Below are 115,343 nucleotides of genomic sequence, written 5' to 3' on the forward strand. Positions count from 1 at the left end.
GGCAGAAGAAAAAAGGTAAATTTCCTGAACTGAAAGTTTAAATGCTTGTTAAATGATTTTTAAAGACAGCGCAATCATCAAGTTGCGCTGTTTTTTTGTAACTTTGCGGACATTAATTTTTATATAAAAAATTTATCATCAACAAATGAAAAAGCAAACGATCAAAGAAGTCCTAAAGGATTACAAGAAAGTATTACATCATGACATTACCGTTTACGGATGGGTAAGATCCTTCCGTGCTAATCGCTTTATTGCGCTTAATGATGGTTCTACGATTAATAATTTGCAGATAGTTGTTGATTTCGAAAATTTTGATGAAGCTATTATCAAGAATATCAGTACAGCTTCTTCCCTTAAAGTAGTAGGAGAAGTGGTGGAAAGCCAGGGAGCAGGACAATCTGTGGAGATTATCGCTAAAAAGATTATTGTTTTGGGAGATAACTTTACGGAAGAACTTCAGAGTACAATTCTTCAGCCTAAAAAGCACAGTCTGGAAAAGCTTCGTGAGCAGGCACACTTAAGATTCAGAACCAACCTTTTCGGAGCAGTGTTCAGAGTGCGTCATGCAGTAAGCTTTGCTGTTCACTCGTTCTTCAACCAGAACCAGTTTTTCTATATCAACACTCCGGTTATTACAGGAGCAGATGCAGAAGGAGCAGGTGAAATGTTTGGAGTAACAAACTTTGACCTGAACAACATGCCGAAAACTGAAGAAGGTGAAATTGATTTTGCACAGGATTTCTTCGGTAAAAAAACAAACCTTACCGTTTCAGGACAGCTTGAAGGAGAAACTGCTGCAATGGGATTGGGAAGAATCTATACATTCGGACCTACTTTCCGTGCTGAAAATTCTAACACCACAAGACACCTTGCGGAGTTCTGGATGATTGAGCCGGAAGTGGCATTCAACAACCTTGAAGATAACATCGACCTAGCGGAAGATTTCTTAAAATATGTGATCCAGTATGTATTGGATAACTGTAAAGATGATCTTGAATTCTTAGACAAGCGTTTTGAAGAAGAACAAAAAACAAAACCCGAGAAAGAAAGAGCAAAAGAAGGTCTTATCGAAAAACTTCAGAATGTAGTGGCTAAGCGTTTCAAGCGTGTAAGCTACACAGAAGCTATCGAAATCTTATTGAATTCTAAAGAAAATAAAAAAGGAAAATTTGCTTACCCGGTTGAAAAATGGGGAACAGACCTTCAGTCTGAGCATGAAAGATATCTTGTAGAAAAACATTTTGAAAGCCCGGTAGTATTATTTGACTATCCGAAAGAAATCAAAGCTTTCTATATGAAACTGAATGATGATAACAAAACCGTTGCTGCTATGGATGTTCTTTTCCCTGGTATCGGTGAGATCATCGGTGGATCTGAAAGAGAAGCGAGATTGGATGTTTTAAAACAGAAAATGGCAGATATGCACGTAGATGAACACGAGCTTTGGTGGTACCTTGATACCAGAAAATTCGGATCTGTGCCACATGCAGGCTTTGGTTTAGGATTGGAAAGATTGGTTCTTTTCGTAACGGGAATGACGAACATCAGAGATGTAATTCCTTTCCCTAGAACGCCGAAAAGTGCTGAATTCTAGAACAATAAAAAAAGCCTTAATCACAAATTAAGGCTTTTTTTATTATTTAATAGTTTATTATATTAAGGTAAGTCATGCAAAAATCATGCTAAATGTGTTTTTTATCAAATAAATTTATTAAATTCGTAGAATATGTTATGTTAAAACGCAAATTAGAATATGCTTAAACAACACTTACAACTCAAATTAGGACAGAAGCTGGCCCCTCAGCAGATCCAGTTGATGAAGCTTATTCAACTTCATACTCTTGAATTTGAAGAGGAATTGGAGAGAGAGTTAGAAGAAAATCCGGCTTTGGAAATTGCAAAAGAAGATTCTAAAGAGGATGAGTATTCTTCTCTGGAAGACGCTTATCAGGATGAGGGTACAGAAAGCATTGAAACAGATTTCGACGTCAATGAATATATTTATGACGATGAACCAAGCTATAAAACTGCATCCAGCAACTACTCTCCGGATGATGAGGAATTTGATAACGAAAGCCTTCTGACAGAAGGACAGTCCTTATATGACTATCTTACAGAACAGATTCATCTGATTAATATCAGTGAAGAAGATCTGAAGATTGCAGAATATCTTATCGGAAACTTAGATACAGATGGTTATCTGAGAAGAGAGATCAAATCTATTGTTGATGATCTGGCTTTCTCCCAAGGGATTTATACAACGAAAGAAAGAGTAGAGGATATCCTTGAGAACTATGTTCAGAAACTGGATCCGTCTGGTGTGGGAGCAAGAGGTCTGCAGGAATGTTTACTATTACAGATTGAAAAGAAAGTAAGCTCAGACAAAGCAGTTTCTTTGGCTGCCAATATTTTAAGACATCAGTTTGAAGCCTTAACGAATAAGCATTATAATAAGATCATTCAGAAATATGATATTGAAGAAGATGATCTGAAAGATGCTCTGGATGAAATCTCAAAACTTTCTCCGAAAGTAGGAGGGAACTTCGATACCCAGACGATTACAATTAATCAGGAAATTATTCCGGATTTTGTGATTCAGGTAAAAGACGGGCTGGTAATTCCTATGCTGAATAGCAAAAATGCACCTACTTTAAGAGTTTCTGAAGAATATAAAGATATTCTGACTACTTATTCTCATGATAAAAATTCATCAGAACATAAACAGGCTGCTTTATTTATCAAACAAAAGCTGGATGCTGCAAAATGGTATATTGATGCCATTAATCAGCGTCAGAACACCTTATTACAGACGATTACAGCCATTGTAAAGTTCCAGAAGGATTATTTCATCACCGGAGACGAAAAGTCGCTGAAACCAATGATTCTGAAGGATATTGCTGATATTACAGGATTTGATATCTCCACGATTTCAAGGGTGGTAAAAAGTAAGTATGCAGATACTCCTAACGGAATCGTATACCTTAAAGATTTGTTCTCAGACAGCTTAACAAATGACGATGGAGAGGAAGTTTCTACCAAAGAAATCAAAAACCATCTTCAGGAAGTAATCAGTAAAGAAAATAAAAGGAAGCCGCTTACCGATGATGCATTAGTGGTAATTCTGAAAGAACAGGGTTATAATATTGCCAGAAGAACGATTGCAAAATATCGTGAACAACTCAATATTCCTGTTGCAAGATTAAGAAAAGAACTTTAACAGATAATACAAAAAAGGTGAATAGACATATTCACCTTTTTTATTTAAACTTATTGAATCTCTAAGAAATCAGAAATATTTGTCTAAATGCTTACTTTTTATCCTTCATATAATTAATATCAATATTGGAGATAAAGCTCCCTCCACTGGCTTCCCATTTTCCCTGACTTTGATAACGGAACAGCAAGTCCTTGGACAATGTTTTTTTTGCAGAAATTCCGAAAACGAAATCTACATTATCCTGAGGTATATTTTCAACAAGTTGTAAGGTAATTGCCAGCTGATCCAGATCATTATAAATAAGTTTATATTTTTCCAGATCAATGGTTTGCCAGCCTGTAGTATTGGTTTTAAGTATAATATTTTCCTGAAGGAGAGATTCATCCGGTACATTATTCTTTACAGAGTATATATTGAGCTTTAAAGTAATTTCCTTGAATTTAGAGCTCGGTATAATGTAAAAATTATAGCTGTTAAGTTTAGTCCACTTATAAATGTTGAATATTTGTCCCTGTTCAATGGTGGGAACATTCTGATCAAACATTTTAGAGAAAGTGAGCATTGGCCTGCTTTTATATCCCAGAACATCTTTCTTTGTTTTTTTTCCAATTATACTGATTTCCTGAATAGCATTGGCCTTTTTGTTTAATGTAATATTAGCATCGGAAGTTATTCCTTCTACAGTTACTTTTTTATCTTCATAACCATTGGATTCAAAGATGATATAGTCACTTTTTTTCGCCTTTTCAGGGATGTCTATAGAATAATTCCCATTGATATCTGTAATTGTACTTGTATTTATATTTTCCAAGCTTACTGAGCAGTAAGAAACAACCTCATTATTTTCATTGATAACCTTTCCGGATATTTTTTGAGAATACACACTTATACTAAGTAAGAGAGCACCTAGTACCGATACAATTTTCATGTTTTTAGTTTTTTGTAAATATATTATTTATATTAATCATTTGATAAGGAAAATGGGATAGAATATTTATCCGAGGTAGAAAAGACTTTAATCCAGGTCAAAGTTTAAAACCGTTGGATTATTCAACAATTTCACCATTTCATTATTTTGCGATTTTAACCTTCAGCTTTGTTTTACATTCTCTAACCCCAATTCTCTCATAGAAATCTCCCGCATCTCTACTTTTCTTATCTTTCCGGAAATAGTCATTGGAAATTCATCTACAAATTTCCAGTATTTAGGAACTTTATAATGGGCAATTCTTCCTTTGCAGTATTCTTGTAATTCATCTGCTGTGATGGTAAATCCTTTTCTCACTTTTACCCATGCCATCACTTCTTCTCCGAATCTTTCGCTTGGTACGCCAATGATCTGAACATCCAGAATATGGGTATAAGTATACAGAAAATCTTCAATTTCTTTAGGCGAAATGTTTTCTCCACCACGGATGATGAGGTCTTTTATTCTTCCTGAAATGGTAATATAGCCATCTTTGTCCATTACCGCCATATCTCCGGTATGCATCCAGCGGGCATCATCCAGTACTTTTTTAGTATTTTCAGGATCATTCCAGTATTTCAGCATAACGGAGTAACCTCTTGTACAAAGTTCACCATGTTCACCCCGTTGAAGAGTTCTTCCATTTTCATCTACAATTTTTATCTCAAGATGATCCTGAACGGTTCCTACTGTGCTTACCTGTTTTTCCAATGGTGTTCCGATTAAAGTCTGAGTAGATACAGGTGAAGTCTCTGTCATTCCGTAGCAAATGCTCATTTCTTTGATATTCATTAGGCTTTCTACCTTTTTCATAATCTCCGGAGGGCATACAGAGCCAGCCATAACGCCTGTTCTTAAGCTTGAAAAATCATACGTATCAAAGTCTTTTACTGCCAGTTCAGCAATAAACATAGTCGGGACACCATACAAGGAAGTACATTTTTCGTCCGAAACAGCTTTTAAGGTAATATCCGGATCAAAGCTATCGTTGGGAATTACCATGCAGGCACCGTGTGCTACACAGCACATATTTCCGATAACCATTCCAAAGCAGTGATAAAAAGGAACGGGTATACAGACACGGTCTTTTTCTGTGTATTTTAATCTGATACCGATAAAATAACCGTTATTGAGGATATTGTGATGAGAAAGGGTAACGCCTTTAGGGAAACCTGTAGTTCCGGACGTATATTGAATATTGACAGGATCATCGAACTGTACATGCTCTTCAAAACTGTGAAGTACTTCATCTGAAATATCCTGGCCATTATTCACAAATTCTTCCCAGTTTTCGTCAAAGAAAATCTCATGTTCCAAAGTTGGGCAAACTTCTTTGGCGTATTCCACCATTTCCTTGTAGTTGCTGCTTTTGAAACTTAAAGAAGAAAAAATAAAACGAATTTCAGATTGATTAAGAACATAGGTCAATTCGTGAGTTCTGTAGGCCGGATTGATATTGACTAATATCGTTCCTATTCTCGCAGTGGCAAATTGCAAAAGAACCCATTCATAGCGATTAGATGACCAGATTCCGATTCTGTCACCAGCTTTTGCTCCTATAAGCAGCAGAGCTTTGGCAACGGCAGTAGTCTGGTTATAAAATTCCTGGTAAGTAGCTCTGTAATTCTGATGAACACAGACTAGTGCTTCCTGATGGGGGTATTTTTCGACAGTCCTTTTAAGATTGGCTCCGATGGTCTGTCCTAATAATGGAACATCAGAAGTTCCATATACATAAGATAAGGGCATAGTTTAAGATTTGGTGGGCTAAAAATAATAATTATATCCCGAACTATGCCTATGAATATTAACTTTCCTGAGAATCTATTTCTTTAAGCTGATTCAGATTTTTATCAAGTTTTCTGATAATAGTCCCGTAAACCAACCTGTAATAAAACCAGATCATGGATATAGCAAGTAAAGTACTTACAACAATTCCTACTATAATGATAGTGAGATTAGAGCCGCTAGGCTGTATATTCTGAGAATTTAAAGTGTAAAATATAAATGCTGTCAGTATAAAAGTGAATATCACCAATAATACAATACTGATGAGAATAAATGCATTGACCGTTGTCTTGAACTTAATAATTCTTGTGATAAGTCCCTTCAGGTTTTCCTCAATCTTTATCTTTCGGTAATTCTGGTAAAATTTGAATACAAAATATGCGGTGATCAATAAACTTAAGATCTTTATAGCTAAATAAACATGACCGAAGTTGTTTTCTACTTCCGGAGCTTCCTGGGCACCTAATCTTTCCAGCATTTTACGGAAGCTTTCCGATTCTTCTTCAGGGAAAAGGTAAAATAATCCCAATACAGAAAAGAACAGAAATTCTACAACGCTGATCCAGAAAATATATTTTACGTAATTACGCGATTTTCTATTCAACATCTGAAGAATCTCATTGTTGTCATATTTAGGCTGAACAGGCTGTTCCTGCCATGTTTTTTTTAAACTATCTAAATCAAATTCAGGCATATTTTTCCATCTGTTCTTTAAGGGTTTTCTTTAATCTATTCATTTTTACACGTGCATTAACTTCGGTGATTCCGAGGTTTTCTGCAATATCCTTGTAAGGCAGATCGTCAAGATACATCATGACAATAGCTCTTTCCACATTGGGAAGAGTCTTGATTACAGTATACAAAAGTGATACCTGTTGCTGTTTTTCATCATCATCTTCCACAAAATCTCTGTGGTTGATGTCCAGCTCATTCGTAGGAAGACTTTTGCTTTTTTTTCTAAAGAGGGTAATGGCGGTATTGAGCGCTACGCGGTACATCCATGTGGAAATCTTAGAATTTCCTTTAAAAGAATCATAACTTCTCCAGAGCTGTAACACAATTTCCTGGAAAAGATCCTCTTCATCCTCCAGAGAATTGGTATAAAGGCGCGATACTTTAATAATCAGTCCCTGATTATCTTTGATAAGCTGCGCAAATTCTTTTTCTCTGGAATCCATAGACATATAATGGCACGAAGATAATAATAAAGTGGTAATTGGTGAAAATTATAATACAAAATAGTGAAAAGGTAAAAAAGCTAAAAATCAGATCAGTAAATTTGAGCGCTGTGCTTCTAATGCTTTATCTCCTTTCTTTACGAAATTTGCGTATCTTTGCCTCCGCGAGAAAATCGGCTTGTTGATTTCCCGTTTACGGGAGGTAGGAAAGTCCGGACACCATAGAGCAGCAAAGCGGATAACATCCGTCACCCGTGAGGGTAGGACAAGTGCAACAGAAAGCAAGTACAGTTCGGCTGTAGTGAAACCAGGTAAACTCTTTGCGGTGCAATGGTAAGTATATCGGGTCTTTCCAGTAATGGAAATAGGGGCGGCTCGTCCTGAAAACCGAGGGGTAATCAGCTCAAGTGTTGCAGCAATGTACCACGTAGATAAATAACAGGCACTTCTTCGGAAGTACAAAATCCGGCTTATAGATTTTCTCGTTTTTTATAATATAATCTTCCTCAAATTTTATTCTTAAAATCAAATCTGTTTTCATAATTATTTGTGAAAGAGTATTGCTTTGTATAAGTCTAATATAAGACTTATGTAAAACTAAATAAGACGAATAGAGGATTTTTATATTTTTCTGTTATCACACATTTGTATAAACAAAATAAAAATGAAAACAGAAATCACACTACATTCAGTCCCTGAGGAAAAACCCGGGTATATTCTTATTCTACTCTACATTGCGTTTGTATATGGACTATTTTGGGTAATGGACCAATGTCTGACTTATTTTTTCAGTGATATTAACAATGTTATACTGATAAAGATTCTTAATAAAATAATATGGATCGGGTTGATGTTTTTAAATTATTTGATCGTAAAACATTTCCTATATCTGATAAGAAAACAAAGAAAACGTCCGGTTATTTATCCTGCTTTAAACATCTCAAAAGAAGGAATAACTTATTACCCGGAAAATAAAGAAGCCGAATGGGGAACGATTTCAGAAATACAGATTATAGATTCTATATTGTCTGTAACCGTAGATTTTGATTCTAAAAAAGATTTTAAACTTAACCTTTTCAATACAGATCTTCAGGGGCAGATGAAGCAGACAGATTTTGAAAAACTGTTGGAATATCATTATAAAAAAGAAATTTATATTTATAGTACTCCATCATCCTGCGGTTGTGGTTGTTAATTTTAATATAGTAACATACAAAATGAAAACAGAAATCACTTTATATAAATCCAGACAAAGAAAACCAGGGTATTTGGGGATTATTTTCTTTATGTTCCTATCACTTGCTCTATTGGCCACTCTTTGCGCAGTAATCTATCTTTTGCTAACAAGTAATAATTTCTTTAAGTTTTTAATCTCAATTATTGTACTTGTATTTATATCAGTTTTCTTTTATGGTTCAGTAAAAATCTTAATCAGATGCATTACGGAGCAGAGAATCCCGGAAGAAGAAGCTGTAGAAATACTATCCATCACCAAAACAGGAATTTTTAATCATAAAGCAAAACAGCAATTGATATGGGACGAAATTTCTGAAATTCAGATTATTGATGCCGTTATTTCGGTAACAGTAGATTTGTATCCTGAAAAAGATTTTCAATTATATTTAGGTGATACAGATGTTTATACGGATATGACCAGAGATGATTTTGCAAAATTACTCCAATGTCATTATAAAAAAGAAATTTATACTTATAATAGTCCGCTATCCTGTGGATGCGGAGGTTAATTGAATTTATATTAATAACTAGAATTACCAATTAAAATATTGACATCATGAAACCCGAATTTACTTCCGTTTTACTGGATAATATACAGTTAGATTATGACCAGAGTCCCTTATGGAAAAGGGTTTCAGCGTATCAGATTGATCAGGCTGATGTCATCATTCCATTTTCCAGAAAATTAGCTCAGACTGAAGGTTGGACGAGAAGATACTGTCTGCTTGCCATTGAAGAATATAAAAAGTTTGTTTATTTGTGCTGTATCTCAAAAAATGGAGCCTCACCTTCAATAGCTGTAGATAAAGTATGGCATATGCATTTGCTTTATACCACGGAGTATTGGAAAGAATTCTGTCCGAAAATCCTGGAAAGAGAGCTGCATCATTTCCCAAACGTAGGTGGAATTAATGATTATCATAAACATCAGGACTGGTATCTGGAAACATTAAAACTTTACATCAATATTTTCAGACAAAATCCACCTGAAGGTTTATGGCGCATTCCCAGGGAAATTATACCATTTCTATTACCGGAAAATGGGAATAAGATAAAAAGTACTGAACAATTTACATGGAAAAAAACCTTTGAAAAACTACATTCAAAGGTCTTTGATTATATTCATCACAGATCAGTTTTGTAATAAACCAATAACTGATTATTCTGCCATTAATTGCTTTTTGGCCTTTTGAAGGTCTTCCGTGTCTTTATCAGAAAGTGTGGGATATTTGAGATCCATTTTTTCCAGAGTGTCAATAATAATCTGAATTGCAGCTACTCTTGCAAACCATTTGTTGTCAGCAGGAAGTACGTACCATGGAGCGTGATCTTTTGAAGTTTCATTGATCGCGTTTTCATAAGCCTCCATATATTGGTCAAATAAAGCTCGTTCCGGAAGATCTGCTGCTGAGAATTTCCAGTTTTTTTCCTGTTCGTCAATTCTGTCTAAAAGCCTTTTTTTCTGCTCATCCTTAGAAACATGTAAAAAGATTTTTACAACGGTAGTTCCGTTCTGAGCAAGGTGTTTTTCAAAATTTCGGATACTTTCATATCTGTTTTCCCAGAATTTATCATCGAAATCTTTTACTGATGACCATGTTTTTTCACCTAAATTATATTCAGGATGCACTTTACAAACGAGAACACTTTCATAATGTGAGCGGTTGAAAATTCCAATCATTCCTTTCTGTGGCAGCGCAAGATAATGTCTCCATAAAAAATCATGAGAATATTCTTTGGAGCTTGGTGTCTTAAAGCTGGTCACATTACAACCCTGCGGATTTACCCCTCCGAAAACATGCTCTATCATACTGTCCTTTCCCGCAGCATCCATAGCCTGCAGTACAACAAGAAGAGACTTGCTTCCGTCAGCATACAGTCTTTCCTGCAGCTCACGAAGCTTTTCTTTCTCCTGAATCAGCATCTCTGCTCCTTTTTCTTTAGTGAGCTTTCCTTTATAAGAGGTTGAAGTTTTTTTTATTGAAAATTTTCCATTTATTTTAAAGTCATCTGAGAAATTGGTGTCCATATATTAAAAGATTATGTTATTAAAAGTCAATAGGGGTGGGCTTTAGCCCAGCCGTTTTAAAGAGAAATAAGTCCAAAGGCTTCAGCAAAACCTAAATACATATAATAATTTCAACACTATTTTCTGCCGCTTATCACCTATCATCTGCAACCTATTCTAATATAAATGTAATAAAAAAACCGCCTCAATAGAGACGGTTCTTTTATTTTTTTGAGTAGAGATTACTTCGCGGCAGCTTTTTTAGCTAATTTAGCAGCTTTTTTCTCAGCTTTAGCAGCTTCTTTCTGCTCAGCAGGAGTCAATACTTTTGGCTCAGGTGCGTTAGCATCTACGTTACCTTTGATGTAGATTACACTTCTGTTGTTTGCAGGGTCGTTAGAGAAAACCTCAATCATTTTGTTGAAAGGACCAGGAATAGCAGTGTTGTATCCAACTTTGATCTTAGCTGATTTCCCAGGCATAATCGGATCTTGGCTGAACTCAGGAGTTGTACATCCACAAGAAGGCTTTACATTGGAAAGGATTAATGGCTTATCACCAGAATTCGTTACAGTAAAGAATCTTGTACCATCAGCGTTAGGCTTAAGAGTTCCGTAATCGAAAGTCGTTTTATCAAATGTAATAGTTTGTGCAGATGCAAGAGCAAATGTCCCGAATAATGCAATTCCTGCAATTAGTTTTTTCATATTCTTGAATGTTAATATATTTGTTAGATAAATTTTGTGAAACAAAGTTAAAAATTATTTTAATTCATGCTTAAAAATTTTTTTCTTTAGACTATTTTTGCAAATTGCAAGCCAAAGAAATAGAATTTATGCAGATTTCAGAAAAGTACAATCCACAGGAAACAGAACAAAAATGGTACAGTTACTGGTTGGAAAACAAATTTTTCCATTCAGAACCTAATGACAAACCACCATATACCATAGTCATTCCTCCGCCAAACGTGACGGGGATACTGCACATGGGGCATATGTTGAACAATACCCTTCAAGATGTTCTGGTCCGTCGTGCAAGAATGCGCGGATTTAATGCTTGTTGGATTCCGGGAACAGATCACGCTTCAATTGCTACTGAAGCTAAAGTTGTTGCTAAACTGAAGTCTGAAGGAGTCAATAAGTCAGATATTACCCGTGAAGAGTTTTTAACCCATGCATGGGACTGGACTAATAAATATGGAGGAACCATCCTTGAGCAGCTGAAAAAGCTGGGATGTTCATGTGATTGGGACAGAACCCGTTTCACGTTGGAAGATAAACTTTCGCAGCAGGTTATTAAAAGTTTTGTAGACCTTTATAACAAAGGATTAATCTACAGAGGCTATAGAATGGTCAACTGGGATCCGGAAGCGAAAACCAATATCTCTGACGAAGAAGTAATATTTAAAGAACAAAACGGGAAATTATATTTCCTTAAATATAAAATCGAAGGATCTGAAGAATTTCTTTCAGTTGCTACTACGCGTCCTGAAACTATTTTCGGGGACACAGCGGTATGTATCAATCCGAATGATGAAAGATATGCCCACCTGAAAGGTAAAAATGTAATCGTACCGATCGTTAACAGAGTAATTCCGATCATTGAGGACGAATATGTTGATATTGAATTCGGAACCGGAGCGTTGAAAATTACTCCTGCACATGATATCAATGACTATGAAATCGGACAGAAACATCAGTTGAAAATGATTGATGCTCTTGATGATGACGGAAATCTTAACGAGCATGGTTTACATTATGCCGGGAAAAACAGATTTGACGTAAGAAAGCAGATTGCTAAAGAACTTGAAGAAAAAGATCTTTTGCTTAAAGCTGAAGATTATGTAAATAAAGTAGGAACTTCCGAGAGAACAGGCGCTGTTATTGAACCTAAAGTTTCAGTACAGTGGTTCCTTAAAATGTCTGAAATTGCTAAACCTGCATTGGATGTAGTAATGGATGATGAGGTTAAGTTCTATCCTGAAAAGTTCAAAAATACCTACAAGCACTGGATGGAAAACATCCGTGACTGGAATATCTCCCGTCAGCTTTGGTGGGGACAGCAGATTCCTGCCTATTACTTTGGAGAAGGAGATGAAGATTTTGTAGTTGCTGAAACTAAAGAAGAAGCTTTAGAACTGGCAAAACAGAAAACAGGAAACTCAGGTCTGACTATAGAAAACCTTAGACAGGATGACGATGCATTGGATACATGGTTCTCATCATGGTTATGGCCAATGTCTGTATTTGACGGATTACTTGATCCTGAAAATAAAGATATCAACTATTATTATCCAACATCTGATTTGGTTACAGGTCCGGATATTATTTTCTTCTGGGTAGCCAGAATGATCATGGCCGGATTGGAATACAGAAAAGAAGTTCCGTTCAAGAATGTTTATTTTACAGGAATTGTAAGAGATAAGCAGAGAAGAAAGATGTCAAAATCTCTTGGAAACTCTCCTGATCCTCTTGAATTAATGGATAAATATGGAGCAGATGGAGTACGTGTAGGTATTCTATTGAGTTCTGCAGCTGGAAATGACCTTCTTTTTGATGAAGATTTAATGCTTCAGGGAAGAAACTTCATGACGAAGATCTGGAATGCGTTCCGTCTGATCAATATGTGGAATCATGAAGATAAACCAGCTATTGCAGCTGATAACCAGGCAATTGAGTGGTTTGAAAACAAATTGAATAAAACAATTGCTGAAATTAATGATCAGTTTGAGAAATTCAGAATTTCTGATGCCCTGCATTTGATCTATAAATTAATTTGGGATGATTTTTGTGGTTGGTATCTTGAAGCCATCAAGCCTAACTACGGAGAAGGAATTTCTAAAGAAGTTTATGATAAAACCATCTATTTCTTTGAAGAATTAATGAAGCTTCTTCATCCGTTCATGCCTTTCTTAACAGAAGAATTATGGCAGACTATTTCAGAAAGAAGTATTGATGAGGCTTTGGTAATTGCTCAGCAGAAAGAAGCAGAAGCATTTGATGAAACGATTATTAAAAACTTCGAAACAGCAGCAGAATTAATTTCTGGAGTTAGAAACTACCGTCAGACAAAAGGAATCTCACCAAGAGAAGCCGCTGAGGTTTATACTAATGCTGCTGAATTTACTAATGAAGCTGTAATAAGAAAACTGGCTAATATTTCTGAAATCCATTTCGGACAGAAAACGGATAAGCCAAGCTTTACATTCCTGGTAGGAGCCACAGAAGTTTCTATTCCTTTAAGTGAAAACTTAGATTTAGGAGAAGAAAAAGCTAAAACTGAAGAAGAAGTAAAATATTTAAAAGGATTTTTAGTTTCAGTAGAAAAGAAGCTTTCCAATGAGAAATTTGTGGCGAATGCTAAACCAGAAGTTGTAGAGGTTGAGCGTCAAAAACAGAAAGATGCTTTGGATAAGATTGCGATCCTTGAAGAAAAACTGAAAAGTTTATAAAGTATAGACAATAAATTTTGTCAAAATCTCAGGCTGGATACACGTTTACAATGGTATCCAGCCTGATGGTTTAAAAGAATAAATACAATGACACACATAGAAAACATAAAAAAACTATTCTCGAAAGATTTTGTAGAAAGTCCGTTGTTGGAAAGTTTTGAAGTAGGAAAGATTTACCTTTCCAGTGGCAAGCTGGTTGGCTGCGACCCATTGATCACTAATGATATGCTTCCTTTCACTACAGAATTCCCTAAAGGAGATTTTTCTGTAATGTTACATAAAGAAAGAGATAGCAACTGTGTAGCCTATGCCGAAATTATATTCAATAATTCTGAAATTAAAGAATGGAAAATGGCAACTACTGCAGGGCAGGATATAAAAGAGCTGGCGGAAGGAGAAGTTTTCGGGTATCCCGTAGAAAGTGGAATGGGATGTTTCATGGATGTTGATACCCAAAATAGTCTCAACGAACTGGAGCAAAGATTATATCAAAATAAAGGGGGAGACTTCATGGGAATCTATGAAGAGTTTTTCCATGACTATTTCTTTGATGAAAAAGGGGCGATAGATCAGTATGCCTTCCTGAAACCCGCAAAAGAGCATCCCGGAACTATATTTGCCTTTGAAACCGGATATGGTGAAGGTTTTTATGCAAGTTATATAGCTTACAGCAAAGATCAAAAACCAGTGAAAATAATTACTGAATTTATTGAAATAAGTTAATTTTAAATTAGTTATTTTTGAAGCGCAATTTTTGTCAGTTATAAATAATAAAGCTAATACAAAACACAATGAATTTCTCATCAGAACAACCTCGTATTATTGTTGTGGGCAGCTCATCCATAGATTTGGTTCTTGAAACCGAAAAAATTCCTATGCCCAATGAAACCGTTTTAGCCATTAAATCAGATAGCTATTTTGGAGGAAAAGGGGCTAATCAGGCGGTAGGTACTGCCAGGTTGGGAGCAAGTGTATATTTTATAGGATGTGTGGGGATGGATCCTCTTGGGCAGCAGATCATGAGGAATCTGGTAAGTGAAAATGTAAATGTAGGCTTTGTTCATGAAACAGATAAGGACGCTACAGGGACAGCCTATGTAACGACTTCTCACGGAAATGCAGCTATTGTGGTAGTTCCGGCAGCCAATAAATACCTTAGCAAACCTCATATAGATGAGGCTGAAAAATATTTTCATACTGCAGATCTTGTACTGATACAGCTTGAGATTTCTATGGATGTAGTAGAACATACCGTTAGAAAAGCTAAGCAGTACGGAAAGAAGGTCGGTTTATATGCTTCTCCTGCCATGAGAGTCAGAGAAGATATCTTAGAAATGGTTGACTTTATTGTAGCGAAGAGTAATGAACTTTACATTATTTTCGGAGAAGAAAAAAGAGAAGAAGTTCTTAAGAAATATTTCAATAAAGTTTTTGTAAGAGATGACACCAATTCAACTATTTATTTTGATGGTACAGAGATGAAATATTACAGAAATGATAAAGATGAAAAAGTTCATAAAATGGGAATGGGAGATGCATTTACATCAGGATTTGCCATTGCGCTTTGTCATGGGAATTCTATAGAAGAATGTGTTAAATTCGGAAATGAGGTTTCATCAAGAGTGTCCGGAGGTAAAGGCTCTCAGACCGGACTGCCAAGAATCTCAGATTTCTTTTCCTAAAACTATTTACGACATATCAAAAGTCTGAAACTTAACATAAAAATATAAGTAAAATGTCCACTTTTATAGTGGATTTTTTCTTTTTATATTATGGAAAAACTAATATTAACCACAGAAGATCATACTCCTCTGGCTGTCCATCTCTTTAAACCAGAAAAAGATAATGGGAAATTATTACTGATCAACTCAGCAACGGGAGTAAAACAACAGGTCTATTTTTCCTTTGCCAGCTACTTTTCCGAACAGGGGTTTACAGTAATTACTTATGATTACAGAGGGATAGGACTTTCCAAGCCGAAAGATATGAGAGGATTTCATGGCTCCATGAGGGTATGGGGCTCAAAAGACTATAAAGCTTTAACTCAATATATCAAAAAAGATTTTAAAGAACACAAAAAGTACTGCCTCGGTCATTCTGTGGGAGCATTAATCTTGGGAATGAATCAGGATTCTGAAATGTTTGAAGAATTTGTCTTTGTAGGAACACAAAATGCCTTCGTTGGAAACCTTAAAGGAATGACAAAAGTGGAAGCTTATTTGGGATTTGGAATTGCCCAGCCATTAACTACTTCATTACTAGGATATTTTCCTGCACACTGGTTTGGATTGGGAGAAAGTCTTCCGAAAAATTGTGCATATGACTGGAGAACCTTAATTTTAAACAAGAAATCAACCAACAGGCTGTTGGAAAAAATTGATAATTTCTCTGAAAATTTGACACAGAAAGTATTTGTAATTCGGGCTGAAGATGATATCTGGCTTACAGAAAGAGGTGTATTAAGCTTATTAAATGATACCTATCCTAATCTGAAACCGACTTACAGGCTGGTGAATGTTTCAGAATCTGATAAAAAAGAAATCGGGCATATCAATTTTTTTAGAAGTTACAACAGCAAACTCTGGGATATTATTTTAAATGAACTGATAGATAAATGAAAAGTACGATTGACAACACTGTAGCATTTGTAAAAGAAAAATTAGAAGGAGCAGAAGCAGGACATGACTGGTTCCATATTGAAAGAGTCTGGAAACTGGCCGCTCAGATAGCAGAAACAGAAGATTGTGATAAAGAAGTAGTAGAACTTTCTGCGCTTCTTCATGATATTGCAGATCCTAAATTCCATAATGGTGATGAAACGATCGCCCCTAAAATATCAAGAACATTTCTTGAAGAACAGAATGTCTCTGAAGAAACCATTCAGAAGGTTTTGTTTGTGATCGAAAATATTTCGTTTAAAAACAGAGATCAGGCGCCGGTAAATCCACCTATTGAACTGCAAATTGTGCAGGATGCCGACCGTATTGATGCCATAGGAGCTATTGGAATTGCCAGAACATTCAACTTTGGAGGTTTTAAGAATAACCTGATGTATCACCCGGATATAAAACCCAAACTGGGAATGTCTAAAGAAGAGTATAAAAAATCTGATGGAACTACCATTAATCATTTCTACGAAAAGCTATTGCTTCTGAAAGACATGATGAATACCTCAAAAGGAAAAGAAATGGCCGAAGAAAGACACAATTACATGCTGAATTTCCTCGACCAGTTTTATAAAGAATGGAATGTAGATTAGAAAATATTATATCCAAGAATTAAGGATACATATTTAAGATCCGCAGTAGCAGAATTTCTTTTTTCATCCAATAGATTAGTACTTGTATTATATCTTGCTTCAACACTGTATTTATTCTTATAATTGAAGCCTATCCCGAATACAGCACTTTTAAAACTTTGGGATGATGATAATTGCAGTTTGTCAAAAACCGTCCCATCATAATCTAAATCAATGCTCTCAGATGAGCTGGTTTTAAACGAAAGGATATTAATTCCGGCATTGATAAATATTTTTGAATCATCATTGATATACATATAATGTCTTAAGCTAAGCGGAAGACTGAAGAATGCATAATTCTCCAGATGCATATTATATAAATTATCATTTGTTTTAATCGTTGATTTATTGTTGTAAAGAGAGTAGGTAGGTTCCAGTACTACTGACCATTTGTTTTTGTTGAATGGTAATACAATTTCCGCCTCTACACCTATTCTTACCCCTGTTTTAGAAGAGAACCCTTCATTTCGGTAGGTTTGCTCTATTTTTAGCGGAGAGTAGAAATTAGCTCCTGGTCTTACGCTCAGGTTAAATTTTGCTTTCTTTTTAGTTTCTGTGAAAGACTGCTCGTTAGAAGATGCAGTTCCGGAGAATTTGCTGTTATATAAGTTGAAGATCTTTTTTAGATCATTGGTAGTATATTTTGTCTTTGCTGCCAGTGCATGTGCATTAGTATCATCCGAGAAGATTGTTTTCAGCTGATTAATATAATCATCATTGGTTGCAACCTGAGAGCTGCTGCCGTTGAAATAATATTTTTTGTAAGTCAAGGGGTGAATAGAAGAATCGGAATCGGAATAAAAATATCTTTCAAAATTTTGTTTCTGATAGAAATACAGGTTTTTATTTCCTTTCACAACTTCTTTTAAGAAAACGATTCCTTTTTTAAATTCAGGTTCTTTATTATTGGAAAGGTCATCAAGATGATCAGATGAATAATCAATATCACCATTGTAGCTGATAAACTTTACCTCATTATAAATTCCAAATTCCCTGATAGAAGTAGGAGTACCTATATTTTCGGCTGAATTTTCATCTGTTTTATAAACAAAATTGTCAGGAGTGCTTACCCATCCCTGATTTTTGATGAGTACTTCTTTTTTTACATCATTGCTGTTGATGATGTATCCTTTTTCGAATTTTACCTGTGCGCAAATAAGTACGATACAAAAGGAAAAGAGTACCGAGAATGTCTTTTTCATGGTTAGTTAGGATTAAAAATTTGGGCGCAAATATAGATAAAATAGAGATAAGAAGTATCTTTGTAAAATATGACACTCATTATTTTTATAATATTTCTGGCATCTGTTCTTTCTTTGGTCCTGTTTAAGGTAAAATCAGGAGGTATGGCGAAATGGGCAAAGCTGTTTCGTATTGTAACACTCGTCTTTTCAATTTCTGTTTTTACGTACTGGTTTATCAAGAAAAGTGCGGTGGCATTTGTAGATAATTCTGTAGGACTGCAGGTTGTTAATAAACTTCCTCAGGCACTGGATTTTTATCTGATTAATGTCAATAAAACTGATAAAAATACAACCCTGGAACCCAAACATATCGGGAAAATACGTCCGGAATATTACAGAATAGAATATCTGAAAATGGATAAGTCTGATGAATATTGGATTGCAGGTTATCTTGGGAAGAAAAATCTCGTATACTTTTCCCAGCATTCTGTACCCAATAAAAATATTGATCAGATTGTAGAAGTTCAGAATTACATCAACCAAAGTATGAAGCTTTCTGAAGTTGCTAAAAAGCAGGTAGAGGCTTACAATTATGAGAACACAAAACTGGGCATCTGGATTACACTGGATTTTCTTTTGCTGTTTCTCAATCTGGTGCTGCTGCTTCGAAAAAATAAATAAAAAAGGGAATGAACTGTAAAAGTTTCATTCCCTTTTTGTTTCGTTAAGGATAATCCAGAATCTGCATGACCTGTTCTTTAAATTCCTCAGGGCAGGCTCTGATAAGTTTGTCTTTAGTGTGTTTATTAATACTTTGAGGGGCAACCCACTCCGTTTTATCGGAATTCAGACTGTGGCTGTCATACACTCTTTTTATGGTATTATTGTCATAAAAAATGTATTCATCACCAAGCCAGTTATTGGCAATACCGATTGTACAAATTTCCTTTTCCATGATTTATGTTTTTTAAAGTATAATGATTAGCGAAAAACATTATACTCTAATATACGAATTTTTCTTGATGAAAAGGAAGTAAACTACTGTTTTAAAAGGATATCGAAATTATTCTATTTATGTGTGATATCACTAAAAAAGTGTTCCTGTACTCTCCGTAGCCATTTGCGGAATATGAATATCGGTTTTCCATTCCTCATTCACTTTCTTAATAAAATAAGCGGATAATAATGGGGAGGCTTTTTCAATATTCTGGTGTACAAAAAAGTAAAGATTCTGAAGACCATCTTTCTTCCATTGGGTAAGATGCTTCAACCAGTCATCAAGCCTTTCATAGTCACTTTCTGCATTGGCACCCACATAGCGGATAAATGCATTGGGAGTGGTAAGGCGCATATGAAGCATATCTCTTCTTCCTGCAGTATCTACAATGATATTGGTGATATTATGGGCTTCGAAAAGTTCACAGGTTGTATTCAGAATTTCTTCATCTGTAAACCATTCTGTATTTCTGAGCTCGATGGCTAACGGAACTTCTTTAGGCCATTCTTTTACAAATTTTTCCAACCTGTCATAATCTTTAGGCTTAAAATTATCATGAAGCTGAAGGAAAGCCATTCCCAGTTTTTCATCAAAATTGATAACAGAAGATGCAAACTGCGTCACCGGATCTGTCACATCAATCAGTCTTCTGAAGTGGGAAACGGTATTGGTGATCTTTGGGAAAAATTTAAAGTCTGCCGGAGTTTTTTCTTTCCATGTAGTTACCTGATCAGGAGTAGGCATTCCGTAAAAAGTAGCATTCAGCTCGATAGAATTAAACTGAGTGGCATAATACGTCAGTTCATCCTTGGTTCCTTTTGGATAAAATCCTTTAAGATCCGTTTTATTCCATTTGGCACATCCAATAGAAATGTTTTCCAGTCCTTTTTTATTAAGAGCCAGCATTTCCTTGGTTCTGGGATGGTCTTTAGGTAATGTAAAATCTATTTTTGATGGATCTTCTACTTGTCCGAATTTCATATCTGTAGTTTTGGTATTAAACAATAAACACAAATATAAACCAAAAATATCAGAGGTTCTATGATTTTCATGGAAAGTAATTCAACAGAAAATGATTGTTGATAGTAAAATTTTAAGAAATTAAAACCTTTTGAAATGCTTTTAAAATAGGACGATTTTCACGATTTCTCTAGAATTTTTTTTAAGATTTTTACAATGTTCCTATTAAGTTTTTTTTAAGGAAATGTTAAACATTCTGTTACGTAATGTTAATTCTATGTTACCATACTTCATTTTTACTAGATCTAATTTTACACCAAGTTTATAGCGAATAAAATATGAAGAAAAAAATCATCTGTGCTTTTGCTCTGTTATCGTTTGGGTTTGCATTTTCACAGGAAACCAGCTCTAAAATTTTCGGAAGATTAAAGGGAATCTCTTCCGAAGTTACAGTAAAGGTAATACATATACCTACCAATAGTACCTTTGAAACGAAAAGTAACAGCAAAGGGCAGTTCAGTTTGGATAATCTTCAGCCGGGAGGACCTTATAAAATTGAAATATCTGACGGATCACAGGTTATCTATGAAAATCCGAATCTGCAGCTTTCTTTGGGAAATAACGACTTACCTGTAGTAGAAGTTGGAAATAAAGAAAAGACAATTGATGAGGTGAAAATTACTTCTAAAAAGACCACTGCAAAATATGGAGTTGGGATCAGCCAGGCGCAGATTTCCGGTCTTCCGAATATTAACAGAGGAATTCAGGATGTTACCAAACTGGTTCCACAGAGTGCTAACAACTCTTTCAACGGAACCAATTTCCGTTATAATAACGTGACAATTGATGGTTCTATCAATAACGATGCTATTGGTTTCAGTCCTTCACTGGGAGGGCAGACTGGTACTTCAGGAATGCCGGGAAGCAGTACGCGTTCCAATTCTATAAGTCTGGATGCCATTCAGGATGTGCAGGTTTATATTGCTCCTTATGATGTGAAACTGGGGAATTTCCTTGGAGGAAGTATTAATGCGGTAACCCGAAGCGGAAGCAATGATGTTACGGGATCCATTTATGCATACGGAAGAAATGCAGCCATTACCGGTAGAAACAGAGTAGGGGATAATTCTAAAATGCCAAGTGACTTTGAAGACTTTATTTATGGTGGAAGAGTAGGATTACCAATTGTAAGAGATAAGGTATTCCTGTTTACCAACCTGGAATATACCAAAAGAACAGATCCTGTATTCTATAATGCCAATGATCCGGGAGCATTGGTGAATGAGCAGGTAGCGCAGCAGATTTCAGATTTTGTACGAAATAAATATGGATTCAATGTAGGAAGCTTTAATCAGTACAACAACTTCTCTGAAAGTTCTAAACTTTTCAATAAGTTAGACTGGAAGATTAATGATAAACATACTTTATCCATTAAAAACAATACGGTATTTTCACAGGCATCCAACCTGGAAAGAGACGGAGCAAACTTCAGATTCTCCAGCATGGATTTTGTTCAGAAAAATACAGCGTCCACTACTACACTTGAGCTGAAAAGCCGTTTTAATGATAAATGGAGCAACAATTTAGTGGTGGGATATTCTTCCATTCATGATTACAGAGACCCTACTTCCGGAAACGCGATGTTCCCACAGGTGGAAATTGCTTACAACGGCGGAACTATTCTTCTTGGAAATGACAGAGAGGCTACGGTTTTCAACATGAAGCAAAAGACTTTTGAAATCACAGATAACCTTACTTATAAAAAAGGGAATCATACCTTCTTACTAGGAACTCACAATGAATTGTACAATATCAACTATGGTTTTGTGAATGCCTTGAACGGAAGAATTTCCTATAAAAACCTGACTGATTTTTATAATGGAACACCTGCAAGAATAAGAGGTACTTATCCTTTCAACGGAGACAGCAGAGAAAACCTTTTTGATAATCCTTACGCTCAGTATAAAGTCAATCTGCTTTCCTTATATCTTCAGGATGAAATCAACTGGGGAAGAGTGAGACTTTCACCGGGAGTAAGAGTAGATTATACAGACTTACCGAATAAACCACAATTAAGTCCATTGGTAAACAATTCACCTCAGGATCCGAATGCTGGAAATACCTATAATTACACCCCACTAAGCCAGCTTACCAATAATTATCTGAATAAACCGACATTCTCTCCAAGACTTGGATTTACGATTGATCTTACAGAAAACAGGTCTATGGTATTAAGAGGAGGATCAGGTATTTTTGTGGGAAGAATTCCTTTTGCGTGGTTAGGATATGCTTATTATAATGATGGGGTAGGTTTTGGAAGCTATGATTATAATGGACCAACGGCGGCACAGCTTGCTGCCAATGGAGACCCATTGAATAGTGCCAATTTCCCGAAATGGCAGAACTCTTCAAAAGTACAGGTTGATCTTATTGATAATAATTTTAAAATGCCAAGAGTGTGGAGAAGTTCATTAGCTTTCGATTATACGCTTGCAGGGTATAAACTGACTTTGGAAGGTATTTATACAAAAGTACTTTATGATCTGAAATTCCAACAGGTGAACAAGACAGATAACGTGACATATTACAGCTATGATACGAATCATGAAATGCCGATCTATACTACAAATATCAATAGCAATTTCTCTAATGCCTATCTTTTATCCAATACGAAAGAAGGATACCGTTATAACCTGACGGCACAGCTTTCAAAGTCGTATGATTTCGGATTTAATTTCTTTGTGGCTTATACTTACGGAGATGCTAAAGATATTACCAACGGTATCAGAAACTCTATGGAAAGTAACTGGCAGATGAACCAGTCTCTTACTCCTAATGATCCGAAACTGACCACTTCCAATTTTGCGATCAAAAACAGAGTAGTAGCCAATCTGGGGTATGCCTTTAATATTTCCGATATGAACAGATTATACACCAATGTATATTTCAATGCACAGTCCGGAAATCCTTTTTCATGGGGATTTGTAAACAGTACGATTGCCAATACAGGACAGGCTGCGGGGCTTTCATATATCTTTAAAGATGCTGCAGAAGCTTCCAAATATATTGTTCCTATAAAAGATGCTGCAGGAAACATTGTCGTAACTGCTCAGCAGCAGATTGCAGATTATGAAAACTTTGTCAACAGTAATGATTATCTGAAATCCAGACGAGGGAAGTTCACGGAAAGAAACGGCGATGTGACTCCATGGAATATTCAGGCAGATATCAGAATCATGGATGAAATCAAGTTGAGTAAGAAATCTAAAAATAATATTCAAATTTCATTGAGTATCATCAATTTTACCAATCTGTTAAACAAAGATTGGGGCAAGGTCTATTTTGTACCTAATACTTTCAACTCTACAGCAAGTGTAGGATTGACAAAGGTTGGGAATATAGCAGCAGGGCAACCTTCTGCGGGAGATCCTACATACAATTTCAAAACTCCGGGACTGCCTTATACTATTGATCAGTTTGCATCAAGATTCCAGGCTCAGCTTGGAGTACGATACAATTTTTAATGACGCTTTTACATTTTACTTCATATAATTCTTTTTCAGAGGTTCGGATTTTCTTTCCGGACCTTTTTTATGAATTGTAAACTATAAATGATGAATGATGATGGATAAATGATGCCAACATAAGAAATGTATTTTATTCTTACTAAATCATTTTAAATACACGCAATCATCTGTGAGAATCTGTGCAATCTGTGGGAAACTAAACTATCAATCAAGGCCTATGAAAACGACAAAAGCACACCTTTCGGTATGCTTTTGTAAATATAGCGTGTTTATTACTTGGTTCTATGCCTCGCAGCTTGAACATGATACGAAGTTAACCATCATTTCTTTTGAAACAGATGAACTTCTTTGGTAGTAAAGTGTTTTTACTCCTTTTTTCCAAGCTTCAATATAAAGGTAGTTGACATCTTTTACAGGCATTGTAGAAGGAATCTGAAGATTCAGTGACTGTGCCTGATCAATGTATTGCTGTCTCTGTGCTGCCTGAGAGATAATCTCCATTGGAGAAATTTCTTTGAACGTTTTGAATACTGCCTTTTCTTCAGGAGTAAGCTCATTCAGGTGCTGTACAGATCCATGGTTGAGCATAATTGTTCTCCATGTTTCTTCGTTATCCAGTCCTTTTTCTTTCAATAGTTTTGCAAGGTATTTATTCTTACGCATAAAGTTTCCTTTAGCAAGACCTGCTTTATAATAGTTAGAAGAGAAAGGCTCAATTCCAGGAGAAGTCTGTCCTAAAATTGCTGAACTTGAAGTAGTAGGAGCGATAGCCATTGTAGTGGTATTTCTTAATCCATACCCTTTCAATACTTCCGGTTCTCCATAAATGTTGGCAAGTTCTCTTGAAGCCTGCTCAGCCTGTTCTTTGATATGTCTGAATGCTCTTGCGTTGAACTGAGTTGCCTCAAAGCTTTCAAACGGAATCATATTTTTCTGTAAATAAGAATGGTATCCTAAAACTCCTAATCCCAGCGCTCTGTGACGCATCGCGAAGTTTCTTGCTCCCTGTAGGTAATAGTTACCCTCAGTTTTGTCAATAAACTCTGATAATACAGCATCAAGGAAGTATACTGCTAATTTTACAGCATCAGTATCTTTCCACTCATCGTATAATTCAAGGTTCATGGAAGACAGACAGCAGATGAAAGACTCTTCCATTGTAGACGGAAGCATGATTTCAGAACAAAGGTTACTTGCATTTACCGTCATTCCTAAATCTTTATAAACCTGAGGTTTATTTCTGTTTACGTTGTCTGTGAAGAAAATATACGGAAGACCTTTTTGCTGGCGGCTTTCCAATACTCTTGCCCAAACCTTACGTTTTTCCATATCACCGTCAATCATGTCCTGCATCCAGTAATCTGGTACACACACTCCGGTAAACAGGTTTTGAATAGGGCTACCGATATCTTTAATGGATAAAAATTCTTCAATATCTCCGTGGTCAATATCTAGGTAAGCAGCAAAAGCTCCTCTTCTTACGCCCCCTTGTGAAACAACGTCCATAGCCGTATCAAAAAGCTTCATGAATGAAACTGCTCCTGAAGATTTTCCGTTATCAGTTACAGCAGTTCCTCTGTTTCTCAATTCCCCGAAATATCCTGAAGTACCTCCTCCGATTTTGGTCTGCATGATGACTTCACCCATTTTGTGAGTAATCCCTTCAATGCTGTCCGGAATGTGAGCGTTGAAACATGAGATAGGAAGACCTCTTTCTGTTCCCATATTAGCCCATACAGGAGAAGAGAAGCTGATCCATCCTTTTGTGATCATCTCTTTGAATGCCGGTTGAAGTTCTGGTTTGTATAACCTTTTTGCAGCGGCAGTGGTAATTCTGTCGATAGCTCCGTCTACCGTTTCACCTTTCAACAGATATCCTCTGTTCAGCATCTGCTCAGACTCTTCATTGAGCCACCATATATTTGAATTTTGCTCTTCCATAGATGTTATATTTTCGAATTCCGGAATGAGAGAATCACTCCGGAATTTTGTTTTTTTATATTATTGATTGTAAAATTTCTACTTTGTGGGAACCGTTCAGCCCGCTTTCGTCTCTTAATCTCTGAAATTCTTTAAAAGACGGAACATTCAAAACTTCATGCTGAACTTCTTCATTGCTATAGTTTGAATAATGTACAAACGTAACACCATCTTCCTTTACAAAAACTTTGTATTCAAATGTGGAAGGATCTAAATTCTTAAAATCTTCCAGAAACTTTTGGATATTAGCTTTATTGTTTGGAACAAATTCGGGGTTTACCGTATAGCTTACTATTACATTGATCATTTCTTTTGTATTTGTGCTTTATTAATGAACAGCAATTCCACTTAATTATAATCAGAAAAGGAAAATCCTAATACTGACTGCTTTGACGCTCGCTTCGCTCGCGCCTCTGTATTAAAACAAATCGTTTGCTGTAATACTCTTATCGTGTTTCGTATAGTCTACAGGTCTTTTTGCAAAGAAATCATCTAATGAATTGGCGAAAACTTCCTCTTCGAACCATACCATTGGTTTGTATTGTTCCGGAGTGATGTTGTATCTTGTTTTCATGTTGATTTTCTTCAAGCTGTCATCTACACGGTATTTCATGAAGTTTAAAAGGTCTTCTTTAGAAACATTGTCGATTTCTCCTAGTTCAAAGATCCAGCTAAGGATATCACCTTCTCTTGCGATAGACTCGTCTACTAATGTGTAGATATCTTCAATATCGCTGTCTGTTAATAAGTCAGGCTGTTCCTCACGGATTTTGTTGATCAGATAGATTCCTGCGTTGGCGTGAATCTGCTCATCTACTGAAGTCCATGCGATGATATTGGAAACATTTTTCATAAACCCTTTGAATCTTGTGAAAGAAAGGATGATGGCAAACTGCGAGAAAAGAGAAACGTTTTCTACTAAAATACTGAATAACAATAATGCAGAAACATACTCTTTAGGAGTAGCCGAATTAGCATGTTTTAATGCGTTTCCTAGGAACTCGATTCTTCCTTTTACGGCAGGAATTTCGATAACGTTAAGGAATTCGTCATTATATCCTAATACCTCTAATAAACGGGAATATGCTTCAGAATGACGAAACTCGCATTCTGCAAAAGTAGATCCTAATCCATTGAATTCCGGCTTTGGTAGGTGGTTGTATAAATTCCCCCAGAATGTCTTTACAGACACCTCGATCTGTGCAATGGCTAACAGCGCATTTTTCACAGCATGCTTTTCATGTGGTTCCAACTGCGAATGAAAATCCTGAACATCTGCAGTAAAGTCCACTTCCGAATGTACCCAGAACGATTTGTTGATTGCCTCTACAAATTGAAGAACCTCCGGGTATTCAAATGGCTTATAACTTACTCTTTTATCAAAAATTCCCATATTAAATATCTTTATAATTAAATAATTTAGATCTCTGTGGATAACGTTCAGGAAATACTTAACTTTTTGTTTATCTGTAGGTTGTGAATTAAAGTTATTCACTTCCTCAAATTCATATTTCTTGTAAAGAACTAATAGCAAAGTTCGAAAAAAAGAACTGATTTTGAAAGAGGTAAATACTAATCGGCTGACTTTTAGCCTGAAAAGTTTTCCACATTTACATGAAACAGGCTCGAATAATAGGCTAGACCGCTATCTTGGGGGTAAATGGGTATAAATCCATAGTTACAGTTAAACAAAAAAACATAAACCATTATAAATAAAGGCTTAATTTATTAAACAAAAAAATATTTGAATAAATTTTTATTCTTGTAACAATTTGAAAATATCATCTACTTATTGGGTATAAAAACATACATCACTTAATGTTAGTAATTCAGGATTTAAATAAGTCATACGATACAGGGAAAAGCAAGCTTCATGTTCTCAAAGGAATTAATCTGAATATTTCTGAAGGGGAGTTTGTTTCTATTATGGGAAGTTCCGGTTCCGGAAAATCTACGCTGCTTAATATTATTGGTATTCTGGATGAAAAAGATTCAGGAACCTATGAATTGGACGGCGTTCCTATTGAACATTTATCTGAAATAAAAGCTGCAGAATACAGAAGCAGGTTTTTAGGATTTATTTTTCAGTCTTTTAACCTTATCAATTATAAAACAGCTTTGGAAAATGTAGCCCTTCCTCTGTACTATCAGAATGTACCGAGAAAAGAGCGAAATCTGAAAGCTATGGAATATCTGGAGAAAGTAGGACTTGCACAATGGGCAAACCATCTTCCCAGTGAACTTTCCGGAGGGCAGAAACAAAGAGTTGCTATTGCCAGAGCTTTGATTACCAATCCAAAAGTGGTGCTGGCAGATGAGCCTACGGGAGCATTGGACTCTAAAACCACTCATGATATTATGAAACTGCTTCAGGATATCAATAATGAAGGAAAAACAATCATCGTTGTAACCCACGAACCGGATGTTGCTGCACAAACCAAAAGAAATGTAATACTGAAGGACGGGATTATTGAAAGTGATGAATTTATTAAGCAGATTGTGCTTTAGGAATTTGATAATTTGAAAATAAGATAATTTGAAAATTTACTGATTGGTTTTTTAATCTTTAAATTTTTCAATCTTTTAATACCAATAAAAAATGTTTGACCTAGATCGTTGGCAGGAAATATTCAGTTCTATCCGGAGTAATGTACTTAGGACGGTACTTTCAGGGTTTACAGTAGCCTTGGGACTGTTTATTTTCATTGTACTTTTTGGAATTGGAAAAGGACTTCAGAATGCTTTCTCTGAAGGATTTGCCGGAGATGCTAAGAATCTTATTATTATTTCAACAGGAAAAGCCACTTTAGCTTATAAGGGCTTACAGTCTGATAGAAATGTTTCAATGAATAATTCAGACTATGATTTTTTGATTAATGCAGATAAGAAAAAAGCGGGTCCTTCAAGTCCCAGGTATAGCGCCAATTTAATGGTGAAATATGGGAAAGAAAGCGGCCTTTATCAGATCAATGGTGCTGAGCCGGGGGAGCAGGTTATTGAAAATAGAAAAGTTATTGATGGTCGTTATCTGACATCTATGGATTTGACAAGGAAATTAAATGTTGCAGTAATTGGAAGAATGGTTCAGCGGGATTTAATCAAAAATGGAAATCCCATTGGAAAAGAGCTCGATATTAATGGTACAATGTACAAGGTGATTGGAGTCTTTTCAGATGATGGAGGAGACAGAGATGAAAGACATATTACAGTTCCTATTACAACTTTACAGCAGATGAAAAAGGGTTCTGATACGGTGAATATAGCATATATCACATATAATGACAAGCTGACTCCTGACCAAGCTATCAAGTATGGTGATGAATTGAAAGATAAATTGAAATCGAGAAAAAAAGTATCTCCTGATGATGAAAACGGTGTGCGTGTCTGGAATAATGCCCAAAATATGAATGATACATTTATGTTTATGGCAGTTCTTACAGCAATTGTTGGATTTATTGGTCTGGGAACATTGCTTGCCGGAATTATCGGAATCAGTAATATCATGGTGTATATCGTAAAAGAAAGAACCAAGGAAATTGGGGTACGAAAAGCAATTGGAGCAAAACCAAGCGGAATTGTAGGACTGATCGTTCAGGAAAGTGTTGTGATTACAGTAGTGTCCGGGCTTATTGGCGTAGGAGTAGGGGTTTTGGCATTAAGTCTTATCGGTAATAGTCTTGAAGAATTTTTCATCAAAAGTCCAAGTGTAGGATGGGGAGCAATTATCATGGCATTTATTGCACTTATTTTCTCAGGATTAATTGCAGGTTTTGTTCCCGCATACAGAGCCTCAAGGATTAAACCGATCGAAGCATTGAGAACGGAATAATGTAAGCTAAAAAAACAGATTGATAGAAGACTCATAATTTATAACTTATAATTCAACAAGGTGAACATCATATTTAAAAAAGATACTTGGCAGGAAATTTATTATTCATTGAGGAATAATAAACTCCGAACATTTCTTACCATGATTGGCGTAGGATGGGGGATGTTTTTGTATGTAAGCCTTCTTGGAGCTGCAAAAGGAATGGAAAATGGTTTTGATAAATTATTTTCAGGTTTTGCTACCAATTCAATATTCCTGTGGGCACAGAAAACATCAATTCCATATGAGGGATTTCCTAAAGGAAGAGAAGTTCATCTGAACCTGGTAGACATGGAAATGTTGAAAAGAAAAGTAACAGACATAGATTATATATCGCCGCAAAATGCCAGAGGAAGCTTTACGGGAACGCCTGGAGAAGCGATGTCAAGAAATGGGAAGAATGGAACCTATTCGCTTACAGGAGACTATTCTGTAGGAAATAAAATTTCAGAAAAAAAACTGATCTTCGGGCGCTACATCAATGATGCTGATGTTTCAGGAAACAAAAATGTAGTGATTATAGGAGAAGAAATTTACAAAAACTTCTTTGATGCCAAGAAAAAAGAAAATCCAATAGGCAAATCAATCAATATTAAAGGATTATTCTTTAACGTAATTGGAGTTTTCCGTGTGAAAAAAGGAGGAGGATTTGAAAATGATCAGACTGCTTTCATTCCACTTTCTACTTATACCAAAATGTATAATGCAGGAGACCAAATAGACATGTTTGCTATCGTAAGTAAACCTAATGCCAATGTGAATTCTGTAGAAGAAGACGTAAAACAGGTATTGAAAACAAAAAATAAAGTTTCACCTGAAGATACCAATGCATTTGGAAGTTTCAACCTTGGAAAAGAATTTAAAAAACTGACAGGTTTCCTTACGGGAATGCAGTTGTTAACAATTATCGTAGGGACACTTACCATTCTTGCAGGAGTCATTGCCATTTCAAATATCCTTTTAATTACCGTAAAAGAAAGAACTAAAGAAATCGGTATCAGAAGAGCATTAGGAGCAAAACCGGCAGAAGTAAGAAATCAGATTTTGCTGGAAAGTGTCGTGATCACACTCTCCTCGGGATTATTAGGTTTTATGTTTGGAATTTTTGTGCTGATGATTCTCAATGCCGTTACCCAGGGACAGGATTCATTTCCTTTCTATAACCCCACAGTCAACTACGGGAACGTATTTGCTGCGATGGCTGTAATGGTAATTTTGGGATTGATAATCGGAATGATCCCTGCACAGAGAGCAGTAAAGATCCGACCTATTGAAGCATTAAGAACAGAATAATTAATTTGAAAATAAAGATTAAAGTTGATCAATGTACAGAATCAATTTTTTTAAACATTCAATCTATTTAATAAAAAATAAACTATACATATGAAAAAGAAATTCACCTGGAAAAAAGCCATTTATATTGTCTTGGGGCTTTTATTTGCAGTGGCATTGTTCTCGGGGCTTGGCTATCTTATTAAATCTAACTCTAAAGAAGGCGAGGCTTTCCTTACCCGTAAACCTACTATCCAGAATATGGATGATAAAGTAATGGCTACAGGGAAAATTGTTCCAAAAGAAGAAATTGAAATCAAACCCAATATTGCGGGGATTATAGATAAAATCTTAGTAAAAGAAGGAGATAAAGTAGAAGTTGGACAGCTGATTGCTACCGTAAAAATTGTTCCAAGTATCTCTGAAGTAAATGCTTCTCAGCAGGAAGTTCAAAATGCACAGATCCAGATCAGCAACGCCCAGATGAATGTAGGGAATATGCAGAAGCAGTTTGAAATGCAGGAGAAACTATATAAGCAGGGAGTTGCTTCTAAACAGGAATTTCTTAATTCTCAGCAGCAGTTATACTCTCAGCAGCAAACTTTGAAAAATGCTCAGCAGCAATTGAATACTGCTCAAAAAAGATTGCAGATTGCTAAAACAGGAGCAACTCCAGAACTTAAAGGACAAGGCTTAGCGACCACTGAGATCCGTTCCAAAGCTTCAGGGACTGTGCTTGAAGTTCCTGTAAAAGCAGGAAGCCAGGTAATTGAAGCCAATAACTTTAATGCCGGAACTACCATCTGTTCAGTTGCAGATTTGAACGTTTTGATCTTTAAAGGTGAAATTGATGAAGCGCAAGCTGGTAAGTTAACCGAAGGTATGGATATGAATATCGTAATCGGTGCTCTTCAAAATAAAACTTTCCCTGGAAAACTAACAATGATTGCTCCAAAAGGGAAAGATAATGCAGGAACTATTAAATTTCCGGTAGAAGGTAATGTAAGTAATCCTAATAATGAGTATATTAGAGCAGGTTTTTCTGCAAATGGTGAAATTGTTTTAAGTTCTAAGAAAAATGCATTACTATTGGATGAATCTTTGGTTCAGTATGAAAAGAAACAAGGAAAAGATGTTCCTTTCGTAGAAGTAAAACAAAAAGACGGAAAATTCAAAAAAGTATATGTGAAACTGGGAGCAAGTGACGGGATCAACGTTGAGATTCTTCCAGGATCTAATATTACAAATGATACCGAAATAAAAGTTTGGAACCCATCTGATAAAGACAAAGAAGAGCTGAAAGAGAAATCTAAGCAAAAATAATAAACTACACTATACACTTTTAAACTGTGAATCCTGGAGGAATTTTTTTCTCCGGGATTCTTTTTTTATTAAATAATAGCAAGATTGTAACAAAAAGTAAATTTGAAATGTCTTAATTTTAAATTCCAAACGATACCTCCATGAAAAAAGACTATTGGATTCTGTTTCTTTTTATCATTGCAAAGTTTGCACTCCAATACTCACTGATAAGCCCTGAGTATGAACTTCACAGAGATGAATATCTACATCTTGATCAGGCCAATCATCTGGCATGGGGATATCTCTCTGTTCCTCCCGTTAATTCCTGGCTGGCCTGGGTAATCAAAATGTTGGGAAATTCTATATTTTGGGTTAAATTTTTTCCAGCCCTGTTCGGAGCTTTAACCATAGCATTGACCTGGAAAATTGTTGAAGAACTCAATGGAAGCCTTTTTGCTAAAGTATTAGCATCCCTAGGTCTATTATTTTCAGTACTTCTTCGGGTAAATATGCTGTTTCAGCCAACATCTTTAGAAATTTTGCTGTGGCTGTCCCTTTATTATAGCCTGATTAAATATTTTAATTTCCAGCAAGTCAGGTGGATCTATATAGGAGCAGTCTTTTTCGGAATAGGAATATTAAATAAATACAATATTGCTTTTTCCTTGTTGGGACTAATTCCTGCATTATTATTAACAGAGCAAAGGAAGATTTTTATGCAGTCTCATGTGTATTGGGCAGCACTCTTGGTTTTAATCATTATTTTTCCTAATCTTCTCTGGCAGTATCAGAACCATTTTCCGGTCATTCATCATATGAAAGAACTTTCCGAGAAACAGCTTGTGCATGTAGACCGGATGGATTTTATGAAATCTCAGATTTTGTTTTTTATAGGTGTTGTCTTTGTCATATTGGCAGGCTGGGGAGCATTATTACTGTATAAACCTTTTGAAAAATTCAGATTCTTCTTTTGGAGTTATATCATTACAATTACTCTGTTTTTGTTTTTTAAAGCAAAAGACTATTATGCGATAGGTTTGTATCCGGTTTATATTGCTTTTGGTTCCGTATTTCTCGGTCATATATTTGAAAAAGGCTGGAAGAGATTTTTGAAACCTGTCAGTATACTCATTCCCGTACTTCTATTTCTTCCTTTATATAATGTAGCCTTTCCGAATAAAAGTCCTGAATATATCGAATCCCATCAGGATGAGTACAGAAAATTCGGACTGCTTCGCTGGGAAGACGGAAAAGATCATCCTTTGCCACAGGACTTTGCCGATATGCAGGGCTGGAAAGAACTGGCTCAAAAAGTAGATAAAGAATATTCCCGGCTATCGAAGTCCGGAAATACCATGGTGCTATGTGATAATTATGGACAGACAGGAGCTATTAATTATTATTCAAAGGCTGGTGTTGCAGCAATGTCTTTTCATGCAGACTATATCAATTGGATCGATTTAAGCAAAAAATATAAAAATGTCATCAGGGTTAAAGATGCTCCGGAAGCAGGGAAAGAACTTAAAGAATCAGGTCCCTTTTTTGAAGTTGCAAAATTATATGATTCTATTACCAATCCGTATGCAAGAGAAAGAGGAACGGCAATTTTCAGTTTGCAAGGAGCAAAAATAGATGTCAATAAAAGAATTCAGGACGAAATTGATGAAACTAAAAATGAATGGAAATAGTTTTCAGTAAAGATGGAAAATGATGATTTGTTGATCGGATGAAGTTAATAGATAAATATTATTGCAACTTTATTGCATTAATTAGTTTTAGGTTAACTTTGCATTATCAATTATCAATTATCAATTATCAATTATCAATTATCAATTATCAACTGAACTATGGAAAATAAAAACTTTGATATCATTATAATAGGAGGGAGCTATTCCGGATTATCAGCTGGAATGTCTTTAGGAAGATCTTTAAGAAATGTTCTTATTATAGATAACGGAAAACCTTGTAACAAACAAACTCCTCATTCACACAATTTTGTTACCCACGATGGGAAAACACCTGCAGAAATTACAAAGCTGGCAAAAGAAGATGTAGAAAAATATGATACTATTCAATTTTATAATGGAATGGTCGTAAAAACTAAAAAAACAACCGAAGGTTTTGAGGTTGAAACCTCTTCCAATGAAATGTTCTATGCTAAAAAACTGATTATAGCTTCCGGGGTAAAAGATATGATGCCGGAAATTCCCGGATTTGCAGAATGTTGGGGGATTTCTGTTATCCATTGCCCATACTGTCATGGCTATGAAGTAAAAAATGAAATTACAGGAATTCTTTCCAATGGAGATATGGGATATGAGTTTTCAAAACTGATTTTTAATCTGACCAAAAATCTTACCTTATTTACCAATGGGAAGGCATCTCTTTCAAAAGAACAGATTGAAAAACTGAATCAGAATAAAATTATCCTTAACGAAGATGAGATTAAAGAAATCAAACATGAAAATGGTGTTATTCAAAAATTAGTCTTTAAAAATGACGAAGAAGTTTCCTTACAAGCTTTATATGCTAAAATTCCTTTTGAACAAAATATCAATGTGTCTGCTGATCTGGGATGTGAACTGACGGAACAGGGATTTATTAAAGTAGACATGATGCAGAAAACAAATATTCCCGGTGTTTTTGCCTGTGGAGATAATGTAACGATGATGCGTTCTGTGGCGAATGCTGTTGCACAGGGAAATTTTGCAGGCGCAGTAGTGAATAAAGAACTTGCGGATGAAGAATTTTAATAGCTTTCTTAATAATAAAGTTGTTTACACTTTATAAAACCACAAAAGTCACAAAAATTTTTATTTTAAAACATTTTAATAAGTTTAAAATAAGTCGGTAGAAAAGTCCATATAAGATGAAAATCAAAGATTTTTATAAAACTTAGGTGTACTTATTGTGAATAAAGTTAGGCCTTAAAAAAAACTTAAGTGCTTAAACTTTTGTGCCTTTTATGGTTAAAATAAGCAATCTTAAAGTTTACACGGTTTCAATACATAGGAAGGTGTTTTTTCATTTTTTTGCGTTTAAAAATCATTTTTTCAATAGATAAATCTCGACGAAAATTCCGTACATTTGGGGTGGAAATTTCAAAAACTAAAAGTAAAATGGATATTATTTTCGACCTGATTGAAAAGGAAAGACAAAGACAAACCCATGGATTAGAGCTTATCGCATCAGAAAATTTTGTTTCTGAAAACGTGATGAAAGCAATGGGAAGTGTACTGACAAATAAATATGCTGAAGGATATCCCGGAAAAAGATATTACGGAGGATGTGAAGTAGTAGATGAGGTTGAAACATTGGCTATCAACAGAGCAAAAGAACTTTTCGGAGTAGATTATGTGAACGTTCAGCCCCATTCCGGTTCTCAGGCGAATGCTGCCATTTATCTTGCAGTTTTGAAACCAGGTGACAAAATCATGGGTATGGATCTTTCAATGGGAGGACACCTTACTCACGGTTCTGCAGTGAATTTTTCTGGTATTCAGTATAACGTGGTTTCTTACGGAGTTCAGAAGGAAACAGGTCTTATTGATTATGACCAAATGAGAGAAGTAGCGTTGAGAGAAAAACCAAAAATGCTTATTGCTGGTTTCTCTGCGTATTCAAGAGATTTAGATTATGCTAAATTCAGAGAGGTTGCAGACGAAATTGGAGCAACACTTTGGGCAGATATCGCTCACCCGGCTGGTTTAGTTGCAAAAGGATTATTAAACTCCCCATTCGAACACTGTCATGTAGTAACTACCACTACTCACAAAACCCTTAGAGGGCCAAGAGGAGGGATGATCATGATGGGTAAAGATTTCGAAAATACATACGGCCACAAAACTCCAAAAGGAGAAATCAAAATGATGAGCCAGGTACTGGACGGAGCTGTATTCCCAGGTATTCAGGGTGGACCACTTGAACATGTGATTGCCGGTAAAGCGGTAGCTTTCGGTGAAGCTTTGGACGGACAGTTCGAAACTTACGCAAAACAGGTTAAAGCTAATGCTCAGGCATTATCAAAAGCGATGATCGGCAGAGGATTTGACATTGTGAGTGGTGGTACAGATAATCACCTGATGCTTGTTGACCTTAGAAACAAAGGAGTAAACGGTAAGGAAACAGAAAAAGCATTAGTGCTTGCTGATATTACTTGTAACAAAAACATGGTTCCTTTTGATGATAAATCTCCATTTACGACATCGGGTATCAGACTGGGAACAGCTGCAATCACAACAAGAGGATTGAAAGAAAATGATATGGATACTATTGCTGGATTAATTTCTGAAGTAGTGGATAATATCAAAAATGAAGAAGTTCTTTCATCAGTAAGAAAGAAAGTGAACGAATTAATGGAAGGAAAAGCTTTGTTCAATTACTAACAGGCATTCCAATATCATATAAAGAATGGGCAGACTGCTCATTCTTTTTTTATACAGATGGACAAAAAATCTTATACCTTCGAGGAAATCAAACAGAAACTGGTGAATTACTGTGTTTACCAGGATCGCTGCCATGCAGAAGTGGAACAGAAGATGAGAGAATTTCTGCTTATTGAGGAAGCAAGAGAAGAAATTATTTTATATCTCCTGAAAGAAAATTTTCTGAACGAAGAAAGGTTTACACGAAGCTATATCAGAGGGAAATTTTATATCAAACACTGGGGCAGAACTAAAATAAAAATGAATCTGAAGCAAAAACAGATTTCCGAGAGGCTGATCAATTCTTGTTTCGATGAGATATATGAGCCTGATTATGAAAAAACTATCAGAAAAATTTTTGAGGATTATTATTCCAAACAAACCGGTTTGAAAGAATATCAAAAAAAAAGCAAGACAATAAAATATTTGATGGCCAAAGGTTTTGAATATGAAAAAATAATTGATATTTTTGACTAAATTTTAATAAACTAAAAAAAAACTAGACCGTGATTTCTTTAAAAAAAACAAACAGTTCATTGAAAAAGATTGATATATAGATATTTAATAATTATTTTAAATATAAAACAGCTAGAGTAGAGGTTTTTTACAGATAAATATCACTTCTGTAAGATTTTTTATGGTATGATTTTTGTCTATCAGTTTAGCTGTCGTGATGAAATTGTAAGATTTCATAAATGTAACATCAAATTTATTTTTGATTTCAACATATTGAGATAAATTTATTTATTTTTGCATGATTGTATCGAAATTATCTCTGATTGTATGATCAGATATTAGACTTTAATTAAATATGAACACCAATATAGACAATGTACAATTCTCTTAGGAAAACAATATTTGGAGGGGATAATGTTGTCAATCTCTCAGACGTAAGGTATCTTCCTAGATGGATAATTCTTGTAATAGACATTATTATTCTGGTTATATCTTTATTTCTTTCTACTTACATTATCGAAAAAATTACCAAGCAGGAATTTATATATCATGAAGATAAAAGTGTGATTTTCGCTTTTATTATCTTGATGAATACTGCTTTTATGTATGTTTTCAAAACGTATGCGGGGATTATCCGCCATTCAACATTCATAGATTTATTTAAGCTTTTGATATCCTGCTTTTGCACAATGCTGGCTATTGGAACAATAAATATACTCTATTTCTGGAGTACAGGTAGTAAATTTATACTTACTCCTTATCTGATTCTGTATTTTGTAATTTCTTTTATGGGATTATTTCTCTTTAGATTATATGTAAAAGAGTTTTTTCATATAGTAAGAGAATACAGAAGAAGTGCCTTGAAAAAAAGGATTCTTGTACTAGGGATTGATGAACAGTCAATTGCTATTGCAAGAGCAATTCTTGATAACCCAAGTCTTCCTTATCAGGTGGTAGGGTTTCTTACTCAGAGAACAGACTCAAAAAGAGCTTCATTGCTTGGAAAACCAATCTATGAAAAACAGAAAATAGAAGAAAACTCGAAGGAAGACCTTATTATAGACGGTGTCCTCATTGTAAAAGAAATGATGGCAAGAGATGAAGTGAATTCTTGGGTAAATCTATTTCTGGAAAAAGATCTTAATGTTTTCAAGGCTCCATCTGTACAGAAATTAAGAGATAGTGATCTGGGAGGATCTATCAGGAATCTTCAGATTGAAGATCTACTGAATAGAAAACCTATTAAAATCCAAAATGAAAAAGTTGAAAGCAGACATTCCGATAAAACAGTATTGGTGACTGGTGGAGCAGGATCTATAGGAAGCGAGATTGTAAGACAGGTTGCGAACTTTAATCCTTCTTTAATTGTTATATTAGATCAGGCAGAAACACCGCTTTACGAAATTGAACTTGAAATGAGAGAAAAGTATCCTCATATTGCTTTCAAATTTGTTTTAGGAGATGTTTCTAACCAGCATAGAATGGAAGCCCTATTCCAGATGTACAACTTTTCAATGGTATATCATGCTGCTGCTTATAAACATGTACCTTTGGTAGAAGAAAACCCTCACGAAGCTATTTTTGTTAATATACTTGGCTCAAAGATTGTTGCAAGACTATCCAGCAAATATAAAGTGAACAGATTTGTTATGGTGTCTACAGATAAAGCTGTAAATCCTACGAACGTAATGGGTGCTTCGAAACGTGCTGCAGAACTTTTTGTACAGTCGCTTCAAAATGTAGATGGTAACGTAACCAAATTTATTACAACAAGATTTGGAAATGTATTAGGATCTAATGGTTCAGTAATTCCTCACTTTAAAAAGCAGATTGAAGCCGGAGGACCGGTAACAATTACTCACCCGGATATTGTAAGATACTTCATGACGATTCCTGAAGCCTGTGAACTTGTACTTCAGGCAGGAACTATGGGAGAAGGTGGAGAAATCTTTGTCTTTGATATGGGAGAACCTGTTAAAATTCTTGATCTTGCAAGAAGAATGATCAAATTATCAGGATTCGAACCGAATATTGATATTAAAATTATTTATACAGGATTGAGACCAGGAGAAAAACTGTATGAAGAGCTTTTAAGTGATGACGCAAAAACACTTCCAACTCATAATGATAAGATTATGATCTCTAAAGATCCTTCTATGGGATTTGAAGAAATTGATACACTTACTAAACAAATTACAAAAGCTTCCTTAAGAAGAGATAAAGTAGAAGTAGTAAGGATTCTTAAGACAATAGTTCCGGAATTTAAAAGCAATAATTCTATATTTGAAGCTTTAGATAAATAAGAGGAATATAAATGTATATTTGTACAATTTAAAAATATGAAAGGGAAAATATTAGCGATATCATTGGGGATTTTATTAGTTTCTTGTAAGACAAATAAGAATGCTCAAAATGATTTAAACTATATGCAAAATATAGAACAGGTGGCTATAGATGCCTCTGTTAAAAATTCAGGTAACACAATACAGACAGGTGATCAGCTTATCATTCTGATTACAGCAAAAGATATGGATGTTGTAAAACCATTCAATCAAAACTATTCCTCGTCTGAAGTGGTACAACCCAATAGTATTGCAGGGGGAAATACTCCAGGACAAGGTACTACCAGTATCTCAGGTCCTACCTATATTGTAGATGCTAATGGAAATATTGATTTCCCTGTTTTAGGTCAGCTGAATACAACAAATAAATCACTAGTGGATTTTAAAAATGAAATTCGTGAAAGATTAACAAAATATATTATCAACCCAACCGTAAACCTAAGGCTTGCCAATTTCAAAGTCACAGTGCTTGGAGAAGTAAACAGACAGGGAGATTATACTATTTCCAACGGACAGGCAACAATTTTAAATGCTCTTGGACTGGCAGGTGATTTGACGATGTATGGCAAAAGAGATGATATATTAATTATAAGGTCAGAAAACGGACAGATTACTCATGGGAAGATCAATTTACAAGATGCTAATCTGATCAATTCTCCTTATTATAATTTGAAACAAGGTGACGCAATTGTCGTATCATCTAATAAATCAAAAAATATTGCAGCAAAGCAAAATCCAAATACAGGTATTTATTTGACGGCAATTTCAATTGGTGTTACAGCTATCGCGGTAGTAATAAGTCTATTCAAGAAATAAATTAATGAACAATCAGGATTCTTCTCAATTTTCTCCAACAGAAAATCAATATAATATCAATGAGATTTTAAAACCATATTTCAAAAGATGGCCATGGTTTTTAATTTCAGCCTTTTTATTTGTATTAATAGCTTATACTGCTTTAAAATTTATAACACCTGTATACAATATAAAAACCACAATTTTAATTAAAGACTCCAAAAATGCCCCTAGTGCAAACAATGATACTGGAGTTTTACAGGATTTGTCCGGTTTTGGAGGTATGAAAACCAACAGTATTGAAAATGAAATTGAAATTCTCAAGTCTAAAAGGCTAATGAGAAATGTGGTGATCACTAAAAATCTTCAGGTTGACATCTATACTAAAGGGAAAGTTACCAAAACAGAATTGTACAAAAATTCATCTCCTATAGTTGTAAAAGTAATCAACGAAAAACCTCTTGGTAAATTTCCTACCAAGCCTTTGGATCTTTCTATTAATGGAAATGAGATTAAGATTTCTTCTGATGAATTAGAAAAAACAATTGTCTCTACTTACGGAAAAACTATCAGCTTACCTTACGCAAATATTATAATTGTTAAAAATGATCAGTTTGATCAAAACATCATAAAAGGAATTAATGCACAGGATTTAGAAATTGTCATTTCTCCTATAGAATCAAAAGTTAACAATTTACAAAAACAAGTAGGTATAGCAGTAGTCAATAAAGAAACTACGGTTGTAGGGCTGGAGGTAAACTATCCTGAAAGAAATAAAGCAGCAGATATTCTGAATACATTAGTTGTAATGTATAATAATGATGCTATTACAGACAAAAATCAGGAATCAAAAAAGACTTTGGATTTTATTGAAGATAGAGTCAAGAAACTTTCTGTAGAATTAGGGCAGGTAGAAAATGAAAAAGAAAGCTTTAAGTCAAGAAATAACTTAACAGATCTTGATACAGAAGCAAAGATTAATTTGGAGAGTTCTGCAGCAGCAAGAGCTAAACAATTAGATGTAAATGCTCAGTTGGAACTAACAAATTCCCTGATGAATTTTGTTTCTAAACAAGGCCTGTATCAGGTACTTCCATCTAATGTAGGTCTGAATAACTCTGAAGCTGTAGCTGGAATTATCAATTATAATCAATTAATACTGCAAAGAAACAGATTGCTGGAATCAGCTACACCAGAAAACCCTGCAGTTGTTGATATCACAAAACAGATTAATTCCTTGCGTACTTCAATTGTTCAGAGTTTGCAAAGAAATCAAACAGGGCTGGAACTTGCAAGAGGAGAATATTTGGGAGAACAAAACAAAGTTTCTGAAAAAATTTCTAAACTTCCATCCATTGAAAAAATGTTTAGAGGTATTGAGAGACAACAACAGATAAAAGAAAATTTATATTTGTTGTTGCTGCAGAAAAGAGAAGAAACAGCTATAGCACAGTCTATTACTGCTCCGAAAGCTAAAGTAATAGATACGGCATATTCATCACAAACTCCTGTAGCTCCTAAAAAAGCATTAATTCTTTTAGCAGCATTTATTGTTGGAGTATTGGTTCCGGTTGTTATTATATATCTAAAAGATCTATTTAATAATAAAATTAAAACTAAACATGATTTAGAGAAGCTTATTCATGCTCCTGTAATTGCTGAACTACCAAGTCTTGAAAAAGGAGACTCTGAAATTGTGAAAGTAAACGATATTACTCCAATGGCAGAAGCATTCAGAATTCTTATCACAAATATGAATTTTATGCTTCCTAAAGACAAAAAAGGTAAAATAGTATTCGTTACATCCACAGTAAAAGGAGAAGGAAAAACTTTCACTTCTGTTAATCTGGCCTTGACACTTGCTAATCCTAAAAAGAAAGCAATCATTATAGGTTCTGATATTAGAAACCCTCAATTACAAAGATATAACCCAGCAAGAAAAGGCCTTACCGGACTTACCGAATTCCTTTATTCTGATAATACTAAACTTGAAGATATTATTCACGTATCATCTTTTAACCCTCATCTGGATGTGATCTATTCGGGAATGATTCCTCCTAACCCAACAGAATTATTATCTAATGGCCGTTATGAGATTCTTTTGGATGAATTAAAAGGAAAATACGATTATATTATTCTGGATACAGCACCTCTGCTTCTTGTAACAGATACATTCCTTATAGCTGATCTTGCAGATGTAACAATTTACGTATCAAGATCCAGATATACTGAAAAGTCATTAATAGAATTCGCAAATATTAATATTGATCAGAAAAAGATCAGAAATGTTGGTTTTGTTCTTAATGACGTTAATAGAGAAAACTTAGGATACAGCAATAAATACGGTTATGGATATAATAATCATGTTGAAAAATCATGGTTTCAAAAAATAAAAAATAAACTTAGTTAATGATGAAAACATATAAAATAGCAGTTATTGGACAAGGCTATGTAGGACTTCCTTTATCTCTGGAATTTGCGGCACATTATCCTGTATTAGGATTTGATATCAATGCACAGCGTGTAGATCAGCTTAATGATGGACAAGATATTACGCTTGAAGCTGATATAGAAAAGCTTAATGATGGATTGAAAAAATACAACGAATCTAACGGAGAAACAGGATATAAAGCTACAAGCCAGTTATCTGATATTGCTGAGGCTAATGTATATATTGTAACAGTACCTACACCAATAGACAAATATAATGCTCCGGATCTTAACCCTTTAATTTCTGCTTCAAAAATGTTAGGGGGAATTATTAAAAAAGGAGATATTATAATCTATGAATCAACTGTTTTTCCTGGTTGTACGGAAGAAGAATGTGTACCTGTTTTAGAAAAATATTCAGAACTAAAATATAATCATGATTTCTTTGTAGGATATTCTCCAGAAAGAATTAATCCGGGAGATAAAGTGAATACGCTTACAAGTGTAAAGAAAGTAACATCTGGCTCTACGGAAGAGATTGCTGAAGAAGTAGATCTTTTATACAAAAAAATTATTACAGCTGGAACACACAAAGCTTCCAGTCTTAAAGTGGCAGAGGCATCCAAAGCTATTGAAAATGCACAGCGTGACGTGAATATTTCTTTTGTAAACGAACTAGCATTGATTTTTGACAGAATAGGAATCGATACCAATGATGTTTTAGAAGCAGCCGGAACAAAATATAATTTCTTAAAATATAAACCAGGTTTAGTTGGAGGACATTGTATCTCTGTAGATCCTTATTATTTAGCTCATAAAGCAGAACAATTAGGTTATCATCCAGATGTAATTTTGTCGGGACGTCGTGTAAATGATTCGATTGCAAAATTTATAGCTGCTAAAGTGGTGAAATTAATGATTGCAAAAGGTGGAATTATTAAAGATTCTCAGGCATTGATTTTAGGTGTTACATTTAAGGAAAACTGTCCGGATGTAAGAAATACAAAAGTAGTGGATATCTATACTGAACTTTCAGACTATGGAGTACATGTAGATATTTATGACCCTTGGGCAAGCAAAGAGGAAGTAAAACACGAATATGGAATTGATATTTTAGATGCTCTTGTGGAAGGGAAAAAATACGATTCTTTAATTATAGCTGTTTCTCACAATGAATTCCTTGAAATGGATTTAAATACTTTGAAAAAAGAAAATTCAGTTGTTTTTGATACTAAAGCTTGTTTAGACAGGGACCTAGTAGATGCAAGATTATAAAGATTTACAATGAACTATGATATCATAATTGTTGGAGCCGGACTGGTAGGACTGGCAACAGCATACCAGTTAAAACTTAAAAATCCAGACTCTAAGATCCTGATTTTAGAAAAAGAAAATGATGTGTCATTACATCAGTCTGGACATAATAGTGGAGTGATTCATAGCGGAATATACTACAAACCAGGAAGTTTAAAAGCAAAAAACTGTATAGAAGGTTATAATTCTGTCATCAATTTTGCTAAAGAATATGGTATCCGATATGATCTATGCGGAAAAATTATTGTAGCTACTTCACAAGAAGAATTACCCCTTCTAGATAATATTTATAAAAGAGGAATAGAAAACGGACTTCAGGATTTGAAATATCTTTCAAGAGAAGAATTTCGTGAAATAGAACCTCATTGTGAAGGTGTAAGAGCCATTAAAGTTCCACAGACAGGTATTATAGATTATCCGGGAGTTGCTAAAAAGATTAAAGAACTCTTTGAAGAACTCGGAGGAGAAGTTAAATTTAATACTGAAGTAATAAACATTATTAATAATAATGCTGAAATTATTGTGAAAACTTCCGCTTCTGAATTCAAAGCAAAAAAATTAATTTCTTGTGCAGGTTTATATTCTGATAAAATTACAAAGATGACCAACGAAAAGAATGATGTGATTATCATTCCTTTCCGTGGTGAATATTATAAAATAAAGGATGAAAAGAAACATTTGGTAAAACATCTTATTTATCCTGTTCCAGATCCTAATTTTCCATTCTTAGGAGTTCATTTTACAAGAATGATTGACGGAAATATCGAAGCGGGGCCTAATGCTGTTTTAGCTTTCAAAAAAGAAGGATATAAGTTTTTTGATTTCAATTTAGAGGAAACCATGCAGACTCTTATGTGGCCCGGTTTCAGAAAAATTGTTGCCAAATACGGTAAAACGGGATTAGGTGAAGTACATCGCTCATTATCAAAAGCTGCATTTACCAAAGCTCTTCAGAAACTTTTACCTGAAATACAGGAATCTGATCTTGTTCCGGGAGGAGCAGGAGTTAGAGCGCAGGCTTGTGATAGAAACGGAGGTTTAATCGATGATTTTGATATCGTGAAAAATGGAAATATTATTCATGTGAGAAATGCTCCGTCACCAGCAGCCACATCTTGTCTCTCTATTGGAAATAAGATTAGCGAGTTAATTGAAAACTAACATCGAAGACTAAAATATAAATTTCATATGAAAATTCAAATGGTTGATCTTAAAGGTCAATACGAAAAAATAAAGCATGAAGTAAATGCCGGAATTCAGGATTGTCTTGATAACACTGCATTTATCAATGGACCTGCAGTAAAAGATTTTCAAAAGGATTTTGAAAATTACCTGGATGTAAAGCATGTCATTCCATGTGCAAATGGAACAGATGCGTTGCAGATTGCTATGATGGCACTGGATTTAAAACCAGGGGACGAAGTAATTTGTCCAGCTTTTACTTATGTTGCAACTGCAGAAGTGATAGGCCTTTTAGGTTTAAAGCCAATCATGGTAGATGTAGATGAAAATACTTTCAATATTGAATTGGAAGGACTTGAAAAATACCTCACTCCAAATACTAAAGCCATCGTTCCGGTACATTTATATGGACAAGGAGCTGATATGGAAAGAATTATTGAATTCGCTGAGAAGCATAATCTCTTTGTTATTGAAGATAATGCTCAGGCAATCGGTTCAGATTTTACTTTTACAAATGGAGTTGTAAAAAAGACAGGAACCATCGGTCATATAGGATGTACTTCCTTTTTCCCTTCAAAAAATCTTGGATGCTATGGAGATGGAGGTGCTTTAATGACAAATGATGATGATCTGGCAATGAAAATAAGAATGATTGCCAACCACGGTCAACAAAAAAAATATTATCATAAAGTTTTAGGATGTAATTCCAGATTAGATACCATTCAGGCAGCTGTTTTAAAAGTTAAATTACAGCATCTTGATGAATATTCTGCAGCCAGAAATAAGATGGCAGACTATTATGATGAAAATCTACAGTCTGTTGCTGAAATTCAAATTCCGCAAAGAGCAAAAAATTCTACCCATGTTTTCCATCAGTATACTTTAAGAGTAAAAAATGGAAAAAGAGATGAATTACAGCAATATCTTGGTGAAAAAAATATTCCAAGTATGATTTATTATCCTCTTCCGTTATATAAGCAGGAAGCTTTTGAACAATATGTGGAATCCAACTTTTCATTACCTGTTACAGAACTCCTTTGTTCAGAAGTAATCTCACTTCCTGTTCATACAGAATTCAATCAGGAAGCTTCCGATTTTATTATCTCAGAAATCAAAAATTTTTTTAATAAAAACAAGTAATTAACAATAAAAGAAAAAATATGTCGGATTTTTTTGCACACGAAACGGCAGTTATCGATGAAGGTTGTAATATCGGCGCCGGAACAAAAATTTGGCACTTTTCTCACATTATGCCAAATTGTACTCTTGGAGAAAAATGCAATATAGGACAGAATGTAGTGGTTTCTCCCGGAGTTATTTTAGGGAAAAATGTAAAAGTTCAGAACAATGTTTCTATATATGAAGGAGTAACTTGTGATGATGATGTTTTTCTAGGGCCTTCAATGGTTTTTACCAATGTTATTAATCCAAGAAGTGCTGTGAACAGAAAAAGTGAATATCTTAAGACACATGTTGGGACAGGAGCTTCAATTGGAGCTAATGCAACAATAGTTTGTGGCCACAATATTGGAAAGTATGCTTTCATTGGGGCTGGAGCTGTAGTCACAAAGGAAGTTCCGGATTATGCATTAGTTGTAGGAAACCCTGCTAGACAAATGGGATGGATGAGTGAATTTGGGCATCGTCTTAATTTTGATGCAGAAGGAATTGCTGTATGTGACGAAAGCAAAGAAAGATATAAATTAGATAATAATCAAGTTTCAAAAATTTAATATAGAATGTCTGAAAAAATAAAATTTGCCGTTGTAGGCTGTGGACATATCGGAAAAAGACATGCTGAAATGGTGTCAAGAAATGCCGAATGTGAATTGGTAGCTTTAGTGGATGTAAAAGATAAATCCGTTTTAGGAATTGACAGTTATGATGTACCCTTTTTTACATCACTAGATGCATTCCTTAAGTCAGGAATTGAAGTAGATGTGATTAATATTGCTTCACCAAACGGTTTTCACTTTGAACAAGCTTATAAAGCAATATCAGCAGGAAAACATGTTGTAGTTGAAAAGCCAATGGCTCTTAATAAACAAGATGCTGAAAAACTTATTTTTCAGGCTTTACATAAGCACAAACAAGTTTTCGCTGTAATGCAAAATCGTTATTCTCCACCTTCTGCATGGGTCAAAGAAATGGTAGAAAGCGGAAAACTAGGGAAAATATTCATGGTTCAGCTTAACTGTTACTGGAATCGTGACGACAGATATTATAAGCCGGAATCCTGGCATGGAAAAAAGGATCTGGATGGTGGAACTTTATTTACTCAGTTTTCTCACTTTATAGATATTATGTACTGGCTATTCGGTGATATAACTAATATTCAAGCTAAGTTTGCGGACTTTAACCATAAAGATCTTACAGACTTTGAAGATTCAGGTTTTGTAAGCTTTGACTTTGTAAATGGAGGAATGGGATCTCTTAATTATTCTACATCTGTTTGGAATCAGAACCTTGAAAGCTCAATGACTATCATCGCTGAAAATGGTGCTGTAAAAATCGGTGGACAATACATGGATAAAGTGGAAGTGTGCAACGTAAAAGACTACGTAATGCCGGAATTGCCACCTACAAACCCGGGTAATGACTATGGAGCTTATAAAGGTTCTGCAGCTAATCACCATTATATTATCGAGAATGTTGTAGATGTATTAATGGGAAGAAATACCATAACGACCAATGCACTGGAAGGTCTGAAGGTGGTAGATATTATCGAAAAGATTTATAAATTAAAGGATTTATAAAAGAACTTGTAGTATTCCTTGATAGGAAAAATAATGATTAACTAAAATGGTTGAAAAAATAATTAATTTGATAAAAAAGCCTGCAATTTTATACTCAATTGCCAATATGCTTTTTTTATCTACTATTTTTTTAGCGGATGTAATAGTTGCAAGAAATTATACTTTAGAACAGGTAGGCGGTTGGAAGCAGCTTATTCTACTTGTTCAGTTTACTGCAGTATTATTATCTTTTGGATTTATAGAAGGTTTTAGGTATAATATTGCAAAGCATCATGATAAAATAGAAGAGTTCCTGGGGACTACAACATTAGTTTTTATCATTATAAGTATAATATTGTTTATACTTTTAAGTTCAAGTTCGGTTTCCTCCACAATAGGTTCACTATTAGGAATTGATGTTATAGTAAAAGCTGGTTTTTTAATCCCGCTTTTATATTTCTTACTTTCTGCAAATGCTCTCTATTTACAGGTTTGCCTATCAATAGGTAAGATTAATGTCATCCTGATTTCTATGGCAGTATTTTGCATTACCTTAGCCGTAAGCCTCTTTACATTTTTATCAATTCATTGGTTTGATTTTCAATATAGTATTTTTTTGCCATTTTTATTGGCATTAGGATTACAGCTTATAGTATATGTTTTTATTCTAAAGATATATCCTAAGCTCAATCTTAATAAAAATAATATTTCTATTATTTTTAAATATGGATTTCCTTTATTTATAGCTACATATCTTGGTGTTTTTACGCTACATATAGATAAAATAATTATAAATAAATTGGGCGGTATTGATGCTTTTGCAATTTATTCAATAGGTGCTTTGGAAATACCTTTTGCGGGATTAATTACTAAATCTATTGTAAGTGTTAGTTATCCAAAAATTGTGAAACATGTTGAAAATAATGAAATGACTTTAGCAACAGATATGTGGCTAAAAGATATTAAAAGGGCTTCATATCTGATCTTTCCAATGGTTTTCCTTTGTATTTTGTTTTCTAAACAAATCATCTTAGGACTATTTGGTAATAAATATACAGAAGCTGTTCCTATCTTTGAAGGATACTGTTTAATTCTTATCTGGAGAAATGCAACTTATGGAAGCATTTTATCTATTAAAGGAAAAACAAATTATATTGCTGTTATTTCTTTAATATCTGTTATTATAAATGTAGTGCTTATTTATTTTTTCTATCAAAAATGGGAAATTATTGGAATTGTTAGAGCCCTATTTTGCTCTGTAGTATTTTTGGTTGTGAGCAGTTTATATTTAGAAGGAAATTTAAAAAGGTATATTTACCTTTTTAAAGATAAGTGGCTGATAGGATTATTGATAGCAATTTTTGTATTATATTTCGTAAAACAATAAAATGAGTATACTAAGTAGGATCAACTCTTTATTAAAGGTTAAAAAATATGAAGCGGTACCGATTAATTTTTTAATTGTAAACTTCATTTATCAGAGAATATTTTTTATTAATTATTTTGCAAAATTCTCTGTTCATTATACTTCTAGAATTTCAGGATCAAGAAATATTATATTTCCAAAAGAAGATAAAAAAATCTTAGGTTCTTTTGCTGCTTCAGGTGGTTGTTATTTTTCAGTTTTTGATGACACAACATTGGAAATTGGGGAAGGAACTATCTGGTCATATGGAGTAGGTATCCATACAGCAAATCATGATTTTTTAGACAGAGATATTTATAATAAAAAATCAATTAAAATTGGGAAGAATTGCTGGATAGGTCACGGAGCAGTTATAACTGCTGGCGTAGAGCTGGGAGATAATGTTACCGTAGGTGCCAATAGCGTAGTCACAAAATCTTTTCCCAGTAATGTTGTAATTGGCGGAATGCCCGCTAAGATTATCAGAGAATTGTAATTCTTTGATAAAAGTATATAAATGATTAAAATAAAAATCAAATGTGTGGAATAGCAGGAATTATAAGTCAAAATAGAGAAATTTTAACTTACCAGCAATTAAAAAAAATGACAGATGCTATTGAGCATCGTGGACCTGATGGTGAAGGACAATGGATAAATGATAATAATGTGGTAGGCCTAGGACACAGAAGATTATCCATTATAGATTTATCTGATGCAGGAAGCCAGCCAATGCATTATTTAGACAGATACAGCATTGTTTTCAATGGTGAAATATATAATTACATTGAAGTCAGAGAGTTTCTGAAGACAAAAGGATATACTTTTGTTTCGGATTCTGATACGGAAGTATTAATGGCTAATTTTGATTATAAAAGAGAAAAATGTCTTGAAGACTTTGATGGTATGTTTGCTTTTGCTCTTTGGGATAAACAAGAGCAGACTTTATTCTGTGCAAGAGACAGATTTGGTGAAAAACCATTTTTCTATCATCAAAGTAATAATAGTTTTTATTTTGGATCAGAAATGAAAGCACTTTGGAGTGCAGGTGTTCCAAAAGAAACAAATAATAGAATGCTTTTCAATTATTGGCATTTTGGTTATATTAATAATTCGAACGACTTATCTGAAACATTTTATAAGGATATCTTTTTACTTGAGCCAAGTCACTATATCATTGTAGATCCTAATGGTAAAATCCTGAAAAAACAAAAATACTGGGATATTGATTATAAAAATCAATTAGAAAAAATTGATTTTACTGAAGCTAAAGATACCTTTTTCAGATTATTTGAAACCTCAATTAGCAGGAGATTGCGTTCTGATGTTGCAGTAGGAACAAGTTTATCTGGTGGTCTTGACAGTTCTTCAACAGTATGTATGATTAATCATATGAAGGTTGACAATGTGGAGCAAAAAACCTTCTCCGCTCGTTTCCCCAACTTTATCAAAGATGAATCTGTTTACATAGATAAAGTATTAAACAGTGTCAACGCAAAAGGAATAAGCTGTTTCCCAACTACAGAAAGTATGCTTGCAAATGTTCAGGAGATTATTCATCATCAGGAAGAACCCTTCGGAACACTAAGTATTGCCGCTCAGTATGAAGTAATGAAACTGGCCAGAGACAACAATGTTATTGTTTTATTAGATGGGCAGGGTGCTGATGAATACCTTTGTGGTTATCACGGATTAATAGATTCTTTCTTCATTGAATTAAAGAATAAAGATAAGAAAGCATATAAAGAGCAATTAGAGACTTATAAGCAAGTACATGCTTCCAATCAGATTAATAGTATCTCAAGAAGACTTAGAAACAACTTCCTGAAAGAAAAGCTTTCTGATGCTCAGATAGACAAATTATTGGGAATAAAATCAGGAATAGATAATTTCACTAAGAAAGATGCTAAAAAAGATCTTTATTCTAAATATAAAAATGAACAATTTGAAAGGAAATATAGTGCTTCATCATTGAATGAAATGCTTTATCATGCTACTTTCAGAGGTGGTTTGCAGGAATTGTTGAGATATGCTGATAGAAACTCTATGGCACACTCTTTAGAAGTAAGATTACCATTCTTATCTCACGAACTGGTAGAATTTGTATTTACTCTACCATCCATTTGTAAGGTAAATAATGGTTTCTCTAAATATATACTTAGAGAGGCAATGAATGATATTGTTCCTAAAGATATTGTCTGGAGAAAAGATAAAATAGGATATGAACCGCCTAATAATAAAACTATTGATGGGCTATCATTAAAGAACTATTTGGTTAGAGAAATTGGTCTATAATTATATAATTATAGACTATTTTCAGAAATTGAAAATTAAGAAAAGTTTTAATATTTATTATGAAGGTTTGCTATCTAAGTTGGGGAGAAACCCCTAGATCATATGGCGTTTTTGGATCACAGGTTTTAGGTCAGTTTATTGAAACAAAAAAACAGACCCCTGAGAGTGAATTTTATTTCATTTCAGGAGTGCCAATTATACATAGTGGTCTCGTAAGAGAAAAGCAAAAATATGGGGAAGAATTGGACAAAGTAAAAGCAAAATTAGGGGATATAAAATTTGTTTGGGTTCCTATATTCTTTACTCAGAACATTGTTTACGGGTCCAGGCACTTTTTCAAATTCTTAATGTTTGGTGCCCAAAATATTCTTAAAAATAAATTTTTAAAAATAAATCCAGACATTGTGCATTGCAGATCTTACTATGCTGCCTGGATAGCATTAACCATTAAAAATAAATATGGACTGAACTATAAAATAATTTTTGATGCAAGAGGTCTTTTTCCTGAGGAATATGCTTTGAAAAATAAATTTTCCAGTGAAGATAAAAACTATCTTTTCTTTAAAAATATAGAGAGAAAGCTTTTGAAAGATTGTGATCTTACAATTGCAGTATCCGATACTATGAAAACTTATTTTGAAGCTCTTCATGCAAAAAAGGTGGAATGTGTTTATTTAAGTGCAAATACTGAAAAATTATTTACTGAAAGAGAAAATAACAAAGATGAAGTTGTGTTTGGTTATGTTGGTGCTTTAAGTGAAGGAACATGGCACAGAACATCCGAATTGCTTAAACTATATCAAAAATTGAGGCTTACGGTAAAGAATCCTAAGATTCATATCATTACCACTTCCAACCATAATGAAATAAAGGAAGCATTCAAGGAAATTCCGGAAAGTGAAATTTATTTATCTTCAACACGTACAGTAGAAGAACTGAAAGATAAAATGAAAAAATTTAACTTTGGGATAATGTCATATTTTAATGCAAAGGATAAGTTTGAACTTACACTGAGTGATATGGTTCTGGCTGTGAAATCTGCGGAATATCTAGCAGCAGGCCTTCCAATGATTGTAAACGAAAAATGTGGAGGAATTTCATATATAATTAACAAATTCGATTTGGGTATTACCTATAATCCGGATACCTACGAACAAATTGACGAGAATATTATTCGTAAATTTGTCAATGATGGAAAAGATCTTGAAAGATCAAAATTAGCTTCAGAGTTGTTTGATTACAAAAATAATGCAAATAGATATACAAATTATTATAACTCTTTATTACAGTAATAGATGTATTTTTTTATAGTATTACAATTATTTTTATATATCTTTTCTATTAAATTATTAAAGCATAAGCCATTGTTTGTTGCAATGACTATTCTTCATCTTATAGTATGTATTATAATCCGGGACACGACCCCTATGTCTGCAAATGCAGATTATGATGCTTATTATTACGGTTATGGAGAACTTGATGATAGTGTTGCATGGTACCTGCAATTATTTAGAGAACCGTATTTCTATTACTTAAAGAGTGTGGCTGGACTTTTCACCTTTGATAAGAAAGAACTCTTTAATTATATTTATTACTTTAACTTTTCGATTAGCGCTGTTTTTTTCATCTGGCTTGCACAGCTAAAGGATGTAGCATTATGGAAAAAAGTGGTATTCTATATAATTTATTATTTCTTATTTTCATTTACAGTTCTTAGAAATACCCCCGCTTATATTCTGGTTACAGTATTATTTTATTTTTTACAAAGAGATAAAAGATGGCATTGGGGATATTGGGCATTTTTTGCCCATATCAGTAGTATTATTGCAATAGGCATTTCATTCTTCCAAAATAAGAAACCTACCCTCAAATTTTTGATTTATTCCATAATATCGGTTTCTTTACTTTTTGTTTTTTCAAGAATATCTATTTTTTCTGCTCTGCTTTTTAAATTAGATGCTTATGCTACATTACAACGTAAAGCATCCATTGCTCATATCGTATTTTTTATAGCTTTTAATCTGGTTGTCTTTTTCACCTATTTTAAAAACAGAAAAATTGTCTATACAAATGTATTTATATTATTATATCTTGTTTGTGTAGTCTTATTTGCTATAAATCCTGTAATGTTTTTTAGATTTTCGATTTATGCGATCTCCTATTTAATAACTAGCCCTACAGAAAAATTAACGAGTATAGATAAAATAATGAACAATATGGTATTTTTATTGTTCGGCTATTTTGTGTATACATATCAATCCAATCACCCCCTTTTATAAAAAGATTAAAGCGTTCCTAAGATGAAAAAAGTTATTGTATTAATGGCAACTTATAATGGAGAAAAATTTGTAGAGGAACAAATAGAGTCTATTTTTTCTCAGAAGAATGTAGAGGTAAAACTTTATGTAAGTGATGACAATAGTAAAGATAATACTGTGAATGTCATAAAATCCAGATTCTCCGGTCAAATTACAAATATTAATGTGAATAGTGTAGGTACAGGATCTGCTGCTAATAATTTCTTACAACAGCTTGGCTTACTAAGGGAATCTGATGATTTTGATTATGTTTCCTTTGCTGATCAGGATGATATTTGGGACTCTCACAAGCTTGAAAAGGCTATCGAATCTCTTGAGAAAACAGGCGCCAAATTATACGCCTCCAATATGACTATCTGGGACAACAATACACAAATCACACAATTGCTAAAGAAAGATTTTGAACAAAAAAAATTCGATTATCTATTTGAAGGAGGAAGTGCAGGCTGTACCTATGTTTTGGAAAGAGAAATGGTATTTAAGATACAGAAAATTATCCGTGATTTGGATAATAGTGATTGGCCATCATTTTCGCATGATTGGCTCATCTATTTTTTAGTTCGAAACATGAACGAAAAAGTCTTTATAGATAGTAATTCATATATTAACTATCGTATACATGAGCAGAATGTTCATGGTCATATGAATAAAATTTCCCTTAAAATGGTTAAAGAAAGGACAAAACTTTTCTTTGATGGGTGGTACTATAATCATGCTAGAAACTATAAGAAATTACTAAGTCCCAATTCTGAAGAATATAAAATATTAGATTCATTTACAAAATCATATTTTTCAAGGGTGAAAGTTCTATTGAAGTATAATTTTCAATTAATGCGTGATAATAAGAAGTTCCTGATGTTTCTTTTCTTTACAATGATAAATTTTAAAAGTGAAAAAGATGTATAGAAATTTTTTTAAAAGAATCATTGATCTTTTTTTATCATTAATTGGTTTATTTTTATTGAGCCCCATATTTCTGTTAGTAATGATAGGATTAGCCATTGCCAATCAGGGTAAACCTTTTTTCTTTCAAAGAAGACCAGGTAAAAATGGTAAAATCTTTAGCATTATTAAGTTCAAAACAATGAATGATAAAAAAGATGCAGAAGGGAAACTTTTACCAGATGGAGAAAGGCTTACTAAAATTGGAATTTTCGTTCGCAAAACTTCTTTAGATGAGATCCCACAGTTGATAAACGTGGTAAAAGGAGATATGTCTTTAATAGGACCAAGACCCCTTTTAGTACAATATCTCACAATATATAATACTCATCAGAAAAGAAGACATGAAGTAAAACCCGGAATCACAGGATGGGCACAAGTGAATGGAAGAAATGCAATCTCATGGAAACAAAAATTTGATTTTGATGTTTGGTATGTAGATCATATTTCTTTTTTATTAGATCTTAAAATTATTTTTATGACCATAAAAAAGGTATTCATAAGAGAGGGAATTAATCAGCAAGGAGAAGCAACAATGGAATTTTTTACCAATAATGAAAATGAATAATATACTTATCACTTCAGCAGGACAAAGGGTTTCCCTGGTTCGGGCATTTCAAAAGGAAATTAAAAAGATTGATGAGAACGGTAAAGTTTTTACTGTAGATCTTAATCCCGTTTTGGCTCCAGCCTGTCATGTTTCAGATGGTTATAGGCAAATAAACAGAGTAACGGAATCTAATTATATTTCGAACCTTTTGGAGATTTGTAAAGATTGGGAAATTAAAATTATTATCCCAACAATTGATACAGAGCTTTTAACTTTGGCAAAAAATAAAGACTTGTTTTTACAAAATGGAATAACTCCAATTATTTCATCAGAAGGTTTTGTTGAAAAGTGTAGGGATAAACGTATCATTAATGAGTTTTTCAAAGAGAAGAATATTGACATTCCTCAGGAAGTCAGCAAAGAAAATCCTACATTCCCATTATTCATAAAACCATATGATGGTTCTTTAAGTAAAGACACTTTTCTGATCAGGGAAGCTTCAGAGCTTAATGAGTATCACTTCCAAAATCCTAAATTGATGTTTATGGAATATATTGATCATGCTATTTATGATGAATATACTGTGGATACCTACTATGATAAAACAAATCATCTTAAATGTGTGGTTCCCAGAAAGCGTATTATGGTAAGAGCAGGAGAGGTGAATAAAGGGGTTACACACAAAAATGAAATAGAGAACTATGTAAAAAACAATCTTTCATATATAGATGGAGCTATAGGATGTCTTACAATGCAGTTCTTTTTTCACCCGACTAGTAAAAGAATTGTGGGTATTGAAATAAACCCAAGATTTGGAGGTGGATATCCTTTAAGCTATCTTGCTGGAGCCAACTATCCTGAATGGATATTGAAAGAGTATTTATCGGGGGACACCATTTCTTATTTTGATGGATGGGAAAATAATTTATTAATGCTTCGTTATGACGATGAGGTTTTAGTACGTAATTATGAAAACTAAATATATTATCTTTGATCTTGATGATACACTGATGTATGAAATTGAGTATCTGGAATCTGCATACCATGAGATTGCCGGACTGCTGGATGAAAATAATCAGGAGAAGTTATATCATGATATGATGAGTTGGTATCATGAAAGCAAAGATGTTTTTGAATTATTGGAAGAGAAGTATTCCCATGCTAAAATAGATCTGTTGCATATCTACCGAAATCATTTTCCTACAATTAAAATTGCAGAAGATGTAAAGTATACTTTAGATTATATACAGGAAAAGTCCTACAAAATGGGGTTGATATCAGATGGAAGATCTATTACTCAAAGAAATAAATTAAAAGCCCTGGATATCGAAGATATCTTTGAAAAGGTTATTATTTCTGAAGAGTTTGGAAGTACAAAACCAAACCCTGAGAATTACAAAGTATTTATGGAGGAAGAAAATATAGAGTATTTTTACATTGGAGATAATACAAAAAAAGATTTTATCGCACCTAACAATTTAGGGTGGATAACAATAGCTCTTAAAGATACAGGAAGAAATATTCATAAACAGGATTTCAATTGGTCTGAAGAGCACAAACCTCAGTTTATTGTAGAAAATATTAAGGATATAATTAATTATATAAACTAAATAGAAGTTTTTAACTTTATTAAAAATAAACAAATGGCACAAAAAATCTGGTTATCCTCTCCACATATGGGAGGTAACGAACAAAAATATATTAATGAAGCTTTCGAAGAAAACTGGATAGCTCCATTAGGCCCCAATGTAAATGGTTTTGAAGAAGACTTAGAAAAATTTCTGAATAAAGACGTAAAAGTTGCTGCTTTATCGGCTGGAACAGCAGCAATCCACCTTGCTTTAATTGAATCTGGCGTTCAGCATGGAGATGAAGTAATTTGTCAGTCCATGACATTTTCAGCATCAGCAAACCCAATAGCCTATTGTGGCGCAAACCCTGTTTTTGTTGACAGTGAAAAAGATACATGGAACATGTGTCCGAAAGCATTAAGAGAAGCTATCGAAGACAGAATTCAAAAAGGTAAAAAACCAAAGGCTATCATTGTCGTTCACTTATACGGAATGCCGGCAAAAATGGATGAGATTACTTCTGTTGCAAAAGAATTTGGAATAGATTTAATTGAAGATGCCGCAGAAGCTTTGGGATCTACTTATAAAGGACAGGCGTGCGGAACATTCGGTCGTTTTGGAGTTTTAAGCTTTAATGGAAATAAAATTATCACTACTTCAGGTGGTGGTGCATTAGTAAATCATACTCAGGAAGATAAAGATAAAATTGTTTTCCTATCAACTCAGGCACGTGATAATGCTCCTCACTACCAGCACTCACATATTGGTTTCAACTACAGAATGAGTAATATTGTAGCAGGAATAGGAAGAGGACAGATGGAAGTTCTTAAAGACAGAGTTACTGCCCGTAGAGCAATGCATGATTTTTATGTTGATATCTTCAAAAATATTGGTGGAGTAACAGTATTCTCAGAACCTGGAAATGATTTTTATTCAAATCACTGGTTGTCTGCAATTATTGTTGATCCGGAAATTACCGGGAAAAACAGAGAAGACTTAAGACTTGCACTTTTGGAAGATAATATAGAATCAAGACCCCTATGGAAGCCAATGCATCTACAGCCGGTTTTTGAATCTGCTCCTTACTATGGAGGAAATATCTCTGAAAAACTTTTTGATAACGGATTATGTCTTCCATCTGGCTCTAATTTGTCAGATGATGACAGAGAAAGAATAACAAGAGTAATCCATGCTTACTTTGAAGTTTAATATCATTAAATTGAATGAATCAGTATAAATATTGGAAAATAATTTTTGATTTTATCTTAGCAGTACTATTTATATTGCTGCTTATGCCAATACTGACCATTTTGTTTGTGATTGCAAGTCTGGATACCTTTTCTAATGGAATTTTTTTTCAGACCCGGATAGGGCAGTACGGAAAACCATTTACCATTTTTAAATTTAAAACAATTCATGAACATAAGAGGACATGCTCCGGAACAGGTCAAACTCTAAGGAAATTTAAGTTTGATGAACTTCCTCAATTGTTTAATATTTTGAAAGGTGATATGAGTTTTGTAGGCCCCAGGCCTGATATCGAAGGATATTATGATAAACTTATAGGAGATGACAGAAAAGTGCTGGAACTAAAACCCGGTTTAACCTGTGAAGCAAGTATAAAATACAGAGATGAAGAAAATCTTCTGAAAAACCAAAAGGATCCTTTAGCATATAATGATGAAGTATTGTTCCCAAACAAGGTAAAAATGAATCTTGATTATTTTGAAAATATGTCTTTCAAAAACGATATCAAAATTTTGTTTAAAACATTAACAACCATATTGAAATAGAATTTGTTACTACTATGAAAATTAAAGAAACCCCGCTTAAAGATTGCTATATCATAGAGCCTACCGTATTTGAAGATGATAGAGGCTACTTTTTTGAAAAGTACAATGAAAAAAGATTCGAAGAACTTACAGGAATGAACGGGCACTTTGTACAGGATAATATTTCCAAATCTTCTTACGGAGTATTAAGAGGACTGCACCTTCAGAAAGGAGAACATTCACAGGCAAAACTGGTATCATGTCTTGAAGGCAGCGTATGGGATGTGGCAGTAGATCTTAGGGAAGATTCTCCTACATTCGGAAAATGGTTCGGAATAGAGCTTACTGCCGAAAATAAACTACAATTGTATGTACCCAGAGGTTTCGGACATGGATTTTCTGTTTTGAGTACACATGCAGTATTCTCTTATAAATGTGATAATTTTTATAACAAAGAATCAGAAGGCAGTGTAAAATTCAATGACCCGGATCTTGGTATCGACTGGAAAATTGATGATAAAGACGCCGTACTTTCGGATAAAGATCAGAATGCCCCTGCATTTAAAGAAAAAAACTTTTAAAGTATATCCTTGAAAACCACTTTCCTAAAGTGGTTTTCATTTTTTAATATTTAACTCTTCAATATTTTGTATCTTTGCAGACTCAAAATCAAAACGATGCGTACAAAATCTGTAGGGAAGAAGAAAATCAATGTAGTCACTCTTGGATGTTCCAAGAATGTATATGATTCTGAAGTATTAATGAGCCAGTTAAAGGCCAATGGCAAAGAAGTGGTTCACGAAGACCGTGGTGACATTGTGGTAATCAATACCTGCGGATTTATTGATAATGCCAAAGAAGAATCTATCAATACTATTCTTGATTATGTAGAGGCTAAAAATAGAGGAGAAGTTGAAAAAGTATTCGTTACAGGATGTTTATCAGAAAGATACAAGCCAGATTTGATAAAAGAAATTCCAGATGTAGACCAGTATTTCGGAACACGAGATCTTCCGATGCTGTTGAAACATCTTGGAGCGGATTATAAACACGAGTTGGTAGGCGAAAGACTGACAACTACTCCTAAACACTATGCATACCTTAAAATTTCGGAAGGTTGTGACAGACCTTGTTCTTTCTGTGCGATTCCATTGATGAGAGGAGGGCATATTTCAACCCCTATCGAAAAACTGGTTTCTGAAGCCCAGAAACTGGCAAAAAAAGGAACAAAAGAATTAATCCTTATTGCACAGGATCTTACCTATTATGGTCTTGATCTTTATAAAAAAAGAGCATTGGGTGATCTTTTAAAAGAATTGGTAAAAGTAGAAGGTGTAGAATGGATCCGTCTTCATTATGCTTTCCCAAGCGGTTTCCCGGAAGACGTTCTGGACATTATCCGTGAAGAACCTAAAGTGTGTAACTATATAGATATTCCTCTTCAGCATATCAATTCCGATTTGTTGAAATCTATGAAAAGAGGAACTACTCACGAGAAGACAGATGCCCTTTTAGGAAAATTCAGAGAAAAAGTTCCTGATATGGCGATTAGAACAACACTTATCGTTGGATATCCTGGGGAAACACAAGAAAGATTCCAGGAGCTTAAAAACTGGGTAAGAGAGCAAAAGTTTGACAGATTGGGATGCTTTACTTATTCTCATGAAGAGAATACTTCAGCACATGCCCTGGAGGATGATATTCCACAGGAAGTAAAAGAGGCGAGAGTAGAAGAAATTATGGAACTGCAGTCTCAGATTTCTTGGGAAAAGAATCAGGAAAAAATAGGGAAAGTATTCAGATGTGTTTTTGACCGTAAAGAAGGTAATTATTTCATCGGAAGAACAGAGTATGACTCACCAGATGTGGACAATACGGTGCTGGTTTCTGCTGAAGATACTTATATTTCTATAGGTGAATTTGCTGAAGTCAGAATTACTTCTGCGGAAGAATTTGACTTATACGGAGAATTAGTGTAGCTAAATACTTATTAATCAGTTGAAAATAGAGTTTATAAAATTAATATATTAATAAATTTTAACATAGAATTTTCTCTGCTACTTATTTTTATTTAATTGATAATCAATCTATTAATGTTTTGCAAAATTAAGATTTTTTAATTTTCTTTTTTTATTTATATAAATTCAAAAATTATATCTTAAATTTGCGCAATAAGCAATGTTTTTAAATAATATGCTTTCAATGAGTTAATCTTAAAGTGAAGCTAAAGTTCAGTTAAAATACTTATTTGACCATTTAGTTTCAAGATAGTATTCACAAGTTGGGATGCATTTCCTTTTTGGAAATATTGATGAAAAAAAATGTAATTAAAAATCTTTAAAAACTTATGAAAAAAATTTTATTAACAGCAATTATGCTTGTTGGCCTTTCGGCTTTTTCTAAGGCTCAGACTACAGGTAGAGTGGGGATTAACACGACCACGCCTGCCGCAACGCTAGATGTAGTAGCTAACACTACTGATCCTGCTAGACCTGATGCCTTATTAGTCCCTCGTATGACGGCAGCGGAATTATCTTCTAAGGATGATACTAGTGGTACATATGGTGCACCTCAGAATGGAGCAATTGTTTACATTACTGGAGGTACTGGTACTGGATCTAGAAAAGTTAAAATTACTGGTCCTGGGTTCTATTATTTTGATAATTCAGTTCCTGAATGGAAGCCTGTAGGTGGTGGTGCTGCTACAACCAGTACATATACTAACGTTGCACAATCAACTGCTATTAACAAAAACGAATCAATGTTGGTAACTACCAATGTAACTGTTGCAGCTCCTGCAGTAGCTACTGCTGTTGCTGGAGATAAATTCAGAATTGTTGATGCTACTGGGGGTGCTGGATTTAGTGTGACTGGTGTTCACCCTAGTACAACTACTTCTCCTGCTGTATCAGGTTCAGCATTAGAGTATACTTTCATCAGTGGTGCATGGTACTGCACAAGTTTATAATTTAAAATAATAGTGAAATGAACACAAATAAAAAAATTTCTGCTCTTGTATTATTAGCTTTTGGTATCTTTTCTAATGCACAGATCAAAACAAATAATACAATTAATGCTACCATAGGTGGAGAATCAGTTTACTTAGATGCTTCAAGTTTCCCTGCATCAAACAATTTAGGGAAAGGATTATCTGTTCCAAGAACAAACTTAACTACTTTTACATTTGTTACACCGGTAACCAATGCATTAAAATTTCCTACAGCATACGATGGTATGATCGTTTATAATTCAGTTGCTGGTACTACTCCTGCTACAGGTTCTGGTATTGGAGGTCAAACTGTTGGAATAGGTTTTTACTATTTCAGTAATCCTACTCCAACACCAGCATTTTCTTCTGCTTCTGGACAATGGTTGCCATTAGGTGGGTCAGGTAAAGAAAACATTCTTCTTACTGAAACTGTTACAAACAGACAAGTAAATAACGCACAAATTTATGGTATAAAAGGAACTTTTGCAGCAAATGGTACTACTACTGCAGTAACAATTCCTGCTCCTGCTGGAATTACTGCTATGTACGGAATTACTATTTATAAAGCGGGTACTAATACAGTATATTCTAGAGAATTATATTCATATGATACATCTACAGGAGCTGCTGTTACAGGATCTCCAAGTATGTCTGTAGTATATCCGAACGGAACATATGACTATGTTTTAGAATACTTAAAATAAGAATTTATTTAGTTATAATAAAAAAACCAATGAGCAATCATTGGTTTTTTACTTTTAAGAGACTCCGTTCATTGTTTTTTCCGGGTAATAAATCATTAATAATTTATTTTTTGAACAATTGAAATCAAATGTTTGTTGAATAATAGATCAGCTTATCAATTTTAACAAAATAAAAAGGTGTTAAAAATCAGTTCTGCAATTTTAATTTATGAAGCTAAACTTCTTCTGACAGAAAGTTTTTCTGAAAGTCAGATTTTAAGACTTTAAAATTCTTATAAATAAAATTCTGATTTTATTTTAACTTTGTGAAATTTGTAACTAATTGATTTTTAAGTTGTTTTAAAGTGTTGAAATTTAAATTATGCACGAATTAGTTAATTATATTAACTTTTAAAGAGTTTTTTTAACACTTTTTAACAGTGTACTTTAAAAGCCCTATTCATAGGGGGTTACGGGGGTAGTTAATATTTCGTTAACGTTTTATTAACTATTTTTAACATATGGAGTAGGGTTTTATAAAGATTCCTGATACATTTGCTCCGTCAAAACCAATAAAAGTTCAACATGATGAAAAGATTCATTCTCGTAATCATAATGATGATTTCAACCTTAGGTGTTTATTCTTTTACGAATAATGCCTTAGATGCGAAAAAAACAAGTTATGCATCGTACTACCACGATAAATTTAACGGTAGAAAAACTGCTAGCGGAGAAATCTTTGATAACTCAAAGTTTACTGCAGCAAACAGAACGCTTCCATTTGGAACAAACGTTAAGGTTACGAACCTTAAGAATGGTAAAGAGGTAATAGTGAGAATTAATGACAGAGGGCCTTTCCATTCATCAAGATCTTTAGACATGTCTAAAGCTGCGTTCGATGAGATCGGAGATATCAATCATGGTACAATTCCGGTCGAATATGAAATTGTCGATTAATTTTATGATTTAAATTAAAAAAAAGCCAGCTGATTCAGCTGGCTTTTTGTATGTACGGAAATCTTGTTGATTATACATTCAATTCCAATAAAGCAGGACAATGGTCAGAATGCACAGCTTCTTTTAAAATAGCAGCCCTAGAGAGCTTGTCTTTTAAACTGTAAGAGGTAAAGTTATAATCCAGTCTCCAGCCTTTATTTCTAGCCCTTGAATTTTGCCTGTAGCTCCACCATGTATAATTGTCAGGATCATTATTGAAGAATCTGAAGCTGTCTATTAGTTCACATTCATTCATAAAATTGGTCATCCATTCTCTTTCCATAGGAAGGAAGCCCGAAACATTCTTTAAACCATCAGGGTTGTGGATATCGATCGCTTCATGGCAAATATTAAAGTCACCGGATATAATCAGATTAGGAATTTCTTTCTTTAAATTTTTGATATACTCCAGAAAATCGTTGCAGAACTGCATTTTAAAATCCAGTCTCTCAATATTAGAAGCAGAAGGAACGTATACAGAAATAGCTGAAAACCCATCAAAATCCGCACGAATGATTCTACCTTCATTATCATAGCTTTCGATGCCACAACCATACTCTATATGGTTAGGTTTGATTTTTGACGCAATTCCGACCCCGCTGTAGCCTTTTTTGACTGCAGAGTGCCAATAACTGTGATAACCCAATTTTTCAAGACTTTCGATGTCTATCTGGTCGTTTCCGGCTTTACTCTCCTGAATACAGATGATATCCGGGTCAGCAGCTTTCAGCCAGCCCAAAAAATCTTTTGTGAATGCAGCCCTGATTCCGTTGACATTATAAGTGATTAATTTCATAAACAAAAATAAATTTTTTCAAATGTAGGGAAATAAAAAAGCCGGTTTTGAATTTCAAAGCCGACTTTTTATATTTTTAGGAAGAGATTTTATTTTTTGAAAACTGTTTTACCGTCTTTTGTCAGTTCTATTTCCTCACCTTTTCCTCTCAGTTCATAATGATCGTTTTTATACCAAATCCCAGATGCAGGTTTTTGTCCCTGTAGTTCAATCGTTTCTTTGTTGAATACTACTGTGGCTGTATTTTTAGTATTGTTGAAAGTCATTTCCAATGTTTTTCCACTTTTGTCTTTCGAAGTACTTTTTACAATTTCATCCTGAGTTCCTGCTACAGCTTCTGAATCAGATGGTTTTGATGCAATACTATCTGCAGCAGCAGAAGTTGAATCTGTTGCTTTCTTTTCTTTATTACATGAAGTTAAAAATAATGCGGCAGATGCAGCTGCAATAAAAATGTGCTTTTTCATAAGATTATATTTATTTAAGGTTGCCTTCTAGTATGCAAAATGAGTGCCCTTAAAAAAAGAAGCGGAAAAAATCGTTCGATTTTTTCCGCTTTTAGCTCAAGATTAAATAAACTATGAAGAAAACTACTTGGGTTCTAGAACGCTGAAAGGAATAATACACTCTTCCAGTGAAATTCCTCCATGCTGATAAGTCTCTTTATAGTAATTAACGAAATGATTATAATTTTTAGGATAAGCCAGGAATATATTGTTTTTAGCAAAAATATATTTCGAACTTAAGTTTCCTTTTGGAAGGAAAAGCTTTTCCGGATTTGTAATCGCCCATACATCACTGTCATCATACGTTAAGCTTTTACCCGTTTTGTATCTGATGTTGGTAGAAGTTTCTCTGTCTCCCACAACTTTACTTGGCTTTTTCACATATACCGTTCCGTGGTCTGTAGTAATGACAAGTTTGTATCCGTTTTCTGCAGCTGTTTTGATGATCTTCAGTAAAGAAGAGTTTTCAAACCAGTTGTAGGTAAGAGAACGGAAGGTTTTATCATCACGAATCAGCTGATCTACAATATGGTTGTCTGTTTTCGCATGCGAAAGAATATCAATAAAGTTGTAAACGATTACCAGCAAGTCATTATTTTTATGCTGGTTGAAATCATCATAAATTTTTCTTTCAAAATCTGCGTTCAGTACTTTAAGATATTTCATAGATTTTGATCCCAGACCAATTCTTTTCATCTGATCCTCCAGGAAGTCACGTTCAAATTCATTTTTGTTTCCTTCTTCATTATCATTAAACCATTTATCAGGGAAACGTTTCTCAATTTCAGACGGCATTAATCCTGCAAAGAAAGAGTTTCTTGCATATTGTGTAGCGGTAGGAAGGATACTGTAGTAGTAATCTTCTGAGATTTTATTGTAATATTTTGTAAACAAAGGTTCAATAACTTTCCACTGATCATAACGAAGATTGTCTACCATTAGTAGGAGAACTTTTTCTTTTTCTACTTCGGGTTTTACTTTTTCTTTGAAGAGCGTGTGGCTCATTAGGGGTTTGTCAGAATCAATAAGCCAGTCTGCATAATTTTTTTCAATAAACTTGGCAAACTGAATATTGGCTTCTTCTTTCTGAGACTGCAGAAGATCGGCAAATTCATTATCTGCCACTTTATCAAATTTGATTTCCCAGCTAAGGATTTTTTTATAATATTCTGCCCATTCCTGATAAGTTCTCAGGTAGGAAAGTTCCATAGAAAGGTTTCTGAACTCCTGTTGGTATTGTAAAATTGTTTTTTGTTCTACCAGGTTATCTTCCTGAAGATTTTTTTTGAGGGAAAGTAATATCTGATTAGGATTTACAGGCTTTAAGATATAATCGGCAATCTGAGACCCGATGGCCTCTTCCATAATATGCTCCTCTTCACTTTTAGTGACCATTACAATTTTTAAGGAGTTATCTTTTTCCTTAATCATGGGAATGGCTTCCAAACCGGAAATACCGGGCATATTTTCGTCAATTAACGTTAAAGCAAATTTCTCTGAATCCATAAGTTCCAAAGCCTCATTCACGTTGTTAACAGGAGTTACCTGGTAACCCTTCTTTTCTAAGAATACGATATGAGGTTTAAGTAAATCTATTTCATCATCTATCCATAATATCTTTTCTGACATAATTTATTTTTTACATGGTTATTGTATCAAAATGTTGACCAATTCTTTTTAAAATCTCACAAATTAGAGAAATTAAAAGTTAAATATTAGTTAAATGAAAATATCGTTTGATATTTCGCATTTTTGTTTCCCTAATCAGTGGTTTTTATATATTCCAAAGCTTTTTCCAGGAGTTCATCTTTTCCGTTTTTAAACCCTTCTATGCTGGGTTTTACAAGGATATCCGGAATGATGCCTATTCTCTGCGTTTCTCTTCCGTCCGGGTAATAAGCTCCAAGACCTGTGAACCGTGTTTCAAGATCAGCAATTTTAAACATAATGACATCTCCGTTGGCTCCTGAAGTATTGCTGCCGATAATTTTAGCTTTCGGATGCTGTTTGAACATCATTGTTGTTGTTTCTGCCTGGCTTTGGGTACTCTCGTCTACTAGAACGATTACATTTCTTTTATAGTATTCGGGATTCTTTCTGCCTGTAACATTTTTTCTGCTGTAAAATTTGCCCGGGTAGCTGGTGTCAGGAAAAGTAAACTGATAATAGACCGAAGGCTCAGGAAGCAGGAGATAGCTTAAAGGAATAATGGTTTGTTTCGGATAATTCCTAAGATCGAAAATAATAGATTTTGCAGAATTCAAATCTCTATACATTTCATCCAGATCTTCTTTTTCCAGAATTCCCATATTGACATAACCGATTTTCTTTTCCTCATCTATAAATTTCCATTTTCGGGGAGCCGGATTTTTTTCATGAATAATATCTTTGATAATATAAGTTCTGGTTTTTATTTCCAGATTTTGTCCGTTTCTTTCAATTTTTACAGAAATAGAATCATTATTGCTGAAGAGAAGTTTATCTTTTATTTTGCTGACTTTCCCCCAAGAGTTGGATGCCGGTACATATTTTCCCAGGCTGTTAATCATTTGAGGAATTGTTTTTCCTTCAATATCATAGATGACATCTCCTGTATGAAGAGGATTTGTATGTCTGGAACGCGTATCATTGATTTTTGTAATCACTAATTTTCCTTCGGCGTAGGAATACTCTACAGGTACTTTTCGTTTGCCGTACTGATTAAGCTGAATCTCTTTTGATGAAAGGTAAGCATGGGAATCATCTGTTTTCGTGACCAGCTCTGCTAATGCTAAGTGATAATTTTCATCATTATCAATCATAAGAAACTTGGGGATCATTTCCGTAAGAACGTCATTCCAGCTTTGATCGGTTTCATATTTATACGGAAAAAAATATTCTACATAATTCCAATACCTGAATAACTCCAGTAAGCTGATTGTTTTGGAAGTGAATTTTGAACCGTATGATTTTTCATTTCTGAAATATACTTTTCTTCCGCCTTTTCCAAAATAATGGTTATCTCCAAGATTCCGGTTATTTTCTATATAGTGAAGTTTCTGAGATATCTCATTTGAGAAAATTTGAGAATTATCAATCCAGCTCAGGTCAAAATTTTTAAGAAAATATATTTTATTATCCTTTATTGAACATTCTTTGCAGAAAGGAACCTCTCCCAGACTTTCGATCCATTCAGAATAAAAATTATTTAATGACTGTTTATCATTGATATTTTCCAGTTCGTTGATTTTTTGAAAAAGCTGTTTGTCCCAGTTCAAATTTCCTTTTGCTACATGAGGATGGTAATATTTTAAAAATCCCCAAACTCTGCAGAGGGATTCCAGTTTTTGGGTTTCAGTTATAATTTGTGCGGAAAAATTTAAACTTAAAAATAATAAAAGGAAAAGAGCGTGTTTTCTCATTAAAAGTGATCGCGTTTCTCACTCAAAGATAGACTTAAAATACAAGAGCAGCAAACGTTTTTTAAGGAATAAATACTGAGTGTTGGCTGATTTTCTTTTAACATGAAATTAACCGGAACTCAAATTTAAAATGCCTAACTTTGTTGCTAATATTGACGTTTCAATGCAGAATAAGCTAAAAATTATCAACGATCCTGTACACGGATTTATCAAAATTCCCCACGAAATTTTATTTGATATCATTGAGCATCCTTACTTTCAAAGATTGAGAAGAATAGGACAGACAGGACTTTTGAACCTGATCTTTCCGGGAGCTACCCATACAAGATTTCATCACGCACTGGGAGCAATGCACCTGATGTTTACTGCTTTGGAAACATTGAAGCAAAAAGGCGTGAAAATTTCCGAGGAAGAAGAAAAAGGTGCTATGCTGGCTATTCTGATGCATGATATTGGTCATGGTCCGTTTTCTCATGCCCTGGAAAGTATGCTGATGGATGACTGGCATCATGAAAATCTTTCTTTGCTGCTGATGAACAAGCTTAATGAAGAGTTTGACGGCCAGCTTTCAATGGCTATTGAAATGTTTCAGGGAAAATATCACAGAAAGTTTTTCAACCAGTTGATTTCTTCTCAGCTGGATGTTGACCGCCTGGATTATCTGAAAAGAGACAGTTTTTTTACCGGCGTATCAGAAGGAAATATTAATACCCAGAGAATTATTTCCATGATGAATGTATGTGAAGAAGGAGAGCTGGTGATTGATGCAAAAGGAATTTATTCTATTGAAAATTTCCTGACAGCCAGAATGTTTATGTACTGGCAGGTGTATTATCATAAAACTTCAGCTTTGGCAGAATTTCTTTTGGTTAAAATCCTCGAAAGAGCAAAATATCTGATTTCTCAGGGAACAGAGCTTCCTGCAACAGATAATCTGAAATATTTTTTATACCGTGAAAAGAGTGCTGCAACTGATGAAGATATAGAAAGATTTACGAAACTTGATGATAATGATGTGATTCAGGCGATGAAAGAATGGCAGAATTCCGATGACTTTGTATTATCATATTGGTGTAAATGTGTAATTCAGAGAAATTTACCTAAAACAATTATTTCATCACATCCTTTTACCCAGGAAATAATTGATGAAAAAGTGAAAAACAGCAATGAATTTTTTGGAATCGATAATGGAAAAGAACTGGTTCATGAAATAAAACGAAAACTTTTACCCTATCACGCGGAGAAACAACCGATCTATTTATTGCATAAAAATGGTAAGAGAACGAGGCTTCATGAGTCGGAAGATCAGCTTTTATCGGGGTTGATTGTAAATAAGACAACCCGCTATATCCTTATGTTTCCAAGAGATATCTCTGGGCTAGACTCTTAAATAATATTAAAATTTACGATCTGAAACCAAAAAATGTTTGCAAATTCTAGAATTTCTTATCTTTGCAGAATATGGAATTTACAGCTTCGCAAATTGCAAGTTTTATTGACGGAAAAATAATAGGTGACGAGAATGCACTTATTACAGGGGTTTCACCAATTGAAAATGGCGAATCAGGACATCTTTCTTTTATAGCACAAGATAGATTTTCTCATTTTTTGGATACCTCAAACTGCTCTGTTATTATCGTTTCGGAACAACTTCTGGATAAAAATAGTTATAACCCTACCTTAATCGTTGTAAAAGATGCCTATCTTTCATTTCAGGTTCTGATGAATTTATATCAGGAAATGCAGGGAAGAAAAGAAGGTATTGAAAATGGTTCATCCATCCACGATACAGCTGTCATAGGAGATAAAGCCTATATCGGAGCATTTACGTATGTTTCTGAGAAAGCAAAAATCGGGGAAGGATCACAGATCTATCCACATGTATATATAGGAAAAGGAGTGAAAATTGGTAAAAACTGTAAGATAGACAGTGGTGCCAGAATTTACGACTACTGTATTATTGGAGATAACTGTGTGATTCATTCCAATACGGTAATTGGAGGTGACGGTTTTGGTTTCCAGCCAACAGCCGAGGGCTTCAAGAAAATACCACAGCTTGGAAACGTAATTATTGAAGACGATGTTGAAATCGGTTCAAACTGTAGTATAGACAGAGCTACAATAGGATCTACCATTATCGGAAAAGGAACCAAAATTGATAACCTGATTCAGATTGCCCATAACGTGAAAATTGGTCAGAACAATGTAATTGCTGCACAAGCGGGGATTGCTGGTTCTACAACTATTGGTGACTGGAACCAGATTGGTGGTCAGGTAGGAGTTGTAGGGCATATCAAAATAGGAAATCAGGTGAAAATTCAGGCTCAGAGTGGTGTGAATTCCAGCGTTAATGATAGAGAAACATTGTATGGTTCACCAGCAATCAGCTACAATGACTATTTGAGAAGCTATGTTCATTTCAGGAACTTGCCTGGAATCGTAAACAGAATAAATAATCTTGAGAATAACTCAAAAGATAATACTAATGAGTGATATGCAAAAAACACTTCAGCAGGAGGTAACTCTTTCTGGAATTGGTCTTCACACTGGTAAAGAAGTAAAACTTACCATTAAACCTGCTAAAGAAAATACAGGTTTTGTATTTGTAAGAACAGACTTGGAGGGACATCCTCAGGTAGAAGCAGATGTAAATTATGTTGTAGCAACAGAAAGAGGAACTACATTAGAAAAATTAGGGGTAAAAATTACCACTTGCGAACACCTTTTAGCAGCCCTTGTCGGTTGTGATATTGACAACGCAATTTTAGAAATGGATGCCTCTGAACCTCCTATTCTGGACGGATCTTCAAAATACTTTGTGGAAGCAATCGAAAGTGTTGGAGTAGCAGAGCAAGGAGTAGCAAGAGAATATCTTGTTGTGAAAGAAGTTCTTACGTACAGTGATCCGGCTACTGGTTCGGAAATCACAATCATTCCTTCAGATACTTACGAAGTAACTACAATGGTAGACTTTGGGACTAAAGTTTTAGGTACTCAGAATGCCACTCTTAAAAATATTTCAGAGTTTAAAGACGAAATCTCTTCAGCAAGAACATTTAGTTTCCTGCATGAATTGGAAATGCTTTTAGATCATGGTTTGATCAAAGGTGGAGATATTTCCAATGCGATTGTATATGTAGATAAAGATCTTACTCCTGAAACTACAGAAAAATTAAAGAAAGCCTTTGGAAAAGATAATGTATCTATCAGACCAAACGGTATTCTTGATAATCTTAATTTAAACTATCCTAACGAAGCTGCGAGACATAAATTACTGGATGTAATCGGTGATCTTGCTTTGGCAGGAGTAAAAATAAAAGGTAAAGTTATTGCCAACAAACCGGGACACTATGTGAATACTCAGTTTGCGAAAAAACTAAACCGCCAGTGGAAATTGCAGAAAAAGAAAAACGTTCCGGATTTTGACCTGACAAAAGAACCAGTATTCGATATCAACGGAATTATGAAGCTTATGCCTCACAGACCCCCGTTCTTATTGATAGATAAAGTTCTTGAACTTTCAGACTCTCACGTAGTTGGGTTGAAAAATGTGACGATGAATGAACCATTCTTCGTGGGACATTTCCCTAAAGAACCTGTAATGCCTGGAGTACTTCAGGTAGAAGCATTAGCACAAACAGGAGGTATTCTGGTATTAGCAAGCGTTCCGGATCCTGAAAATTACTCTACCTATTTCATCAAAATTGATAAGGTGAAATTCAAGAGAAAAGTAATTCCGGGAGATACACTTATATTCAAAATTGAATTGATAGAGCCTATCAGAAGAGGAATTGTTCATATGCAGGGGTATGGATATGTAGGAGATGCAGTAGCAGTAGAAGCAGAGCTTATGGCTCAAGTTGCAAAAAATAAAGTTGATTAAATGATTCATCAATTAGCAGCCGTAGATAAACGTGCGAAAATCAGCAAAAATGTAATCGTAGAACCTTTCACTACAATTGCAGGGGACGTAGAAATCGGAGAAGGATCCTGGATTGGTCCTAATGTAACCATTATGGATGGTGCAAGAATAGGGAAAAACTGTAGGATTTTCCCTGGGACTGTAATCTCTGCAATTCCTCAGGATTTGAAGTTTGATGGTGAAGATACTCAGGTAATTATCGGTGACGAAACGACAATCAGAGAGTGTGTTACGGTAAACAGAGGTACGAAAGCCTTAGGATATACCAAAATAGGTGCTCACTGCCTTATTATGGCAACTTCACACATTGCACACGACTGCGTCATCGGAGATCACGTTATCATCGTAAACGGTTGTGGTATTGCAGGACATGTGGAGATTGGAGATTACACTGTAATGGGAGGTTTATCAGCGGTTCATCAATTTGGTAAAATCGGGAAACATGTGATGATTTCCGGAGGTACTTTGGTAAGAAAAGATATTCCGCCTTACGTAAAAGTAGCAAGAGAGCCAATGTCTTATGCAGGTATCAATTCTGTAGGTTTAAGAAGAAGAGGATTTACCAATGAGAAAATCTTTGAAATCCAAAAAATATACAGAGCAATCTTCCAAATGAAGATGAACGTTTCTCAGGCTATTTCTCATATTGAAAAAGAAATGCTTCCAACGGCTGAAAGAGATGAAATCTTACAATTTATTCAAAACTCACCAAGAGGTATCGTAAAAGGATACGGAACCGGAAAGGATAGAGAATAATTAATAACAAATACTATCAGGCTATGAAAAGTTTAATCGTACTTATGGCACTTTCTGCAACATCTTTTTTGTCTGCACAGCAAACAGAAAAGCCTGAAACCGGAAAAAAGGAAAAACCTTTTACCATAGAAAGAAAAATTTCTGAAGTATCCAATGATAGTATTGCAAAGAAGAACTTAAATAGTATTCTGAAACAGAAAATTACCGGAAGTTCAATTTTAGGAACTACCGATCAGTATAAATCTGATATTCAGATGAATGTAAACAGATTGAATAATAATGTGAATACGTTCAATAATAATACATTTAACAGAATGACGCCGCAAGGGCAAGGAATACAATTTAATAAAAGAAAATAAATATTTACAAAATTAATGGCAACAAGTAACGATATCAGAAAAGGTCTTTGCATCGAATATAGCAATGATATTTTTAAAGTAATCGAATTCCTTCACGTAAAACCAGGGAAAGGACCTGCTTTCGTAAGAACAAAATTAAAGTCAGTGACTAACGGTAAAGTAATTGATAATACTTTCTCTGCAGGACACAAAATTGATGAAGTAAAAGTAATCACCAGAAAGTTCCAGTATCTTTATGATGATGAGAACGGATTCCACTTCATGAACAATGATGACTTCTCTCAATTATACATCAACAAAGAAATGATCGAGAACGCTCAGTTTATGAAAGCTGGTGAAGAAGTAACAATCATTTTGAAAGAAGCTGATGAAACTCCACTTTCTGCTGAACTTCCACAGTCAGTATACCTGGATGTAATAGAAGCTGATCCGGGTGTAAAAGGAAACACTGCAACAAACGCTCTTAAAAACGCAATCGTTGAAACAGGAGCAAGAGTAATGGTTCCTTTGTTCATTGAACCGGGAGACAGAATTAAAGTAAGCACTGAAGACGGCAGCTACTTAGAAAGAGTAAAAGAATAAATAAAATTTACATAAATTCGGTTTGCATTAGCAGTCCGAATTTTGTTTTATAAGAAAATCTATTGTTATGAGATTCCATTCTCCGCAAAAGCTTAAAACCATTGCAGATTTAATAGACTCCGCATTTGTAGGGCCTGAAGACTTTGAAGTATTAGGAACTAACGAAATTCACATGGTAAAACCAGGTGATATCGTTTTTGTAAACCATCCTAAATATTATGATAAAGCATTAAATTCTGCAGCGACTATTATTTTAATTGATAAAGAAGTAGAATGCCCTGAAGGCAAAGCTCTTTTGGTTTCTGATGATCCTTTCAGAGACTTTAATAAAATCAATACTCATTTTACCAGAATATATAATTTCACAGAAGAACTTCATGATGTTGAAATAGGAGAGGGCACAAAGATTCATTCTTCAGCCGTGATCGGAAACAATGTGAAAATCGGAAAAAATACCCTTATCTTTCCTAATGTAGTGATTGGTGACCGTACGGAAATCGGAGATAATGTCATCATCCAGTCCAACACAGTTTTAGGGGGTGATGCTTTTTATTACAGAAAATTAAACGGAAACTTTGACCGTCTGATTTCTGTAGGAAATGTAATCATCGAAAACAACGTGGAAATTGGAAATGGATGTACCATTGACAGAGGCGTTACAGATTCTACCATTATTGGAGCAGGTTCTGTTTTAGATAACCAGATTCAGATCGGACATGATACCGTGATCGGAAAAAAATGTCTTATTGCTTCTCAGGTAGGAATTGCAGGATGCTGTGTCATCGGAGATGAGGTGACATTATGGGGACAGGTAGGAATTGCTTCCGGAAATAAAATAGAGGCAGGATCTGTACTTCTTGGAAAAACAGGCGTAAACAGAGATCTTGAAAAAGGAACCTATATCGGGATGTTTGCAGAAGATTTCAAAACTTATCTGAAAAAAGAGGTAAAGCTGAGAAATCTCAAATAAACAATTCCAAAGGTTTTATTTAAAATCAAAGAAATTTAAGTAAATTTGTGAGCATTAATAAAATAATAAATAAATTAAAACAACAATAAAATGTCAATTTTAGTAAACAAAGATTCTAAAGTAATTGTACAAGGATTTACAGGGAACGAAGGAACTTTCCACGCTGGCCAGATGATTGAATACGGAACAAACGTAGTAGGTGGTGTTACTCCAGGAAAAGGAGGAAGCGAGCACTTAGGAAAACCGGTATTTAATACAGTTGCTGACGCTGTTGAAAAAGCAGGAGCAAATGTAAGTATCATTTTCGTACCACCGGCATTCGCAGCAGATGCTATCATGGAAGCTGCTGAAGCAGGAATTAAAGTGATTGTATGTATTACTGAAGGTATTCCTGTAGCTGATATGGTAAAAGTAAAATCTTATATCGCAGACAGAGACTGCAGATTAATCGGACCAAACTGCCCTGGAATCATTACTTCTGAAGAAGCTAAAATTGGTATTATGCCAGGTTTCGTTTTCAAAAAAGGTAAAGTAGGTATCGTTTCAAAATCAGGTACCCTTACTTACGAAGCTGCTGACCAGGTAGTAAGAGCGGGTTACGGTATTTCTACTGCTATCGGTATTGGTGGTGACCCAATCATTGGAACAACTACTAGAGAAGCATTAGAGCTATTCATCAACGATCCTGAAACTGAAGCTGTTGTAATGATTGGTGAAATCGGTGGAGGTCTTGAAGCTGAAGCTGCAAGATGGTACAAAGCAAGCGGATCTAATAAGCCGGTTGTAGGATTCATCGCTGGACAAACTGCTCCAAAAGGAAGAACAATGGGCCACGCAGGTGCTATCGTAGGTGGTGCTGAAGATACAGCTCAGGCAAAAATGGAAATCATGAGAGAAAATGGTATCAACGTAGTAGATTCTCCTGCTGATATCGGTGCTACTGTAGCAAAAATTCTAGGATAATACAAAACCAAAACATATGAAAAAACTTTTATTAGCCTCAGCTCTGACTCTTTCTGCTTTATCTTTTGCACAAGTGCAATGGGGAAGTACAAGATTTGGTGTTACAGGCGGCCTAAACTACTCCAGAGTATCAAATGCCCATAACCCTTCGGGCCCAAGATATACTTTTCAAGCTGGAGCTTTGGCATTGATTCCCGTAGGAAAAACAAACCAATTCTTTATTCAACCTGAAGTTCAGTACTATGGTGCAGGAGAAACAGGGAAAGATAAAGATGCTAAAAGTGTAAGTGGTTACGATGCATTATATGCTAATAACTACCTAAGTGTGCCTCTTTATTTCAAAGGATATTTTTCAGAAGCTGAATCAGAATTCTTTGGATTGATAGGACCAAGATTTAACTTTCTGTTAAGTCAGAACGTTAAAGATATTCCAACAAACAGACCTTATTATGATCCGAATGTTACCGATCCTTCACAGCCGGCAGGCGTAAACGGGAAAGCAAACAGCTTTAACTGGGGAATAGGATTAGGAATAGGATATAGTTACAAAAGACAACTTGAAGTAGCTGTAAAATATGATTTAGGTCTTGCCGATACTTATCCTGGTCTAAGAAATGAAACCAAGGGTAGTAGTAAGAAAAAATCAGAGCAGGTTTTAGCACTTACATTAAGCTATATATTCAACTAGAATATTTCAAAATAAAAAATCCCGGAAACTAAGTTTCCGGGATTTTTTTGTTGATATGTTTTATATTAAATTATCCTTTTATCCATTTCCAAAGCTCCTTCATAGTAGCTTTATTCCCGTACATTAAAATCCCTACACGGTAGATTTTCCCAGCCACGAAAATCATAAAAATAGTGGTTCCAAGCAGTAAGATAATAGACAATGCAATCTGCCATGCAGGAACCCCAAACGGTATTCTGGCAATCATTGCGACAGGAGATGTAAACGGAATGATCGAAAGCCAGAAACCTAATGGGCCATCCGGATTGTTCATCAATGTGAAGCTTCCATACATTCCTAACATTAAAGGTAAAACCGCAAATAAAGTAAACTGCTGTGTTTCTGTTTCATTATCTACTGCAGAACCAATTGCTGCATAAATAGAACTGTAAAATATATATCCTAAAAGGAAGAAAATAATGAATACAAAAATGATCAGTGGAAAATTCAGCTCCAGTAAGCTGTGAGAAACCTGAGTAGCAAGCTGCCCCATATCCAGTTTGCTGGCAATTTCTTCATTTCCACCCGGAATGTTTTTCTGAAGAGAAGAGAAACCTGTATTTAAAACCAATGCGCCTATTACAGACATGGTAATCCAAATAATAAACTGAGTTAAGGCAACCATGGTAACGCCCAAAATCTTACCCATCATCAGTTCAAAAGGTTTCACGGAAGAAATAATGATCTCTACAACACGGTTGTTCTTTTCTTCAAGCACACTTCGCATTACCCTTACGCCATAAATAATAATAAACATAAAAGTAACATACATGAGTATCATACTCAATCCGGATTTTACTCCAAAAGCAAGATCAGAATCTTCCTTATTGTTATCTGTGACATTGATGGTTTTTAGCGTGAAGCCTTTATCAAGATCATTTAACTGTGTTTCCTGAATACCCAGCTGTTTGATTTTTTCTTTCTTAACAACATTGCCGATATCAGATACAATTCTCTGCTTCGTATCAAATCCTATTTTGTTATTGATGACCAGTCTTGTTTCCTTTTCAAGTGCATCAAAATTCTGATTTTTCAGTTCAGGAAGAATCAGAATACCATCCAGAGATTCATTTCCTTTTAAATTGTTAATCTTTGATTTTTCATCTGCAGCAGAAACAAAAACGTAATTTAATTTGTCATTAGATTTCAGCTGATTGGTAAATAGGCCACTCTTATCCACCACTTCAATGATACTGTGTGACTCATTCGCTTTAAACATCAATCCTATCACTGCCCCAAAAGCAATAATCATTATCGGTGCCAGCAAAGTCAATATGATGAAAGATTTTTTCTTAACCTGGGTAAGAAACTCTCTCTTGGTAATTAAAAAAATATTATTCATAAAATTAGGAATGGTTACTTACAGCATTAATAAATACTTCATTCATACTAGGAATTCTTTCGTCGAATGATCTCACTTTACCTACCTGTACAAGGTCAAGAATAACATTATTATGACTCTCTTCATTTTTTAGATCAAAAGAAACAAGGTTGTTTTCATTCGACAAGTTGAATATTTCATATTTGTTTTTGAAACTGTCAAACTGATCATTGCTTACCTCAGAAAGTGTAACTCCGAAAATATTTTTCTTGAATTTTTCCCTTACATCAAAAACCCTTCCGTCAATAATTTTTTTAGAATTGTTGATCAAAGCAACATAATCACACATTTCCTCCACACTTTCCATTCTGTGGGTAGAAAGAATGATCGTTGTTCCGTTATTTTTAAGATCAATAATCTGATCTTTGATTAAGTTCGCATTTACGGGGTCAAAACCTGAAAAAGGCTCATCAAGAATTAAAAGATGAGGTCTGTGAAGAACTGTTACCACGAACTGAATCTTTTGTGCCATTCCTTTAGAAAGTTCAGAAAGCTTTTTCTTCCACCATTGGTCGATATGCAGCTTTTCAAACCATTTTTTGGCTTCATTTAAAGCGTCACTTTTACTCATCCCTTTCAGTTCCCCGAAATATAGGATCTGATCGCCAACACTCATATTTTTGTACAAACCCCTTTCTTCCGGCATATAGCCGATGTCTTTAATATGACTGGGATTCAGTTTTTCTCCATTGATGAAGATATCTCCTGAGTCTGCCTGAGTAATTTGGTTAATGATACGGATAAAAGAAGTTTTTCCGGCTCCGTTGGGACCTAAAAGACCATAAATACTGCCTTTCGGGACATGGATACTGAAATCATCCAGTGCGACCTTTTTTCCGGCATTATAGGTCTTTTTAATATGTTCAGCTTTTAGCATTAAAATTGTTCTTTTTACAATTAGTATTAAAAAGTCCCGAAAGTTACGGAAATATTAAAACAGAATTAGAGTAAAAAGAAAAAATCCTGATGATTATCAGGATTTTAATTTATTGTTTTACGATTTGAGTAACTTTCTGTGTGTTGTCACTTAAAATATAACGTATCATATATTTTCCGGGCTTCAATTTTTCAATATTGATTTCTCCGGAATTCATGTTTACTGTATAACTAGCGACCTGCATACCCAAAATTGAATAAAAAGTCACGCTTTTGATTTTTAAGGAAGGATCTTTTGCCTTAACAATAAGGAAATCCTTTGCGGGATTTGGATAGGCAAGCAATACCCCATCATCCGCCTTTTGAGTGATGGAACCCGGCTCTCTAAGCTGAGCTTTTAAATTGTTGGAAAATCCAACAAAAGTGCCTACAAATAGAAATAAAAGTAAAAGTTTTTTCATCAAATTTATAATTTCTCGAATATATATAACAAATGTAATAAATTCTACAATTTCATACAATAGTTTTTTGTAGAACTTATATTAAATTTGTAGAAACTTATTCAAAAAGTATTCCAAAATGATACATTCAAGAAATAGAAGACTTAGAGTTAATGAATCTGTCAGAAGTTTGGTAAGAGAAAATGTGCTTACAACTGATGATTTTGTAATGCCGATCTTCGTAATGGAGGGCGAAAACAAGCAGGAGGCAATTCCGTCTATGCCGGGAATTTTTAGGCGGAGTATAGATTTAACAGTTAAGGAATGTAAGGAATTATTTTCTTTGGGTGTAAAAGCTGTCAATTTGTACATGAAGGTGTCAGAACATCTGAAAGACAATACAGGAAAAGAAGCATGGAACAAAGACGGATTGATGCAAAATACAATCAAAGCCATCAAAGATGCCGTTCCGGGAATGGTTGTGATGCCGGATGTAGCCTTAGATCCTTATTCTATCTACGGGCATGACGGAATCATAGAAAACGGAAAAGTTGTAAATGATGCTACCAATGATGCACTGGCAAGAATGTCAGTATCTCATGCAGAAGCAGGAGCAGATCTTGTAGCTCCAAGTGATATGATGGATGGAAGAGTACTGGTAATCCGTGAAGCATTGGAAGAAAGCGGATTTACAGATGTGGGAATCGTAAGCTATGCTGCCAAATATGCGAGTTCTTTCTATGGACCTTTCAGAAGTGCTTTAGACAGTGCTCCGAAAGATGATATGGAAATTCCGAAGGATAAAAAGACTTATCAGATGGATTTTCACAATACCCGTGAAGCATTGAACGAAGTCTATAAAGATATTGATGAAGGTGCAGATGTCATTATGATCAAACCAGGTCTTCCTTATCTGGATATCGTTTCCAAAGTACGTGAAGCTATTGATCTTCCGATTGCAGTTTACAACGTAAGTGGAGAATATGCCATGGTAAAAGCGGCTGCCCAAAACGGCTGGCTGGATAATGATAAAACAATCATCGAAAGCTTAACGTGTTTCAAAAGAGCAGGAGCAGACATGATCTTTACTTATTTTGCAAAAGAAGCTGCTATCTTGTTGAATAAATAAGAGTTATAAAATCTTTGATGCTGAGATAAACGTTAATGTTAAGTTAACAGTCTTCATCAGAAACTTTCACATAGATAAAACTGCTATTTTTGAGTTAAACTAATTTCGAGAAACGAAATAATTAAAACATCAAAAAAATTATTTATGAGAAATCTTAAAAAGATTGAGAGAAATCAATTGAAGGAAATCAAAGGAGGCGAAGTGATTATTGATAATCCAAATTGTGGAACATGGTGCAAAGATATCTGGTATCCATGTGTTATGGAGCATTTAGCTTGTCCGGATTAAACGTATTCAATAAAGAAAAATAGATAGGCTGTTCCGATAAGAACAGCCTGTTTTTTATTTTAAACGGATTGATAGCTGATGATTTTATAACCACCCCTTTTTCCCGTATACATAAGTGTCATCAAATTGCTTATCACTCATAAAGAGATATAAAATTCCCTCAATAAAAGGAATAATAGAAGCCGCTCCTAAAGTCACAACATTCAGAACCAGTTGAATGATTCCCTCTTTCGTATAGCCCAGATAAAATTTATTTAAAGCCAGCCACCCCACAAGAATTCCCAATAAAGCTGCGGGGATTTTTTTCTCCGAGCGGTAAGGAACATTGCTTTGCTGGTTTTGTACATTTTCTGTTTTTGTATAACCGTAATTTTCCATTTCTTAGTATTTGTGATTGATATGTTTTATGATAAGTAGCTTAAAATGATGAAAAGTTACAAGAAGCAAAATGATGAAAAGAGGAAAAGATCAATTTTTTTATGACAATTTTATGATTTTACCTTTTCTCTTTTTTACTTTTTCGCCTCTCTGCGAGTTTATATTTTTGATATATTTGCCCTATGATTTTACGAGGAGAAAACTTAATCAAGGAATACGGTCCTAAAAAAGTTGTAAAAGGCGTTTCTGTACAAGTTCAACAGGGAGAAATTGTTGGTTTGCTGGGTCCGAACGGAGCAGGAAAAACTACATCGTTTTATATGATTGTAGGGTTGGTTAAGCCTACTTCAGGAAAAATTTTTCTGGACAAGCAGGAAATTACTACGGATGCCATGTACCGAAGAGCCCAAAAAGGAATCGGGTATCTTGCACAGGAAGCTTCGGTTTTCAGAAAGCTGTCTGTAGAGGAAAACATTATGGGAGTATTGCAGCTGACCAAGCTTTCCAAGCGCGAACAGCAGATCAAATGTGATGAACTGATTGAAGAGTTTTCTTTACAGCACGTTCGTAAAAACAGAGGAGATCTTCTTTCCGGAGGAGAAAGACGTAGAACAGAAATTGCACGCTGCCTTGCGACAAGCCCGAATTTTATTCTTCTGGATGAGCCTTTTGCTGGGGTAGACCCGATTGCCGTAGAAGATATCCAGAAAATTGTAAGAAGTCTTGTCGATAAAAATATCGGAATTCTGATTACCGACCACAACGTGCAGCAAACTCTTGCCATTACCAATAAAACCTATATCATGTTCGAAGGAAAGATCCTGAAAGAAGGACTTCCGGAAGATCTGGCGAATGATCCACAGGTAAGAGAAGCCTATCTGGGTGAAAACTTCGTGTATCAAAGTATTTTAGACAAACCTAAAAAGAAAAGATATGCCTATAACATCTGGGCAGGTAATTTTGACTCAAAGGCACAGCTGCAGGGATTTGTAAATGAAAATTTCAGTCAGTTTGATGATCTCAGACTGCTGCATGGCTTTGAAGAAGTCAGCTTTGCTACTTTGGCAAATTCTGAAATTGAGCATATTTTTAATGATGTAGTAGATAAGAACGCCAACAATTCATTTGTTTTGCAGAAAAAGGAAATTAATTCTCAATATTCTCTGGAGCAGGCAGAAGCAGAGTCTAAAGAAGCAAGCAGAAAAGAGCTGCATTACCTTACTACTTATCTGTTTGAAGGATAAATGGATGATCCTTATAAATATGAAGATTTTCAAGTAGGAACCAAAGTTTTTTTGGATAATGAATACGGTATTATAGTGAATGTAAAGTTCCATGAAAGTTCAACTGTAGTCCGTTGGGATACATCTGTTGAAAATGATTTTGAAGATTGGTCAGGAATGTGGGGGCCTTTTGTACAAATGGGCGGAAAGATTATTGATCCAAACTATCAATTCAAATACATCAATGACGATGGTACATTGAAGGATTTTTAAATAAATCTTAGATGACCAGTTTAATAATAATTCGTACCTTTTTCTTTTGAAAGCGGTACGTTTTTCATTTAAAATGATTTCTATGGCTAAACCCTTTAACAGAACCGTAACTTTATTCGGGATCTATAAGCAGCTCGTTCCATTTATCAGACCTTATCGTCCCATGATTTACGGAACACTGTTTCTTACTTTTCTGGGAGCTCTTGCCGCACAGGTAAACCCGATTGTTTTAAAATACACGGTAGATGAGGTTACCAAACTTACCCATCTTCCACATCCGATGTCAGAAGGAATTCATATTCTCATCATCATTTCTATTATTTTACTGGGAAAAGAACTTCTGAATATTTTTATCAATTTCGGGCAGAAATTTTATGGTGAAAAAATCAGGATTAATGTAAGTTCTGTGCTGGCACAATCAGCGATTGATAAAATTCTGACCTATAGAGTGGCTTATTTTAATGATGAAAACCATGAATCCGGAAAGTTACAGATCAGAATAGACCGTGGAATAGAAAGTCTGACAAAACTGGTTCAAAACTTTTTTATTGACATTCTGCCTCTTTTTTCCAATGCAATCATTGCGCTGATCATCATGTACATGCAGAATGTATATGTAGGACTCGTTTCTACGATTATTGTTCCAATTTACTTTTATATTAGTTCCCTGCAGGCAAAAAAACTGAACGGAGTTCGCCGTCAGCTTAGAAATCAAAGAGAAAAAAAGACTTCCGGATTGTTGAATCTGATTAATTCCATTATGGTGATTAAAAGTTTTGTCCGCGAAAAATTTGAAGGAAAAAAACAATACGATCTTCAGATGGAGTTGATGGAAAGCCAGATGATTACAAGAAAAACCAACTTTATTTATGATGGATTAAAAACTTTTTTAGAACAGTTTGGAGTGGTTTTGATCATTCTCTTAACGGTTTACCTTGTGCTTGATCAGCAGATGACTATTGGGGCAATTATGCTTCATATCATGCTTTTTAACAATGTTTCAGCACCCATCCGCCAGCTTCACAGGATTTATGATGATATGAATGATGCCATGATCTATGCTGAAGGCTATTTCGATATTCTGAATGCAGACAATGAGACAGAATCGAACGGAAGTTTTGTAGAAAAAGATATCAAAGGAACTTTTGAACTGAAAAATGTTGATTTTACATATCCTAACGGTACAAAAGCTTTACATGATGTTTCCATGAAAATTGAAAACGGAAAAACGACAGCTTTGGTAGGATTGAGTGGTGCTGGAAAATCAACGGTCATTAATCTTTTATGTAAATTCTATCTTCCGGATTCCGGGGAAATTCTCTTGGACGGAGTCAATCTTAATGAATTTGACAATACTTTTCTGAGAAGTGATCTGGGGCTGGTACTTCAGAGAAATCATATTTTTCAAGGAAGTATAGAAGATAATATCCGCTATGGAGATATGAATGCCAGTTTTGAAGAAATTGAAGAAGCCGCAAAAAAAGCGTATCTGCACGACCAGATTGTAGATCTCCCCGACCAATATCAGCACGATGCTACACAGCTTTCCGGTGGACAGCAGCAGAGAATTGCCATCGCAAGACTATTTCTTAAAAATCCTCCGATTATCTTTTTGGATGAACCTACAGCCAGTCTTGATGCAATAGCCACTGAGCAGATTAAAAACTCGCTGGATGCGATAAAAGAAGGAAGAACCGCTATCATCATTTCCCACTCGCTGTCGCAGATTCTGGATTCCGATATCATTTATGTTATGAAAAAGGGTAGAGTAGTAGAAAATGGAACCCATGATGAATTATACAATAAAGAAGGAACCTATCGTGAAATTTTTGATGCTTCAGCCCGAAGTTTAAATCTCGATAAACTGGTGAATACTTATAAAGAAAATTAAATGAAAAACTCAGCGGTTAAGCTGAGTTTTAAGTTTTTATAACCGTGATTAATGTGCTTTTTCCGGAACCTGATAAGCACCTACATCTGCTCCGAAAGCAATATTTATCCTGTTGTAGCTGTTGATGGCAATCACAGCCATTGTTAAATCTACCATTTCAGTTTCAGAGAAGTAATGACTTACTTTTGCATAGATTTCCTCACTCACTTCTTTGCCATTCAGAGCTGTTAAAGTTTCTGCCCATAACAATCCGGCTTTTTCCTTATCTGTATAAAATGAGCATTCTCTCCATGCACTTACCAGAAAGATTCTCTGCTCAGTTTCTCCTTTTGCCATTAATTCTTTAGAATGCATATCGAGGCAAAAAGCACATCCGTTCATCTGTGAAACACGGAAATACATCAGTTCCAGAAATGAATTGTCAAGTGATGAGTTCTGTACCTGAAATCCCATGTTGTGAAGTGCATTTACAGCCTTGTTTCCGATCGCAAATGCGTTGATTCTTTGTGACATAATATTTGTTTTTTGTGATTAATTATGTGACAAATGTAGAAGGTAATTTTCCTGATTTTTTTTACAAATGATAAATTTTATAAGGAAAGATTTTAAATGCTGGAGGATGGGAGCTGGATGATGGAAGTTACTATTAGGTAAATGATATATATTCAACCTTCAATAACTACCCTCTTTCAGCCTCCAGCAAACATTCCCCTAAAGCTTCTGTGCTCTGATTCTGCTTAAAGAAACCTGGGTGATTCCGATATAATCTGCCATATCTCCAAGACTGATGCGCTGAATAAGGTCAGGTCTCTGTTTCAGGAAATTATGATAGCGTTTTTTTCCATCGTCTTCCAGCATCTCACTGATTCTCCCCATCATATTCACCGGAGCTTTGGAATAAAGCTTACTGAAAAGTGTTTCTGCAGTATGGTATTTTTTGCATAATCCTTCAATGACGTCTCTGTGTATGCGGAGAACTTCGGTAGGTTCTAGAGCAACGATCATATATTTTGAAGGTTGTCCGGTAAGAAAACCGCTTAGTTCTGCAAAAAAAGCATTTTCAGCAAAAAAGGTCATGATAAAATCTTTATCGCCATTATCAAAGAACAGTTTTACCAATCCTTTTTCTATAAAATAAAAATATTTGCAGGTTTCATCAGCTTTTAACAGAAAATCTCCCTTTCTGTAAGTTTTGGATTCCAGGCTGGAAACGAGCCCGTCTATCACTGCCTGTTCCGGTTTTAAAATTTTTTCAATAAACTGAACAAAATGAGTATGAAGCATAAAGAAGAGACTGTTTTGTGAAAAATAAAATTAATAAAAAAAGCCGTTCCATTTCTCAAAAAAGAGTTTTAGCTTTGTTACATAATGAACGATCACTATCTAAAAAAACTCGATCGGGTAACTGCCATTCTTACCCAGTTACAATCTAAGCCTATTGTGCGGGCACAGGATCTGGCTGAAAAGTTCGATGTAAGTATCAGGACCATTTATCGTGATGTGAGAACCCTGGAAAATGCGGGAATTCCTATTGTAGGGGAAGCAGGTAACGGCTATTCTTTAATGGACGGTTACAAACTTCCTCCCATTATGTTTACGAAAGAAGAGGTTTTAAGTTTTATTACTGCTGAAAAACTGATGCAAAAATTTTCTCACCAAAGTTTGGGTAGTCATTATCAGGCGGCCATGGAAAAGGTACGCTCGGTATTGCGGAATTCTGATAAAAACCTGATTCAGAATATTGAAAAGCAGATTGATGTTTTCAGCTTTCATACAGATTCCGGAGACTCTCTTAAAAATGTAATTCCTATTATTCTTGAAAGTATCGCAGAGAAAACCCAGCTCAATATAAGATATAAAACCGTAGACGGAAGGGTAGATAACAGAACTATCGAAACGGTTGGGATGTTTTTTGAGTTTAATATTTGGTACATCATGGCATACTGTACATTGAGAAAAGATTTCAGACAGTTTCGAATCGATAGGATTTTAGAAATTTCAAAAACACAGAATCCTTTCTTACAGGAATACGGACAGGTAAATGATTACCGTAAAAAATCAAACGGAAATAAAGTTAAAGCCAAACTTCTGGTTGACAAAAAGATAATGAATCACCTGGTAAATTCTAAAAAATACTACGGACTGACAGAAGAAGTGGAAACCGAAAATGGAGTAGAGCTTACTTTCGAAACAGAATGGATCAATGACGGATTTCCCCGCTGGCTTATCACTTTTGCAGACTATGCCACTGTTCTGGAACCGGAAAGTCTTCGTACACGCTTAAAAGAACTACTCATAAAAATGACCGAAAGACATCAATAATAAACCCCAACAAGACAACTGTTGAGGTTTAAAGACTTAATTGAGGCAAATAAATGAAATGGTTAATAAGCTAATGGTAAAACCGCAAAAAAGCTCAATTTGTTTTGTCGCAAAAATAATAATGGGTTGTTTAAATTGAGGAAAATCACTATTAATAAATGACATTGCAGATGTAATTTTTCTCAGGATTTCTGCCTTTTTGCAATTTTACCTTTTCACTTTTATTAAAATCTCTCCCAGAAGAAAGGAGGTTCAATTCCTAAAGCTCTAAGATAAACATATCCTTGTCCACGGTGGTGAACTTCGTTGTCTACAAAATAAAGAATGTTCTGATATACCGGAAATTCATATTCTCCAAACAAATTGAAAGTTTCCTGAAAACGCTCCTCAGAAATCAGATTAAAATAATGGTTGATTACGTCAGTTTGTTCATCCCACTTTTTTAAAAGTTCTTCTTTTGTTTTTGGATTGAATGCTTCTTCGTTATAAGCTTCCATAGTTCCTTCCACAATTCCCTTTAAAGCGGGTCCTCCAATACCGATCAGTTCTACTGCCAGTTTTGCAAACGGTCTCATTCCGCCTATTGAAAATTCAAATAATTCTTTTTCAGGAAAAGATTCAATTACTCTCCTTGTAAGATTTCTATGTCCCTGCCAGTCGGTTAATAGCTGTTCAGAAGTCATGAATTGTTTAGTGGCTGTTGCTGTAGTTGTCATAATGTTATTTATTTTGTTTGTTGTTGATACAAAGGTAAGAGAGGATTATGACAACAGTTTGTCAGTAGGATTTTTGATATTGAAAAAATATTTTTTTAATCTTCAAATATTGGCTCTACTTTTGCGTTAGATGAGTAGTGCATTATTAAAAAAATCGCTATTATTAGAATTATGAAGAAGTATATTTTGCCTGTTGTCACTGCTTTTTTAGTAGTATCATGCAATAAGATAGAGGAGAAAATCGACCAAACTGTTCAAAAGACAACTGAAACCGTACAGCAGAAAGCTCAGCAGGCTGTGGAAGAAACGGTAAAGAAAACAGTGAATGAATCTATAAATTCTTTAACCAATTCTGAAGATGTTAAGTTTAATGCCGTTTTTCCTGGTACAGGAGCTTCCATTGTTTCTGAAGAAAAAGGAAAGAAAATTAAGATTCCGGGAAGGTCTGAAGGTTATATTTTTAAATACAAGGCAGATATTGCCGTATTACTTCCTTTTTTGGAAGGGCAGCCTACTTCTGATGAAAGTAAATCTGATAAAACTGCCCGTAAGATCGATGGACAGAATATCATAGATAAAATAAGTTTTATATCGAAATTCCTTCCTGATAATACTTTTGATGCAAGTATTCTGGAAGATATCAAGTCCGATAAAAACATTCAGTATTATAAACTGAAAAGATTTCCCAACAGTAGTACAATTATCTACAACCCAAAAAATCAGACCATCATACAATACGTAGAGGTAAATAAATAATTTGGATATGGCCGGTTTCTCCCGGCCATTTTTTATTCCCATTCATTGCAAGCTATAAGCGAAGCAATCTCAAACCATTGAAAACTACTTATCAAAACGAATAAAGTCATATTTATTTCTGATGTTAGTTAATTGATTTTTTTATACAAATATGATGTTGTTGATTTATTTTTTTTCATGTTATTAATAAATCGCCTTATGTTTTGTGGATTAATTTTTGTTTTTACGAAATGGTACAATTTTGGCAAATATGAAATTGAATTATTATTATATGTTTTGTTTTTGTGTTTAATGTTAATTTTTTCACTAGATTTATTGAATAATTAACAATTGAAATGAAAAATAATTTATTTAATGGAAAAATCTATGCATTAGTATTAAGCGGAGCTGGTGCAATGGCATATGCTCAGGACAGCATAAAACAAAATAAAATAGATGAAGTGGTGGTTACAACGGGTAGAACCAAACCCAGAACCATCATTACCTCAGCAATTCCCATTGATAATATTTCCGCCGTACAATTAAAATCCACAGGGCAGGTAACTTTTGATAAAGCTCTAACCTATGCCGTTCCCTCTTTTAATTCATCACAGCAAACTGTTTCTGATGCAACAGCTCACTTTGATCCTGCAGATTTAAGAGGATTAGGGCCATCCAGAACATTAGTTTTGGTTAATGGTAAAAGAAAAAATCAAAGTGCTTTAATTTATGTAAATGATACACCGGGAAAAGGTGAGGTTGGTACGGATCTGAAAAGTATTCCATCTGCAGCCTTACAGAATGTAGAAGTATTGAGAGATGGTGCATCTGCACAATACGGTTCTGATGCTATTGCAGGAGTGATCAATATTATTCTTAAGAACAGTATTGGAAAAAGCACCGTCAATCTTTTTTCAGGGATCACTTCAAAAGGAGACGGCTTTAATATCGGAGCAGATTTTAATACAGGAATCCGGGTTGCTAAAAACGGAAGTCTGAATCTTACATTGGGATATTCTTCCCAAAATAAAACAAACCGCGCGGGTACTGTTACAAAAGATGAACTTTTTGGTGTGGATAATGCCTGGACTCAGGCCAATCCCGGTTTAGGAATGATTATTGGGCAGCCGGAGACAAAAGTGGGCAATATGTTTGTCAATTTTGAGTTGCCAACAGGTGAAACAGGCAAATTTTATGCTTTTGGGGGTACAACTTACAGAAGTGGGACCAGTTTTGCTTTGTATAGAACTCCCTATTGGGTAACTTCAGATTTTGGTTTATTAACTCCACAAGGACAACCTTATAATGGATTTCAACCGCAATTTAAAACAGATGTTTACGATTATAATTTAACCTCCGGGTGGAAAGGAATGTTTGGAAAATGGAATTTTGATGGGAGTGCAACCTTTGGCTCTAATGCCGTAGATTATGCTGTAGCAAATACCATTAATACATCTTTGGGAGCCAATTCACCAACCCGTTTTAGAGCAGGTGGTCATCAGTTTAGTAATATTATAGGAAACATAGATATCAACCGAAATTTTGGTACGTTTGTGTTAGGAGCTGGTGTTGAAGTGCGCAATGAAAACTATCAAGCGAAGGCAGGAGAGGAAGCCTCTTATATAGGAAGTGGTGCAGAATCATTTCCGGGACTGCAGCCTCAAAATGAAGTCAATAAAAACCGTCAGAATATTGGTGCTTATTTGAATGCTGAATGGGATGTTACAAAAAACCTGTTAATTGGAGGAACGGTGAGATATGAAAACTTCAGTGATTTCGGAAATAATATTTCCTGGAAAGGAAATGCAAGATATAAATTGTTAGACGATAAATTGGTTTTCCGTGGATCGGTTTCTACAGGATTCCGCGCACCTTCATTACACCAGATTTATTATTCCAATGTTCAAACCAAAATTACAGGAAATACGGTAGCTAATCAGGGTACTTTTAATAATGACTCTCAAATTGTAAGATCTGATCTTGGGGTACCCAAGTTAAATGCTGAGAAAGCCTTTAACATTACTGCGGGATTTGCTGTAAAACCATTTAAAAACCTGACGATCACAGCAGATTATTATAGAATAAAAATTAAAGACAGAGTCCTTTTCTCAGGAGATATTGGGTACAAAACCGGAGCTCCGGGGAGTCCTGATCTAACAAACCCTGTGGAAGTAATATTAAATAATAATAAAATAACCTCCCTGAAGTTTTTCACCAATGCTGTAAATACTGTTACTCAAGGGGTAGATTTTGTAGCTAATTATAATACTTCTGCTATTGGCAAAGGAAGATTGGGAATTATTGCTGCTTTCAATTATAACGAAACAAAAATAGTAGATAATATTGCGGTTCCTCCTATTTTGGCTCAAAATGGTTACTCAGAAAACTTTTTTGACAGAAAAGAACAGTCCAGAATTATGACTGCAAGACCAAAAACAAAAACTATTCTTAGCCTTTCGTATGATATTTCAAAGTTTAATTTTAATCTTAATAATACTTACTTTGGTTCTGTTACATGGCAGCACGCCACTGATCCTGCCAAAGATCAGACCTTTTCTGGTAAGGTGGTTACAGACATAGTTTTGACATATAAAATCACTAAAGACCTTAAAGTTTCCGGAGTCGTAAATAATTTATTTAATATTTATCCGGATGTGATAGACAGCAAAGGAGATGTAGTAACAGATCTTGGGGGAAGGTTTAAGTATCCTTGGGAGGTCAATCAGTTTGGATTTAACGGAACAACTTTTCAGCTGAATGTTAATTATACTTTTTAATCTATAAATAAAGGAATTGGAATTTGCTTTGTCATGCTTAACAAAGTGAAAGCAATTTCAAAAGATATAAAACCAACTTATGCAAACATTCCCTGACATTAAGAATAATGTCAGGGAATGTTTTTTCAAATAGAATAAGAAGCTATTACTGCATTTTACTTTTTACATTGTATAAAAAAAAGTATTTTAGTAGTATGAAAATTTATACGAAAACAGGAGATAAAGGTCAGACTGCATTATACGGCGGAACAAGGGTTTCCAAAGCCAGTGCAAGAGTGGACAGTTATGGAAATATAGACGAGCTGAATTCATTTATCGGGATTGCAAAAAGTCATATCGAAGATGAAGAAGTGTTGAGACAGCTGAAGAAAATACAGTTTGATTTATTTACGGTAGGTTCAGAAGCAGCAACCCCTGTAGATAAATTGATGCTGGCCAACGGGAAATCACGTCTTCCAATCATTATTTCAGAAACAGAAATTGAAGAGCTGGAACAATGGATGGATGCTTTTGAGGAAAAACTGGAACCGCTTCAGTATTTTATCCTGCCGGGTGGAGGAAAATCTGCTACTTTTTTACACGCGGCAAGAACCATCTGCAGAAGAGCAGAACGTTCATTGGTGTTTTTGAATGAATCAGAGGAAGTACGTCCTGAATTGATTAAATATTTAAACAGGCTTTCAGATTATCTTTTTGTATTGGCAAGATATATTTCAAAACTGAACAACGAACCGGAAGAATACTGGAACCCGAATGAGAGATAAAGCATTACTTTTCATCAACGGAGATGCTCCAAAATCATTACCTAATCCAGAAAATTATGGCTTAATTGCCTGTACAGACGGTGCTTTCCATTATTTAAAAAGAATGGGTTTTCCACTGGATAAGCTGGATTTTATTTCTGGTGATTTTGATTCACACTCCGGATCAGATGAAGATATGTATGAGGGAAAATTTATCCTTACGTTAGATCAGGAAAAAACAGATTTTCATAAAGCGTTGGAAATTATTCAGGAAAGAGGCTTTTCAGACATTGATGTTTTCGGAGGAAGTGGAGGCGAACAGGATCATTTTCTGGGAAATCTTACGGTTGCTTATGCATTCAAAGACAAAATGAAAATTACATTTTATGATGAATTTTCAGAATATTACTTTATTCCCAGTCATTTTACCTTGAAAGGAATGAAAAATAAAATGATTTCTCTGTACCCGTTTCCATCAGCAAATAATATTACAACTAAAGGACTGAACTGGCCTTTGACTAACGAAAGTCTAAGCATTACCTCCAGAATTGGAACCCGGAATTTTGCTGTTGAAGATGAAATTTCCATAGAATACAAATCAGGAGATCTTTTATTATTTGTAGGAATCAAGGCGATAGAATATCCTGCAATCTATTAAAATACTATCCTATCAATAGAAACGGACAATAATCCTGAGCTTACACGAAGGAAGTCGTTTTAAACAAAAACAATAAAATCAATCGGCTTTAGCCAAAATGTATTAAAAACCATTGAATAAACTAATCAAAATATCAGTTTTCACCATTTCATTATGCTGTATTTTCTCATGTAAAACGCAGCATTTTGAAACACCCGAATATGGAAAAAATGAAACTGAAAAAGTGATTCAGATCAAGAAAGTAACCAACTTCCGGACTGTAGGGGATATTAAAAATATAGATGGAAGAACTTTGAAAGAAGGGAAACTTTACCGAAGTGCTCATCTTAATAAACTTAAAAAGAAATCTTTTGATGATTTTGAAAAACTGGGGATCAAAGAAATTATTGATCTTAGAAATTCAAAAGAAATTTCTGAGAAACCGGATCAGCTGCCTTTAGAAATGGTTTATAAAAAATATTCAGCGTTTGAAGATGAGGGAGATCAGCTGGCTCAAGCCAGAAAACTGGTTCTTAAAGGCAAAGTAAATGCTTCCGATGCTAATAAAAGAATGATCGATTTCTACCGTGAATACGTTACAGAAAATCCGGAAACAATAAAGAGGATCATTACAGAAATTCTGGAATCCAAAGATCCGATTCTCTATCACTGTACAGCCGGAAAAGACAGAACAGGAATTACAACAGCATTAATTCTTACAATCCTTAAATTTAATAAAGAAACTATTTACAACGAATATCTTTTATCCAATAACTACAGAAAAGACCTTGTTCAGAAGAGACTCCGTCTTGCCAATAACCTGCATTTCCTTTATCCAAAAATGGATTTGAAGGTGCTGGAAAAGCTGAGCTGGGTAGAAAAAAGATACCTTGATGCTGCTTTTGAGGAGATCAACAAAAAGTATGGGTCTGCAGATGCTTATATTCAGCAGGTATTAGGGATTTCGGACACCAAAAGAAGCGAGTATATTCAAAAGTTTACCTATTGATTATCAGAGATAAATTTTTGTGAGATTTAATATTGAGTCCTAAATTAAAATTATAATAATTTTAACACCTAAAAATCAAACTTTTTTAGCAATTTTGCATTTCTTAATTCACTTGTTTAGAAATGAAAATAAAGTACTCGGAACTTATTGATCAGACATTGTATTTCCCTACTGAGGAATTTAATGTATCTGAGAACAATTTGTTGTTTCACGACGTTCCATTGATGGATGTAGTTGAACAATTTGGCACTCCGCTAAAGATTAGCTATCTGCCGAGAATTTCTCAAAATATTCAGAAAGCCAAAAGCTGGTTTAAAGAAGCTTTTGAAAAAACCGGATATAAAAAGAATTATACCTACTGTTATTGCACAAAATCCAGTCATTTCAATTTCGTATTGGAAGAAGCTTTGAAGAATGATATTTCAATAGAAACATCTTCTGCTTATGATATGGATATTGTAAAATCTCTTTATGAAAAAGAGAAGGTAGATAAAAACATTGAAGTAATCTGTAATGGTTTCAAAACGGATGATTATCTGACAAAAATTTCAGATATGATCAACAGTGGTTTTGAAAATATTACTCCGATTCTGGATAACTACAGAGAATTGGATAAACTTACAGAAAGTATAGATTCAACCTTTAATATTGGGATCAGAATTGCATCAGAGGAAGAACCGAAGTTCGAATTCTATACCTCAAGATTAGGAATCGGATATAAAGATATCATCCCTTACTACAGCCAGAAGATTGCTGAACACCCGAATGCAAGATTGAAAATGCTTCACTTTTTCATCAACACCGGGATTAAAGATACCTCTTACTATTGGAACGAATTATACAAATGTCTTCGTGTATATGCACGTTTGAAGAAAATTGCTCCTGAAGTGGACTCACTGAACATTGGCGGTGGTTTCCCAATCAAAACTTCTCTGAACTTTGATTATGACTATCAGTATATGGTAGAAGAGATTGTGTCTCAGATCAAAAAATTCTGTGAAGAAGAAGGAGTAGAGGAACCTAATATTTATACAGAGTTCGGAAGCTTTACCGTTGGAGAAAGTGGAGCGAACCTTTACAAAATCATTTCTCAGAAACGTCAGAATGACAGAGAAAAATGGAATATGATTGATTCTTCTTTCATGACTACTCTTCCTGATACCTGGGCAATCTCAAGACACTTTATTATGCTTCCGCTTAACCGTTGGGAAGATACTTATGAAAGAGTTTTCCTTGGAGGACTGACTTGTGATTCAGACGATTATTATAATTCGGAACAGCATACCAACGCGATTTATTTACCTGTTTTCAGTGATACAAAACCTTTGTATATCGGATTCTTTCACACTGGAGCGTATCAGGAAACCATCGGAGGGTACGGTGGTGTACATCACTGTTTAATGCCTCAGCCGAGACACGTCCTGATCCAGAAAGATGAAAATGGTGAATTACAATACGAAATTTTCCGCGAAAAACAGGAACCGGAAGATATACTGAAAATTCTTGGTTATAAATAATGTTATAATCAATAGGAACGGGTAATTATCCTGAGCTTAGACGAAGGAAGTCCGTTTTTAATCAAGAAAAAAATCAATTGGCTTCAGCCAAACGTATACAAAACAAAAGCTCTCAGAAACTATTCTGAGAGCTTTTTTATTTAAAAATATTTTGAAATTTTATCCAGTTCCAATTCCTCATAATCAGAAACTACAGTATCTGCCAAAGTGTAATCCTGGTTTTTTGAATGTGGGCTTCTATATGCTGCACAGAAGATTTTAGCCCTGTGGGCAGCCAGAATTCCGTTGGTAGAATCCTCGATAACCATACAGTTTTCAACAGGTTCTCCCGACATCTCGGCGGCCAGTAAGAAAACTTCAGGATGAGGTTTTGATTCTTTTAAATCTGCACCACTGATCTTCCCGCTGAAATATTTCTCCAGTCCGAACTTTTCAAAAACCATATTGATCGTTACCATCGTAGCAGAAGAAGCGAGGATAAGCTTTATTCCGTTTTCGTGATAATGCTCAATCAGTTGCCTAACCCCTGGAATTAAATCAAATTCATCATCATTATAAAAAAAATCTTTGAAATGAGACCTTTTGATTCCTGCGATGGCTTCATAAGTCTGATTCAAATTAAATTCTTTAATCAATGTTTCAGAAACTCTTTTGGTGGAAGCTCCGGTAAAAGAGGTGTACAGGTCTTCGGAAACAGCAATTTCCAGTTCATCAAACGTTTTGAAATAAGCTTTTCTATGCAGTGGCTCTGTATCTACAATCACACCATCCATATCGAAAAGAACAGCTTTTAAAGGCATATTATGAGTTTTGTACAAAAATAACTTTTAAAATTTAAACATTAAAAGATTTAAAAATTTAAAAATCAGAATGAAGGTTAAAAATTGATAACAAACCTTTCTTTACTTATAACTCAAGTACTATTTTGTATCTTTGTGGAATCATTTAATCTTTGAATCATTTAATTTTTTAATTAATAATTATATATGAAGACATACGCAGGAATTCCCGAGGAAAACGCAACGTTAGAGAATTCGAAAGTAATGTTGGTAACTGTTCCTTACGATGGAACTTCAACATGGGGTAAAGGAGCTGATAAAGGTCCGGAATTATTCTTAAACGCTTCTGAAAACATGGAGCTTTATGATATTGAAACTCAAACAGAACCTTATCTACAGGGAGTTTACTTGGCGGGAGATGTTTCTGAAAACTCTACTCCGGAAGCAATGACGGAAGCAGTTTATCAGAAAACAAAAGAACTTTTGAACAATGATGGAAAGTTATTCACTCTTTTTGGTGGAGAGCATTCTGTTTCTATCGGTTCTATCCGTGCGGTAGGAGAGAAATTTGAAAACCTTACGGTTCTTCAGTTAGATGCTCACACAGATTTACGTCCTGATTTTCATGGTTCTACTTCTAACCATGCTTGTGCCGTTTTTGAAGCGAATCAGAAGCATAACTTAGTACAGGTGGGAATCCGTTCTATGGATGTTGAAGAAGTAGAATATTTACCGGAAGGAAGAGTATTCTTTGCTCACGAAATCGCGAACAACGAAAACTGGATCAATGATGTATTGGAGAAAGTATCAGGAAATGTTTATATTACTATTGATTTAGATGCTTTTGATCCTTCTATTGCTCCATCTACAGGAACTCCTGAGCCGGGTGGATTACAATGGTATCCAACTTTGGAATTATTAAGAAAAGTATTTGAAAAATGTAATGTAGTAGCATTTGACATTGTAGAATTAATGGATTCTCCAATGGCTAAGCCAACAGCTTTCCTTTCTGCGAAGTTATATTACAAAATGCTTGCTTATTACGATATTTATAACAACAACTAATATTCCGCAAGAATCGGATTTTTTCTGCCGTATATTCTTTGGAAATTTGTGAGGTAAAATAACAATACAATGTCCACACAAAATAATATCGATTATAACAGAATTGCGAAAGCGATAGAATATATCCAGAGCAATTTCAGGCTTCAGCCAAGTTTGGAGGAAGTGGCAGAGAATATTCACTTGAGTCCGGCTCATTTTCAGAAGATCTTTACAGATTGGGCAGGAACAAGTCCGAAAAAGTTTTTACAGTTCATCAGTCTTGAACATGCTAAAAATTTATTGAAGGAAGAAAAAGCAACTTTGTTTGATACCGCATACGAGACAGGACTTTCCAGTACCAGCAGGCTTCATGACCTGTTTGTAAAAATAGAAGGAATGTCTCCTGCAGAATATAAAAACGGAGGAAAAAGCCTTAGCATTCATTACAGTTTTTCCGAAAGTCCTTTTGGGAATATACTGGTAGCTTCTACAGAAAAAGGAATCTGCTATATGGCTTTTGAAGACGATAAAGAAAAAGCATTCGGGGAACTGAAACAAAAGTTTCCCAATGCTTCTTTTATGGAGCAGCAAGACACGCTTCAAAAAAATGCCTTGTCCATATTCGATAAAGACTGGACAAAACTCAATACGATAAAATTACATTTAAAAGGAACTGATTTCCAGCTTAAGGTCTGGGAAAGTTTGTTGACCATTCCGATGGGAAAACTGTCTACTTATGGCAGCCTGGCAGAAAAAATTGGAAATCCTAAAGCATCCAGAGCCGTTGGAACAGCTATTGGAAGTAATCCTGTTGCATTTCTTATTCCATGTCACCGTGTGATTCAGTCTACCGGACATCTTGGTGGCTACCGCTGGGGAAGTGAAAGGAAACAACTCATTGTGGGCTGGGAAGGTTCACATATTTACTCGTAACCTATTTTTTACCACAAAAGACTTTATAGAGGATAAGCTTAAAATTATCCGCCATAAAGTTCACAAAATGAAAATCTAAGATTTTCAAAAGCTTAAGTGTACTTTTTATACATAAAGATTATTCTTTAAGATATTGAAGTATAAAATCTTTTGTGCCTTTTGTGGTTGAAAAAGATTAAATTTAAGTTTTGACTAAAGTCCGTTTATATTGGTGTAATTTGTGTTTAAATATAAAAGCATTTAATTAGAAAACTATGCTAAGCCTTTTTGAAGAAATATCCGACTATCCTCTCAACGTACTTCCGCACGATGGAACCGTTCATTATTATGGAAAGGTTTTCTCCAAAGAAAAATCTGATTTTTATTATGATTATCTGCTCAACCAGATTCCTTGGGAGAATGATGAAGCAATAATCTTTGGGAAACTCATTCTTACGAAAAGAAAAGTAGCCTGGTTTGGAGAAAAAGCTTTTGAGTATACCTATTCGAAAAGAACAAAATATGCCAAATTCTGGACTCCGGAATTATTGGAGCTGAAGAAAAAATGTGAAGAAGTTTCTGGTGAAACTTACAATTCATGCCTGCTGAATCTATACCATGATGGGAGCGAAGGAATGGCTTACCACAGCGATGGTGAAACAGATCTAAAGAAACACGGAGCTATTGCTTCTTTAACTTTTGGCGCGGAAAGAAAGTTTTTATTCAAACATAAAACAACCAAAGAAAAGGCAGAAGTATTTCTAGAAAATGGAAGCTTATTGATTATGAAAGGAACTACTCAGGACAACTGGCTCCACAGACTTCCTCCTACTACAAAAGTGAAAACTCCAAGAGTAAACCTTACCTTCAGAACCATTGAGGAATAAATTATGAGACTGATTTAATATCAATAGAAGTGGGCTAAAGCCCACTTGAATAAAAGAACCAATTCATCCGGCTTTAGCCAAAACCTAAAATAAACTTCAGGTTCTCGAAAATAAAAAAGCTGTTCGAACGAACAGCTTTTTTATTTTATTTTAAAACTTCAGCTTCAATTGAGCTGTCATCATATACTTTAATAAATGCTTTGGTGTAATCTTCTTTGTTGGCAAAATTCGGATTATCCATAAATTTCTGCGGATTGATCGCGAAAAGCGGGAACCACGTACTGCTGATCTGAATCTGGATTTTATGTCCTTTTTTGAAAGTATGAACCACATCCTGAAGCCTGAAATTAACAGCCGTTTTCTGGTTAGGAACTAAAGCTTCTCCCTTTTCTCTTGTATTTCTGAATCTTGCAGGCATAATCTCACTTCTTACCATCTGGTGGTAGTTACCATAGATCACTCCATCTTTCTTTTCTGCAGGTTTGAAATCTTCAGGATAAACGTCAATTAATTTTACGGCAAAATCAGCATCTGTAGAAGTGGATGCAATATTCAGTTTGGCCATGATTTCTCCGGCAAACGTAATATCATCAGTCAGAACATCTGTAGTGAATGTTAATACATCAGGTCTTCCTACTGCAAATCTCTGGTCTTCCGACATATAATTTCTTGGAGTGAAACCGTTGAAGTCTTTTAAGTGATCTGAACTTAAAACCGGATTGTTAGGATCGCTGTAATATTCAGAATAACCCTGTCCTGATGATTTTTTTAAAGTTTTGTCAGCTAAATAGAAATTTACTTTCTGAGCATTTTTAGGTGGATAAGAAGCGAATTCTTTCCATTCTTTAGCTCCGGTGTCATACATCAATGCTTCAGGAAGTCCGGCATCTTCTTTCGTGTTGCCTTTCAGATAATGGTTGAAGAATCTTGTTTCAATATTTTTCTGATAATACGTTGCAATGCTGTCACCAAAATAGGTTTCACTGTGGAAATGCTTTCCTTGCTCCTGAGACCAGCCGCCATGAGAGAAAGGTCCCATTACAATTGTATTTTTAGCCTTAGGACTTGTTTTTTCAATGGTTTTATAAATATTCAAAGGACCGGAAAGGTCTTCAGCATCAAACCATCCGCCTACGGTCATTACAGCATGATTGATATTCTTCAAATGAGGAAGAAGACCTCTTTTTTGCCAGAATTCATCATAGTTGGGATGATTCATAATTTCTGTCATGAAAAAATTATTCTTGTAATATTTTTCATATCCATCTTTCAGAGTACCCATATCTCTGTAGAACTTCAGACCGTCTTCAGAAGTCTGCTTGATGAAAGAATCCATATACCACGCCTGCTTTTCAGGCTGTGTTTTCTGAACTCCAAAAACCGGGAACGTTCTGAAATACCCCAGCATAAATCTTCCGTTGTGAAGGAAATCATCATTCCAGAAATCAGAAATAGGCGCCTGAGGTGAAGATGCTACCAAAGCAGGGTGCTGTGACAACGTTCCTACAGCTGTATAGAACCCAGGGTAAGAGGTCCCGAACTGACCTGCTTTACCATTATTGTCCTTGATATTTTTCAAAAGCCATTCGATCGTATCATAGGTATCTGTACTTTCATCAACATCTTTTTTGGTTTTACGCTCAACCTGTGGAGTCATATTGGTAAATGTACCTTCACTCATATATCTTCCGCGCACATCCTGATACACGAAAATATACTTGTCTTTCATAAGATAGGTGTTGGGACCAACCTTTGTTTTATATTCATTCTCTCCGTAAGGGGCGATGCTGTAACAGGTTCTCTGCATCAGAAACGGATATTTGTTTTTGTTGGATATATCTTTCGGGATATACACCGCTGTGAAAAGCTTCACTCCATCACGCATAGGAATATAAAATTCTTTCTTGGTGAAATTGTCTTTAACGAAAGTATCTTTCTGTTCCGTTTTCTGCGCTTTTCCAAGAATGAAAAAAAGAATACATAATACTGAAATATGGATTTTCATAAAAAAAATTTACCGCTAATTTAAAAATAAAAACAAGTTTATTAATAAATCTTCTTTAAAAGGTTGTTGTAAGAAACCATCCCGTCAAAAATTCTTTGAATTTTTGCCACACCCCGAAGGAGAGGAATTTTACATCTTCAGTTGTAATGGTATTCAGGATTGAGATTTAGGCTGTTCATAAAAATAGCCGGAAAGATCCGGCCATTATCAAAAATATATATAAAAGTATGGTGTTGCGTTATTGCATTTTTTTACCTGCGAATTTATTCAGTTTCATACTGATAGAGAACATGATGTATCTTTTCAGGATCAGGTCTTCGCGGTCTTCGAAGTAAGAATCTGTGATGGTTCTTCTCACACTTTGATTTTGATTCAATACGTCGTAGATCTTTACCTTTGCTGTAAACTGCTTTTTATAGAATGAATATCCAAGGCTTGTATTCCAGAAGTAGAAATCCTTTTTAAAGCCTGGAGCAATATTGGAATTGGTATTGTATTCAAAATCGTTTCCAAATACAAAATTGCCTTTCAGCAGATAATTGGTGAGTTCAAGCTTTAATGACTGGTTGGCTGTATTCACCCTGTTGATATTATAATTGGTATAGTTGGAGAAGCTGTATCCAAGTCTGTAAGAAGGCTTGATGGTCATTTTATCCTTGATTTCATAGGTTAGGTTAATACCCGGATTAAGATTATATGAATTGCTGGTAAAAGCCTGTCCATCAATAAAGCCATTATTATAGGCGTAATTCATACCGAATCTTGGACTGATGGTAAGTTTGTTGTTTTTCCACTTCAGTATTTTGCTTAATCCTGCACTGGCATTAATGCTTTTATTTCCGCTTACGTTATCGTAGGTCACAATTTGCTTGCCGGCATTATCATATTTTGTAAAATTAATGATATCATTGTTTCTATAAGTAAAACCTACATTGAGATAATAGCTGAGGTCTTTTACTTTGTTATAATTGCTGAAATAGAGAGACAGACTGTTGGTCCATGTATTTTTCAGATCAGGATTTCCCTGGTAGGTTGCCAAAGGATTGGTTTCATCTTTATAGGGGGTAAGCTGTTCTGCAGTAGGAATGGTGAAGCTGGAGTAATTGTAGATACTTAAGTTTTTTCCTTCTCCAAGTTGATAATAAAGGTTCACATTATATTCAGGAAGTACAAAATTTTTCTGTAGATCATATTGCTGTCCGTTAAAGATAGAATTTACTTTCATATCAGAAACATCAAGTTTTACAGAAGCCCAGAAGTTCAGTTTATTTTTGTTGATCTGATAAGTAAGCTCAGGAGAGATTTGATTGATTCTCTGCTTCATATTGTTGGATAAAAGCTGGTTGTATTTTGTATAATCACCAGTTGCATTATCAAAATCATTTACATTTCTTAGATCTCTGGAGGATCTGGTTTCATATTTTACTTCAAAACTTACACTGGACGAATCGGAAATGGGTTCCGTATATCCTGCATTGAAATTAAATGTATTATTCTGATTTTTATTTTTGGCTAGCTGATCTCTGTTGTCAAAAGTAGTACCGCTTTGCTGATAGAAGGTGTTTTGAGACTGATTCAGGTTATCTCTTTTAGATTCAGAAATTGAACTTGTCATATTCGCTGAAATTGAACGTCCTTTTTTCTTGAATTTTCTTGAAAAATAGAGGTAAGGATTAAATGAATTGCTTTCAGAATCGTTACTTGAATAGGAATTACTTTCGTTCAGAAGGCTGCCATTTCTTAAAGAAGAAGATTTAGAGTTATTAAAACTAAAACTGCTGTTTTTAGTGAATCTTGGAGAAAGATAGACACTTGTCATAGAATCCAGTTTTATTTTGACTGAAGTATCAAAACTGTATTGTTTGGATTCATTTTCACCATTACTTTCAGAATTGGTCTGAAGCGTATAATCGGGTAGAAGGGTAGACCTTGAAACTTTGGATCTTGTTTCCGTATTAGAATCGGAATGCATCAGACTGAAAGAATCAAGATCGGCATCTTTTCCCAATTTATCACTATAGTTTAGCCCTATGGTGGTAGATCTTTGAATTCCTTTTGTACCACCTCCCTGATTGTAATAAGTGACATTTCCTACGGTGGAAACTGATCCACCCTGCATCATCCAGGCATTTCGGCCGTTCCCCATACTGTCAAAAACCTCATCCCGTGAAAATCCCTGCGAATTGATATTATTGGAAGAAGCCAGGATACTTACTTTTGTGTCGCCTTTAAAATAACTGGCCAGTCCGCTTCCTTCATACCTCTTGTCTGATCCGTAGCCTACCGTCAGTCTTGTCAGTAAACCTTTATTTTTCTTTTCATCAATATTAAAGTTGATGGTTGTATTCTGAGATTTAGCTGCTTTTCCGCTAAGCTCTTCTTCCTTTGTTTTGGTGGTGGTAAACTGAATATTCTTGATAATATCTGCCGGTAAGTTCTGAAGGGCAATTTTACCGTCTTTGTCAAAGAAAGGTTTTCCGTTGATCATAATCTGATCTACATCTTTTCCGTTGACTGTAATTTTTCCTTCATTACTGATCTCTACACCGGGAATCTGCTTCAGAAGTTCCTCAATTTTACTGTCAGGACGCACTTTTATAGATGCTGCGTTGAATTCAATGGTATCTTTTTTAATTTTTACTGGAGATACCGTAATTTTTACCTCATCAATATTATTAATGATACCCTGTTTCTCAAGCTGAATATCTCCTAAAGATAAAGACTGGTCTATTTTCTCAAATTTTTTAGAATAAGAAGACAGTTTTTCGGCATCAATTTTCAGGATAGAAGGTTCTTTTATATCATCAATTTTCAAAGAGAATTTACCTTCTTTATTGGTTGCGGTATAATTGACAATGGATGAATCTTTTTGTTTCAAAAGATAGACGGTGGCATTTTCTATCGCTTTTTTGTCAGGATCCGATATTTTCCCGTCGATGTGTAATTTTTGTGCATGCAGTATAATGGCCGTGAATACCAAAGCCAATAGCAACATAGTTTTCTTCATTAGTTTTTTTTTCAGAGCGGTAAAAATATAAAAACATCCCTAAGTTGGGATGTTTCTATGCTTTTTTTGTGAAAATTTATTATTATTTAATAAAAATTATGCTCTTAAATATCTTGAATAAGCATATCCTTCCTGACCGTCATCAGTTTTCACTTTCCACCAGTCATCAGAAGTCTGTTCAATTAAAGTTACAGAAGAACCTTTTGCAGCTTTACCTACAACGGCAGCTTCAGTAGAAGGCTCCTGTCTGATATTCAGGTTAGAATCTTCAGTGGCAACCGTTAAAGAAGCTCCGGAAATAAGACCTGCAACCTGTACATCAATATTGATATCTGAAGCAGAATAAGTAGAATCAATAGCTCCTAAAGCATTCCATACAGCATCTTTAGCCGCAGTATTGGAAGCATTTCCAGAAACATAAAGAATACCGTCCTGCTCCTGAACCTGAAGATTTGCGATTCCTGCAGACTGTGCCGCTGAAACTACACTTGAATATTTATCTTGTAATTCGCTCATTTTAAATTATTTTACGATTAGGTTGTTGTTATACTTTCCGATTTTCAAAGCATCCACAGATTCTTTGATTTTTCTAGCCTGTAAACCAGAAACATTTCCTGTAAGAGTAAGCTGTCCGTTTACAACTTCTACTTTTACAGAAGGGAAATCCTTCACCGCATCCTGAACTTTTTTCTGAACAGCAGGATCTACAGCAGAAGCCGTTTCAACCGGTGCTGCAGTTGGAGCAGCAGCTATTGTAGACATATCCATTACGTCTTTTACTCCGCTGATCGCTTTTAATTTTGCAATCATCGCATCTTTCGACTGCTGATCTGCAAAAGTTCCGCTTAAGTGAGCTACACCTTCTTTTACTTCCACAGAAGCATTGGGATTAGAAGTTACCACCGTTGTAGCCTGAGTCTGAAGATCGGCATCAGAAACTTTCTTTTTACAAGAAATAGCACCGAAAGATACAGCTACAGCTAATGCAGCCATTGCAATAGTTTTTTTCATATTGTATATTTATTTTAATGTTGTTATACACTCAAATGTAATAATAAAATTTGTACCAAAAGAATAAAAATTCAATAAATGTTTTTAAATTTTTTTACAATATTTTCTAAATCAAGGTTTTAATTTTCAGGTATTGAAAACTTAGTAGACATAATGTGAAATTTATCCACATTTTTAAAATATACTGCCAATTCTAAAACTATTATATTTGCGCAAATTGAAACTTATATATGAAAGGACAGAATAAACTTTTTATAGCAATTATCATTGCCCTTGTTGTGGGTGTAGGGATTGGAGGTGTTGTGCATGTGAGTTATCCGGAAAGTGCAGAACCTTTTTCCAAGAACATAAAACTGTTAGGAACGGTTTTTATCAGATTGGTACAGATGATTATTGCGCCTTTGGTTTTTACAACTTTGGTAGTGGGAATTGCCAAAATGAGTGATATTAAAATGATTGGAAGGGTAGGAACAAAAGCAATGCTTTGGTTTATTTCTGCTTCTTTGGTTTCTCTTTTTATCGGGTTGATCCTTGTTAACTGGCTTGAACCGGGACATGTTACCAAACTACCGATCCAGGATGTTTCTTCTGCTGATGAACTTCTTAAAAACAGTAAAAGTTTTTCTATGGAAGACTTCGTAAAGCACATGATTCCTAAAAGTTTATTTGAAGCCTTTGCTACCAATGAAGTATTGCAGATTGTTGTATTTGCCGTAATGTTTGGAGTTGCACTGGCTAATTTGGGTGAAGAATATGCTAAACCTGTGGTGAAGCTTTTTGATATCATTGCTCATGCGATCCTTAAAATGGTAGGGTATATCATGTGGTTTGCCCCGCTAGGAGTATTAGGAGCTATTGCAGCAGTGGTTGCTACTAATGGTTTTGAAATCTTTAAAGTATACGCTATTTATTTGAGAGATTTCTTCTTTGCAATCGGTGTTCTTTGGCTTGTTCTGTTACTGGTAGGCTATTTTATTTTAGGAAACCGTCTTTTTGATTTATTAAAAAGAATTAAAGAACCATTACTAATCGCTTTCTCTACAACAAGTTCAGAAGCTGTATTCCCGAAATTGGTGGAAGAGCTTGAAAAATTTGGGTGTAACAGCAGAGTAGTATCTTTTATTTTACCTTTAGGGTATTCATTCAATCTGGATGGAAGTATGATGTATATGACATTTGCTTCAATCTTTATTGCACAGATCTACGGTATTGAAATGACGATCGGACAGCAGATTACCATGCTTTTGGTATTAATGCTTACTTCAAAAGGAATTGCAGGGGTTCCGAGAGCTTCTCTTGTGATTATTGTAGCAACCTGTTCTATGTTTGGAATTCCTCCGGAAGGAATTGCTTTGATTTTGCCAATTGACCATTTCTGCGATATGGGTAGAAGTATGACCAACGTACTTGGAAATACACTGGCAACTACAGCGGTTTCTAAATGGGAAGGACAGCTGACTGAACCATTAGACAAAATTTAAATAATAATGAGTTTAAATAACTTAGAAAATCATAAAAGCCATATTGAAGAATATGGCTTTGCTGTTATCAATCATGTGTTTTCACAGAAAGAACTTGAAGATATCAACCTTGTTCTGCGAAATATAGATACCTCAAAAGAGAACTTCAGAAAGTCTGAAGATCTGTTTGCTATAAGACAGTTTTTAAAAGAAGTTCCGGAAATTAAAAACCTGGTTTTTAATGAAAACATTAGAAAAGTGATAAAGGAGATCTTCGGAGAGAGATATTTTGTGGTTAAAAGCATTTATTTTGATAAGCCTGAAACTTCCAACTGGTATGTAGCCTATCATCAGGATCTTACTATTTCTGTGGATAAAAAACTGGAGCTTGCCAACTTTGGTCCATGGACAACCAAACAAAATCAGTTTGCAGTACAGCCTCCACTGAATATTTTGGAAAATATCTATACCATCAGAATCCATCTGGATGATACTGATGAAAATAACGGAGCACTGAAAGTAGTTCCCAAATCCCATGCAAAAGGTATTTACAGACCGGAAACCATTGACTGGACAGTAGAAACAGAAGAAATCTGCAACGTGGAAAAAGGCGGAATTATGATCATGAAACCTTTAACGCTTCATGGATCCAACCGAACCACCAACGGAAAGAAAAGAAGAGTAATCCACATCGAATTTTCTGATATCGAACTTCCGGAAGTCCTGCAATGGTCCGAAAGAATGAATGGATAAAAAACGCGCCCTTCGAAAATTCGAAGGGCGCGTTTTTTATGGTCGAATGCTGAAAGAAGGAATTATTTTAGTCACAAGATATGACTTCACCGTATGGGTCATTTATATTTTCTTTGTTGTAAGAGAGAAAGAGCAGAGCTTCTTTTGGGTTGGGATTCCAGAAAGATACCGGCGTGGAGACGATCATATTAGTTTTCAGTATCTTTTCTATCGTACTATCCTTACTTCCAAAAGTTGTAACAGGAGTAATTTCCTGAATTTTTGACCTGTCATTTATTTTTACTTTATAGATAGCAAAAGGCTGCTTAGGTTTAAATCCACTGATTTTTGATAAATCAGATTTATATTCAGTTTGGAATTCATCATAGCAACGGGTAAACTGTAAGCCCATAAACCTGAATTTATTATTATCTAAATAGGTAAAGACTTTTTCCTGATTTTTCAGCCACGATTTTTCAACTTTTGTTGGTTTATTTTCCAGTTTTGATTTTGGAGTACAGGATGAGATGGAGTAGGTGTTATTGGATGGGTTTAAAAAGATCAAATATCTTTCGTTGGGCAATACATCAACTTCACATGCCCCGGAATAGGAGTTTCCAATTAGCCCTCTTACATTCATTGTTTTAATTGTTGTTGTTCCCTTGTACACTTTTTCAAATTCAATATCTGCTTTGTATGTTCTTTGCTCGGTATTTTCATCATACACTCTTACAATTTTAATAATGCCCACAATGCTGGCATTTAAATAATTCTGTGATAATGTTTCATATACACATTTACAGGCTGAAACTTTTAGGGTACTTAAAAGTAAAAAGACTAGTAATGATAATTTTTTCATAAGTGTTTTCATTGTTTTATTTCACAGCAATCTCATCAATAAAGATATAAGCGTCACCGCCTGCTCCCTGGTGCCATTCTGGAAGTTTTCCGAAGAAGTAAGCCTTTACTTTGATGTATCGGGCTTCGGTAGGAAGAATTTCGGTAGAAAAATCTTTGGTCTGTACTTTCTCATCTTTAGGATCAATATCATTGTCAACGGTTTTCAAAAGGATAAAATCTTTTCCGTTCATAGAAGCGTAATATTCTACTTTTTTAGGCATCAGAATCCATGCTCTGCTGTCCTGAAGATAGGTGGAAGATAAATATTTGATGTTTTGAGGCGATTTAAAATCAATGACAGCTTCAAAATTTTGTCCTTGATAACCTTGCCATTCGCCTTTTCTCCAGTTTACATCCCCTCTGATTCCGTCAATAAGAGCCAGTTTTCCGGTAGCACTGTATTGCGGAGTCACTTTTGACAGAATATTGATGTCCCAATAATTAGGTCTTCTGTTGAAATTAGCGGTGGTTACAGAGCTTTTCTCACCGTTTCTTTCAGCGTAAGCCATTACCTGAGTCGTTTTGGTGATAGAAAATGGGGCTTTATAAGTAGAGAAAGTCTTTCTTTTATTGCTGTCACTGTCATCCATTGTCATGTAATATACTTTGTCATTGGGATTCAGTGGCGTGATCTCAACTTTGGTAGAAAAATCAAAGATTCTGTCTGCTGAAATTACAGGGGAAGCCGTTTGTTCAGCATATTTAAAATCTTTAACAGGCTTTACATTTTCGAAGCCTAGTTTTTTAAGTTCTGCTCTGCCTATGTTTTTAGTAATTGTTCTTGTAGTACCGTCTTCAAGATGAATTTTAATTTCGTCAAAATAAGGTGTTGTTGTTTCCCATTCCGGTAATCCCGGAGTAACAGAATAAATTCCCATTGAGCTTAAAATATACCATGCACTCATCTGGCCGCAGTCTTCATTTCCGATCAGTCCGTCCGGGGTGTTTTTATAAAAATTATCAAGGATGTACTTTATTTTGGCATCTGTTTTTTCAGGTTTATCTACAAAATTGTACAGGTAAGCAATGTGGTGGCTAGGCTCATTTCCCTGAGCGTATTGTCCCATCAATCCTGTGATGTCTACTTGCTCTCTTCCCGTAGTTTTATCAGGAGCGGTAAAAATGGCATCTATAAACTGTTCAAATTTTTCTTTTCCGCCATGGGCTGCAATAAGACCTGGAATATCCTGCTGTACAGAATACGAATAATGCCATGAGTTTCCTTCCGTATAATTGTTGTTAACTTCTCTTGGATCAAAAGGTTCGTACCAGTTTCCATTTTTTCTTGGCTGCATAAAACCTGTTTTTGGATTGTAAAGGTTTTTCCAGTTCTGAGAACGTTTCATGAAATACTGATAGTCTTCTTTCTTGCCTAAAATTTTTGCCATTTGAGCAATACACCAGTCGTCATAGGCATATTCTACTGTTTTGGAAACACTTTCATGCTCATCATCTATGCTGATATAATTATTTTGCTTGTAAGCATTCAACCCGAAAATATCCTGCATGGCAGAACCTTTTGCAGCCTGAAATGCCTTTTCATAATCAAACCCCTGAATTCCTTTCGCCATAGCATCTGCAATGACGGAAACAGAGTGGTAACCGATCATACATTCTGTTTCGTTGGAAGCCAGTTCCCAAACCGGAAGTTTTCCCCCCTGTTCGTATTGTTTGATGAAAGTATTGATGAAATCTGCGGTTCTTTTTCTGTCGATTAAAGTCATCAACGGATGTGCACCTCTGAAAGTATCCCAAAGTGAGAATACCGTATAATAATCGAAACCATTGGCATTATACAGTTTGTTATCTCTGCCTCTGTATTTTCCATCCACATCCATATTGATGTTCGGTTGGGTGAAAACATGGTAAAGAGCGGTGTAGAAAACTGCTAATTTATTTTTATCATCAGATTTTACTTCAATTTTTGAAAGCTCTTTGTCCCACTCGGTTTGTGCCTGTTTTCTTACAGCTTCAAAGTCCTTCGATTGTCCTTCTGCCAGCATATTTTTTCCTGCACCTTCATAACCTGTAGGAGAAATAGAAACTTTTACATTGATTTTTTCTCCTTTTTTAACTTGAGCTGAAAATGCCAGCGCAAGTTTTGTTCCGGTTAAAAGATTGCTTTCCTGTTTTCCGTTAACCTCTTTTTTTGAAATTTTCATAGGTTTTGAAAACTCAATTCTTGAGTAGATATATTGGTTGGTAGCCCACGCTTCACTTCTTCTGAATACCTCAATGGTTTTATCATCAATGATTTTCACTTCACCTTCCAGAAGTTTATCTCTGTGGTTGAGGTCTAAGATAATATTGGCATTCCCTGCATTGTTGAAGGTGTATTCGTGATAACCAACTCTTTTGGTGGTTGTCAGACGTACATCAATATTGTTTTTATCTAATTTGACCGCATAAAATCCGGCTGTTGCTTTTTCATTTTTATGCGAAAATTTTGAAGAATAATCCTTACTGTTCAGACTTGGGTTTCCCATGGTTGGCATCAGCATGATATCTCCGTAATCCGAAACTCCTGTACCATTTAGGTGCGTGTGAGAAAAACCATAGATCACAGAGTCAGAATAATGATATCCGCTGCATCCGTCCCAGCTTCCGTCAATTCTTGTATCGGGAGAAGGCTGTACCATCCCGAAGGGAACGATAGCACCGGGAAAAGTGTGGCCATGGCCTCCGGTCCCTATAAATGGATTAACATATTGGGAGTAATTCTGTGCGGAAATAATCTGAGTAATAAATATAGAAAATGCAATGAGCCCTTTTTTCATGTTTTGATTTTATAAAGGCGAAGATATTGAAAAACAGTAAGACAGATGTAATAAAAGACGATAGCAGTTTGTCTTATTAAAAACGATATAATTCATGAAGAAGATGTTACTCGCTGCGATCATGCTGCTGCCCGTCACTGCATTGGCTCAAAGTATAACAGGGAAGATCACCCAAACCGGAAATGCTGTTCCTTATGTTGAGGTGGTTGCCGTAAAAGATCAGAAAAAGCAGACCGCCATTTCAGATGAAAAAGGAAATTATTCCCTGAAACTTTCAGAAAATGGAAACTATACCATTAAGCTTATACAGGATGGCATAGAAATATCCAGTAAAGATATTATCATCAACGGAGAGGTGAAGCAGGATTTTTCTGTTGAAAAAAGAAAAGAAAAACAGATCGAAGGTGTTACGTTAACTGCCAGAAAAAAGCTGATTGAAAGAAAAGCAGACAGGCTGGTCTTCAATGTTTCTAATTCTATGGCCTCACAGGGAATGGACGGGGCCGATGCTCTTGCAACAACACCATTGGTAAAAGTAGATGATAACACAGGAGTTTCCATTGTCGGGAAAAGTGGAGTAGCGGTAATGATTAATGACCGAATTCTGAATTTATCAGATGCTGAACTTGTTACTTACCTGAAAAGTCTCAGGTCCGAAAATATAGAAAAAATTGAAGTTATTACTTCACCTCCTGCGAAATACGAAGCACAGGGAAACAGCGGATTGATCAATATTGTTTTAAAGAAAAATCAGAATCTTGGGTGGAGCGGAAGCTTAACTTCCAGTCTTCAGCAGCAGACGTATACCGGAAATTCAAACAGTGTGACAGTGAATTATCAGAATGAAAAATTGCGAACTTCACTAAAATTAAGACAGAATAAAAATGAAAAACATTCTTACGAAAACTATTGGATAGAAGGAGCCGACGGTCTTAAAAGTAATGATAACAGAAGGGATTTTGGAGACGGGCTGGGTGCCAATTTAAGTCTGGATTATCAGTTGGGTAAGAAATCTAATGTCGGGTTTATTTATGATGTAGGATTTGGTCACTCCAATATGGATATTACGAATACTTCAAACTATTTCCAGAACGGTAATTACACGAATACACTTCTTACTGATGCAGAACATAGAGCTACAAGCAGACAACATACTGTGAGTGCTTATTATGATCTTAAATTCGGGAAGCAGGACAACAAATTAAGCATTACAGGAAATTATTTTTCCAATACTCCGGACACTACGATTGATTTTACTACCACAGAAAGTTCCGGTGATCAATTTGTTGTAAAATCACCTTCTATAGTTGATTATAAAATTTATTCCGGACAGGCGGATCTTACCTTACCTTATTCGTTTGCAAAGACAGAAACGGGAGTGAAGTTCACCAATTTTGATAATAATTCCAGTATATTTTATCAGAACTTAACGAACGGAGAATATATTACAGATCCTCTGAAAAGCAATGAATTTGAGTATAACGAAAAAAACTATGCAGCTTATATGAGTTTTGAAAAATCATTCAACGAAAAATGGTCTGCAAAAGCAGGTTTACGTTACGAATATTCTGTGGTGAACGGAAATTCTTTAACGTCCGGGCAGCAGACCGAAAATTCTTACGGGAAGTTTTTTCCTACGGCTTATGTTACCTATAAAAGCAACGAAAATCATACTTTCAACCTGAATTATTCCAAAAGAATCAACAGACCGGGATTCCGTGCTATTAATCCATACCGCTGGTACATCAATATCAATTCTTATTTTACAGGAAATCCTTTCCTGAAGCCGTCTATCAATCATAATTTTGAGCTTTCGTATGTTTATAAAGGAAAATTGTCCGCATCAGCTTATTTTCAGAGAACAGTGGACGCATTTGGCCAGTTGGCTAATCTGAAAGGTGAAAACAGAGTGAGTACTTTTGAAAATTACTACAATCAGAATAGTATGGGAGTTTCTCTTAATTATTCAGATACTTTTTTCAAAAAATGGGAAGCCAATTACTCTGCCAATTATTCTTATATGAATACCGATGTTTTTGCTACCGATGCCCTTTCCAGAAAAGGAAACAGCTATGATTTCGATTTTCAGAATAATATATCACTCAACTCCAGCAAAACAGTACAGCTCATTCTGAATTACTGGTTCCGACTGCCTTCAAATTCCGGAAATTCATATATGAAATTTGCAGGAAATCTTACTTCAGGCCTGAAACTGAATCTTATGGAAAAGAGTCTTCAGCTGAATATATTTGTTTCCGATATTTTGAAGCAGGGGAAAAGTCTGGGTGAAATTTATTATACTACAGGAACGCATTCTTACAATAATTATTACGATGCCAGAAGGCTTACGGTGTCTGCTACCTATACTTTTGGAAATAAAAAAGTAAAAGGAATGGATCGCAATGTAAGGTTTGATGAAAAAAACAGAGCAAACTAGTAATTTGTTTAAGTCATTTTTATGTTTCATGTCATTCTGAATGAAGCGAAGTGGAATGAAGAATCTCTTCCTTCATCAGAAATCGAAGATTCGACATAGTCAATGATAATACACAATACTTACACTTCTCCTTCAAAGAAATCATTGAGATATTCCTCTTGATCTTTTTCTTCCCTTCCGGAGCCCAAATATTTCTTCCAGGACTGGGATTCATGATAGACGATGCCCATTTCCCAAACACAGTAAGTTGGGAGGTGGGTTTTGTTTCTGTCCCATATTTCAAACCTGCCGGAACCATTGTAATAGACACTTTCCCACAGTTCATTTTCACTACGCCAGGTGCAGACTAATAGGAGGTAGTTTTCCCCGCATCGGTGCATAATGATAAATCCGAGGTCATCAATATTCTGAAAATTTTCCTCTGCATTTTCAATACATATTTGAGCATTAAGAATATCCTGTGAAGAGATTTCTGCAGGATCAGACGCTAGGTCGTACCATTTTAATTTTGTTTTCCCAACGGTGAAAAGTCCTTTAGGTAATGCGTACTTGGAAGGGTAAGTGTTGTTTTTTATATTCATTGTTTTGTGATGGTGAAAGTGTTAATAAATCTAATTATTTTATTTTAAATAAGTATTCATAAATATTTTTATTCATAAATAAATACCACAAAAGTGTTATTTGAATCGAATTTGAAATTTCATAAATTTGATGATAAACTAATAATTTCAAGTGCAGCATATTTCAAAATATTTTTAGAATAACAACACTTGGAAAACGAAGACAAACTCAATCAATAACACGATGGAAACACTGTTTTTTTACCTTCTGCTGCTCGTTGCAGCTGCATTTTTGATATTTTACTTTAAAGACAGTCTGTATTCTGCTAAAAAAGTGAAAATATTCAAAGATATTTATGAGAAATATCCCTATTACTTTATTCCTCAAAAACCTGTGAAATGGTTTGATTTCACAGGATTGATGAATAGTTTCAGAATGGTTTCTCTCTCAGCGGATATTCTTTCCATTATTGATAAAAGAGAAATGCAGACCGCTTTGGGAAAAGATACAGGAAGAGAACTGATAGAGAATAATTGTGATGAATCGGAAGAAGAATTCTGGTTTGATTTCATTGCAGATACAGGAGATGGTTTTGATGCTACTACCTCTGTTTTTTATCATTTAACAAGAGACAGCTATACCTATTCTTTTAGAAATGAATTTGACAGGGATGTGGAGAACGAGTCTGAAATTAAACTGAAAAGAGGATCTGTTCTGGTTGTAGGAGGAGATCTCGTATATCCTGTAGGTTCTGAAATCAATTACAGAGACCGTTTCAAAGGACCTTTAAGACTGGTAGCTCCGGATACAAGAGAATTTGGGCCAATTCTTATTGCTACACCAGGCAATCATGACTGGTATGATGGTTTAAGTGCTTTTTTCAGGCTGATGTGCCAGCGAAGTAAAATCAGTGATTACAGAACGGTACAGAACAGAAGCTATTTTGCCTATTCATTAAGAAAAAATGTACACTTAATGGGTATTGACAATCAGCTGCTGGGTGATATTGATATTCCTCAAATGACTTTTTTTACGGAATATGTAGAAAAAATTTCAAAAGGGAATGATGTCAACCACGTGATACTGCTCATTGCAGAACCCTACTGGTACAATTATGATATAAAAGACAGACATAAAAGAAGACAGCGAATGGACAGCCTGGAATATATCATCAGAACGATGAAAGAAGCTGTCAGAAAATTAGAGGCCAGTAATATCAAATCAGAAATTATTTTTGATGTGGTGCTTACAGGAGATATTCATCATTATTCTCATTACAAATTAGATGAAAATGTGAAAGGCTACGACAAAGAAATCAAGCATTATATTACTTCAGGAGGAGGAGGGGCTTTCGGTCATATTACCCATTTCTTAAAAGATGAAATCAAGCTTCCTATTTTACAAAATACAACGACTACAGAACTGAAATACGAACTGGACGGCAAATATCCTTCTAAAGAAAAGTCAGGGAAGAAAACATTCTGGAACCTTATTTTCTTTATCATTAATTACGAATTCACCGTATTACTGTTTTTTCTTTCATCAATCGTGGCCTGTATCTTTTGCTATTCAGATTCTCTTCTGAAATGGCTGGTATTATTACTGATTCCTATCGTATTTTGTTTTATCATCACCAAAGTCACCAGTACAGAATGTTCAGCAGAAGAACAATGGAAGAGTAAAATGATGCGGATAGCTTTGTTTTTGCTGTCGTTTGGGATTCAATTGTGGGTATTTGCGATATTTCCTGAATATGATAAAGTTATTTTTTTACAGGATAGCCATTTGTCTTTTGTTGATGGCCTGAAAAACTTTTTTAAAGTTCCGGCTGGAAACAATTATCTGATTGCGCAGGTTATTATTTCTGCTCTTTTGCAATCCATACTTTTTGGATGGTATATTCTTGCAGGCTATCATCTTTTCAAATTTTATATTACTGAAATCTCTTCAGGAAAAATAAATACAGGCAATAAAAACTTTCTGAAGTTTAAAATAACAGATAAAGAAATTGTCATCTATGTAGTGGCTATCAGGAAAACATACCAATGGATGAGTCTGTTGAAAAAGAAACAGGCTTTCCATTTA

General features: G+C 34.9%; 102 protein-coding genes, 1 other RNA gene and 1 pseudogene (1 of these 104 running past the window's edge). 73 read left to right on the forward strand and 31 right to left on the reverse strand.

Annotation, left to right across the window (positions count from 1 at the left end; translation table 11 throughout):
* Positions 1–145 precede the first annotated feature (145 nt).
* Both asnS and rpoN read left to right on the forward strand, forming a co-directional pair.
* Positions 146–1,594, forward strand: a complete 1,449-nt coding sequence (asnS, locus tag LKL37_RS12860; RefSeq protein WP_431610962.1) for an asparagine--tRNA ligase — start codon at positions 146–148, stop codon at positions 1,592–1,594.
* A 159-nt stretch (positions 1,595–1,753) separates the two neighbouring features.
* Positions 1,754–3,217 (forward strand): RNA polymerase factor sigma-54, encoded by a 1,464-nt coding sequence (gene rpoN, locus LKL37_RS12865; RefSeq protein ID WP_105701074.1) that lies wholly within the window; start codon positions 1,754–1,756, stop codon positions 3,215–3,217.
* A 91-nt stretch (positions 3,218–3,308) separates the two neighbouring features.
* Here rpoN and LKL37_RS12870 read toward each other — a convergent pair whose 3' ends face one another.
* The 4 genes from LKL37_RS12870 to LKL37_RS12885 all read right to left on the reverse strand — a co-directional run bounded on the left by LKL37_RS12870 (position 3,309) and on the right by LKL37_RS12885 (position 7,150).
* Positions 3,309–4,145 carry a carboxypeptidase-like regulatory domain-containing protein gene (locus tag LKL37_RS12870; RefSeq protein WP_431610963.1) on the reverse strand — a complete coding sequence of 279 codons (837 nt, stop codon included), beginning with the start codon at positions 4,143–4,145 and terminating at the stop codon, positions 3,309–3,311.
* Between the two features lie 162 nt (positions 4,146–4,307).
* Positions 4,308–5,933 (reverse strand): AMP-binding protein, encoded by a 1,626-nt coding sequence (locus LKL37_RS12875; protein ID WP_431610964.1) that lies wholly within the window; start codon positions 5,931–5,933, stop codon positions 4,308–4,310.
* A 58-nt stretch (positions 5,934–5,991) separates the two neighbouring features.
* A complete protein-coding gene (locus LKL37_RS12880; protein ID WP_431610965.1) occupies positions 5,992–6,666 on the reverse strand; it encodes a beta-carotene 15,15'-monooxygenase in 675 nt (224 codons plus the stop codon).
* Entirely contained in the window at positions 6,659–7,150 is a 492-nt protein-coding gene (locus LKL37_RS12885; protein WP_002976998.1) for an RNA polymerase sigma factor, read from the reverse strand. Before LKL37_RS12885 ends, LKL37_RS12880 begins: the two co-directional genes overlap by 8 nt.
* 165 nt (positions 7,151–7,315) lie before the next feature.
* On the opposite strand from LKL37_RS12885, the gene rnpB reads away from it, so the two are divergent.
* From rnpB to LKL37_RS12905, 4 genes are all read left to right on the forward strand, one after another.
* An RNA gene (gene rnpB / locus LKL37_RS12890) (RNase P RNA component class A) lies at positions 7,316–7,639 on the forward strand.
* A 175-nt stretch (positions 7,640–7,814) separates the two neighbouring features.
* A complete protein-coding gene (locus tag LKL37_RS12895) occupies positions 7,815–8,345 on the forward strand; it encodes a hypothetical protein (protein WP_431610966.1) in 531 nt (176 codons plus the stop codon).
* A gap of 22 nt (positions 8,346–8,367) precedes the next feature.
* The gene (locus LKL37_RS12900) at positions 8,368–8,895 is read left to right on the forward strand and encodes a hypothetical protein (RefSeq protein WP_431610967.1); all 528 of its coding nucleotides are present in this window, start codon (positions 8,368–8,370) and stop codon (positions 8,893–8,895) included.
* 47 nt (positions 8,896–8,942) lie between these two features.
* Positions 8,943–9,530, forward strand: coding sequence for a glycine-rich domain-containing protein (locus LKL37_RS12905; RefSeq protein ID WP_431610968.1), 588 nt, complete (start codon positions 8,943–8,945; stop codon positions 9,528–9,530).
* A 15-nt stretch (positions 9,531–9,545) separates the two neighbouring features.
* Here LKL37_RS12905 and LKL37_RS12910 read toward each other — a convergent pair whose 3' ends face one another.
* Together LKL37_RS12910 and LKL37_RS12915 are read right to left on the reverse strand one after the other, a co-directional pair.
* Complete coding sequence (locus LKL37_RS12910) at positions 9,546–10,415, reverse strand: polyphosphate kinase 2 family protein (RefSeq protein ID WP_431610969.1); 870 nt, start codon at positions 10,413–10,415, stop codon at positions 9,546–9,548.
* 221 nt (positions 10,416–10,636) lie between these two features.
* Positions 10,637–11,101, reverse strand: a complete 465-nt coding sequence (locus tag LKL37_RS12915; protein ID WP_105701064.1) for a DUF1573 domain-containing protein — start codon at positions 11,099–11,101, stop codon at positions 10,637–10,639.
* A 128-nt stretch (positions 11,102–11,229) separates the two neighbouring features.
* Between LKL37_RS12915 and LKL37_RS12920 the strand changes: the two genes are divergently transcribed.
* From LKL37_RS12920 to LKL37_RS12940, 5 genes are all read left to right on the forward strand, one after another.
* A complete protein-coding gene (locus LKL37_RS12920; RefSeq protein ID WP_431610970.1) occupies positions 11,230–13,845 on the forward strand; it encodes a valine--tRNA ligase in 2,616 nt (871 codons plus the stop codon).
* An 87-nt stretch (positions 13,846–13,932) separates the two neighbouring features.
* Positions 13,933–14,568 (forward strand): DUF4241 domain-containing protein, encoded by a 636-nt coding sequence (locus LKL37_RS12925; RefSeq protein WP_431610971.1) that lies wholly within the window; start codon positions 13,933–13,935, stop codon positions 14,566–14,568.
* Between the two features lie 68 nt (positions 14,569–14,636).
* Complete coding sequence (locus LKL37_RS12930) at positions 14,637–15,527, forward strand: ribokinase (protein WP_105701061.1); 891 nt, start codon at positions 14,637–14,639, stop codon at positions 15,525–15,527.
* Positions 15,528–15,617: 90 nt separating this feature from the next.
* The gene (locus LKL37_RS12935; protein ID WP_431610972.1) at positions 15,618–16,463 is read left to right on the forward strand and encodes an alpha/beta hydrolase family protein; all 846 of its coding nucleotides are present in this window, start codon (positions 15,618–15,620) and stop codon (positions 16,461–16,463) included.
* Positions 16,460–17,104 carry an HD domain-containing protein gene (locus tag LKL37_RS12940; protein WP_431610973.1) on the forward strand — a complete coding sequence of 215 codons (645 nt, stop codon included), beginning with the start codon at positions 16,460–16,462 and terminating at the stop codon, positions 17,102–17,104. The genes LKL37_RS12935 and LKL37_RS12940 overlap by 4 nt, the downstream gene beginning before the upstream one ends.
* Here LKL37_RS12940 and LKL37_RS12945 read toward each other — a convergent pair.
* On the reverse strand, positions 17,101–18,345 hold the full coding sequence (locus LKL37_RS12945; protein WP_431610974.1) for a hypothetical protein: 1,245 nt from the start codon (positions 18,343–18,345) through the stop codon (positions 17,101–17,103). The two genes, LKL37_RS12940 and LKL37_RS12945, sit on opposite strands and share 4 nt — an antisense overlap.
* Before the next feature lie 69 nt (positions 18,346–18,414).
* On the opposite strand from LKL37_RS12945, the gene LKL37_RS12950 reads away from it, so the two are divergent.
* On the forward strand, positions 18,415–19,008 hold the full coding sequence (locus tag LKL37_RS12950; protein ID WP_431610975.1) for a hypothetical protein: 594 nt from the start codon (positions 18,415–18,417) through the stop codon (positions 19,006–19,008).
* A gap of 43 nt (positions 19,009–19,051) precedes the next feature.
* Here LKL37_RS12950 and LKL37_RS12955 read toward each other — a convergent pair whose 3' ends face one another.
* Positions 19,052–19,282: a hypothetical protein gene (locus LKL37_RS12955; protein WP_431610976.1), complete on the reverse strand. Its 231-nt coding sequence runs from the start codon at positions 19,280–19,282 to the stop codon at positions 19,052–19,054.
* A gap of 132 nt (positions 19,283–19,414) precedes the next feature.
* The gene (locus LKL37_RS12960; protein WP_431610977.1) at positions 19,415–20,305 is read right to left on the reverse strand and encodes a DUF72 domain-containing protein; all 891 of its coding nucleotides are present in this window, start codon (positions 20,303–20,305) and stop codon (positions 19,415–19,417) included.
* A gap of 317 nt (positions 20,306–20,622) precedes the next feature.
* Between LKL37_RS12960 and LKL37_RS12965 the strand changes: the two genes are divergently transcribed.
* The gene (locus LKL37_RS12965) at positions 20,623–23,808 is read left to right on the forward strand and encodes a TonB-dependent receptor (RefSeq protein WP_431610978.1); all 3,186 of its coding nucleotides are present in this window, start codon (positions 20,623–20,625) and stop codon (positions 23,806–23,808) included.
* 285 nt (positions 23,809–24,093) lie between these two features.
* On the opposite strand, the gene LKL37_RS12970 is transcribed toward LKL37_RS12965, so the two are convergent.
* From LKL37_RS12970 to LKL37_RS12980, 3 genes are all read right to left on the reverse strand, one after another.
* On the reverse strand, positions 24,094–25,752 hold the full coding sequence (locus LKL37_RS12970) for a ribonucleoside-diphosphate reductase subunit alpha (RefSeq protein ID WP_047378798.1): 1,659 nt from the start codon (positions 25,750–25,752) through the stop codon (positions 24,094–24,096).
* Between the two features lie 55 nt (positions 25,753–25,807).
* Entirely contained in the window at positions 25,808–26,098 is a 291-nt protein-coding gene (locus LKL37_RS12975; protein ID WP_431610979.1) for a hypothetical protein, read from the reverse strand.
* Between the two features lie 111 nt (positions 26,099–26,209).
* On the reverse strand, positions 26,210–27,184 hold the full coding sequence (locus LKL37_RS12980) for a ribonucleotide-diphosphate reductase subunit beta (protein WP_047378790.1): 975 nt from the start codon (positions 27,182–27,184) through the stop codon (positions 26,210–26,212).
* A 425-nt stretch (positions 27,185–27,609) separates the two neighbouring features.
* Here LKL37_RS12980 and LKL37_RS12985 point away from each other — a divergent pair, with 425 nt between their 5' ends.
* The 32 genes from LKL37_RS12985 to LKL37_RS13140 all read left to right on the forward strand — a co-directional run bounded on the left by LKL37_RS12985 (position 27,610) and on the right by LKL37_RS13140 (position 63,390).
* Positions 27,610–28,299, forward strand: coding sequence for an ABC transporter ATP-binding protein (locus tag LKL37_RS12985; protein WP_121488761.1), 690 nt, complete (start codon positions 27,610–27,612; stop codon positions 28,297–28,299).
* Positions 28,300–28,390: 91 nt separating this feature from the next.
* On the forward strand, positions 28,391–29,620 hold the full coding sequence (locus tag LKL37_RS12990) for an ABC transporter permease (RefSeq protein WP_431610980.1): 1,230 nt from the start codon (positions 28,391–28,393) through the stop codon (positions 29,618–29,620).
* A 60-nt stretch (positions 29,621–29,680) separates the two neighbouring features.
* Positions 29,681–30,952, forward strand: coding sequence for an ABC transporter permease (locus tag LKL37_RS12995; RefSeq protein ID WP_431610981.1), 1,272 nt, complete (start codon positions 29,681–29,683; stop codon positions 30,950–30,952).
* Positions 30,953–31,042: 90 nt separating this feature from the next.
* Positions 31,043–32,254, forward strand: a complete 1,212-nt coding sequence (locus tag LKL37_RS13000; protein ID WP_431610982.1) for an efflux RND transporter periplasmic adaptor subunit — start codon at positions 31,043–31,045, stop codon at positions 32,252–32,254.
* Positions 32,255–32,394: 140 nt separating this feature from the next.
* A complete protein-coding gene (locus LKL37_RS13005; protein ID WP_431610983.1) occupies positions 32,395–33,921 on the forward strand; it encodes a glycosyltransferase family 39 protein in 1,527 nt (508 codons plus the stop codon).
* A gap of 159 nt (positions 33,922–34,080) precedes the next feature.
* The gene (locus tag LKL37_RS13010; protein WP_431610984.1) at positions 34,081–34,986 is read left to right on the forward strand and encodes an NAD(P)/FAD-dependent oxidoreductase; all 906 of its coding nucleotides are present in this window, start codon (positions 34,081–34,083) and stop codon (positions 34,984–34,986) included.
* 366 nt (positions 34,987–35,352) lie between these two features.
* Positions 35,353–36,618, forward strand: a complete 1,266-nt coding sequence (glyA, locus tag LKL37_RS13015) for a serine hydroxymethyltransferase (RefSeq protein ID WP_431610985.1) — start codon at positions 35,353–35,355, stop codon at positions 36,616–36,618.
* Between the two features lie 57 nt (positions 36,619–36,675).
* The gene (locus LKL37_RS13020; protein WP_431610986.1) at positions 36,676–37,134 is read left to right on the forward strand and encodes a regulatory protein RecX; all 459 of its coding nucleotides are present in this window, start codon (positions 36,676–36,678) and stop codon (positions 37,132–37,134) included.
* 353 nt (positions 37,135–37,487) lie between these two features.
* Complete coding sequence (locus tag LKL37_RS13025; protein WP_431610987.1) at positions 37,488–39,416, forward strand: polysaccharide biosynthesis protein; 1,929 nt, start codon at positions 37,488–37,490, stop codon at positions 39,414–39,416.
* A gap of 123 nt (positions 39,417–39,539) precedes the next feature.
* Positions 39,540–40,271: a polysaccharide biosynthesis/export family protein gene (locus LKL37_RS13030; RefSeq protein ID WP_431610988.1), complete on the forward strand. Its 732-nt coding sequence runs from the start codon at positions 39,540–39,542 to the stop codon at positions 40,269–40,271.
* 4 nt (positions 40,272–40,275) lie between these two features.
* Positions 40,276–42,660 carry a GumC family protein gene (locus tag LKL37_RS13035; protein ID WP_431610989.1) on the forward strand — a complete coding sequence of 795 codons (2,385 nt, stop codon included), beginning with the start codon at positions 40,276–40,278 and terminating at the stop codon, positions 42,658–42,660.
* Entirely contained in the window at positions 42,660–43,955 is a 1,296-nt protein-coding gene (locus LKL37_RS13040; protein ID WP_431610990.1) for a nucleotide sugar dehydrogenase, read from the forward strand. The genes LKL37_RS13035 and LKL37_RS13040 overlap by 1 nt, the downstream gene beginning before the upstream one ends.
* A gap of 9 nt (positions 43,956–43,964) precedes the next feature.
* Positions 43,965–45,155, forward strand: a complete 1,191-nt coding sequence (gene lhgO / locus LKL37_RS13045) for an L-2-hydroxyglutarate oxidase (protein WP_431610991.1) — start codon at positions 43,965–43,967, stop codon at positions 45,153–45,155.
* Between the two features lie 27 nt (positions 45,156–45,182).
* Positions 45,183–46,316 carry a DegT/DnrJ/EryC1/StrS family aminotransferase gene (locus tag LKL37_RS13050; protein ID WP_431610992.1) on the forward strand — a complete coding sequence of 378 codons (1,134 nt, stop codon included), beginning with the start codon at positions 45,183–45,185 and terminating at the stop codon, positions 46,314–46,316.
* Between the two features lie 20 nt (positions 46,317–46,336).
* Entirely contained in the window at positions 46,337–46,909 is a 573-nt protein-coding gene (locus LKL37_RS13055) for an acyltransferase (RefSeq protein ID WP_431610993.1), read from the forward strand.
* 6 nt (positions 46,910–46,915) lie between these two features.
* Positions 46,916–47,932 (forward strand): Gfo/Idh/MocA family protein, encoded by a 1,017-nt coding sequence (locus tag LKL37_RS13060; RefSeq protein WP_431610994.1) that lies wholly within the window; start codon positions 46,916–46,918, stop codon positions 47,930–47,932.
* A gap of 46 nt (positions 47,933–47,978) precedes the next feature.
* Positions 47,979–49,298, forward strand: a complete 1,320-nt coding sequence (locus tag LKL37_RS13065) for an oligosaccharide flippase family protein (protein ID WP_431610995.1) — start codon at positions 47,979–47,981, stop codon at positions 49,296–49,298.
* A gap of 1 nt (position 49,299) precedes the next feature.
* Positions 49,300–49,812: an acyltransferase gene (locus tag LKL37_RS13070; RefSeq protein WP_431610996.1), complete on the forward strand. Its 513-nt coding sequence runs from the start codon at positions 49,300–49,302 to the stop codon at positions 49,810–49,812.
* A gap of 41 nt (positions 49,813–49,853) precedes the next feature.
* A complete protein-coding gene (asnB, locus tag LKL37_RS13075; protein ID WP_431610997.1) occupies positions 49,854–51,608 on the forward strand; it encodes an asparagine synthase (glutamine-hydrolyzing) in 1,755 nt (584 codons plus the stop codon).
* 59 nt (positions 51,609–51,667) lie between these two features.
* A complete protein-coding gene (locus LKL37_RS13080) occupies positions 51,668–52,900 on the forward strand; it encodes a glycosyltransferase (RefSeq protein ID WP_431610998.1) in 1,233 nt (410 codons plus the stop codon).
* A gap of 84 nt (positions 52,901–52,984) precedes the next feature.
* Positions 52,985–53,887: an EpsG family protein gene (locus LKL37_RS13085; protein WP_431611213.1), complete on the forward strand. Its 903-nt coding sequence runs from the start codon at positions 52,985–52,987 to the stop codon at positions 53,885–53,887.
* A gap of 21 nt (positions 53,888–53,908) precedes the next feature.
* Positions 53,909–54,832, forward strand: a complete 924-nt coding sequence (locus LKL37_RS13090; protein WP_431610999.1) for a glycosyltransferase — start codon at positions 53,909–53,911, stop codon at positions 54,830–54,832.
* A complete protein-coding gene (locus LKL37_RS13095) occupies positions 54,825–55,436 on the forward strand; it encodes a sugar transferase (RefSeq protein ID WP_431611000.1) in 612 nt (203 codons plus the stop codon). The genes LKL37_RS13090 and LKL37_RS13095 overlap by 8 nt, the downstream gene beginning before the upstream one ends.
* Complete coding sequence (locus LKL37_RS13100) at positions 55,429–56,397, forward strand: ATP-grasp domain-containing protein (RefSeq protein ID WP_431611001.1); 969 nt, start codon at positions 55,429–55,431, stop codon at positions 56,395–56,397. Before LKL37_RS13095 ends, LKL37_RS13100 begins: the two co-directional genes overlap by 8 nt.
* Positions 56,387–57,028: an HAD family hydrolase gene (locus LKL37_RS13105; protein WP_431611002.1), complete on the forward strand. Its 642-nt coding sequence runs from the start codon at positions 56,387–56,389 to the stop codon at positions 57,026–57,028. The genes LKL37_RS13100 and LKL37_RS13105 overlap by 11 nt, the downstream gene beginning before the upstream one ends.
* Before the next feature lie 33 nt (positions 57,029–57,061).
* On the forward strand, positions 57,062–58,198 hold the full coding sequence (locus LKL37_RS13110) for an aminotransferase class I/II-fold pyridoxal phosphate-dependent enzyme (RefSeq protein ID WP_431611003.1): 1,137 nt from the start codon (positions 57,062–57,064) through the stop codon (positions 58,196–58,198).
* Positions 58,199–58,212: 14 nt separating this feature from the next.
* Entirely contained in the window at positions 58,213–58,782 is a 570-nt protein-coding gene (locus LKL37_RS13115) for a sugar transferase (protein ID WP_431611004.1), read from the forward strand.
* Between the two features lie 14 nt (positions 58,783–58,796).
* Positions 58,797–59,342, forward strand: a complete 546-nt coding sequence (gene rfbC / locus LKL37_RS13120) for a dTDP-4-dehydrorhamnose 3,5-epimerase (protein WP_431611005.1) — start codon at positions 58,797–58,799, stop codon at positions 59,340–59,342.
* Positions 59,343–59,438: 96 nt separating this feature from the next.
* Positions 59,439–60,740 (forward strand): 30S ribosomal protein S12 methylthiotransferase RimO, encoded by a 1,302-nt coding sequence (gene rimO / locus LKL37_RS13125; protein WP_431611006.1) that lies wholly within the window; start codon positions 59,439–59,441, stop codon positions 60,738–60,740.
* Positions 60,741–61,135: 395 nt separating this feature from the next.
* Positions 61,136–61,729, forward strand: coding sequence for a hypothetical protein (locus tag LKL37_RS13130; protein WP_431611007.1), 594 nt, complete (start codon positions 61,136–61,138; stop codon positions 61,727–61,729).
* A 17-nt stretch (positions 61,730–61,746) separates the two neighbouring features.
* A complete protein-coding gene (locus LKL37_RS13135; protein ID WP_431611008.1) occupies positions 61,747–62,454 on the forward strand; it encodes a hypothetical protein in 708 nt (235 codons plus the stop codon).
* A 564-nt stretch (positions 62,455–63,018) separates the two neighbouring features.
* Positions 63,019–63,390, forward strand: a complete 372-nt coding sequence (locus LKL37_RS13140) for a septal ring lytic transglycosylase RlpA family protein (protein ID WP_431611009.1) — start codon at positions 63,019–63,021, stop codon at positions 63,388–63,390.
* Between the two features lie 70 nt (positions 63,391–63,460).
* On the opposite strand, the gene LKL37_RS13145 is transcribed toward LKL37_RS13140, so the two are convergent.
* From LKL37_RS13145 to LKL37_RS13160, 4 genes are all read right to left on the reverse strand, one after another.
* The gene (locus LKL37_RS13145; RefSeq protein ID WP_431611010.1) at positions 63,461–64,225 is read right to left on the reverse strand and encodes an exodeoxyribonuclease III; all 765 of its coding nucleotides are present in this window, start codon (positions 64,223–64,225) and stop codon (positions 63,461–63,463) included.
* Positions 64,226–64,314: 89 nt separating this feature from the next.
* A complete protein-coding gene (locus tag LKL37_RS13150; RefSeq protein WP_431611011.1) occupies positions 64,315–64,692 on the reverse strand; it encodes an MliC family protein in 378 nt (125 codons plus the stop codon).
* 123 nt (positions 64,693–64,815) lie between these two features.
* Positions 64,816–66,360 (reverse strand): PglZ domain-containing protein, encoded by a 1,545-nt coding sequence (locus LKL37_RS13155; protein WP_431611012.1) that lies wholly within the window; start codon positions 66,358–66,360, stop codon positions 64,816–64,818.
* Between the two features lie 131 nt (positions 66,361–66,491).
* Positions 66,492–68,132 (reverse strand): S41 family peptidase, encoded by a 1,641-nt coding sequence (locus tag LKL37_RS13160; protein ID WP_431611013.1) that lies wholly within the window; start codon positions 68,130–68,132, stop codon positions 66,492–66,494.
* 163 nt (positions 68,133–68,295) lie between these two features.
* Between LKL37_RS13160 and LKL37_RS13165 the strand changes: the two genes are divergently transcribed.
* The 9 genes from LKL37_RS13165 (at position 68,296) to LKL37_RS13205 (ending at position 76,372) form a co-directional block, all read left to right on the forward strand.
* A complete protein-coding gene (locus tag LKL37_RS13165; protein ID WP_431611014.1) occupies positions 68,296–69,522 on the forward strand; it encodes an HD domain-containing protein in 1,227 nt (408 codons plus the stop codon).
* Positions 69,523–69,593: 71 nt separating this feature from the next.
* On the forward strand, positions 69,594–70,625 hold the full coding sequence (lpxD, locus tag LKL37_RS13170; RefSeq protein ID WP_431611015.1) for a UDP-3-O-(3-hydroxymyristoyl)glucosamine N-acyltransferase: 1,032 nt from the start codon (positions 69,594–69,596) through the stop codon (positions 70,623–70,625).
* Positions 70,618–72,015, forward strand: a complete 1,398-nt coding sequence (locus LKL37_RS13175; protein ID WP_431611016.1) for a bifunctional UDP-3-O-[3-hydroxymyristoyl] N-acetylglucosamine deacetylase/3-hydroxyacyl-ACP dehydratase — start codon at positions 70,618–70,620, stop codon at positions 72,013–72,015. The genes lpxD and LKL37_RS13175 overlap by 8 nt, the downstream gene beginning before the upstream one ends.
* Positions 72,016–72,810, forward strand: a complete 795-nt coding sequence (gene lpxA / locus LKL37_RS13180; RefSeq protein ID WP_431611017.1) for an acyl-ACP--UDP-N-acetylglucosamine O-acyltransferase — start codon at positions 72,016–72,018, stop codon at positions 72,808–72,810. It abuts the gene before it with no gap.
* 23 nt (positions 72,811–72,833) lie between these two features.
* Entirely contained in the window at positions 72,834–73,169 is a 336-nt protein-coding gene (locus LKL37_RS13185; protein WP_431611018.1) for a hypothetical protein, read from the forward strand.
* A gap of 15 nt (positions 73,170–73,184) precedes the next feature.
* Positions 73,185–73,751, forward strand: a complete 567-nt coding sequence (gene efp / locus LKL37_RS13190) for an elongation factor P (protein ID WP_105701012.1) — start codon at positions 73,185–73,187, stop codon at positions 73,749–73,751.
* A 67-nt stretch (positions 73,752–73,818) separates the two neighbouring features.
* A complete protein-coding gene (locus LKL37_RS13195) occupies positions 73,819–74,721 on the forward strand; it encodes a UDP-3-O-(3-hydroxymyristoyl)glucosamine N-acyltransferase (RefSeq protein ID WP_431611019.1) in 903 nt (300 codons plus the stop codon).
* A gap of 90 nt (positions 74,722–74,811) precedes the next feature.
* The gene (sucD, locus tag LKL37_RS13200) at positions 74,812–75,684 is read left to right on the forward strand and encodes a succinate--CoA ligase subunit alpha (RefSeq protein WP_047378735.1); all 873 of its coding nucleotides are present in this window, start codon (positions 74,812–74,814) and stop codon (positions 75,682–75,684) included.
* 16 nt (positions 75,685–75,700) lie between these two features.
* Positions 75,701–76,372 (forward strand): porin family protein, encoded by a 672-nt coding sequence (locus tag LKL37_RS13205; protein ID WP_431611020.1) that lies wholly within the window; start codon positions 75,701–75,703, stop codon positions 76,370–76,372.
* Between the two features lie 70 nt (positions 76,373–76,442).
* Here the strand turns inward: LKL37_RS13205 and LKL37_RS13210 are convergent, their stop codons facing one another.
* From LKL37_RS13210 to LKL37_RS13220, 3 genes are all read right to left on the reverse strand, one after another.
* On the reverse strand, positions 76,443–77,753 hold the full coding sequence (locus LKL37_RS13210) for an ABC transporter permease (RefSeq protein WP_431611021.1): 1,311 nt from the start codon (positions 77,751–77,753) through the stop codon (positions 76,443–76,445).
* Positions 77,754–77,757: 4 nt separating this feature from the next.
* A complete protein-coding gene (locus LKL37_RS13215) occupies positions 77,758–78,669 on the reverse strand; it encodes an ABC transporter ATP-binding protein (RefSeq protein ID WP_431611022.1) in 912 nt (303 codons plus the stop codon).
* A gap of 109 nt (positions 78,670–78,778) precedes the next feature.
* Entirely contained in the window at positions 78,779–79,129 is a 351-nt protein-coding gene (locus tag LKL37_RS13220) for a T9SS type A sorting domain-containing protein (protein ID WP_105701008.1), read from the reverse strand.
* 118 nt (positions 79,130–79,247) lie between these two features.
* On the opposite strand from LKL37_RS13220, the gene hemB reads away from it, so the two are divergent.
* Together hemB and LKL37_RS13230 are read left to right on the forward strand one after the other, a co-directional pair.
* Positions 79,248–80,237 (forward strand): porphobilinogen synthase, encoded by a 990-nt coding sequence (gene hemB / locus LKL37_RS13225; protein WP_431611023.1) that lies wholly within the window; start codon positions 79,248–79,250, stop codon positions 80,235–80,237.
* A gap of 144 nt (positions 80,238–80,381) precedes the next feature.
* On the forward strand, positions 80,382–80,525 hold the full coding sequence (locus tag LKL37_RS13230; RefSeq protein ID WP_165790457.1) for a bacteriocin-like protein: 144 nt from the start codon (positions 80,382–80,384) through the stop codon (positions 80,523–80,525).
* 84 nt (positions 80,526–80,609) lie between these two features.
* Here LKL37_RS13230 and LKL37_RS13235 read toward each other — a convergent pair whose 3' ends face one another.
* Positions 80,610–80,903: a TM2 domain-containing protein gene (locus tag LKL37_RS13235; RefSeq protein WP_047434469.1), complete on the reverse strand. Its 294-nt coding sequence runs from the start codon at positions 80,901–80,903 to the stop codon at positions 80,610–80,612.
* Between the two features lie 182 nt (positions 80,904–81,085).
* Between LKL37_RS13235 and lptB the strand changes: the two are divergent.
* The 3 genes and pseudogenes from lptB to LKL37_RS13250 form a co-directional block, all read left to right on the forward strand.
* Positions 81,086–81,811: pseudogene (lptB, locus tag LKL37_RS13240) on the forward strand (LPS export ABC transporter ATP-binding protein); the annotation flags it as partial.
* A 336-nt stretch (positions 81,812–82,147) separates the two neighbouring features.
* On the forward strand, positions 82,148–82,399 hold the full coding sequence (locus LKL37_RS13245; RefSeq protein ID WP_431611024.1) for a hypothetical protein: 252 nt from the start codon (positions 82,148–82,150) through the stop codon (positions 82,397–82,399).
* A 163-nt stretch (positions 82,400–82,562) separates the two neighbouring features.
* Positions 82,563–84,290 (forward strand): ABC transporter ATP-binding protein, encoded by a 1,728-nt coding sequence (locus LKL37_RS13250; protein WP_431611214.1) that lies wholly within the window; start codon positions 82,563–82,565, stop codon positions 84,288–84,290.
* Positions 84,291–84,338: 48 nt separating this feature from the next.
* Here LKL37_RS13250 and LKL37_RS13255 read toward each other — a convergent pair whose 3' ends face one another.
* Positions 84,339–84,803: a carboxymuconolactone decarboxylase family protein gene (locus LKL37_RS13255; RefSeq protein WP_431611025.1), complete on the reverse strand. Its 465-nt coding sequence runs from the start codon at positions 84,801–84,803 to the stop codon at positions 84,339–84,341.
* A 198-nt stretch (positions 84,804–85,001) separates the two neighbouring features.
* Positions 85,002–85,574, reverse strand: a complete 573-nt coding sequence (locus LKL37_RS13260) for a Crp/Fnr family transcriptional regulator (RefSeq protein ID WP_431611026.1) — start codon at positions 85,572–85,574, stop codon at positions 85,002–85,004.
* 84 nt (positions 85,575–85,658) lie between these two features.
* Here LKL37_RS13260 and LKL37_RS13265 point away from each other — a divergent pair, with 84 nt between their 5' ends.
* Entirely contained in the window at positions 85,659–86,612 is a 954-nt protein-coding gene (locus LKL37_RS13265) for a helix-turn-helix transcriptional regulator (protein WP_431611027.1), read from the forward strand.
* A 224-nt stretch (positions 86,613–86,836) separates the two neighbouring features.
* On the opposite strand, the gene LKL37_RS13270 is transcribed toward LKL37_RS13265, so the two are convergent.
* Entirely contained in the window at positions 86,837–87,328 is a 492-nt protein-coding gene (locus tag LKL37_RS13270; protein WP_431611028.1) for a DinB family protein, read from the reverse strand.
* 171 nt (positions 87,329–87,499) lie between these two features.
* Between LKL37_RS13270 and LKL37_RS13275 the strand changes: the two genes are divergently transcribed.
* From LKL37_RS13275 to LKL37_RS13300, 6 genes are all read left to right on the forward strand, one after another.
* Positions 87,500–88,084 (forward strand): hypothetical protein, encoded by a 585-nt coding sequence (locus LKL37_RS13275; RefSeq protein ID WP_431611029.1) that lies wholly within the window; start codon positions 87,500–87,502, stop codon positions 88,082–88,084.
* Between the two features lie 335 nt (positions 88,085–88,419).
* Positions 88,420–90,840, forward strand: a complete 2,421-nt coding sequence (locus tag LKL37_RS13280; protein WP_431611030.1) for a TonB-dependent receptor plug domain-containing protein — start codon at positions 88,420–88,422, stop codon at positions 90,838–90,840.
* 194 nt (positions 90,841–91,034) lie between these two features.
* On the forward strand, positions 91,035–91,604 hold the full coding sequence (locus tag LKL37_RS13285; protein ID WP_105700997.1) for a cob(I)yrinic acid a,c-diamide adenosyltransferase: 570 nt from the start codon (positions 91,035–91,037) through the stop codon (positions 91,602–91,604).
* On the forward strand, positions 91,594–92,241 hold the full coding sequence (locus tag LKL37_RS13290; RefSeq protein ID WP_431611031.1) for a thiamine diphosphokinase: 648 nt from the start codon (positions 91,594–91,596) through the stop codon (positions 92,239–92,241). The genes LKL37_RS13285 and LKL37_RS13290 overlap by 11 nt, the downstream gene beginning before the upstream one ends.
* 112 nt (positions 92,242–92,353) lie before the next feature.
* A complete protein-coding gene (locus LKL37_RS13295; RefSeq protein WP_431611032.1) occupies positions 92,354–93,229 on the forward strand; it encodes a tyrosine-protein phosphatase in 876 nt (291 codons plus the stop codon).
* Positions 93,230–93,351: 122 nt separating this feature from the next.
* Positions 93,352–94,746, forward strand: coding sequence for an arginine decarboxylase (locus LKL37_RS13300; RefSeq protein WP_129041974.1), 1,395 nt, complete (start codon positions 93,352–93,354; stop codon positions 94,744–94,746).
* A gap of 140 nt (positions 94,747–94,886) precedes the next feature.
* On the opposite strand, the gene LKL37_RS13305 is transcribed toward LKL37_RS13300, so the two are convergent.
* Entirely contained in the window at positions 94,887–95,546 is a 660-nt protein-coding gene (locus LKL37_RS13305; protein ID WP_431611033.1) for an HAD family hydrolase, read from the reverse strand.
* Positions 95,547–95,732: 186 nt separating this feature from the next.
* Here LKL37_RS13305 and speB point away from each other — a divergent pair, with 186 nt between their 5' ends.
* The 3 genes from speB (at position 95,733) to LKL37_RS13320 (ending at position 98,368) form a co-directional block, all read left to right on the forward strand.
* Complete coding sequence (gene speB, locus LKL37_RS13310) at positions 95,733–96,590, forward strand: agmatinase (RefSeq protein WP_431611034.1); 858 nt, start codon at positions 95,733–95,735, stop codon at positions 96,588–96,590.
* Positions 96,591–96,659: 69 nt separating this feature from the next.
* Positions 96,660–97,502: a bifunctional helix-turn-helix domain-containing protein/methylated-DNA--[protein]-cysteine S-methyltransferase gene (locus tag LKL37_RS13315; protein ID WP_431611035.1), complete on the forward strand. Its 843-nt coding sequence runs from the start codon at positions 96,660–96,662 to the stop codon at positions 97,500–97,502.
* Positions 97,503–97,756: 254 nt separating this feature from the next.
* Positions 97,757–98,368: an alpha-ketoglutarate-dependent dioxygenase AlkB family protein gene (locus tag LKL37_RS13320; protein ID WP_431611036.1), complete on the forward strand. Its 612-nt coding sequence runs from the start codon at positions 97,757–97,759 to the stop codon at positions 98,366–98,368.
* Positions 98,369–98,513: 145 nt separating this feature from the next.
* On the opposite strand, the gene LKL37_RS13325 is transcribed toward LKL37_RS13320, so the two are convergent.
* The 4 genes from LKL37_RS13325 to LKL37_RS13340 form a co-directional block, all read right to left on the reverse strand.
* Positions 98,514–100,373, reverse strand: coding sequence for a CocE/NonD family hydrolase (locus LKL37_RS13325; RefSeq protein WP_431611037.1), 1,860 nt, complete (start codon positions 100,371–100,373; stop codon positions 98,514–98,516).
* Between the two features lie 238 nt (positions 100,374–100,611).
* Entirely contained in the window at positions 100,612–103,380 is a 2,769-nt protein-coding gene (locus LKL37_RS13330) for an outer membrane beta-barrel protein (RefSeq protein ID WP_431611038.1), read from the reverse strand.
* Positions 103,381–103,476: 96 nt separating this feature from the next.
* Positions 103,477–103,896: an SH3 domain-containing protein gene (locus LKL37_RS13335; RefSeq protein WP_431611039.1), complete on the reverse strand. Its 420-nt coding sequence runs from the start codon at positions 103,894–103,896 to the stop codon at positions 103,477–103,479.
* 6 nt (positions 103,897–103,902) lie between these two features.
* Positions 103,903–104,391 (reverse strand): BON domain-containing protein, encoded by a 489-nt coding sequence (locus LKL37_RS13340; RefSeq protein ID WP_105700987.1) that lies wholly within the window; start codon positions 104,389–104,391, stop codon positions 103,903–103,905.
* Between the two features lie 230 nt (positions 104,392–104,621).
* Here LKL37_RS13340 and LKL37_RS13345 point away from each other — a divergent pair, with 230 nt between their 5' ends.
* Together LKL37_RS13345 and LKL37_RS13350 are read left to right on the forward strand one after the other, a co-directional pair.
* Positions 104,622–105,872 (forward strand): dicarboxylate/amino acid:cation symporter, encoded by a 1,251-nt coding sequence (locus LKL37_RS13345; RefSeq protein WP_431611040.1) that lies wholly within the window; start codon positions 104,622–104,624, stop codon positions 105,870–105,872.
* A 6-nt stretch (positions 105,873–105,878) separates the two neighbouring features.
* Entirely contained in the window at positions 105,879–106,604 is a 726-nt protein-coding gene (locus LKL37_RS13350; RefSeq protein WP_431611041.1) for a phytanoyl-CoA dioxygenase family protein, read from the forward strand.
* A gap of 67 nt (positions 106,605–106,671) precedes the next feature.
* Here LKL37_RS13350 and LKL37_RS13355 read toward each other — a convergent pair whose 3' ends face one another.
* Complete coding sequence (locus LKL37_RS13355) at positions 106,672–107,442, reverse strand: hypothetical protein (protein ID WP_431611042.1); 771 nt, start codon at positions 107,440–107,442, stop codon at positions 106,672–106,674.
* A gap of 16 nt (positions 107,443–107,458) precedes the next feature.
* Positions 107,459–110,260: a GH92 family glycosyl hydrolase gene (locus LKL37_RS13360; RefSeq protein ID WP_431611043.1), complete on the reverse strand. Its 2,802-nt coding sequence runs from the start codon at positions 110,258–110,260 to the stop codon at positions 107,459–107,461.
* A 94-nt stretch (positions 110,261–110,354) separates the two neighbouring features.
* On the opposite strand from LKL37_RS13360, the gene LKL37_RS13365 reads away from it, so the two are divergent.
* On the forward strand, positions 110,355–112,697 hold the full coding sequence (locus LKL37_RS13365) for a TonB-dependent receptor domain-containing protein (protein WP_431611044.1): 2,343 nt from the start codon (positions 110,355–110,357) through the stop codon (positions 112,695–112,697).
* A 119-nt stretch (positions 112,698–112,816) separates the two neighbouring features.
* On the opposite strand, the gene LKL37_RS13370 is transcribed toward LKL37_RS13365, so the two are convergent.
* Positions 112,817–113,278 (reverse strand): hypothetical protein, encoded by a 462-nt coding sequence (locus LKL37_RS13370; protein WP_431611045.1) that lies wholly within the window; start codon positions 113,276–113,278, stop codon positions 112,817–112,819.
* Between the two features lie 223 nt (positions 113,279–113,501).
* Between LKL37_RS13370 and LKL37_RS13375 the strand changes: the two genes are divergently transcribed.
* A protein-coding gene (locus LKL37_RS13375; RefSeq protein WP_431611046.1) for a metallophosphoesterase family protein crosses the window boundary here: on the forward strand, positions 113,502–115,343 show its 5' portion. The gene runs 108 nt beyond the window's last position; 1,842 of the gene's 1,950 nt are visible here — the first part of the coding sequence; the start codon lies at positions 113,502–113,504; the stop codon falls past the right edge of the window.

Source organism: Chryseobacterium sp. 'Rf worker isolate 10' (assembly GCF_050753305.1).
GTDB lineage: Bacteria > Bacteroidota > Bacteroidia > Flavobacteriales > Weeksellaceae > Chryseobacterium.

Excerpts from the sequence above, each read along its gene's own strand:
- LKL37_RS13305 (WP_431611033.1), bottom strand. The coding sequence starts at position 95,546 with ATGCCTTTAAAAGCTGTTCTTTTCGATATGGATGGTGTGATTGTAGAT.
- LKL37_RS13030 (WP_431610988.1), top strand. The coding sequence starts at position 39,540 with ATGCAAAATATAGAACAGGTGGCTATAGATGCCTCTGTTAAAAATTCA.
- LKL37_RS13035 (WP_431610989.1), top strand. The coding sequence starts at position 40,276 with ATGAACAATCAGGATTCTTCTCAATTTTCTCCAACAGAAAATCAATAT.
- LKL37_RS13115 (WP_431611004.1), top strand. The coding sequence starts at position 58,213 with ATGAATCAGTATAAATATTGGAAAATAATTTTTGATTTTATCTTAGCA.
- LKL37_RS13005 (WP_431610983.1), top strand. The coding sequence starts at position 32,395 with ATGAAAAAAGACTATTGGATTCTGTTTCTTTTTATCATTGCAAAGTTT.
- LKL37_RS13355 (WP_431611042.1), bottom strand. The coding sequence starts at position 107,442 with ATGAAAAAATTATCATTACTAGTCTTTTTACTTTTAAGTACCCTAAAA.
- asnB (WP_431610997.1), top strand. The coding sequence starts at position 49,854 with ATGTGTGGAATAGCAGGAATTATAAGTCAAAATAGAGAAATTTTAACT.
- LKL37_RS13095 (WP_431611000.1), top strand. The coding sequence starts at position 54,825 with ATGTATAGAAATTTTTTTAAAAGAATCATTGATCTTTTTTTATCATTA.
- LKL37_RS13090 (WP_431610999.1), top strand. The coding sequence starts at position 53,909 with ATGAAAAAAGTTATTGTATTAATGGCAACTTATAATGGAGAAAAATTT.
- LKL37_RS12960 (WP_431610977.1), bottom strand. The coding sequence starts at position 20,305 with ATGAAATTCGGACAAGTAGAAGATCCATCAAAAATAGATTTTACATTA.
- LKL37_RS13135 (WP_431611008.1), top strand. The coding sequence starts at position 61,747 with ATGAACACAAATAAAAAAATTTCTGCTCTTGTATTATTAGCTTTTGGT.
- LKL37_RS13335 (WP_431611039.1), bottom strand. The coding sequence starts at position 103,896 with ATGAGCGAATTACAAGATAAATATTCAAGTGTAGTTTCAGCGGCACAG.
- LKL37_RS13000 (WP_431610982.1), top strand. The coding sequence starts at position 31,043 with ATGAAAAAGAAATTCACCTGGAAAAAAGCCATTTATATTGTCTTGGGG.
- LKL37_RS12920 (WP_431610970.1), top strand. The coding sequence starts at position 11,230 with ATGCAGATTTCAGAAAAGTACAATCCACAGGAAACAGAACAAAAATGG.
- LKL37_RS13275 (WP_431611029.1), top strand. The coding sequence starts at position 87,500 with ATGAAGAAGTATATTTTGCCTGTTGTCACTGCTTTTTTAGTAGTATCA.
- LKL37_RS13175 (WP_431611016.1), top strand. The coding sequence starts at position 70,618 with ATGAGTGATATGCAAAAAACACTTCAGCAGGAGGTAACTCTTTCTGGA.
- LKL37_RS13270 (WP_431611028.1), bottom strand. The coding sequence starts at position 87,328 with ATGACAACTACAGCAACAGCCACTAAACAATTCATGACTTCTGAACAG.
- LKL37_RS13020 (WP_431610986.1), top strand. The coding sequence starts at position 36,676 with ATGGACAAAAAATCTTATACCTTCGAGGAAATCAAACAGAAACTGGTG.
- LKL37_RS13040 (WP_431610990.1), top strand. The coding sequence starts at position 42,660 with ATGATGAAAACATATAAAATAGCAGTTATTGGACAAGGCTATGTAGGA.
- LKL37_RS12970 (WP_047378798.1), bottom strand. The coding sequence starts at position 25,752 with ATGGAAGAGCAAAATTCAAATATATGGTGGCTCAATGAAGAGTCTGAG.
- hemB (WP_431611023.1), top strand. The coding sequence starts at position 79,248 with ATGATACATTCAAGAAATAGAAGACTTAGAGTTAATGAATCTGTCAGA.
- LKL37_RS13085 (WP_431611213.1), top strand. The coding sequence starts at position 52,985 with ATGACTATTCTTCATCTTATAGTATGTATTATAATCCGGGACACGACC.
- LKL37_RS13285 (WP_105700997.1), top strand. The coding sequence starts at position 91,035 with ATGAAAATTTATACGAAAACAGGAGATAAAGGTCAGACTGCATTATAC.
- LKL37_RS13080 (WP_431610998.1), top strand. The coding sequence starts at position 51,668 with ATGAAGGTTTGCTATCTAAGTTGGGGAGAAACCCCTAGATCATATGGC.
- LKL37_RS13290 (WP_431611031.1), top strand. The coding sequence starts at position 91,594 with ATGAGAGATAAAGCATTACTTTTCATCAACGGAGATGCTCCAAAATCA.
- LKL37_RS12990 (WP_431610980.1), top strand. The coding sequence starts at position 28,391 with ATGTTTGACCTAGATCGTTGGCAGGAAATATTCAGTTCTATCCGGAGT.
- LKL37_RS12905 (WP_431610968.1), top strand. The coding sequence starts at position 8,943 with ATGAAACCCGAATTTACTTCCGTTTTACTGGATAATATACAGTTAGAT.
- LKL37_RS13055 (WP_431610993.1), top strand. The coding sequence starts at position 46,337 with ATGTCGGATTTTTTTGCACACGAAACGGCAGTTATCGATGAAGGTTGT.
- LKL37_RS13340 (WP_105700987.1), bottom strand. The coding sequence starts at position 104,391 with ATGAAAAAAACTATTGCAATGGCTGCATTAGCTGTAGCTGTATCTTTC.
- LKL37_RS13300 (WP_129041974.1), top strand. The coding sequence starts at position 93,352 with ATGAAAATAAAGTACTCGGAACTTATTGATCAGACATTGTATTTCCCT.
- LKL37_RS13365 (WP_431611044.1), top strand. The coding sequence starts at position 110,355 with ATGAAGAAGATGTTACTCGCTGCGATCATGCTGCTGCCCGTCACTGCA.
- LKL37_RS13165 (WP_431611014.1), top strand. The coding sequence starts at position 68,296 with ATGCAGAATAAGCTAAAAATTATCAACGATCCTGTACACGGATTTATC.
- LKL37_RS13210 (WP_431611021.1), bottom strand. The coding sequence starts at position 77,753 with ATGAATAATATTTTTTTAATTACCAAGAGAGAGTTTCTTACCCAGGTT.
- LKL37_RS13320 (WP_431611036.1), top strand. The coding sequence starts at position 97,757 with ATGCTAAGCCTTTTTGAAGAAATATCCGACTATCCTCTCAACGTACTT.
- LKL37_RS13220 (WP_105701008.1), bottom strand. The coding sequence starts at position 79,129 with ATGAAAAAACTTTTACTTTTATTTCTATTTGTAGGCACTTTTGTTGGA.
- LKL37_RS12980 (WP_047378790.1), bottom strand. The coding sequence starts at position 27,184 with ATGGGAATTTTTGATAAAAGAGTAAGTTATAAGCCATTTGAATACCCG.
- LKL37_RS12930 (WP_105701061.1), top strand. The coding sequence starts at position 14,637 with ATGAATTTCTCATCAGAACAACCTCGTATTATTGTTGTGGGCAGCTCA.
- speB (WP_431611034.1), top strand. The coding sequence starts at position 95,733 with ATGAAGACATACGCAGGAATTCCCGAGGAAAACGCAACGTTAGAGAAT.
- LKL37_RS13100 (WP_431611001.1), top strand. The coding sequence starts at position 55,429 with ATGAATAATATACTTATCACTTCAGCAGGACAAAGGGTTTCCCTGGTT.
- LKL37_RS13260 (WP_431611026.1), bottom strand. The coding sequence starts at position 85,574 with ATGCTTCATACTCATTTTGTTCAGTTTATTGAAAAAATTTTAAAACCG.
- LKL37_RS13315 (WP_431611035.1), top strand. The coding sequence starts at position 96,660 with ATGTCCACACAAAATAATATCGATTATAACAGAATTGCGAAAGCGATA.
- LKL37_RS12955 (WP_431610976.1), bottom strand. The coding sequence starts at position 19,282 with ATGGAAAAGGAAATTTGTACAATCGGTATTGCCAATAACTGGCTTGGT.
- rfbC (WP_431611005.1), top strand. The coding sequence starts at position 58,797 with ATGAAAATTAAAGAAACCCCGCTTAAAGATTGCTATATCATAGAGCCT.
- LKL37_RS13065 (WP_431610995.1), top strand. The coding sequence starts at position 47,979 with ATGGTTGAAAAAATAATTAATTTGATAAAAAAGCCTGCAATTTTATAC.
- LKL37_RS12880 (WP_431610965.1), bottom strand. The coding sequence starts at position 6,666 with ATGCCTGAATTTGATTTAGATAGTTTAAAAAAAACATGGCAGGAACAG.
- LKL37_RS13160 (WP_431611013.1), bottom strand. The coding sequence starts at position 68,132 with ATGAGAAAACACGCTCTTTTCCTTTTATTATTTTTAAGTTTAAATTTT.
- LKL37_RS12875 (WP_431610964.1), bottom strand. The coding sequence starts at position 5,933 with ATGCCCTTATCTTATGTATATGGAACTTCTGATGTTCCATTATTAGGA.
- LKL37_RS13250 (WP_431611214.1), top strand. The coding sequence starts at position 82,563 with ATGATTTACGGAACACTGTTTCTTACTTTTCTGGGAGCTCTTGCCGCA.
- LKL37_RS13195 (WP_431611019.1), top strand. The coding sequence starts at position 73,819 with ATGAGATTCCATTCTCCGCAAAAGCTTAAAACCATTGCAGATTTAATA.
- asnS (WP_431610962.1), top strand. The coding sequence starts at position 146 with ATGAAAAAGCAAACGATCAAAGAAGTCCTAAAGGATTACAAGAAAGTA.
- LKL37_RS13110 (WP_431611003.1), top strand. The coding sequence starts at position 57,062 with ATGGCACAAAAAATCTGGTTATCCTCTCCACATATGGGAGGTAACGAA.
- lhgO (WP_431610991.1), top strand. The coding sequence starts at position 43,965 with ATGAACTATGATATCATAATTGTTGGAGCCGGACTGGTAGGACTGGCA.
- LKL37_RS13010 (WP_431610984.1), top strand. The coding sequence starts at position 34,081 with ATGGAAAATAAAAACTTTGATATCATTATAATAGGAGGGAGCTATTCC.
- LKL37_RS13360 (WP_431611043.1), bottom strand. The coding sequence starts at position 110,260 with ATGAAAAAAGGGCTCATTGCATTTTCTATATTTATTACTCAGATTATT.
- LKL37_RS13140 (WP_431611009.1), top strand. The coding sequence starts at position 63,019 with ATGATGAAAAGATTCATTCTCGTAATCATAATGATGATTTCAACCTTA.
- LKL37_RS12935 (WP_431610972.1), top strand. The coding sequence starts at position 15,618 with ATGGAAAAACTAATATTAACCACAGAAGATCATACTCCTCTGGCTGTC.
- LKL37_RS12870 (WP_431610963.1), bottom strand. The coding sequence starts at position 4,145 with ATGAAAATTGTATCGGTACTAGGTGCTCTCTTACTTAGTATAAGTGTG.
- LKL37_RS13255 (WP_431611025.1), bottom strand. The coding sequence starts at position 84,803 with ATGTCACAAAGAATCAACGCATTTGCGATCGGAAACAAGGCTGTAAAT.
- LKL37_RS13230 (WP_165790457.1), top strand. The coding sequence starts at position 80,382 with ATGAGAAATCTTAAAAAGATTGAGAGAAATCAATTGAAGGAAATCAAA.
- rpoN (WP_105701074.1), top strand. The coding sequence starts at position 1,754 with ATGCTTAAACAACACTTACAACTCAAATTAGGACAGAAGCTGGCCCCT.
- LKL37_RS13350 (WP_431611041.1), top strand. The coding sequence starts at position 105,879 with ATGAGTTTAAATAACTTAGAAAATCATAAAAGCCATATTGAAGAATAT.
- LKL37_RS13105 (WP_431611002.1), top strand. The coding sequence starts at position 56,387 with ATGAAAACTAAATATATTATCTTTGATCTTGATGATACACTGATGTAT.
- LKL37_RS13245 (WP_431611024.1), top strand. The coding sequence starts at position 82,148 with ATGGATGATCCTTATAAATATGAAGATTTTCAAGTAGGAACCAAAGTT.
- LKL37_RS13265 (WP_431611027.1), top strand. The coding sequence starts at position 85,659 with ATGAACGATCACTATCTAAAAAAACTCGATCGGGTAACTGCCATTCTT.
- LKL37_RS12950 (WP_431610975.1), top strand. The coding sequence starts at position 18,415 with ATGACACTCATTATTTTTATAATATTTCTGGCATCTGTTCTTTCTTTG.
- LKL37_RS13325 (WP_431611037.1), bottom strand. The coding sequence starts at position 100,373 with ATGAAAATCCATATTTCAGTATTATGTATTCTTTTTTTCATTCTTGGA.
- LKL37_RS13130 (WP_431611007.1), top strand. The coding sequence starts at position 61,136 with ATGCTTGTTGGCCTTTCGGCTTTTTCTAAGGCTCAGACTACAGGTAGA.
- LKL37_RS12985 (WP_121488761.1), top strand. The coding sequence starts at position 27,610 with ATGTTAGTAATTCAGGATTTAAATAAGTCATACGATACAGGGAAAAGC.
- LKL37_RS12910 (WP_431610969.1), bottom strand. The coding sequence starts at position 10,415 with ATGGACACCAATTTCTCAGATGACTTTAAAATAAATGGAAAATTTTCA.
- LKL37_RS13060 (WP_431610994.1), top strand. The coding sequence starts at position 46,916 with ATGTCTGAAAAAATAAAATTTGCCGTTGTAGGCTGTGGACATATCGGA.
- LKL37_RS12940 (WP_431610973.1), top strand. The coding sequence starts at position 16,460 with ATGAAAAGTACGATTGACAACACTGTAGCATTTGTAAAAGAAAAATTA.
- LKL37_RS12895 (WP_431610966.1), top strand. The coding sequence starts at position 7,815 with ATGAAAACAGAAATCACACTACATTCAGTCCCTGAGGAAAAACCCGGG.
- rimO (WP_431611006.1), top strand. The coding sequence starts at position 59,439 with ATGCGTACAAAATCTGTAGGGAAGAAGAAAATCAATGTAGTCACTCTT.
- glyA (WP_431610985.1), top strand. The coding sequence starts at position 35,353 with ATGGATATTATTTTCGACCTGATTGAAAAGGAAAGACAAAGACAAACC.
- LKL37_RS13025 (WP_431610987.1), top strand. The coding sequence starts at position 37,488 with ATGTACAATTCTCTTAGGAAAACAATATTTGGAGGGGATAATGTTGTC.
- LKL37_RS13185 (WP_431611018.1), top strand. The coding sequence starts at position 72,834 with ATGAAAAGTTTAATCGTACTTATGGCACTTTCTGCAACATCTTTTTTG.
- LKL37_RS12975 (WP_431610979.1), bottom strand. The coding sequence starts at position 26,098 with ATGATCAATGTAATAGTAAGCTATACGGTAAACCCCGAATTTGTTCCA.
- LKL37_RS12925 (WP_431610971.1), top strand. The coding sequence starts at position 13,933 with ATGACACACATAGAAAACATAAAAAAACTATTCTCGAAAGATTTTGTA.
- LKL37_RS13145 (WP_431611010.1), bottom strand. The coding sequence starts at position 64,225 with ATGAAATTAATCACTTATAATGTCAACGGAATCAGGGCTGCATTCACA.
- LKL37_RS13370 (WP_431611045.1), bottom strand. The coding sequence starts at position 113,278 with ATGAATATAAAAAACAACACTTACCCTTCCAAGTACGCATTACCTAAA.
- LKL37_RS13345 (WP_431611040.1), top strand. The coding sequence starts at position 104,622 with ATGAAAGGACAGAATAAACTTTTTATAGCAATTATCATTGCCCTTGTT.
- LKL37_RS13235 (WP_047434469.1), bottom strand. The coding sequence starts at position 80,903 with ATGGAAAATTACGGTTATACAAAAACAGAAAATGTACAAAACCAGCAA.
- LKL37_RS13215 (WP_431611022.1), bottom strand. The coding sequence starts at position 78,669 with ATGCTAAAAGCTGAACATATTAAAAAGACCTATAATGCCGGAAAAAAG.
- lpxA (WP_431611017.1), top strand. The coding sequence starts at position 72,016 with ATGATTCATCAATTAGCAGCCGTAGATAAACGTGCGAAAATCAGCAAA.
- sucD (WP_047378735.1), top strand. The coding sequence starts at position 74,812 with ATGTCAATTTTAGTAAACAAAGATTCTAAAGTAATTGTACAAGGATTT.
- LKL37_RS12900 (WP_431610967.1), top strand. The coding sequence starts at position 8,368 with ATGAAAACAGAAATCACTTTATATAAATCCAGACAAAGAAAACCAGGG.
- LKL37_RS13150 (WP_431611011.1), bottom strand. The coding sequence starts at position 64,692 with ATGAAAAAGCACATTTTTATTGCAGCTGCATCTGCCGCATTATTTTTA.
- LKL37_RS12885 (WP_002976998.1), bottom strand. The coding sequence starts at position 7,150 with ATGGATTCCAGAGAAAAAGAATTTGCGCAGCTTATCAAAGATAATCAG.
- LKL37_RS12945 (WP_431610974.1), bottom strand. The coding sequence starts at position 18,345 with ATGAAAAAGACATTCTCGGTACTCTTTTCCTTTTGTATCGTACTTATT.
- LKL37_RS13050 (WP_431610992.1), top strand. The coding sequence starts at position 45,183 with ATGAAAATTCAAATGGTTGATCTTAAAGGTCAATACGAAAAAATAAAG.
- LKL37_RS13330 (WP_431611038.1), bottom strand. The coding sequence starts at position 103,380 with ATGAAGAAAACTATGTTGCTATTGGCTTTGGTATTCACGGCCATTATA.
- LKL37_RS13280 (WP_431611030.1), top strand. The coding sequence starts at position 88,420 with ATGAAAAATAATTTATTTAATGGAAAAATCTATGCATTAGTATTAAGC.
- LKL37_RS13155 (WP_431611012.1), bottom strand. The coding sequence starts at position 66,360 with ATGTCAGAAAAGATATTATGGATAGATGATGAAATAGATTTACTTAAA.
- lpxD (WP_431611015.1), top strand. The coding sequence starts at position 69,594 with ATGGAATTTACAGCTTCGCAAATTGCAAGTTTTATTGACGGAAAAATA.
- LKL37_RS13205 (WP_431611020.1), top strand. The coding sequence starts at position 75,701 with ATGAAAAAACTTTTATTAGCCTCAGCTCTGACTCTTTCTGCTTTATCT.
- LKL37_RS13070 (WP_431610996.1), top strand. The coding sequence starts at position 49,300 with ATGAGTATACTAAGTAGGATCAACTCTTTATTAAAGGTTAAAAAATAT.
- LKL37_RS12965 (WP_431610978.1), top strand. The coding sequence starts at position 20,623 with ATGAAGAAAAAAATCATCTGTGCTTTTGCTCTGTTATCGTTTGGGTTT.
- LKL37_RS12915 (WP_105701064.1), bottom strand. The coding sequence starts at position 11,101 with ATGAAAAAACTAATTGCAGGAATTGCATTATTCGGGACATTTGCTCTT.
- efp (WP_105701012.1), top strand. The coding sequence starts at position 73,185 with ATGGCAACAAGTAACGATATCAGAAAAGGTCTTTGCATCGAATATAGC.